The 112,143-nt window shown below is 70.9% G+C and carries 106 protein-coding genes, 1 tRNA gene and 1 pseudogene (2 of these 108 only partly in view); 43 read left to right on the top strand and 65 right to left on the bottom strand.

Annotated features, from left to right (window positions below; translation table 11 throughout):
- Together CRP49_RS24660 and CRP49_RS24655 are read right to left on the bottom strand one after the other, a co-directional pair.
- On the bottom strand, positions 1-1,091 hold the 5' portion of the coding sequence (locus CRP49_RS24660; protein ID WP_097255354.1) for a CHAT domain-containing protein. Its footprint begins 2,026 nt before the window's first position; the window shows 1,091 of its 3,117 coding nt (coding positions 1-1,091); its start codon is at positions 1,089-1,091; the stop codon falls past the left edge of the window.
- 9 nt (positions 1,092-1,100) lie between these two features.
- Positions 1,101-1,304, bottom strand: a complete 204-nt coding sequence (locus CRP49_RS24655; protein WP_097255353.1) for a hypothetical protein — start codon at positions 1,302-1,304, stop codon at positions 1,101-1,103.
- A gap of 186 nt (positions 1,305-1,490) precedes the next feature.
- Here CRP49_RS24655 and CRP49_RS24650 point away from each other — a divergent pair, with 186 nt between their 5' ends.
- Genes CRP49_RS24650 through CRP49_RS24640 form a run of 3 tightly spaced genes read left to right on the top strand, consistent with a single transcriptional unit; the run spans position 1,491 to position 4,630 of the window.
- Entirely contained in the window at positions 1,491-2,273 is a 783-nt protein-coding gene (locus CRP49_RS24650) for a DUF6338 family protein (RefSeq protein WP_097255352.1), read from the top strand.
- Positions 2,263-3,429, top strand: a complete 1,167-nt coding sequence (locus CRP49_RS24645) for a KamA family radical SAM protein (protein WP_097255351.1) — start codon at positions 2,263-2,265, stop codon at positions 3,427-3,429. Before CRP49_RS24650 ends, CRP49_RS24645 begins: the two co-directional genes overlap by 11 nt.
- Positions 3,430-3,463: 34 nt before the next feature.
- Positions 3,464-4,630 carry a TerD family protein gene (locus tag CRP49_RS24640; protein WP_097255350.1) on the top strand — a complete coding sequence of 389 codons (1,167 nt, stop codon included), beginning with the start codon at positions 3,464-3,466 and terminating at the stop codon, positions 4,628-4,630.
- An 88-nt stretch (positions 4,631-4,718) separates the two neighbouring features.
- Here the strand turns inward: CRP49_RS24640 and CRP49_RS24635 are convergent, their stop codons facing one another.
- Positions 4,719-5,513 (bottom strand): CPBP family intramembrane glutamic endopeptidase, encoded by a 795-nt coding sequence (locus CRP49_RS24635; RefSeq protein ID WP_257033480.1) that lies wholly within the window; start codon positions 5,511-5,513, stop codon positions 4,719-4,721.
- A 284-nt stretch (positions 5,514-5,797) separates the two neighbouring features.
- On the opposite strand from CRP49_RS24635, the gene CRP49_RS24630 reads away from it, so the two are divergent.
- Together CRP49_RS24630 and CRP49_RS24625 are read left to right on the top strand one after the other, a co-directional pair.
- Positions 5,798-7,033 (top strand): sensor histidine kinase, encoded by a 1,236-nt coding sequence (locus CRP49_RS24630; protein ID WP_257033479.1) that lies wholly within the window; start codon positions 5,798-5,800, stop codon positions 7,031-7,033.
- Complete coding sequence (locus CRP49_RS24625) at positions 7,030-7,821, top strand: response regulator transcription factor (protein ID WP_097255348.1); 792 nt, start codon at positions 7,030-7,032, stop codon at positions 7,819-7,821. The genes CRP49_RS24630 and CRP49_RS24625 overlap by 4 nt, the downstream gene beginning before the upstream one ends.
- Here the strand turns inward: CRP49_RS24625 and CRP49_RS24620 are convergent.
- Entirely contained in the window at positions 7,779-8,351 is a 573-nt protein-coding gene (locus tag CRP49_RS24620) for a TetR/AcrR family transcriptional regulator (protein WP_097255347.1), read from the bottom strand. The genes CRP49_RS24625 and CRP49_RS24620 overlap by 43 nt on opposite strands.
- Positions 8,352-8,504: 153 nt before the next feature.
- Here CRP49_RS24620 and CRP49_RS24615 point away from each other — a divergent pair, with 153 nt between their 5' ends.
- Complete coding sequence (locus tag CRP49_RS24615) at positions 8,505-9,959, top strand: MFS transporter (RefSeq protein WP_097255346.1); 1,455 nt, start codon at positions 8,505-8,507, stop codon at positions 9,957-9,959.
- Here CRP49_RS24615 and CRP49_RS24610 read toward each other — a convergent pair.
- From CRP49_RS24610 to CRP49_RS24590, 6 genes are all read right to left on the bottom strand, one after another.
- Positions 9,956-10,963, bottom strand: a complete 1,008-nt coding sequence (locus tag CRP49_RS24610) for a 1-aminocyclopropane-1-carboxylate deaminase (protein WP_097255345.1) — start codon at positions 10,961-10,963, stop codon at positions 9,956-9,958. The two genes, CRP49_RS24615 and CRP49_RS24610, sit on opposite strands and share 4 nt — an antisense overlap.
- Before the next feature lie 12 nt (positions 10,964-10,975).
- Positions 10,976-11,623, bottom strand: a complete 648-nt coding sequence (locus tag CRP49_RS24605; RefSeq protein WP_097255344.1) for a GntR family transcriptional regulator — start codon at positions 11,621-11,623, stop codon at positions 10,976-10,978.
- 126 nt (positions 11,624-11,749) lie between these two features.
- A complete protein-coding gene (locus CRP49_RS24600; RefSeq protein WP_097255343.1) occupies positions 11,750-13,333 on the bottom strand; it encodes a TROVE domain-containing protein in 1,584 nt (527 codons plus the stop codon).
- Positions 13,334-13,700: 367 nt separating this feature from the next.
- Positions 13,701-13,770, bottom strand: a tRNA-Lys gene (locus CRP49_RS46960).
- 59 nt (positions 13,771-13,829) lie between these two features.
- Positions 13,830-15,281, bottom strand: coding sequence for an alkaline phosphatase PhoX (locus tag CRP49_RS24595; RefSeq protein ID WP_097255342.1), 1,452 nt, complete (start codon positions 15,279-15,281; stop codon positions 13,830-13,832).
- A 217-nt stretch (positions 15,282-15,498) separates the two neighbouring features.
- The gene (locus CRP49_RS24590) at positions 15,499-16,926 is read right to left on the bottom strand and encodes a hypothetical protein (RefSeq protein ID WP_097255341.1); all 1,428 of its coding nucleotides are present in this window, start codon (positions 16,924-16,926) and stop codon (positions 15,499-15,501) included.
- A 266-nt stretch (positions 16,927-17,192) separates the two neighbouring features.
- Between CRP49_RS24590 and CRP49_RS24585 the strand changes: the two genes are divergently transcribed.
- Complete coding sequence (locus CRP49_RS24585; RefSeq protein ID WP_097255340.1) at positions 17,193-19,019, top strand: endonuclease/exonuclease/phosphatase family protein; 1,827 nt, start codon at positions 17,193-17,195, stop codon at positions 19,017-19,019.
- Between the two features lie 6 nt (positions 19,020-19,025).
- Here the strand turns inward: CRP49_RS24585 and CRP49_RS24580 are convergent, their stop codons facing one another.
- From CRP49_RS24580 to CRP49_RS46955, 5 genes are all read right to left on the bottom strand, one after another.
- Positions 19,026-19,763, bottom strand: a complete 738-nt coding sequence (locus tag CRP49_RS24580) for an SRPBCC domain-containing protein (RefSeq protein WP_097255339.1) — start codon at positions 19,761-19,763, stop codon at positions 19,026-19,028.
- Between the two features lie 19 nt (positions 19,764-19,782).
- The gene (locus tag CRP49_RS24575; RefSeq protein WP_097255338.1) at positions 19,783-20,391 is read right to left on the bottom strand and encodes a winged helix-turn-helix domain-containing protein; all 609 of its coding nucleotides are present in this window, start codon (positions 20,389-20,391) and stop codon (positions 19,783-19,785) included.
- Positions 20,392-20,519: 128 nt separating this feature from the next.
- Positions 20,520-20,807, bottom strand: a complete 288-nt coding sequence (locus tag CRP49_RS24570; RefSeq protein ID WP_094214774.1) for a DUF3618 domain-containing protein — start codon at positions 20,805-20,807, stop codon at positions 20,520-20,522.
- A gap of 87 nt (positions 20,808-20,894) precedes the next feature.
- On the bottom strand, positions 20,895-21,593 hold the full coding sequence (locus CRP49_RS24565; RefSeq protein ID WP_097255337.1) for a hypothetical protein: 699 nt from the start codon (positions 21,591-21,593) through the stop codon (positions 20,895-20,897).
- Positions 21,590-21,730, bottom strand: coding sequence for a hypothetical protein (locus CRP49_RS46955; protein ID WP_179851743.1), 141 nt, complete (start codon positions 21,728-21,730; stop codon positions 21,590-21,592). The genes CRP49_RS24565 and CRP49_RS46955 overlap by 4 nt, the downstream gene beginning before the upstream one ends.
- A gap of 163 nt (positions 21,731-21,893) precedes the next feature.
- On the opposite strand from CRP49_RS46955, the gene dapA reads away from it, so the two are divergent.
- Entirely contained in the window at positions 21,894-22,817 is a 924-nt protein-coding gene (gene dapA / locus CRP49_RS24560; RefSeq protein WP_097255336.1) for a 4-hydroxy-tetrahydrodipicolinate synthase, read from the top strand.
- Here the strand turns inward: dapA and CRP49_RS24555 are convergent.
- Both CRP49_RS24555 and CRP49_RS24550 read right to left on the bottom strand, forming a co-directional pair.
- A complete protein-coding gene (locus CRP49_RS24555; protein WP_097255335.1) occupies positions 22,777-23,988 on the bottom strand; it encodes a hypothetical protein in 1,212 nt (403 codons plus the stop codon). The two genes, dapA and CRP49_RS24555, sit on opposite strands and share 41 nt — an antisense overlap.
- Positions 23,985-24,542: a SigE family RNA polymerase sigma factor gene (locus tag CRP49_RS24550; RefSeq protein ID WP_094214778.1), complete on the bottom strand. Its 558-nt coding sequence runs from the start codon at positions 24,540-24,542 to the stop codon at positions 23,985-23,987. The genes CRP49_RS24555 and CRP49_RS24550 overlap by 4 nt, the downstream gene beginning before the upstream one ends.
- Positions 24,543-24,629: 87 nt before the next feature.
- On the opposite strand from CRP49_RS24550, the gene CRP49_RS48005 reads away from it, so the two are divergent.
- Both CRP49_RS48005 and CRP49_RS24540 read left to right on the top strand, forming a co-directional pair.
- Positions 24,630-25,226: a hypothetical protein gene (locus CRP49_RS48005; RefSeq protein WP_257033478.1), complete on the top strand. Its 597-nt coding sequence runs from the start codon at positions 24,630-24,632 to the stop codon at positions 25,224-25,226.
- A gap of 9 nt (positions 25,227-25,235) precedes the next feature.
- The gene (locus CRP49_RS24540; RefSeq protein WP_094214779.1) at positions 25,236-25,466 is read left to right on the top strand and encodes a response regulator transcription factor; all 231 of its coding nucleotides are present in this window, start codon (positions 25,236-25,238) and stop codon (positions 25,464-25,466) included.
- 68 nt (positions 25,467-25,534) lie between these two features.
- Here the strand turns inward: CRP49_RS24540 and dapD are convergent, their stop codons facing one another.
- From dapD to CRP49_RS24525, 3 genes are all read right to left on the bottom strand, one after another.
- Positions 25,535-26,521, bottom strand: a complete 987-nt coding sequence (dapD, locus tag CRP49_RS24535) for a 2,3,4,5-tetrahydropyridine-2,6-dicarboxylate N-succinyltransferase (protein WP_097255334.1) — start codon at positions 26,519-26,521, stop codon at positions 25,535-25,537.
- Positions 26,522-26,594: 73 nt separating this feature from the next.
- Positions 26,595-27,131 (bottom strand): TetR/AcrR family transcriptional regulator, encoded by a 537-nt coding sequence (locus CRP49_RS24530; RefSeq protein WP_097255333.1) that lies wholly within the window; start codon positions 27,129-27,131, stop codon positions 26,595-26,597.
- The gene (locus tag CRP49_RS24525; RefSeq protein WP_097255332.1) at positions 27,131-27,451 is read right to left on the bottom strand and encodes a multidrug efflux SMR transporter; all 321 of its coding nucleotides are present in this window, start codon (positions 27,449-27,451) and stop codon (positions 27,131-27,133) included. Before CRP49_RS24525 ends, CRP49_RS24530 begins: the two co-directional genes overlap by 1 nt.
- A gap of 186 nt (positions 27,452-27,637) precedes the next feature.
- Here CRP49_RS24525 and CRP49_RS24520 point away from each other — a divergent pair, with 186 nt between their 5' ends.
- Positions 27,638-28,453 carry an AbfB domain-containing protein gene (locus CRP49_RS24520; protein ID WP_097255331.1) on the top strand — a complete coding sequence of 272 codons (816 nt, stop codon included), beginning with the start codon at positions 27,638-27,640 and terminating at the stop codon, positions 28,451-28,453.
- Between the two features lie 83 nt (positions 28,454-28,536).
- On the opposite strand, the gene CRP49_RS24515 is transcribed toward CRP49_RS24520, so the two are convergent.
- The 8 genes from CRP49_RS24515 to CRP49_RS24480 are packed head-to-tail and all read right to left on the bottom strand — an operon-like array spanning position 28,537 to position 35,092.
- Positions 28,537-28,869, bottom strand: a complete 333-nt coding sequence (locus tag CRP49_RS24515; protein ID WP_094214784.1) for a metal-sulfur cluster assembly factor — start codon at positions 28,867-28,869, stop codon at positions 28,537-28,539.
- A complete protein-coding gene (gene sufU / locus CRP49_RS24510) occupies positions 28,866-29,333 on the bottom strand; it encodes a Fe-S cluster assembly sulfur transfer protein SufU (RefSeq protein WP_097255330.1) in 468 nt (155 codons plus the stop codon). The genes CRP49_RS24515 and sufU overlap by 4 nt, the downstream gene beginning before the upstream one ends.
- 18 nt (positions 29,334-29,351) lie before the next feature.
- Positions 29,352-30,608, bottom strand: a complete 1,257-nt coding sequence (locus CRP49_RS24505) for a cysteine desulfurase (protein ID WP_097255329.1) — start codon at positions 30,606-30,608, stop codon at positions 29,352-29,354.
- Positions 30,605-31,369 (bottom strand): Fe-S cluster assembly ATPase SufC, encoded by a 765-nt coding sequence (sufC, locus tag CRP49_RS24500; protein WP_097255328.1) that lies wholly within the window; start codon positions 31,367-31,369, stop codon positions 30,605-30,607. The genes CRP49_RS24505 and sufC overlap by 4 nt, the downstream gene beginning before the upstream one ends.
- A gap of 7 nt (positions 31,370-31,376) precedes the next feature.
- On the bottom strand, positions 31,377-31,694 hold the full coding sequence (locus tag CRP49_RS24495; RefSeq protein WP_094214788.1) for a non-heme iron oxygenase ferredoxin subunit: 318 nt from the start codon (positions 31,692-31,694) through the stop codon (positions 31,377-31,379).
- On the bottom strand, positions 31,691-32,875 hold the full coding sequence (gene sufD / locus CRP49_RS24490) for a Fe-S cluster assembly protein SufD (RefSeq protein ID WP_097255327.1): 1,185 nt from the start codon (positions 32,873-32,875) through the stop codon (positions 31,691-31,693). Before sufD ends, CRP49_RS24495 begins: the two co-directional genes overlap by 4 nt.
- Positions 32,876-32,930: 55 nt before the next feature.
- Positions 32,931-34,352, bottom strand: coding sequence for a Fe-S cluster assembly protein SufB (gene sufB / locus CRP49_RS24485; protein WP_097255326.1), 1,422 nt, complete (start codon positions 34,350-34,352; stop codon positions 32,931-32,933).
- Positions 34,349-35,092, bottom strand: a complete 744-nt coding sequence (locus tag CRP49_RS24480) for a metalloregulator ArsR/SmtB family transcription factor (protein ID WP_097255325.1) — start codon at positions 35,090-35,092, stop codon at positions 34,349-34,351. Before CRP49_RS24480 ends, sufB begins: the two co-directional genes overlap by 4 nt.
- Before the next feature lie 206 nt (positions 35,093-35,298).
- Here CRP49_RS24480 and CRP49_RS24475 point away from each other — a divergent pair, with 206 nt between their 5' ends.
- The 4 genes from CRP49_RS24475 to CRP49_RS24460 all read left to right on the top strand — a co-directional run bounded on the left by CRP49_RS24475 (position 35,299) and on the right by CRP49_RS24460 (position 38,961).
- A complete protein-coding gene (locus CRP49_RS24475) occupies positions 35,299-36,150 on the top strand; it encodes an aminoglycoside N(3)-acetyltransferase (RefSeq protein ID WP_097255324.1) in 852 nt (283 codons plus the stop codon).
- 31 nt (positions 36,151-36,181) lie between these two features.
- A complete protein-coding gene (locus CRP49_RS24470; protein WP_097255323.1) occupies positions 36,182-37,105 on the top strand; it encodes an ABC transporter ATP-binding protein in 924 nt (307 codons plus the stop codon).
- Between the two features lie 53 nt (positions 37,106-37,158).
- A complete protein-coding gene (locus CRP49_RS24465; RefSeq protein ID WP_257033692.1) occupies positions 37,159-37,875 on the top strand; it encodes an ABC transporter permease in 717 nt (238 codons plus the stop codon).
- A 66-nt stretch (positions 37,876-37,941) separates the two neighbouring features.
- Positions 37,942-38,961, top strand: coding sequence for a heme A synthase (locus CRP49_RS24460; protein WP_097255321.1), 1,020 nt, complete (start codon positions 37,942-37,944; stop codon positions 38,959-38,961).
- On the opposite strand, the gene CRP49_RS24455 is transcribed toward CRP49_RS24460, so the two are convergent.
- The 4 genes from CRP49_RS24455 to CRP49_RS24440 all read right to left on the bottom strand — a co-directional run bounded on the left by CRP49_RS24455 (position 38,916) and on the right by CRP49_RS24440 (position 42,253).
- On the bottom strand, positions 38,916-39,653 hold the full coding sequence (locus CRP49_RS24455) for a nucleotidyltransferase domain-containing protein (RefSeq protein WP_097255320.1): 738 nt from the start codon (positions 39,651-39,653) through the stop codon (positions 38,916-38,918). The genes CRP49_RS24460 and CRP49_RS24455 overlap by 46 nt on opposite strands.
- Positions 39,654-39,671: 18 nt before the next feature.
- Entirely contained in the window at positions 39,672-40,778 is a 1,107-nt protein-coding gene (locus CRP49_RS24450) for an amidohydrolase family protein (protein ID WP_097255319.1), read from the bottom strand.
- A 100-nt stretch (positions 40,779-40,878) separates the two neighbouring features.
- Entirely contained in the window at positions 40,879-41,211 is a 333-nt protein-coding gene (locus tag CRP49_RS24445; RefSeq protein WP_094214798.1) for a hypothetical protein, read from the bottom strand.
- 73 nt (positions 41,212-41,284) lie between these two features.
- Positions 41,285-42,253: a heme o synthase gene (locus CRP49_RS24440; protein ID WP_373560364.1), complete on the bottom strand. Its 969-nt coding sequence runs from the start codon at positions 42,251-42,253 to the stop codon at positions 41,285-41,287.
- A 361-nt stretch (positions 42,254-42,614) separates the two neighbouring features.
- Between CRP49_RS24440 and tkt the strand changes: the two genes are divergently transcribed.
- From tkt to pgl, 5 genes are read left to right on the top strand one after another with little or no spacing between them, the layout of a single operon-like run.
- Positions 42,615-44,702: a transketolase gene (tkt, locus tag CRP49_RS24430; RefSeq protein WP_097255317.1), complete on the top strand. Its 2,088-nt coding sequence runs from the start codon at positions 42,615-42,617 to the stop codon at positions 44,700-44,702.
- A 33-nt stretch (positions 44,703-44,735) separates the two neighbouring features.
- Positions 44,736-45,854 carry a transaldolase gene (tal, locus tag CRP49_RS24425; RefSeq protein ID WP_094214801.1) on the top strand — a complete coding sequence of 373 codons (1,119 nt, stop codon included), beginning with the start codon at positions 44,736-44,738 and terminating at the stop codon, positions 45,852-45,854.
- A gap of 1 nt (position 45,855) precedes the next feature.
- Positions 45,856-47,394, top strand: coding sequence for a glucose-6-phosphate dehydrogenase (zwf, locus tag CRP49_RS24420; protein ID WP_097255316.1), 1,539 nt, complete (start codon positions 45,856-45,858; stop codon positions 47,392-47,394).
- Positions 47,391-48,425, top strand: a complete 1,035-nt coding sequence (gene opcA / locus CRP49_RS24415; protein ID WP_097255315.1) for a glucose-6-phosphate dehydrogenase assembly protein OpcA — start codon at positions 47,391-47,393, stop codon at positions 48,423-48,425. Before zwf ends, opcA begins: the two co-directional genes overlap by 4 nt.
- On the top strand, positions 48,422-49,204 hold the full coding sequence (gene pgl, locus CRP49_RS24410; RefSeq protein ID WP_097255314.1) for a 6-phosphogluconolactonase: 783 nt from the start codon (positions 48,422-48,424) through the stop codon (positions 49,202-49,204). Before opcA ends, pgl begins: the two co-directional genes overlap by 4 nt.
- 73 nt (positions 49,205-49,277) lie before the next feature.
- On the opposite strand, the gene CRP49_RS24405 is transcribed toward pgl, so the two are convergent.
- From CRP49_RS24405 to CRP49_RS24385, 5 genes are all read right to left on the bottom strand, one after another.
- Positions 49,278-50,117, bottom strand: coding sequence for a carbohydrate ABC transporter permease (locus CRP49_RS24405; protein ID WP_097255313.1), 840 nt, complete (start codon positions 50,115-50,117; stop codon positions 49,278-49,280).
- On the bottom strand, positions 50,114-51,475 hold the full coding sequence (locus CRP49_RS24400; protein ID WP_097255312.1) for an ABC transporter permease subunit: 1,362 nt from the start codon (positions 51,473-51,475) through the stop codon (positions 50,114-50,116). The genes CRP49_RS24405 and CRP49_RS24400 overlap by 4 nt, the downstream gene beginning before the upstream one ends.
- A gap of 8 nt (positions 51,476-51,483) precedes the next feature.
- Positions 51,484-52,809 carry an ABC transporter substrate-binding protein gene (locus CRP49_RS24395; protein ID WP_097255311.1) on the bottom strand — a complete coding sequence of 442 codons (1,326 nt, stop codon included), beginning with the start codon at positions 52,807-52,809 and terminating at the stop codon, positions 51,484-51,486.
- A gap of 39 nt (positions 52,810-52,848) precedes the next feature.
- Entirely contained in the window at positions 52,849-54,465 is a 1,617-nt protein-coding gene (locus CRP49_RS24390; protein ID WP_179851742.1) for a glycoside hydrolase family 13 protein, read from the bottom strand.
- Between the two features lie 135 nt (positions 54,466-54,600).
- Positions 54,601-55,890, bottom strand: a complete 1,290-nt coding sequence (locus CRP49_RS24385; protein WP_097255310.1) for an ABC transporter substrate-binding protein — start codon at positions 55,888-55,890, stop codon at positions 54,601-54,603.
- Between the two features lie 129 nt (positions 55,891-56,019).
- Between CRP49_RS24385 and CRP49_RS24380 the strand changes: the two genes are divergently transcribed.
- Genes CRP49_RS24380 through CRP49_RS24370 form a run of 3 tightly spaced genes read left to right on the top strand, consistent with a single transcriptional unit; the run spans position 56,020 to position 59,602 of the window.
- The gene (locus CRP49_RS24380) at positions 56,020-56,535 is read left to right on the top strand and encodes a PadR family transcriptional regulator (protein WP_094214809.1); all 516 of its coding nucleotides are present in this window, start codon (positions 56,020-56,022) and stop codon (positions 56,533-56,535) included.
- The gene (locus CRP49_RS24375) at positions 56,532-57,284 is read left to right on the top strand and encodes an ABC transporter ATP-binding protein (RefSeq protein ID WP_094214810.1); all 753 of its coding nucleotides are present in this window, start codon (positions 56,532-56,534) and stop codon (positions 57,282-57,284) included. The genes CRP49_RS24380 and CRP49_RS24375 overlap by 4 nt, the downstream gene beginning before the upstream one ends.
- Positions 57,285-57,319: 35 nt before the next feature.
- The gene (locus tag CRP49_RS24370) at positions 57,320-59,602 is read left to right on the top strand and encodes an FtsX-like permease family protein (RefSeq protein ID WP_097255309.1); all 2,283 of its coding nucleotides are present in this window, start codon (positions 57,320-57,322) and stop codon (positions 59,600-59,602) included.
- 1 nt (position 59,603) lies between these two features.
- On the opposite strand, the gene CRP49_RS24365 is transcribed toward CRP49_RS24370, so the two are convergent.
- The 13 genes and pseudogenes from CRP49_RS24365 to uvrC all read right to left on the bottom strand — a co-directional run bounded on the left by CRP49_RS24365 (position 59,604) and on the right by uvrC (position 75,486).
- Positions 59,604-60,359: a thioredoxin domain-containing protein gene (locus CRP49_RS24365; RefSeq protein WP_097255308.1), complete on the bottom strand. Its 756-nt coding sequence runs from the start codon at positions 60,357-60,359 to the stop codon at positions 59,604-59,606.
- A gap of 84 nt (positions 60,360-60,443) precedes the next feature.
- The gene (gene pgi, locus CRP49_RS24360) at positions 60,444-62,096 is read right to left on the bottom strand and encodes a glucose-6-phosphate isomerase (RefSeq protein ID WP_097255307.1); all 1,653 of its coding nucleotides are present in this window, start codon (positions 62,094-62,096) and stop codon (positions 60,444-60,446) included.
- Between the two features lie 202 nt (positions 62,097-62,298).
- Positions 62,299-62,744 (bottom strand): annotated as a pseudogene (locus CRP49_RS24355) (MFS transporter); the annotation flags it as partial.
- 121 nt (positions 62,745-62,865) lie between these two features.
- On the bottom strand, positions 62,866-63,153 hold the full coding sequence (locus tag CRP49_RS24350) for an RNA polymerase-binding protein RbpA (protein ID WP_007448238.1): 288 nt from the start codon (positions 63,151-63,153) through the stop codon (positions 62,866-62,868).
- A gap of 257 nt (positions 63,154-63,410) precedes the next feature.
- Positions 63,411-63,647 (bottom strand): preprotein translocase subunit SecG, encoded by a 237-nt coding sequence (gene secG, locus CRP49_RS24345; protein WP_020939321.1) that lies wholly within the window; start codon positions 63,645-63,647, stop codon positions 63,411-63,413.
- Positions 63,648-63,743: 96 nt separating this feature from the next.
- Complete coding sequence (tpiA, locus tag CRP49_RS24340) at positions 63,744-64,520, bottom strand: triose-phosphate isomerase (RefSeq protein ID WP_097255306.1); 777 nt, start codon at positions 64,518-64,520, stop codon at positions 63,744-63,746.
- A 6-nt stretch (positions 64,521-64,526) separates the two neighbouring features.
- Complete coding sequence (pgk, locus tag CRP49_RS24335; protein WP_097255305.1) at positions 64,527-65,738, bottom strand: phosphoglycerate kinase; 1,212 nt, start codon at positions 65,736-65,738, stop codon at positions 64,527-64,529.
- A gap of 150 nt (positions 65,739-65,888) precedes the next feature.
- A complete protein-coding gene (gene gap / locus CRP49_RS24330; RefSeq protein ID WP_097255304.1) occupies positions 65,889-66,896 on the bottom strand; it encodes a type I glyceraldehyde-3-phosphate dehydrogenase in 1,008 nt (335 codons plus the stop codon).
- A 338-nt stretch (positions 66,897-67,234) separates the two neighbouring features.
- Positions 67,235-70,189, bottom strand: coding sequence for a M14 family metallopeptidase (locus CRP49_RS24325; protein WP_097255303.1), 2,955 nt, complete (start codon positions 70,187-70,189; stop codon positions 67,235-67,237).
- Between the two features lie 152 nt (positions 70,190-70,341).
- Positions 70,342-71,331 carry a DNA-binding protein WhiA gene (gene whiA / locus CRP49_RS24320; protein ID WP_097255302.1) on the bottom strand — a complete coding sequence of 330 codons (990 nt, stop codon included), beginning with the start codon at positions 71,329-71,331 and terminating at the stop codon, positions 70,342-70,344.
- On the bottom strand, positions 71,322-72,416 hold the full coding sequence (gene yvcK, locus CRP49_RS24315; RefSeq protein ID WP_097255301.1) for a uridine diphosphate-N-acetylglucosamine-binding protein YvcK: 1,095 nt from the start codon (positions 72,414-72,416) through the stop codon (positions 71,322-71,324). The genes whiA and yvcK overlap by 10 nt, the downstream gene beginning before the upstream one ends.
- Positions 72,413-73,402, bottom strand: a complete 990-nt coding sequence (gene rapZ, locus CRP49_RS24310; protein WP_097255300.1) for an RNase adapter RapZ — start codon at positions 73,400-73,402, stop codon at positions 72,413-72,415. Before rapZ ends, yvcK begins: the two co-directional genes overlap by 4 nt.
- Complete coding sequence (uvrC, locus tag CRP49_RS24305; protein ID WP_097255299.1) at positions 73,399-75,486, bottom strand: excinuclease ABC subunit UvrC; 2,088 nt, start codon at positions 75,484-75,486, stop codon at positions 73,399-73,401. The genes rapZ and uvrC overlap by 4 nt, the downstream gene beginning before the upstream one ends.
- A gap of 437 nt (positions 75,487-75,923) precedes the next feature.
- Here uvrC and CRP49_RS24300 point away from each other — a divergent pair, with 437 nt between their 5' ends.
- A complete protein-coding gene (locus tag CRP49_RS24300) occupies positions 75,924-76,871 on the top strand; it encodes a hypothetical protein (protein ID WP_097255298.1) in 948 nt (315 codons plus the stop codon).
- Positions 76,872-76,950: 79 nt separating this feature from the next.
- On the opposite strand, the gene CRP49_RS24295 is transcribed toward CRP49_RS24300, so the two are convergent.
- Positions 76,951-77,385 carry a ubiquinol-cytochrome c reductase iron-sulfur subunit gene (locus CRP49_RS24295; RefSeq protein ID WP_097255297.1) on the bottom strand — a complete coding sequence of 145 codons (435 nt, stop codon included), beginning with the start codon at positions 77,383-77,385 and terminating at the stop codon, positions 76,951-76,953.
- A 261-nt stretch (positions 77,386-77,646) separates the two neighbouring features.
- On the opposite strand from CRP49_RS24295, the gene CRP49_RS24290 reads away from it, so the two are divergent.
- Positions 77,647-78,756, top strand: coding sequence for a LacI family DNA-binding transcriptional regulator (locus CRP49_RS24290; RefSeq protein WP_097255296.1), 1,110 nt, complete (start codon positions 77,647-77,649; stop codon positions 78,754-78,756).
- Entirely contained in the window at positions 78,753-79,664 is a 912-nt protein-coding gene (locus tag CRP49_RS24285) for a carbohydrate kinase (protein WP_097255295.1), read from the top strand. The genes CRP49_RS24290 and CRP49_RS24285 overlap by 4 nt, the downstream gene beginning before the upstream one ends.
- Positions 79,665-79,834: 170 nt before the next feature.
- Here CRP49_RS24285 and uvrA read toward each other — a convergent pair whose 3' ends face one another.
- Entirely contained in the window at positions 79,835-82,861 is a 3,027-nt protein-coding gene (gene uvrA / locus CRP49_RS24280; protein ID WP_097255294.1) for an excinuclease ABC subunit UvrA, read from the bottom strand.
- Between the two features lie 225 nt (positions 82,862-83,086).
- Between uvrA and CRP49_RS24275 the strand changes: the two genes are divergently transcribed.
- The 5 genes from CRP49_RS24275 (at position 83,087) to CRP49_RS24255 (ending at position 87,501) form a co-directional block, all read left to right on the top strand.
- On the top strand, positions 83,087-83,773 hold the full coding sequence (locus CRP49_RS24275; protein ID WP_097255293.1) for a maleylpyruvate isomerase family mycothiol-dependent enzyme: 687 nt from the start codon (positions 83,087-83,089) through the stop codon (positions 83,771-83,773).
- 63 nt (positions 83,774-83,836) lie between these two features.
- On the top strand, positions 83,837-84,493 hold the full coding sequence (locus CRP49_RS24270; RefSeq protein ID WP_097255292.1) for an MBL fold metallo-hydrolase: 657 nt from the start codon (positions 83,837-83,839) through the stop codon (positions 84,491-84,493).
- Positions 84,494-84,935: 442 nt separating this feature from the next.
- The gene (locus tag CRP49_RS24265) at positions 84,936-85,820 is read left to right on the top strand and encodes an ABC transporter substrate-binding protein (RefSeq protein WP_097255291.1); all 885 of its coding nucleotides are present in this window, start codon (positions 84,936-84,938) and stop codon (positions 85,818-85,820) included.
- Positions 85,817-86,752 (top strand): amino acid ABC transporter permease, encoded by a 936-nt coding sequence (locus tag CRP49_RS24260; protein ID WP_094214830.1) that lies wholly within the window; start codon positions 85,817-85,819, stop codon positions 86,750-86,752. Before CRP49_RS24265 ends, CRP49_RS24260 begins: the two co-directional genes overlap by 4 nt.
- Positions 86,749-87,501 (top strand): amino acid ABC transporter ATP-binding protein, encoded by a 753-nt coding sequence (locus tag CRP49_RS24255; RefSeq protein WP_179851741.1) that lies wholly within the window; start codon positions 86,749-86,751, stop codon positions 87,499-87,501. The genes CRP49_RS24260 and CRP49_RS24255 overlap by 4 nt, the downstream gene beginning before the upstream one ends.
- Before the next feature lie 10 nt (positions 87,502-87,511).
- On the opposite strand, the gene aroQ is transcribed toward CRP49_RS24255, so the two are convergent.
- On the bottom strand, positions 87,512-87,985 hold the full coding sequence (gene aroQ, locus CRP49_RS24250; protein WP_094214831.1) for a type II 3-dehydroquinate dehydratase: 474 nt from the start codon (positions 87,983-87,985) through the stop codon (positions 87,512-87,514).
- A gap of 209 nt (positions 87,986-88,194) precedes the next feature.
- Between aroQ and CRP49_RS24245 the strand changes: the two genes are divergently transcribed.
- Positions 88,195-89,466 carry an MFS transporter gene (locus tag CRP49_RS24245; protein WP_097255290.1) on the top strand — a complete coding sequence of 424 codons (1,272 nt, stop codon included), beginning with the start codon at positions 88,195-88,197 and terminating at the stop codon, positions 89,464-89,466.
- Positions 89,467-89,480: 14 nt separating this feature from the next.
- Here the strand turns inward: CRP49_RS24245 and CRP49_RS24240 are convergent, their stop codons facing one another.
- The 6 genes from CRP49_RS24240 to CRP49_RS24215 form a co-directional block, all read right to left on the bottom strand.
- The gene (locus CRP49_RS24240) at positions 89,481-90,581 is read right to left on the bottom strand and encodes a calcium:proton antiporter (protein WP_097255289.1); all 1,101 of its coding nucleotides are present in this window, start codon (positions 90,579-90,581) and stop codon (positions 89,481-89,483) included.
- A gap of 138 nt (positions 90,582-90,719) precedes the next feature.
- Entirely contained in the window at positions 90,720-91,721 is a 1,002-nt protein-coding gene (locus CRP49_RS24235; protein ID WP_097255288.1) for a TerC/Alx family metal homeostasis membrane protein, read from the bottom strand.
- Positions 91,722-91,945: 224 nt separating this feature from the next.
- On the bottom strand, positions 91,946-93,820 hold the full coding sequence (locus CRP49_RS24230; protein ID WP_097255287.1) for a TerD family protein: 1,875 nt from the start codon (positions 93,818-93,820) through the stop codon (positions 91,946-91,948).
- Positions 93,821-93,870: 50 nt separating this feature from the next.
- Positions 93,871-94,449 (bottom strand): TerD family protein, encoded by a 579-nt coding sequence (locus CRP49_RS24225; RefSeq protein ID WP_094214836.1) that lies wholly within the window; start codon positions 94,447-94,449, stop codon positions 93,871-93,873.
- 158 nt (positions 94,450-94,607) lie between these two features.
- Positions 94,608-96,755: an excinuclease ABC subunit UvrB gene (uvrB, locus tag CRP49_RS24220; protein ID WP_097255286.1), complete on the bottom strand. Its 2,148-nt coding sequence runs from the start codon at positions 96,753-96,755 to the stop codon at positions 94,608-94,610.
- Between the two features lie 40 nt (positions 96,756-96,795).
- On the bottom strand, positions 96,796-97,680 hold the full coding sequence (locus tag CRP49_RS24215; protein WP_097255285.1) for an MHYT domain-containing protein: 885 nt from the start codon (positions 97,678-97,680) through the stop codon (positions 96,796-96,798).
- Between the two features lie 279 nt (positions 97,681-97,959).
- On the opposite strand from CRP49_RS24215, the gene CRP49_RS24210 reads away from it, so the two are divergent.
- Positions 97,960-98,829, top strand: a complete 870-nt coding sequence (locus CRP49_RS24210) for a glycerophosphodiester phosphodiesterase family protein (protein ID WP_097255284.1) — start codon at positions 97,960-97,962, stop codon at positions 98,827-98,829.
- 53 nt (positions 98,830-98,882) lie between these two features.
- Positions 98,883-99,437 carry a methylated-DNA--[protein]-cysteine S-methyltransferase gene (locus CRP49_RS24205; protein WP_097255283.1) on the top strand — a complete coding sequence of 185 codons (555 nt, stop codon included), beginning with the start codon at positions 98,883-98,885 and terminating at the stop codon, positions 99,435-99,437.
- A gap of 30 nt (positions 99,438-99,467) precedes the next feature.
- On the opposite strand, the gene CRP49_RS24200 is transcribed toward CRP49_RS24205, so the two are convergent.
- Positions 99,468-99,896 (bottom strand): VOC family protein, encoded by a 429-nt coding sequence (locus tag CRP49_RS24200; RefSeq protein WP_097255282.1) that lies wholly within the window; start codon positions 99,894-99,896, stop codon positions 99,468-99,470.
- A gap of 102 nt (positions 99,897-99,998) precedes the next feature.
- Between CRP49_RS24200 and CRP49_RS24195 the strand changes: the two genes are divergently transcribed.
- Both CRP49_RS24195 and CRP49_RS24190 read left to right on the top strand, forming a co-directional pair.
- Positions 99,999-100,904, top strand: a complete 906-nt coding sequence (locus CRP49_RS24195) for a pseudouridine-5'-phosphate glycosidase (protein WP_097257515.1) — start codon at positions 99,999-100,001, stop codon at positions 100,902-100,904.
- The gene (locus tag CRP49_RS24190) at positions 100,889-101,881 is read left to right on the top strand and encodes a carbohydrate kinase family protein (RefSeq protein WP_097255281.1); all 993 of its coding nucleotides are present in this window, start codon (positions 100,889-100,891) and stop codon (positions 101,879-101,881) included. The genes CRP49_RS24195 and CRP49_RS24190 overlap by 16 nt, the downstream gene beginning before the upstream one ends.
- Before the next feature lie 9 nt (positions 101,882-101,890).
- Here CRP49_RS24190 and CRP49_RS24185 read toward each other — a convergent pair whose 3' ends face one another.
- Positions 101,891-102,685 (bottom strand): methyltransferase domain-containing protein, encoded by a 795-nt coding sequence (locus CRP49_RS24185; protein ID WP_097255280.1) that lies wholly within the window; start codon positions 102,683-102,685, stop codon positions 101,891-101,893.
- Between the two features lie 194 nt (positions 102,686-102,879).
- Here CRP49_RS24185 and corA point away from each other — a divergent pair, with 194 nt between their 5' ends.
- Positions 102,880-104,007 (top strand): magnesium/cobalt transporter CorA, encoded by a 1,128-nt coding sequence (corA, locus tag CRP49_RS24180; RefSeq protein ID WP_097255279.1) that lies wholly within the window; start codon positions 102,880-102,882, stop codon positions 104,005-104,007.
- A gap of 4 nt (positions 104,008-104,011) precedes the next feature.
- Here the strand turns inward: corA and CRP49_RS24175 are convergent, their stop codons facing one another.
- Both CRP49_RS24175 and CRP49_RS24170 read right to left on the bottom strand, forming a co-directional pair.
- A complete protein-coding gene (locus CRP49_RS24175) occupies positions 104,012-104,425 on the bottom strand; it encodes a PPOX class F420-dependent oxidoreductase (protein WP_097255278.1) in 414 nt (137 codons plus the stop codon).
- 79 nt (positions 104,426-104,504) lie between these two features.
- Positions 104,505-105,137 (bottom strand): uridine kinase, encoded by a 633-nt coding sequence (locus CRP49_RS24170; protein WP_097255277.1) that lies wholly within the window; start codon positions 105,135-105,137, stop codon positions 104,505-104,507.
- Between the two features lie 326 nt (positions 105,138-105,463).
- Here CRP49_RS24170 and CRP49_RS24165 point away from each other — a divergent pair, with 326 nt between their 5' ends.
- The 3 genes from CRP49_RS24165 (at position 105,464) to CRP49_RS24155 (ending at position 108,459) form a co-directional block, all read left to right on the top strand.
- A complete protein-coding gene (locus CRP49_RS24165; protein WP_097255276.1) occupies positions 105,464-106,156 on the top strand; it encodes a DUF2293 domain-containing protein in 693 nt (230 codons plus the stop codon).
- Positions 106,157-106,307: 151 nt separating this feature from the next.
- On the top strand, positions 106,308-106,787 hold the full coding sequence (locus tag CRP49_RS24160) for a DUF1772 domain-containing protein (RefSeq protein WP_097257514.1): 480 nt from the start codon (positions 106,308-106,310) through the stop codon (positions 106,785-106,787).
- Between the two features lie 184 nt (positions 106,788-106,971).
- Complete coding sequence (locus tag CRP49_RS24155; protein WP_097255275.1) at positions 106,972-108,459, top strand: glutamate synthase subunit beta; 1,488 nt, start codon at positions 106,972-106,974, stop codon at positions 108,457-108,459.
- Between the two features lie 102 nt (positions 108,460-108,561).
- Here the strand turns inward: CRP49_RS24155 and CRP49_RS24150 are convergent, their stop codons facing one another.
- Together CRP49_RS24150 and CRP49_RS24145 are read right to left on the bottom strand one after the other, a co-directional pair.
- Positions 108,562-108,816, bottom strand: coding sequence for a DUF397 domain-containing protein (locus tag CRP49_RS24150; RefSeq protein WP_094214850.1), 255 nt, complete (start codon positions 108,814-108,816; stop codon positions 108,562-108,564).
- A complete protein-coding gene (locus CRP49_RS24145; RefSeq protein ID WP_097255274.1) occupies positions 108,817-109,677 on the bottom strand; it encodes a helix-turn-helix transcriptional regulator in 861 nt (286 codons plus the stop codon).
- Positions 109,678-109,899: 222 nt separating this feature from the next.
- On the opposite strand from CRP49_RS24145, the gene CRP49_RS24140 reads away from it, so the two are divergent.
- The 3 genes from CRP49_RS24140 to CRP49_RS24130 form a co-directional block, all read left to right on the top strand.
- On the top strand, positions 109,900-110,538 hold the full coding sequence (locus CRP49_RS24140; RefSeq protein WP_097255273.1) for an ATP-binding protein: 639 nt from the start codon (positions 109,900-109,902) through the stop codon (positions 110,536-110,538).
- Positions 110,535-110,963: a hypothetical protein gene (locus tag CRP49_RS24135; protein WP_179851740.1), complete on the top strand. Its 429-nt coding sequence runs from the start codon at positions 110,535-110,537 to the stop codon at positions 110,961-110,963. The genes CRP49_RS24140 and CRP49_RS24135 overlap by 4 nt, the downstream gene beginning before the upstream one ends.
- 238 nt (positions 110,964-111,201) lie before the next feature.
- A protein-coding gene (locus CRP49_RS24130; protein ID WP_097255272.1) for an ABC transporter ATP-binding protein crosses the window boundary here: on the top strand, positions 111,202-112,143 show its beginning. Its footprint extends 1,002 nt past the window's final position; 942 of the gene's 1,944 nt are visible here — the first part of the coding sequence; its start codon is at positions 111,202-111,204; the stop codon falls past the right edge of the window.

Below are 112,143 nucleotides of genomic sequence, written 5' to 3'. Positions count from 1 at the left end.
TCGACGGAGTCCTTCCCTGCCTTGGGATTGTGGGAGTAAGCCCACCAGCTGTGGATCGTGGTGGCCAGCGACCAGCGGATCTCGAACGTCTTCTCGTCGGGCCAGCCGCGCTCCTCGGCCTCACGCAACGCCTGCTCGTGCACACCCATCGCTTCGGAGATCGATCCCCCGTCCGAGGCCAGCACTCCGCGATCGCGCAGCACCGCACCGAGGTTCCAGATCCATCCCGGCCGGATCGAGGGGTCCAGGGCGGGGTGGGCGATGACGCGGGGCAGCCGCTCCAGCGCCTCGTCGAGCGCCGTGACGTCCATGTTCCGGCCGTAGGTCCACAGCCCGGCGCAGAGATCACCCTCGATGTTGGGGTGGGCCGGCGAGTCCTCGCCCACCAGGTCCAGGGCGGCGCGGCGCACCTGGATGGCGCGCAGGATCGTGTCCTGGTCGAGGGTCAAGTCGTAGAGGGTGTCCAGGCGACTGCCGAGCTGGGCCAGGTGCAGTCCGCAGGCCCACTCGTGCAGGGCGACCGACAGCGCGGCCGTCCGCAGATCGTGATCGGTTCTGGCGATCCGGCCCAACTCGGCACCGAACTCCTCCGCCGCGCGCAGATGGGCGGGGTCGGTGCCGTCGGACTCCAGCAGCTTGGCCACGGCCCGCACCAGCAGTGAGGGGTCACCCTGGGCGGCGTGGGCATTGATCAGTTCCTGGACCTGGCCCAGCAGTGCGTCGTCGGCCTGGTCCGGCATCAGCGGGGAGCCGCCCGGCCCCATGATCCGTCCGGTGCTCATGTCGTAGACGACGGTGCTGTCGTCGTCCGGGTCGACGTCGTCGTCCCACCCCGGAGACACCACCTCGAGCAGTCGTCGCCACACTTCCAGCGCCGCGGTGCCGGCCGGGCCGTCGTCGAAAGCCCTGTTGTAGTAGTAGCGCAGCACTTCGGTCCGCTCTTCCGACTCCCGGCGCAGGTCCGTCACCGCCATCAACCGCCGCGCGGCGGTCTCCGCCTCGTCGCTGAGCAGGCCGAACCGGGCCAATGCCGTCCGCAGATCGGCCAGGGCCTGCTCGATCGGGCCCCGTTCCTCCCCCTTGCCCCCCATCGGACCCCCTCAGCCCGTCGACGCGGAGTCGGGCGGCTGCGCAGGTGGCGCCGGGGGCGCCGACGGCAGCGGAATGCCGACTGCGAACTCTGGTAACAGGTCGTCGTCGACGGTGGCGTGGCCGCCGCGCAGGCCATTTTCAGGCAGCTCGGGGACGTCCCCTTCGAAGTCGGATGGATCGGAACTCAAGCCGTCGTCGGCTTCGTCGGCCATGGACAAACCTCCGCACCTGAAGGCCCGGTGACAGTCTCCACACGGAGCCACTACCGTGGGTGCCAAGGCTTGTACCCACCGCCACGGCCATCGACACCGGCCCGGAAAGCGGCCCCGGCCCCGTCACACCGATCCTGATTTCGGCACCTCGTCCACGCCCGGTCGACCAAGCTCCGAGAGGATGCGATGCCGACGAACCTGACCGGCCTGGTCCTGTTCCTCACGTTGCTCGCCCCCGGATTCGTGTACCAGCACCGCCATGCCCGTGACGTGCCGGCCTACGAGCGCTCGGCCCTGGCCGAGACCGCCGGAATCGTGCTGGTGAGCGTCCTGGCGGACTGGGTGGTCGGCGTCGCGTTCCTGCTGTTCGCGCACCTCGCGCCGCACGCCGTCCCGGATCTGAGGGCGCTGCGTGGCGATCCCGGCTACCTGACGAGGAACGCGCTGTCCGTGGCGCTGTGGGGGGCCGGGCTCCTGGGGCTCGCGACCGTGCTGGGGTACGGACTTGCCGCGGTCCGACGGGTCGACAACCGCGCCGAGCGGCCGGGGTGGTGGTGGGCGTTCCAGGCGTACCCCGCCCGGCACCGTATCCACGACTACGTCGACTCGAGGATCTATGTCGGCTGCCAGCTGCGGGACGGTTCGCATGTGGCCGGGACACTGCTCAGCCACAGCCGGCTGTCGGCCGAGACCGGGGACCGTGATCTGCTGCTGCGCGGCGAGGTCAGGCTGAGAGCCGGCGGCGCGACCGAGGAGACGGCACTTCCCGACGCGCACGTGATGATCGTGAGCGCTCGGGACATCGTGTGGATGACGGTGACGTACAGCCGGGGCACGGTCCTGAAGAACGGGGTTCCGCCACCGGCGTCGCCGTCCGGGCCCGGCTCCACGACGGCGCCGGGACAGGCCCGGGCGGCCACGCTCACCGCAGGCGGCGACGGAGAAGGGGGCGTAGGCGATGGCGCGTGACCACCGTACGACCGCGGTGATCAGGGACCTGTCCCGGGTCGAGGGGCTGCCGCCGGGCGAGGCCCATGCGCGCGCGGCGGTCGTGCGCGAATTCGAGTTCCGCATCACCCCCTACTACGCCGGCCTCATCGACTGGAGCGACCCGCGCGACCCGCTGCGGCTGATCGTCATGCCGGAGGTCGAGGAACTGTCCGACACCCTGGACTTCGACCCGAGCGACGAGGCCGCCAACACCCGGGTGCGCGGCCTGCAGCACAAGTACCCGCCCACGGCCCTGCTGCTGCTCACCGACGTCTGCGCGACCTACTGCCGCTTCTGCTTCCGCAAGCGTTTCACCCTCGGTACCGACCCCGCGCACCATGTGCGTCCGGAAGGCGAACTGGACAGCGCCGAACGCGAGACGACCTTCGACATCAGCGAAGGCGTGGCCTACATCCGTGCCCATCCGGAGATCGACAACGTCCTCCTCACCGGCGGCGATCCCCTGATGCTCTCGCCCTCCCGGCTGGCCTCGGCGCTGGCCGAGGTCCGGTCCGTGCCGCACGTCGACGTCATCCGTGTCGGCACCAAGGTCCCCGCCTTCGACCCCGCGCGGATCACTCCGGCCCTGGCCGACACCCTCGCCTCGGCCTCCCGCCCCGATGCCCGCACCCATGTGATGTGCCACTTCACCCACAGCCGGGAGCTGACCCCACAAGCCCTGGCCGCCACGACCCGGCTGCAGGACGCGGGCCTCGTCCTGACCAACCAGTCCCCGCTCCTGCGCGGCGTCAACGACGACCCCGACGAACTCGCCCGTCTGCACCGCCGCCTGGCCTCGACCGGGATAGCGCCCTACTACGTGTTCCTGTGCCGTCCGACCCGCGGCAACGAGCGCTACGCCGTGCCGCTCGCGGAGGCCGTGGACCTCATCACGGCCACCCGCGCGCGGCTCAACGGTCTGGCCAAGCGGTTCCGCTTCGTCGCCTCGCACGCCACCGGAAAGATCGAGATCCTCGGCCGCCATGCCCACGACCTCGTCTTCCGCTATCACGAAGCCCGTGACCCCGCCGATCAGGACCGGCTCCTGACCTGGCCCGCCGAGCGGCCTGTGACCTGGTTGGACGAGGTCGTCGCCGCGAACGGAGCAGCCGTTCCCCGAGTAAGGGAACGGTAAAGCGCCCCCGCTCGTTACCCCAGGCATGACAGCTATGACCCCAGGCTCGAACATCCCTCTGTCGGCCGCCCGTGTGACGGTGGACGTCTCCGCACCGGTGCGGCTCGACGTGTCGGGCCTGCTGCTCACCGCCGACGGCAAGGTGCGCTCCGACGACGACTTCATCTTCTACAACCAGCCCGCCGGGCCGGGCGTGACGTACACGTCCGGCGGCGGCGCGGCGCCCGACGCGGTCACGGTCGACACCGCCGCGGTGCCGCCGGACATCGAGAAGATCGTGGTCACGGCCAGCCCGGACGCGGCCGGCCAGACCTTCCAGGGCATCGAGCCGACGGCCACGATCCGGGACGCGGACGGCGGCTCGGTCCTGGCCACGTTCACCCCGCCGCAGCTCGGCACGGAGACGGCGCTGGTGGTCGTGGAGATCTACCGGCGAGGCGACCAGTGGAAGGCCCGCGCCGTCGGCCAGGGGTACGCCAACGGACTCGCCGGCATCGCGACGGACTTCGGCGTGACGGTGGAGGAGCCCGCCGCCGCACCGGCGGCCCCGCCGACGCCCGCCGCGCAGGCGCCGGTCGTACCGCCCGCCCCGGCCGCTCCGCCCGCCCCGGTGCCCGGCGCCGGGAAGATCAACCTGGACAAGGGCCGGGTCAGCCTCCAGAAGAACCAGACCGTGTCCCTGGTCAAGGGCGGCCGCCCGCTGCTCTCCGTGGTGCAGATGGGCCTCGGCTGGGAGCCCGCGTTCCGCGGCAAGGACATCGACCTGGACGCCTCGGTCATCGCCTACGGCCCGCAGCGCAACGCCATCGACAGCTGCTACTTCGGCAAGCTGACGATCCTGAACGGCGCGATCAGACACTCGGGTGACAACCTCACCGGCGAGGGCGGGGGCGACGACGAGGTGATCACGGTCGACCTCGGCCGCCTCCCCCAGGAGGTCACCGGCCTGGTCTTCACGGTCAACTCCTTCTCCGGCCAGAAGTTCACGGAGGTCGCCAAGGCCTACTGCCGCCTGGTGGACGCGGCCACGGGAGAGGAGCTGGTCCGGTTCGACCTCACCAACGCCGAGCCGCAGACGGGCGTGATGATGGCCAAGCTCGTCCGGCAGTTCTCCGGCGAGTGGGACATGACGGCGATGGGCGAGTTCGTGAAGGCGCGCACGGTACGGAACATGGTGGAGCCGGGGGCACGGGCGCTGTGACCGCACCGGTCGGAGCGGAGGGACGGCGGCTCCTCTCCCGCTCCGACCCGGCCGGCGGGCCACCCGGCGGGCACCGCCTCCGCAGGCGTCAGTTCCGCCGCCCACGCTCCCGTACGACGATCCACCAGCACACCGCGGCCAGCGGCACCGCAGACAGCGCCGTGAGCCACACCGGTCCGAGCCCGGCCCCGTCGTCCAACGCCTTCCCCAGCACGAGGAAGAGCACCATGTTGTTCCCGGCGTGCGCCAGGCTCGGCACCCAGATCGTGCCGCTGCGCGTGTAGAGCCACACGAGGATCACTTCCTGGAGCTGGAAGGAGAGCGTCCACACCAGCAGCCCCACCAGCACGTTCGAGAAGTCGACGTAGCCGATGAACGCCAGCGGGAAGTGCCACACCGCCCAGATGAGGCCCGTGACGACGGCCGAGGGCACGGGCGCGCCGCGGAACAGCCTGGGCCGCAGATAGCTCGTCCACCCGAACTCCTCACCGCAGTACACCGGGGTGAGGATCGCGGCGGCCGCCATCAGACCGAGCAGGGACAGGACTTGGTCGAGGCCGGGGAGGACACCGCCGGGGCCGGACAGGTCCGGGTGCCACAGACCCACGGCCGCCGCGAGGCCCAGGGTGCAGCCGGCTACGGCCGGCGGCCCGATCCAGGCCAGCAGGTAGTACCGCCAGGCCTCCCGCAGCCGGAGCCGCAGGCCGGCGTCGGCGAATCCCTCCCGGGTGACCCAGCGCCGCACCACCACGGCCGCGAGCGCCGGCATGGTGAAGGCCGGCAGCTGGAGCAGGGGGTGCAGCGCGGACAGCCCGAGGAGCCCTCTCGCGCACAGCAGCCACAGCCACGTACCCGCGAAGGAGAGCCCGAGAAAGACGCTCACACCTCTCCGCGTCGTCGCCCTGTCGGCTTCGTTCCGGACGGGATGCCGTGTCCCGGTCGTCGTCACCGGCATGTTCACCTCTCGGTCTCGGGTCGCTCAACCACCGCCGCCCGCCGGGCACTTGCACTCAGGAGCGGCGGGGACAACCGTCGCCCGTGACGCGCCGGAGCGCATCGCTGCGAGGAGTGAGGTGGTGGTCCCCTCTTCGCGGGAGCTGTCCGGGAGGCAGGTCTGGCTCTTTCGGGGGAGGTGCCCCGCACCACGTCGTCCGTAGGGTTCGGGACATGCGCACAGTGATCAGGACAGCCATGGTCCGGGCCTGGTGGCGGGGGTGGCTCTTCTCGCTGGCCGGCGCCCTGCTCGCTCTGCCGCCGCTCGCCGTGGCACTGGTGTCGGCACCGCCGGGACGGCCCGCAGCGCTGCGTGTCGCCGGGTTCGCCCTCGGGTTCGCCGTCGTGGTGGCGGTCATGGCCCTGCCCGGGGCGGCGAGACGCGGATGCGTACGCCTGGTCAACGGGCTTCTCGCCGCGGGCGTGCCGGCGCCCCTGGAGCCGGCGCGCTCGCCCTGGGCCGGGCGACTGCGCACCGCGGCCTGGCTCCTGCTGCACCTGACCGTCGGCCCGGCGGTCGCCTTCCTCACGCTGCTCTGGATGTTCGCGGGCGTCACGCTGCCCGCGGCATGGCTGGGCGACGGCGGTGACGTGGCCGTCCTGGTCGGCACCGTTCCCGCACCGCACGGCTGGCGGGGCGCGTGGACGCTGCCGGCCGGGGCCCTGTGCCTGGTGACGGCCGGTTGCCTCGCGGCCTGGGGTGCGGCGGCGCTGCGGCGGCCGGCCCGTCTCCTGCTCGGCCACGGTCCGGCCGAGCGCCTCGCCGACGCCGAGGAACGGATGAGGACGCTGGCGGTGCGCAACCGCCTCGCCCAGGACCTGCACGACTCGATCGGGCACACCCTGACGTCCTCCACCATCCAGGCGGCCGCGGCGCTGGAGCTGTGGGAGCAGGACCCGGAGGCGGCCCGACGTGCCGTCAGCACCATCGAGGAGACCTCGCGCGCGGCGATGGACGACCTCGACCACGTCGTCGGCATCCTGCGGGAGGAGCCGGGAACCGCGCGGCCGCAGGCCACCCTCGCGGACCTCGGCACGCTGGCCGGGCAGGTCCGGGCCGCGGGTGCCTCGCTCACCCTGGAGACGGAGGGCGACCTGGCCCGGGTGCCCGCCACGGTCTCCCGGGAGGCCTATCGCATCGTCCAGGAAGCGCTGACCAATGCGCTCAAGCACGGTACGGGGACCGGGATCCGCGTCCGTGCGGCCGTACGGGAGGGCCGTCTCCGGCTGGAGGTGACCAACCCCGCCGTCGCGCCGGCGGACCCGGGCGGCCTGCCGGGCCGGCGCGGGCACGGGCTGGCCGGGATCGAGGAACGGGTGGGACTGCTGCGCGGCGAGATGTCGGCCGGGCCGGCGCGGGACGGCCGCTGGCGCGTCGACGTCGACCTCCCGCTACGGTCGAGCCCATGACCCTCACCGATGCGTCCACGGCACAGGCGGCGGGCCCGGCACCGGACGGCGAACCGCCCGTGACCGTGGTCGTCGTCGACGACGAGGAGCTGACCCGGGCCGGTCTGCGCACCCTGCTCGACGCCCGACCGGGGATCGACGTGGTCGGCGAGGCGGCGGACGGCACCGAGGTGCTGCCCCTGGTGACACGGCTGCGGCCCGATGTGGTGCTGATGGACGTGCGCATGCCCCGGCTGAACGGCATCGAGGCGACGAGGCGGCTGCGCGCGGAGCTGTCGGACCCGCCGAAGGTCGTGGTCATCACGACCTTCGAGAACGACGAGTACGTCTGGGAGGCGCTGCTGGCCGGCGCGGCGGGCTTCATCCGCAAGCGTGCCCCCTCGGCGGAGATCGCCCAGGCGATCCGGTTGGTGGCCGGCGGGGACACCCTGCTGTTCCCGGACACGCTGCGCCGGCTCGCCGGCCGGCACTTCACGGCCGCGCCGGCCTGGCCGGGTCGCGCGGACCACAGGGCGGCGGCCCTGACCAACCGGGAGCGGGAGACCCTGCGGCTGATGGCCCGGGGCCTGTCCAACCAGCAGATCTCCGGGCGGCTGACGGTCAGCCTGGAGACGGTCAAGACGCATGTGGGGAACGTCCTGACCAAGCTGAACGCCAACAACCGCACGCACGCGGTGGTGGTCGCCTACGAGACGGGCGTCCTCGTACCGGGAGAGGTGACGGCGGACGACGGGCCGGCGCGTCCTTACCCGGCCGGCCGCAATCCCTCCGTCAGCAACGCCAGGTAGCGCCGGATCTCCCGCCCCTGCCCGTTCGCCAGCTCCGAGGCCGTGGCCACCCCGTGCGCCAGCCGCAGCAGCTCGATCGGCTCCAGGTCGGCGCGGAGCACCCCCTCCGCCCGGGCCGCCTCCACCAGCCGGGAAGCCGCGCCCTTGACCGTCGTACCGCAGGCCGTCAGCGCGGCCGAGCTGCCGTCGGTGACCGCCGAGCCCAGCAGGGACTTCATCCCGCGCACCTGGATCGTGGCGACGCACAGCTCGTTCAGCCACTCCATCAGCGCCTCGCCCGGCGGCAGTTCCCGGGCCAGCTCGTCGGCCCGGCTCCCCAGCGCCTCGATCCGGTCCACGTAGGCCGCCTCCAACAGCGCCTGCCGTGTGGGGAAGTGCCGGTAGAGGGTGCCCGAGCCGACGCCCGCCCGCTTGGCGATGTCGTCGAGTGACGCGTTCTCCCCATGCTCGGCGAAGGCCTCCGCCGCCACCTTCAGCAATCGCTCGTAGTTGCGCCGAGCGTCCGCGCGCATGGGCCTGACCTGCGTCATCCAGTTACTCCTTGCAAACCGGGGACTCTCTCCGTATTTTATCGAGCACTAAACGGAGACAGTCCCCGCTTATCGCCGTGTGCTCCGCGGGCAGCCCGTGCCGCTGCCCGTGTGTGCCGTCGCGCCCGGGGACGTCCAGACCGGGAGAACGCCATGTCTGCGCCGTCCAGCCCGTCCGCACCGTCCGCCACCGCCGACGCCGCCTCCGCGCCCTCGCCTCCCGCGCGCCTCGGCACCACCCTCCTCGTCATCGTCACCGCCTACCTGATGGTCGGCGTCGACTCCACCGTCGTCAACGTGGCACTGCCCGACATCGCACAGGGCCTGCACTTCAGCCGGACCGGCCTGTCCTGGGTGCTCAACGCCTACACGCTCGCCTTCGGCGGCCTGCTGCTGCTCGGCGGGCGGATCGGTGACATCGTCGGCCGCCGCCGCACACTCGCCGCCGGTGCCCTGCTGTTCGCCCTCTCCTCCCTGCTCGGCGGCCTCGCCACCGAGGGCGGCTGGCTGCTCGCGGCCCGCGCGCTCCAGGGACTCGGCGGCGCCCTGATCGCACCCAGCACCCTCGCCCTGATCACCACCAGCTTCCCCGAGGGACCCCGCCGCCACCACGCCCTGAGCGTCTACTCCTCCATGGCCGGCATCGGCGGCTCGGTCGGCCTGGTCCTCGGCGGCCTGCTCACCTCCTGGGCCTCCTGGCGCTGGGCCCTGCTCATCAACGTCCCCATCGGCCTCGCCCTCGTCCTCGCCCTGCCCCGCTTCGTCACCGAGACCCCGCGCCACGCGGGCCGCTTCGACCTCGCCGGCGCACTGACCGGGACGGCTGGGACGACCTCGCTGGTGTACGCGTTCATCCGGGTCTCGGAGACGGGCTGGAGCGACACCCGGGCCCTGCTCGGCTTCACCGCGGCGGCCGCGCTGCTGGCCGGCTTCGCACTGGTCGAGGCCCGGGCCGACCAGCCGGTCATGCCGCTCGGCCTGTTCTCCGACCGCAACCGGGCCGGCGGCTACGCGAGCATCCTGCTGCTGCCCGCGGGCATGTTCGGCGCCTTCTACTTCCTCACCCTGATCTGCCAGCAGGTCCTGGACTACAGCCCGTTGCGCGCGGGCTTCGCCTTCCTGCCGATGACCCTGGTGATGTTCACGACCGTACGGCTGGTGCCCCGCCTGCTGGCCCGGTTCGGCACCAAGCCGGTGCTGCTGACGGGGATGACGCTGGTCGCCGCGGGTGCCGGCCGGCTGTGGCGGCTGGGGCCCGGGGACGGCTACGCGGCCGGACTGCTCGGCCCGCTGCTGCTGTTGGGGCTGGGCGTGGGCCTGAGCTTCATGCCGCTCAACGCGACGATCCTGTCCGCCGTCGAACCCCGGGAGGCGGGCGCGGCCTCCGGCCTGCTGCAGACCCTGCAGTGGCTGGGCGGCACGGTGGGGCTGTCCGTCCTGGTCACGGTGTACGGCACGGCGACCCGGCACAGCACCGGATCGCCGGACGCCGTCCTCACCCATGGAGCGGCCCGCGCCTTCGGCGTCGGCGCGTTGATCGCCCTGGCCGCACTGGCGGTCGCGGCATCGGTGATCACCGGCCGGCGCGGGCCCGCCCGGAACGTCTAGAACAGGGCGCTGTAGGCGTTGAGCGCGGGCTGTCCGCCGAGGTGGGCGTAGAGCACGGTCGAGTCCGCGCCGATCTCGCCCCGCCCGACGAGGTCGACGAGCCCGGCCATGGACTTGCCCTCGTAGACGGGGTCGGTGATCATGCCCTCGGTCCGCGCGGCGAGCCGCATGGCGTCCAGGGTGGACTCGTCGGGGACGCCGTAGATCCCCGCGTGGTACCGCTCGTCCAGCTCGACGGTCAACTCGCCCTTCACTCCGATGAGTTGCCCGGTGGCATGGGCGATCCGGGCGATCTGCTCGCGGGTGCGGGCGGGCTCGGCCGAGGCGTCGATCCCGAGCACCCGGCGCGGCCGGCCACCCGCCTCCTCCAGCGCACCGAACCCGGCGACCATGCCCGCCTGGGTCGACCCGGTGACCGAGCACACGATCACCGTGTCGAAGAAGACGCCCAACTCCGCCTCCTGCTCGGCGACTTCATGGGCCCAGCGGGCGAAGCCGAGGCCGCCGAGCGGGTGGTCGGAGGCACCGGCCGGGATGGCGTACGGCTTCCCGCCCGACTCCTCCACGTCCCGCAGCGCCTGCTCCCAGCTCTCCTTGAACCCGATCCCGAACCCGGCCCGCACCAGCCGCACCTCGGCCCCGGCGAGCCGGCTGATCAGGATGTTGCCCACCTTGTCGTACACGGAGTCCGGCCACTCCACCCAACTCTCCTGCACCAGCACGCACTTGAGCCCGGCACGGGCGGCGACGGCGGCTACCTGGCGGGTGTGGTTGGACTGCACCCCGCCGATCGAGACGAGCGTGTCGCAGCCCTGCGCGAGCGCGTCGGCGACCAGGTACTCCAGCTTGCGGGTCTTGTTCCCGCCGTAGGCGATCCCGGAGTTGCAGTCCTCCCGCTTGGCCCACAGGGCGGCGCCGCCGAGGTGGGCGGTCAGGCGCTCCAGGGGGTGCACGGGCGAGGGGCCGAACAGCAGCGGATAGCGGGCGTGGGACGACAGGGACACGGGACCTCCAGGTCAGTCGGGGTCGGCCAGGTCTGCGAGGGTGCGCCAGATGTCGGCGGTGATCCGGACCGCGCCGTCCGTGTCACCGTCGGCGCAGGCCTCGATCAGCCGCTCGTGCAGCCCGGCCGAGCGGCACGAGCCGCCCTCGCCGAAGCGCTGCCTCTCCAGGCGGCGGATGAGCGGGGTGTAGCGGGCGACGGTCGCGGCGGCCGCGCGGTTGCCGCTCACCCGGACCAGGACGTCGTGCAGCTCGTCGTCGGCACGCAGGGCCTCGTCCACGTCACCCGTGTGCACGGCGGTGGCGAACCGGTCGTTGGCCGCGCGCATCTCCTCCAGGTCCGCGTCCCGCAGCCGGGGTACGGCGACCCGGGTCACCAGTTCGTGCATGGCGCCGACCACCGCCGCCGCGTCCCGTACGTCGGCGGCGACGAGCGGGGTGACCCGGGTGTAGCTCTGCGGCTTGCTCTCCAGCAGCCCCTCGTCCACGAGCCGGGCGAACGCCTCGCGCACGGGCGCCCGGGACAGTCCCAGCCGCTCGGCCAGGTCGGCGTCGCGGACCACCGCGCCGGGCTCGATCTCCCCGGCCACGATGGCGTCCCGGATGGCCGCGTAGGCGCGGTCCCGGAGCAGGGTGCGGGGCAGGGGTCGTAGCGTCTCCACGACCTGAAATGTTAGATATCAATGCCGGGGCAGGCAAGGGAGCAGACAGCGGACAAGGGAGGAGCAGACAAGGGTGTGGCCCGCACCCCCGTGGAAGTGCGGGCCACGATCAGGGCCTGCCGCAGGTCAGGCCACCCACGGCCAGTGGGAGTCACGAGCGGCCTCCAGCAGGGACACCATCCGGAAAGCCGAGTCCGACAGGCCGCCGAACGTGTGCCGGTTGCCCCTGCCCGACGGCCCGTGGCCCGCCCGGTAGCCCTCCAGGTTCCAGGTGTAGACCGGGATGCCGGACGGGATCTGGGCGGTCGGGTCGCCGTGCTGGTGCGGGGCGTACTGCTCGTCGGTGACGATCAGCACCCGGTCGTGCTTCCGGTAGTGCCGGCGTACGGCCTCGGTGGTGTCGGTGCCGCCCAGGTTGCCGAAGCGCTCCAGGATCCTCAGCACCGACTCGCCCTTGCGGAACTCCACCTTCGCGCTGGTCGAGCCGAACTCGACGAGGTCGGCGTCCGCCGCCCGCAGCGCGAGCGCGGTACCGAAGATCGCCGCCGCGTCGGCCCGGGTGAGCTGGGCGCGCTCGGACACCGGCGACCAGAACATCGAGCCCGACCGGTCGACCAGCACCAGCGTGCGGCCCGGCAGCGCGGGCACGTTGGCCAGCGAGTGGCCGAGCGCCTGCTCCAGCGGGTACGCCCAGCGCAGCGAGGGCGCGTGCCGGTAGGCGGCCAGGTAGCGGAAGGGGAACTGCCGCGAGCGTGCCACCTGCTCCGGGTCGCTGATCTTCGCCGCGACCCGGGCGGCGACCTCGTCCGAGACCCCGGCCTCGTCGAAGTTCCGCAGGTTGCGGACCAGCGCCATCGCGCCCATGGACGGGATCACGGCCTCCCAGGCCGCCTTGTCCATCGGGCCCTGCAGCCAGCCGGCCAGCGCCTCCCAGGTGACACCGGCCGCCGCGAGCCGCTCCACACCGCCGGGCGCGGTGACGACGGCCCGCCGCTGCTCGACGGGCAGCGCCATCAGCTCGCGGTGCGCGGTGAGCACCGGGCTGGACGCGGGCGGCACGGCGGTGTCCGGGTTGTGCCGCCGGTCGAGGGCGTACCGGAACAGCTCGCCCTGCCACGGCTTGTCCGGGTCGGGCGCCGCGTGCACCAGGTTGAGGATGTCGCCGTAGCGGTAGCCCTTGGACGCGGTGTCGTACTTGAGCAGCGACTTGGCGTGGTACAGCCGTCGTACGGCGTCGGCGACGCCGCGCTTGAGCGGCTTGGGGAGGGCGCGTCCGTACGTCGCCGTCCAGTAGGCGAGCAGCTCGCCGGGCTCGTCCGGGCGCTGGAGCACGGAGTCCACGACCTGCCGGTTGGACGGGCCCTGGGTCGCGCCCGCGGTCAGCCGGGCGTGCACGTACTCGGCGGCGCCCACGATCGAGGCCGTCCGCATGTTGCCCTCGCCGCGCAGCCAGCCGAGCAGGCCGGCCGTCCACTCCGGGTCGCTGACGGCGAGGTCGCGGACGAGGCGGGTGAACCGGTTGTCGCGGTCGGCGCCACTCTCGTAGAAGGTGTCCTTCGAGACGAAGTTGGAGACCGCGAGAAGGAAAAGCTCGGAGCGCGGATCGCGCTCCTGGCCCCGGCCGCCCTCGTAGGTCCGCAGGATGCGGCCCGTCGACGTCACCGCCGACTTCAGCTGCGCCTTGGCGGCACGCGTGTTGAATCGCGCCATGGTGAATTCCCCCGAATTCATTCGTGTTTCGGAGGGAGGCACAGCAAATGGAGGGTGTCCGAGATCAGGATCGGCGACGGACTTGTCCGGACGCTCTTCCCATTGAGCTACACCGACCCGAGGTCGACGACGGGAATCGAACCCGCACGCTTCCGGTCCCATGAAGTAACCGCTGCCTGCGCACCGGACACCCACCATGTGCTGCGCCTCCCGAGATCAATTCGGCGGCGGTCATGGGTTCTCTTTGCAAAAGAAGTAACCGCAGCCTGCGCACCGGGAGGTGCATGAAGTTTTCGGTGTCCAGAGATCGAGGTCGGCGGAACCGACGGTTGGTGCTCTGCCTCTGAGCTACACCGGCCCGTAGAGCCGGTGGCGGGATTCGAACCCGCGGCCTCCCCATTAAGAGTGGAAGTAGGTCCTGCCTTCGCACCTGGACGTGCATCACTCTAGGAGGGGAGCCGCGGGACGAGCGAGCGAATTAATTACCGCCCGGAGGTCAGTCGCACTTCTGCCGCTTCCAGGGGCCGGTGATGGCGAGCATGATGCCGGGCTCCTGGATGTTGGCGAACAGGGTCCGGCCGTCGGGCGAGAACGTGACGCCGGTGAACTCGCTGTACTCGGGCTTCTCCGCGGTGCCGATGTTCAGGTCGTTGCGGGCGATCGGGTAGGTGCGGCCGCTCTCCGTCGCGCCGAACAGGTGCTGGATCCCCTCGCCGTCCTCGGCGATGACCAGGCCGCCGTACGGGGAGACGGTGATGTTGTCCGGGCCGTCGAAGTTGCCGTTGTCGGCGGACGGGTCCGGGTTGACGCCGAGGAGGACCTTGAGGGTCAGGGTGCGGCGCTTGGGGTCGTAGAACCAGACGGCGCCGTCGTGCTGGACGGGGCTCTCGGTGCGGGCGAAGGAGGAGACGATGTAGGTGCCGCCGTCACCCCACCACATGCCCTCGAGCTTGCGGGCGCGGGTGACCTGGCCCTCGGTGAACTGCTTGCGGACGGAGGTCGTCCTCGCGTCGCGGTCCGGGACGTCCACCCAGTCGACGCCGTAGACGGTGCCGATCTTCGTCGCGCGGGAGAGGTCGTCGATGAACTTGCCGCCGGAGTCGAAGCACTTGAAGGCCTGCAGGACGCCCGCGTCGTCGGCGAGGGTGCGCAGCTTGCCGCGGCCGTGGCGGAAGCCCTCCGGAGGGGTCCAGCGGTAGAGCAGGCCGTTGGGGCCGGCCGCGTCCTCGGTGAGGTACAGGTGGCCGCGCTTGGGGTCGACGACGACGGCCTCGTGGGCGTAGCGGCCGAGCGCCTTGACGGGCTTGGGGTCGCGGTTGGCCCGGCGGTCCTCGGGGTCGACCTCGAAGACGTAGCCGTGGTCCTTGGTCATGCCGTTCTGGCCGGCCTTGTCCTCGGTCTCCTCGCAGGTCAGCCAGGTGCCCCACGGGGTGTTGCCGCCCGCGCAGTTGGTGGAGGTGCCGGCGATGCCGACCCACTCGGCGACATGGTCGCGGCGCACCTCGACCACCGTGCAGCCACCGGAGGCGGCGGGGTCGTAGACGAGGCCCTCGGTGAGCGGGACCGGGTACTTCCAGTTGGCGCGCGGGCCCTTCAGCTCGTGGTTGTTGACGAGGAGGGTGGCGCCGCGGGGGCCGTCGAAGGTGGAGGTTCCGTCGTGGTTGGACGGGGTGAACTCACCCGACTCCAGCTGGGTCTTGCCGCTGTAGGTGATGACCCGGTACGTGAAGCCCTCGGGCAGGGCGAGGATGCCGTCCGGGTCGGGGAGCAGCGGGCCGTAGCCGACGCCGTGGTGCCCGTGCGCCGACTCGCCGTCCGCGGTCTCGATGTCGTCCGTGGCGGCGAGGGCGTTCGGGGCGGTGGCGAGGGCGCCCACACTGCCCGCCAGTGCGACTCCGGCACCGGTGATCGCGGATTTTCTGGCGAAGTCCCTGCGGGTGAGCGACATGGTGTCTCCTGTGACGGTGGGCGTGCCGTGGTGGAGGGTGGCGGCCTCTCTGCGGCGCTCACGCTCCCGCCACCTTTTGAACGGCGGTTGAACACCGGGCTACTTCAGAGACCCCTGTTCCATGAATCCGTATGCACAGCCCCATGGCCGTCCAAAACATCGGCCATGTTGTTCCCCGGAGACACCAGCTCTTTTCCGCCGCGACCGACGAGTCCGCTCAACCCCCGTGCGCCGACCGCGCCTTGAACGCCGCCTTCCGCGCCTCCTTGGCCACCTTCTTGTCCGGGTGCAGCCGTCCCATCGCCTCCAGCACCTCCGCGGTGGCGGGATGCTCCACCCGCCAGGCCGCCGCGAAGAACCCGCTGTGCTGTTCGGCCAGCCCCTCCACCAGCGCCTGCAGCTCCTCGGAGTTGCCCTCGGCGGCCAGCTGCGCGGCCACGGTGTCGATGGTCAGCCAGAAGACCAGTTCCTGCGAGGGCGCGGGGACACCGGAGGCGCCGCGCTCGCTCAGCCACACCCGGGCGAGCCCGCCCAGCTCGGGGTCGTCCAGCACCTCCCGCAGCGCGGGCTCGGCCTCCAGGCCGACGAGGGACAGCGCCTGCTGGCAGCGCAGCCTGCGCAACGGCGCCCCGGCATCGGCACCCCGCGCCGCCGCCAGCAACTCCCGTGCCGCGGTGAGCGGTTCCCGCCGGACCAGCCACCGTTCGGTCTCCGCCTGGGCCGCGGACTGCCCGAAGTGGGCGGTGCCGTCGAGCAGCACGTCCGCGCCCTTGTCGGAGAGTTCACCGACCGCGGGCGCCTCGAACCCGGCCTCCAGCAGTCGCGCCCGCAGCCCGTACGCGCCGAGCGGAGTCAGCCGGACCATGCCGTAGCGGGAGACGTCGGTGTCGTCCACCGCCGCCGAGGGCTCCTCCTCCGCATCGGCCATCAGCTCCTCGTCCACCGGCCGGTACTCCACCAGACCGACCGGCTCCAGCATCCGGAACTGGTCGTCGAGGCGCATCATCGCGTCGGAGACCTGTTCCAGGACGTCGTTGGTGGGCTCGGCCATGTCGCTGGGGACGATCATCGAGGCGGCGAGGGCGGGCAGCGGCACCGGAGTCCCGCCGGGGCCGTCCTCACTGACGGTCAGCAGATAGAGGTTGCCGAGGACGCCGTCGAGGAACTCCGCCTCGGCCTCCGGGTCCCAGTCGAGTGACGAGAAATCGACCTCGCCGCCCTCGTCCAGCGCGTCGACCAGACCGTCCAGGTCGGGCACGCTCGCGTCCGCGACGACGGTCTCCAGGGCCGCCAGCCAGACGGCGAGCACGTCATGCGGGGTGCCGCCGGTGAGCAGCGCGAGTTCCTCGCCCGCGGCGACGGTCCCGGCCTCCTCGTCCACGATCTCGACCAGCCCGGCGTCCACGGCCACCCGCCAGGCCTCGCTCGCGAGCGCGGCGGCGTCGTCCCCGCTGAGTCCGAGCAGGTCGGCGGCGGCCGGAAGCTGTTCCTCCAGCAGCCCGCCGCCGGCGTCCACGCGGGTGTCGGGCCCGGCCCAGCGAGCGAGTCGGGCAGCACGGGAGAGCAACGGCGTGGACAGCGCGGCGCGCGCCAGCTCCGCTTCGGGGTGCAGCCGTACGGGCGGCAGGGGGGAGCTGTCTGACATCGGCTGGTTCTCCTCGGGCCATGAAAGGACTCAGCCGCTCAGCCTAGACGGATTTGAACCCATGCCGCCCGGTTCATCTCTCCTTCAGCGCTCGTACATGGCCGAAACCTTGACAACTCCCGGGCGCAAGCAGGAGATTGACGCGCGTAGAAGTTGGGGGGACAACTGTTCACTCTGCTCTACGCGTGTCACGCAGGGCTACGCGCCCCGCACGCTTCCGTCACCACCTCGTCCCGGCGCTCATGTACGCCCCCGGAGGGATTCCCTTGCCGAGCAGGTCTTCCGCGCGCCTCGCCGCGCTCACCGTCGCCGCCGTCTGTTCCGCCGCGTCGGCCGTCGTCCTCACCTCGCCCGCGCACGCCGACTCGGTGCGCATCCACGACATCCAGGGCACGACGCGAATATCGCCGTTCGCGGGCCAGAAGGTCACGGACGTGCCCGGCATCGTCACGGCCACGCGCACCTACGGTTCCTCCAGAGGCTTCTGGATCCAGGACCCGACCCCGGACGACAACCCGGCCACCAGTGAGGGCGTGTTCGTCTTCACCAGCTCGACGCCGAAGGTCGCCGTCGGCGACTCGGTCACGGTGACCGGCACGGTCTCCGAGTACGTCCCGGGCGGCGCCTCCTCCGGCAACCAGTCGGTGACGGAGATCACCAAGCCGACGGTCGCCACCGTCTCCACGGGCAACGCGGTCCCGGCCCCGGTCGTGATCGACGAGGACTCGGTGCCGGACACGTACGCCCCGCAGGGCGACACCGCCGCCGCCGGCTCCATCAACGGCCTGGCCCTCGACCCCTCGGCGTACGCCCTGGACTACTACGAGTCCCTGGAGGGCATGAACGTCCAGGTCGAGGACGCCCGCGTGGTCACCGCCACCGACCCCTACAGCGAGCTGTGGGTCACGGTGAAGCCGTGGGAGCACCGCAACCGCCGCGGCGGCACGGTCTACGGCTCCTACGAGTCGCAGAACACCGGCCGGCTGCAGATCCAGTCGCTGGGCGCGACCGCCGACTTCCCGAAGGCGAACGTCGGCGACAGCCTGGAGGGCACCACCACCGGCCCGCTGGACTTCAACCAGTTCGGCGGCTACACCCTGGTCGCGAGCAAGCTCGGCACGCTGGAGAGCGGCGGCCTGGAGCGGGAGACCACGCAGAAGCAGGCGCACGGCGAGCTGGCGGTGGCGACCTACAACGTCGAGAACCTCGACCCGTCGGACGCCACCTTCGACAAGCACGCCGCCGCGATCGTGAACAACCTGCAGTCGCCCGACATCGTGTCCCTGGAGGAGATCCAGGACAACAACGGCGCCAAGGACGACGGCACGGTCGACGCGAGCGAGACCGTGAACAAGCTGATCGACGCGATCGTCGCGGCGGGCGGCCCGAAGTACGACTGGCGCTCGATCAACCCGGTCAACGACCAGGACGGCGGCGAGCCCGGCGGCAACATCCGCCAGGTCTTCCTGTTCAACCCGGAGCGGGTGTCCTTCGTGGACCGCGCGGGCGGCGACTCCACCACCGCCGTCGGCGTCACCAAGGTGCACGGCAAGGCGCAGCTGACGCTCTCGCCGGGCCGGATCGACCCGGACAACGCGGCCTGGAAGAGCAGCCGCAAGCCGCTGGCCGGCGAGTTCGTCTTCCGCGGCAAGACGGTCTTCGTGATCGCCAACCACCTCAACTCCAAGGGCGGCGACCAGGGTCTGACCGCGCAGTACCAGCCGCCGGTACGCAGCTCGGAGATCCAGCGCCACGCGCAGGCGACCGAGGTGAACGCGTTCGTCAAGGACATCCTGTCCGTGCAGAAGAACGCGAACGTCATCGCGCTCGGCGACATGAACGACTTCGAGTTCTCCGAGACCGCGAAGATCCTCGAGGGCGACGGCGAGCTGTGGTCGGCGATCAAGTCGCTGCCGAAGAGCGAGCGTTACACCTACGACTACCAGGGCAACCAGCAGGTCCTGGACCAGATCCTGGTCAGCCCGGCGATCCGGCGCGGCTGCGACTTCGAGTACGACAGCGTGCACATCAACTCGGAGTTCAACGACCAGATCTCCGACCACGACCCGCAGGTGCTGCGGTTCCGTCCGTAGCTCCCCTCAGGACCGGCTGAACACGCCGTTCAGCCAGTCCTGCCAGGCGGTCTCGTTCGCCTCGGCATCGGCGTCCGGCGCGAAGTCGTGCACGCTGATGCCGAGCGGAGCGCCCCAGTGGCCGCGGCCGAAGAAGCGGATGAGGGCGCTGTCGGTGCGCAGGCCGATGAAGTACGGGTTGCGGTAGTCGAGTACGGCGTCCAGGGTCCGCCCGCCGGGCCCCTGGGCGCTGACCTTCGTGCCCGCGGCCGTGTCGTCCGCGAGGCCGAGCGCGCGGGCGACGGCGGCGAGCGCCCGGGGGGTCTGCGAGGCCGCGGGCCCCTCCAGCTGGGCGAAGGTGACCGGGCGGGGCGCGAAGTGCGTGAGGTACTCGCACAGTGTGTGCAGGTAGAAGTTGGTGTGCTTGCTCGCGCCGTCGTACTGGTTGTTCCAGTCGTCGGTGAAGATGCCGCTGTGGACGTAGCGCACCCAGGCGCGGCGGCCCTCGTCGCGGGGCTCGATGGTGTAGTCGAGCTGGTTGAGCGACTGGACCGGGAAGCCGACGTCCTCGCTGCGGTTGGTGTAGTGGTGGGGCGGGTCCCAGGCCGTGACGGTGGACCCGAAGGGTCCGCTGCCGCCCACCCGGGGCTCGGGCGGGTCCATCGGCCAGAGGTAGCCACCGGTTCCGGTGGTGATCGCCTCCCACACCTTCTCCGGCGGGACGTCGACCTCGAACTCGCGGACGATCTCGAATTCCTTGGACATGGCGGGGCTCTCCTGCTGACTACTGTTCCAGTTCGGGGGCGGGCTGGTCCTTGACCGTGGGGTGGAGGGCGACGACGATCCGGTGGTCGCGGCCGCCCTCGGCGTCGGGGGCGTCGTACTTGCGGATCAGGGCGCTCACGCCCGCCGTCAGCTCCTGCACGAAGGCCGCGCGGTCGGCGGCGGAGGCGAAGCGGACCTCGCCGTCCAGGGCGTAGGTCGCCAGCTGCTTGCGGGCCTTCGCGGCACCGGTGATCAGCGCGCCGACGTCCCGCACCAGGCGGGCGCCGAGCGCGAGCAGCCAGCGCGCGGAGAGCTGGTCACGGAAGCGGTCCGGGTCCGGCTGCACGGGGGCGAGCGCGGCCGGTGAGATGACGTACGACGCGGCGGTCGCGCGCATCAGCCGCTCGGTGACATTGCCCTTGCGGCGCTCCCCGGCCAGCTCGACCAGGCCGTGCCGCTCCAGCGCCTTGAGGTGGTAGTTCACCTTCTGCCGGGGCAGTCCGACCTGGCCGGCCAGCATCGTCGCCGACGCGGGTCCGGCGGCCAGCTCGGCGAGCAGCCTGGCCCGTATCGGGTCGAGCGATACGGCCGCTGCCTCGGGGTCCTCGATCACGGTCACGTCCAGCATGCGTCCACCCTCTCACCGAAAACTTTTCCTGTCCAGACGGGCAGAGTTTTCGGTGAGTGGGTGCGCGGAACCCCCGCGTCACCGGCGGGCCGGGGTGCGGTCGGCGACGGCGGCGGGCCAGGGTGCGCTCAGTGGTGCCGGCGCCGCAGCACGCCCGCCGTGGCCAGGGCCGCTCCCGCCGCGCCCGCGATCAGCAGGGGGCGCGGGTGGGCGGCGGCGCTCGTGCGCAGCTGGACGGTCATGGCGCCGGCCTTGTCCTTCAGGTCGGCGGCCCGGGTGGACGCCCGGCCCTTCACATCGGCCCGGTCCCGCCACTGGGTGACGGTGTGGCCGAGCCGGCTGCGGGTCTGTTCGAACTGGTGCCGCAGCTCGTCGGGGCCCTTGGCGCCCGAGCCGTGCGGGATCCTGTGCTTCATCGGTGTGCCCTTTCCCTGATCACATCGCCGACAGGGTGTTCCGCATCCTCTCCGTGCGGAACCTCCGGGTACCCCCACCGAAGACCGTCAGTCGCGCTCCGCTCCCCCGGCCCCGCGTTCGCCGAGCCGGGCGAGTTGGGTCTGGAACCAGTCGAGCCGGGCCTGCAACAGGGCCGCCTCCGCGACGAGTTCGGGTACGCCCAGCTCGCCGTCGGCCGTCAACCCGGCGTCAGCAGCCGCCGTACCGCCGACGCCCGCGACCACCCGCAGGCCCTCCCCGGCCAGCCGGGCGAATCCGGCGAGCGAGACGGACGTACGACCCCGCACACAGCCCGCGCACGCGGGGGCGAGGCCCCGCCAGCCGGGTCTGCCCCAGTCGTCGTCGGCGGCCAGTGCGACCGCGGTGGCACCGCAGGCGCAGGGACCGACGGTCGCCGTGCGCACCCGCTGGCGGGCGTAGCGGAAGCCGCGCTCGAAGCGGATGTAGGCGCCGAGCACGGAGACTTCGAGCAGGACCGCGGCCCGGTGTTCCGCCGCGCACAGCAGCGCCTCGGCGGTCGCGCGGTCGTGCACGCAGTGGAAGCCGCAGTCGCACAGGCGCGCGGGCGGGCGGTGCCGGCGCCCGTAGACGCAGGAGGCGTCGTCGAGCACGCCGTACGGCAGCGCGCTGCCCAGCGACACGCCGGTGAACCCGGCCCGGGTGCCGTCCTGGGACAGCACCGGGCGGGCGATCTTGTATCCGGTCGGCGGCTCCGTCGGGCGTTCGGCCGGGAGCCGCAGCCTCATCGGGCCGCCGGTACCTCTTCGCGGGCCGGCTCGGCCGGTGCGCTGAGGGTGGTCTCCTCGGGGAGCTGCGGCTCCTCCTCGTGGACGAGCGGCCGCTCCTCGGCGACCCCGGTGGCCAGTGCCTTGCCGAGCTTCATGGTGCCTCCCATGACCGACGTTGACCCCCATAGTGACCCACGCGGGGCCGGGTTGCACATAGGGCCTTCGGCCGTCCATCCCTTCAATTCATCAGTGTTGCTTAGCAATACCTCTTAGAAGAATTAAGTAGAGCTTCACCGTCGCCGTGCCGAGACTACTCCCATGACGACTCGACGCCAGCCCTTCGGCCGCACGCTCTGCGCGATGATCACCCCGTTCACCGAGGCGGGCACGCTCGACGTGGAGGGGGCACGGCGGCTGGCCGGCCGGCTGGTGGCGGAGGGCTGCGACGGCCTGGTGCTGAACGGCACCACGGGCGAGTCGCCGACCACCACGGACGCGGAGAAGGCGGAGCTGATCGCGGCGGTGCGGGAGACGGTCGGCGACGGCGTCCCGCTGGTCGCGGGCGTCGGCACCGCCGACACCCGGCACACGATCGAGCTGGCCCTCGCCGCCGAGAAGGCGGGCGCCGACGGGGTGCTGGTGGTGACGCCGTACTACAGCAAGCCACCGCAGGAGGCGCTGGAGGCGCACTTCCGCCAGGTCGCCGACGCGAGCGGGCTGCCCGTGATGCTCTACGACATCCCGGGCCGCACCGGCACCCGGATCGAGCCGGAGACGATGATCCGCCTGGCCGGACACCCGCGGATCGTGGCGGTCAAGGACTGTTCCTACGATTTCCTCGGCACCCAGAAGGTGCTGGCGCACACGGAGTTGGCGTACTACGCGGGCTGCGACGAGCACGTTCTCGCGCTGTACGCGGTGGGCGCGGCCGGGTGCGTGAGCACGGTCGCCAACGTCGTACCGGGCCGTTTCGCGGCCATCCTGGACGCGTTCGACGCGGGGGACACGGCCCGGGCGACCGAACTCCAGCTGCGGGCCACGCCGTTGATCGAGGCGATGATGGGCGCGGGCCTGCCCGGCACGGTCACCGCCAAGGCGCTCCTCGGTGAACTCGGGCTGCCCGCGGGGCCGGTGCGGGCACCGCTGCTGCCCGCCGGCCGGGAGGCGGCCGACGGGCTGCTGGCGCTCTACGAGGAGCTGGTCAGCGGGTCGCGAACAGTGGCTCCCAGCGGCCGCCGCTGAAGTCCTTCGGCGAGCGGAAGCCGCTGAGCGGCTGCACCTTGTCGCTGCCGATGGTGACGAGGACCAGCCGCTGGTGGAACTCGTTGCCGTCGCCGCCGATGCCCCAGGCGATCAGCCGCTTGCCGTCGGCCCAGGCCAGCAGCTGCTGACCGGGCACCGTGGTGACGAACTTGCCGGTGGCGGCGTCGCCGATGGAGGAGGCGATCACTTTGCCGTGCCCGGCGAAGTCGCCCGCCGCGTACTTCCCGTCGGGCGAGAGGCCGGCCTCGACGTACGGCCGCAGGTTCCTCTCCACAGTGGGCGTCTGCACGTCCGTACCGTCGAGGGCGTGGTACTTGCGGCCCGGGTTCTCGGTCAGGGGTTCCCAGAGGTACTTCCCGTCGTGACTGAACTCCAGATCCGCGCGCGCGTTGCCGACCATCCCATATTGGTCCTTCCGGAACGGCAGCTTGTGCCACTGCCCCTCGCCCGAGGCGACGTCGATCACGGTGAACCCGGTCCGGCTGGGCACCCGCTGCGGCTCCATCTTGGAGTTGACCTCGACCTTGGCGCTCCAGAAGGCGCGGTCGGGGTTCTCGGCGTAGGTGGTGACGGCCAGCTTGGTCCCGTCCCGCGAGAACGCGGCCCCGCCGGCGCCCTGCGGCACCGGGATCCACCGCTTGACCTCGCCGCTGGCCAGGTCGAGCAGCCCCACCCGGCTGACGGGCAGCTCCCGCTCCAGTACGGCGGCCGTGCGCGCGCCCGGCGCGACGGTCACGAAGGACCAGCGGTCGTCCTTCTTGTAGGTGCCGGTCCTGGGATCCAGCAGCCGGTAGGTCTGGGTGTAGATCCAGTCCTTGTCCGGCAGCTTCACGGTCTTCAGCGTGCTGTACCCGGCCATGAGGGTGTCCCCGGCGCCGATCACATCGCGCGGCGGCGACTGGTCGGGGTGGGCCACGATCCGGCCGTCGGGGACGCCGGCGGGTCGTACGTCCCGGCCGCCGCCGTCCAGCATCGGCACACCCACGGCGACGGCGACCACGGCCGCGGCGGACGCGGCGACCCCGGCGATCCGGCGGGTACGACGCCTGCGGCGCAGCACGAACACCCGGTCCGCGAGGTTCGCGGCCGCGGGCTGCGCCTGTCCCGCCATCTCCTTCAGGGAGTCGCGCACCAGTTCCTCGACGTTCACGGACGCACCTCCACGGGCGAGAAGTCACGGGACGGCCGCTGGTCGTTGCCGTCCGGGCCGAAGGAGGCCAGCTCGGGCGCGAGCGCACGCAGCCGGGCCAGGGAGCGGTGGGTGGTGGACCGTACGGTGCCGACGGAGCAGCCCAGCAGCCGGGCCACGTCGGCCTCGGGCAGGTCCTCGAAGTAACGCAGCACCAGCACGGTGCGCTGGCGCGCGGTGAGCCGGGACAGCGCGGTACGCAGCACGAGCCGCAGCTCGGCGGTGCCGGATGCGTCCGGGGCCGCGGCGGCCTCCGGCAGCTCGGCGACCGTGACCTCCCGGCGCCGCCACTTCAGCCGCCAGCGGCTGACCTGCTGCCGGTAGAGGATCCGCCGGACATAGGCCTCCGGCTCGTCGATGCGCTGCCATCGCCCGGCCGCCTTGACCAGCGCGTTCTGCAGCAGATCCTCGGCCGCGTGCTGGTCCCCGCCACTGAGCAGGACGGCCGTCTTCAGCAGCGCCGAGGACCTACCGGCCACGAACTGTCGAAAACTCTCCTGCGCTTGGGCATCCATCGTCACCTTCTCTTCCCCCGGGCCGACCTGCTGTCCGGGCCCTGTACCCCATGTGACGTGCGGGACGGCCCGCCGCTATGCCTGCCCATGACAAGAAAATTCGGCAGCTCGCAGATCCCGTTGCCGGGCTGTACGACGATCCGGGCGTCCGTGCGCCCGGGCCGTCCCCTGCGCGTCTGGCTGAACCCGTCCCACGGCCCGGCGCTGCTGTCGCTCGGCTATGAGCTGTGCTGGGCGACGACCTGGATGGCGGAGGCCAACCGCTGGATCGCCCCCGTCGTCGGGCTGCCCGAGCTGCCGTACGTCGACTTCGGGGACCGCCTCTTCATCGAGCGGCCGAACGGGGAGCACTGGAAGGCCGAGGCAATCGTGGCGTACGCGGCGGGTCGCCCCTTCGCCTGGGTGGACGACGAGCAGAGCCCCGCGGACACCGCCTATACGGCGGCCCACCACCCCGGACCTGCGCTGCTGCACCACCTCAACCCGAGGATCGGCCTGCGCGAGCAGGACTTTCACGGCGCTGGCAAACGCCCTGGGTGGGCTCGTGACACGGCTGTGACAGTCGGCGGACAGCGCCATGACGTTACCGACCCAAACTCTAAGAAAGAGGGCGAAAAGCCGATATCGGACATTTGCCCACTGCTTCCGAGGACGCGAGCAGCGACGACCCAGTCGACCGCCTAAGGATCTCCCATGAGCCTCACCCTCACCACGGCGACCACCGAAGCCCCGGCCCCCGAGCTGGCTCCGCGTGAGCGGGAGACCCTGCGGCACATCGCCGCCGGCCGCACCTACCTGCAGACCGCCCGCCACATGGGGCTCTCCAAGCACACGGTCGACGCCTACCTGCGCCGCATCCGCGCCAAGCTCAACATCAACAGCACGGCCGAGCTGACCCGGCTGGCCATCTCGATGGGCCTGTGACAGAGAGGAGAAACGAACGCAACGGCGGCCGCACACGCGGCCGCCGTTGATCGTCTGCGTCGCTCGACTCAGTTGTGGCTGTGCAGGATGTCGTTCAGACCGCCCCACACCGCGTTGTTCGGACGGGCCTCGACGACACCGGTGACCGAGTTGCGGCGGAAGAGGATGTTGGAGGCGCCGTTCAGCTCACGGGCCTTGACGATCTGGCCGTCGGGCATCGTCACCCGGGTGCCCGCGGTGACGTACAGGCCGGCCTCGATCACGCACTCGTCGCCGAGCGCGATGCCGACGCCCGCCTCGGCACCGATCAGGCAGCGCTCACCGATGGAGATGATCACGTTGCCGCCACCGGACAGCGTGCCCATGGTGGAGGCGCCGCCGCCGATGTCCGAGCCGTTGCCGACCACGACACCCGCGGAGATACGGCCCTCGACCATGGAGGTACCGAGCGTGCCGGCGTTGAAGTTCACGAAGCCCTCGTGCATGACCGTGGTGCCCGCGGCGAGGTGCGCGCCGAGGCGGACCCGGTCGGCGTCGGCGATGCGGACACCCTTGGGGGCCACGTAGTCCGTCATGCGCGGGAACTTGTCGATCGAGGTGACCTGGAGGTGCAGACCCTCGGCACGGGCGTTCAGCCGCACCTTCTCGACGTCGTCGACCGCGACCGGGCCGAGCGAGGTCCAGGCCACGTTGGCGAGGTGCCCGAAGATGCCGTCCAGGTTCTGGCCGTGCGGCTTGACCAGGCGGTGCGAGAGCAGGTGCAGGCGCAGGTAGACGTCGTGCGCGTCGAGCGGCTTGTCGTCGAGGGAGGCGATGACCGTACGGACCGCGACCACCTCGACACCCCGGCGGGCGTCCGGGCCGACCGCCGCGGTGGCGCCGCTGCCGAGCAGCTCGGCGGCCTGTTCGGCGGAGAGCCGCTCGGTGCCGGCGGGGCCGGGCTCCGCGACGAGTTCGGGGGCCGGGAACCAGGTGTCGAGAACGGTGCCGTCGGAGGCGAGAGTGGCGAGACCGGCGGCGACGGCGCCGGTGGTACGAGAAGCAGTGTCGGTCATGAGGGAAACCTAACGCGGGGGAGGGCATGGGAGCGAACCCGCGCGGGGGGCGTCTCAGGTGCCGGGCGCGGGTTCAGGGGATCACCCGAGCCAGCACGCCGCGCGCGTACTCCTCGTCGTAGGAACCGCCCGTCAGCAGCACCTGCAGACAGATGCCGTCCATCAGCGCGAGCAGGGCCCGGGCCGTCACCGGATCGGTGTGTTCGGCGAGCCGCGCGGCCGTCTCCTCGGTCCACTGGGCGGCGACGGGGCGCAGGGCGGGGCGCCTGAGGGCCGCGAGATACAGCTCGTACTCCAGCTCGACACCCGGCCGGTCCCCGCCCAGCCACTCGCCGAGGATCCGGGCGAGGCCCGCCGCCAGGTCGCCGTCGGCGTCCGCCAGCACCCCGCTGGCGTCGAGCACCCCGGCGAAGCCCTCGTTGGCCTGGTACAGGGCGGCCACCAGGAGGTCGTCCAGGGTGGCGAAGTGGTAGGTCGTGGAGCCGAGCGGCACGTCCGCCTCGGCGGCGACGGTGCGGTGGCTCAGCCCGGCGATGCCCTTCTCCCCCACGACCCGGATCGCCGCGTCGATGATCCGCTGCCGCCGCTCGGGGTCGTAACGGCGGGGCATCAGTGCGCCCCGCCCAGGTTCAGCACCACCACTCCCCCGACGATCAGCAGGATCCCGGTGACCTTGGCCGCGCTCAGCCCCTCCCCGAACAGCAACAGGCCGATGACGGCGATGGTCGCGGTGCCCACCCCGGCCCAGATCGCGTACGCCGTGCCGATCGACACGCTCTTCAGTGTCTGGGCGAGCAGTGCGAAGGAGACGACGTAGCCCAGAGCCGTCACGAGCGAGGGCCAGAGCCTGCTGAACCCCTCGCTGTACTTCATCGCCGTCGTGGCGGCGACCTCGGCGGCGATGGCGCCGGCGAGCAACAGGTATCCCATGAGGACAAGCGTACACAACGTTATGTACGACCGTACACAACAGGAAAGTTTCAGTTTCACAGAAACCGCTCGCTACACCACCCCGCTCCACTAATGTGCAGCCCCTCGGCACCACTTCGGCTTCACACGTCACTCACCTCACCCACACACCCCCGGCCGCCGCCCCGGGCGGCGGTGGAGAACCGTATGCCTGAGAGCACCCCCCACTCCCCGCGACGCCAGCCCTGGGAGAACGGCTGGACCCCGGACACCTCCCGGGCTCCCGGCACCCGAAGACTCTGGCTGGCCGGCGCGCTCGCCGTGGCCACGATCGCGGCCTGTGTGACGGCGATAGCCGTCAACGACAGGACCCACGACCAGCAGGCCACCCCGCCCGCGACCGGAGCACCCACGGACAACGGCCCCGGCCTGCTGTCCTTCGCCTCCCCTTCGACGAGTACGACCGCTCCGCCGAAGGGCAACACGAGCATGACCTCGCCAACCCCCTCCACCACCGCGTCCCCCACGCCCACCCACACGGCCGACGCGAAGCCCACCCCCGCCAAGTCCCCGGCTCACCACGGAAGTTCCCGGAAGCCGGCCACCGACCGGCGCTCGATCCAGTCCCTGAACTACCCCGACCGCTACTGGCACGTCGTCGGCGACTACGTGAAGCTCGACCCGGTCGACTCCCCCTCCGCCCGCCGCGCCGCCACCTTCACCCTGGTCAAGGGCCTGTCCGACGCCCGCTGCTACTCCTTCGCCACGGCCGACGGCGACTACCTCCGCCACCGCAACTTCCTCCTGCGCGCCGAACACAACGACGGCTCCCGCCTGTTCCGCCAGGACGCCACCTTCTGCCCCCGCACGTCCTCCGTCACCGGCGCGACCATGCTGGAGTCGGTCAACTACCCGGGCCGCTTCCTGCGCCACCAGAACTTCCAGCTGAAGCTGGACCCGTACCAGAACACGGACCTGTACCGGGCGGACTCGGCGTTCCGGCTGGTGGACGGGCTCGCCTGAGCCGACGAAGCCGGACACACGAAGCCGGACACACGGAAGCGGCGGCACCCGTCAGGTGCCGCCGCTTCACGTACGCGGATGTCTCAGACGTTGAACCCGAGCGCCCTAAGCTGCTCCCGGCCGTCGTCCGTGATCTTGTCGGGGCCCCACGGGGGCATCCAGACCCAGTTGATGCGGAGTTCGCTGACCAGGCCGTCCGTGGCGGACTTGGCCTGGTCCTCGATGACGTCCGTCAGCGGGCAGGCGGCGGAGGTCAGGGTCATGTCGATCGTCGCGATGTTCGCGTCGTCGATGTGGATGCCGTAGATCAGCCCGAGGTTGACCACATCGATGCCCAGCTCGGGGTCGACGACGTCGTACAGCGCCTCGCGGAGTTCCTCCTCCGAGGCCGGCTTCATCTCAACGGTCTCGCTCATGCCGTCTTCCTTTCGGCGTCGGCCCCGCCCAGGGCCTGGGCCGTCGCGTCCTTCCACGCCATCCAGCTGAGGAGGGCGCACTTGACCCGGGCCGGGTACTTGGAGACACCGGCGAACGCGACCGCGTCCTCCAGCACCTCCTCCATCGCGTCGTCGGGCTCGATCCGGCCCTTGGACTGCATCAGCTCCAGGAAGGCCTCCTGGATCTTCTGCGCCTCGGCCAGTTCCTTGCCGACGAGGAGTTCGTTCAGCACGGAGGCCGAGGCCTGGCTGATGGAGCAGCCCTGGCCCTCGTACGAGACGTCCTCGATGGTCGTGCCGTCGTACTTCACTCGGAGGGTGATCTCGTCGCCGCACGTCGGGTTCACGTGGTGCACCTCGGCGTCGCCATCCCGGAGACCACGCCCGTGCGGGTTCTTGTAGTGGTCCAGGATGACTTCCTGGTACATGGAGTCCAGCTTCACGGTTTCAGCTCACGCCTCTCAGCCGAAGAAGTTCCGTACGTGCTCCAAGCCGTCGACCAGTGCGTCGATCTCGGCCGGCGTGGAGTACAGATAGAACGACGCTCGCGTGGTCGCAGGAATTCCGTAGCGGAGGCAGACGGGCCGCGCGCAGTGGTGGCCGACGCGGACCGCGATGCCCTGCTCGTCGAGGACCTGGCCCACGTCGTGCGGGTGGATGTCCCCGAGGGTGAAGGAGATCGCGGCGCCGCGGTCCTCGGCCGTGGTCGGGCCGATGATCCTCAGGTCCGGGACCTCCGCCAGGCGCTTGACCGCGTACTCCGTCAGCGCGTGCTCGTGGGCGAGGATCTTCTCCATGCCGATCGAGTTCAGGTAGTCGATCGCGGCGCCCAGGCCGACGGCCTGCGCGATCGGGGGCGTACCCGCCTCGAACTTGTGGGGCGCGGGAGCGTAGGTCGAGGAGTGCATGGACACCGTCTCGATCATCTCGCCGCCGCCCAGGAACGGAGGCAGGTCCTCCAGCAGCTCCTGACGGCCCCAGAGGACGCCGATGCCGGTCGGGCCGCACATCTTGTGGCCGGTGAAGGCCACGAAGTCGGCCTGCAGGGCCTGCACGTCCAGCGGCATGTGCGGGGCGGCCTGCGAGGCGTCGATGCAGACCAGCGCACCGACCTCCTGCGCCCGGCGCACTATCGCCTCGACCGGGTTGATCGTGCCCAGGATGTTCGACACCAGCACGAAGGAGACGATCTTCGTCTTCTCGGTGATGATCTCGTCGATGTTGGAGAGGTCGAGACGGCCGTCGTCGGTGAGGCCGAACCACTTCAGCTTCGCGCCCGTGCGCTGCGCCAGCAGCTGCCACGGCACGATGTTGGAGTGGTGCTCCATCTCCGTGATGACGATCTCGGTCTCGTGGTCCACCCGGTAGGGCTCGTCGGCCCAGCCCAGCATGTTCGCCACGAGGTTCAGCGACTCGGAGGCGTTCTTGGTGAAGATCACCTCGTCGCGGCTCGGCGCGTTGATGAACGCGGCGACCTTGTCGCGCGCGCCCTCGTACAGCGCCGTGGCCTCCTCGGCGAGCACATGCACACCGCGGTGGACGTTGGCGTTGTAGCGCTCGTAGTACTCGCTCAGGGCGTCCAGCACCTGGCGCGGCTTCTGCGAGGTCGCCGCGTTGTCCAGGTACACGAGCTTCTTGCCGTCGTGGATCAGTCGGTCCAGGACGGGGAAGTCCTTGCGGATCGCCTCGGTGTCGAGGAGGCCCGGCAGCTGTGTCACGCGGATGCGCCACCCTTCGTGTATGCCTCGTAGCCCTCGTCCTCCAGCTTGTCGGCGAGCTCGGCACCGCCGGACTCGACGATGCGACCGCCGGAGAAGACGTGGACGTAGTCGGGCTTGATGTAGCGCAGGATGCGCGTGTAGTGGGTGATCAGCAGGGTGCCGACCTCGCCGGTCTCGCGGACGCGGTTGACGCCCTCGGAGACGATGCGGAGCGCGTCGACGTCCAGGCCGGAGTCGGTCTCGTCGAGGACCGCGACCTTCGGCTTGAGCAGTTCGAGCTGGAGGATCTCGTGGCGCTTCTTCTCACCGCCGGAGAAGCCCTCGTTGACGTTGCGCTCGGCGAAGGCCGGGTCCATGTTGAGGCGCTCCATGGCCTCCTTGACCTCCTTCACCCAGGTACGCAGCTTGGGGGCCTCGCCGCGGATGGCGGTGGCGGAGGTGCGCAGGAAGTTGGAGACCGAGACGCCGGGGACCTCGACCGGGTACTGCATCGCCAGGAACAGGCCCGCGCGGGCGCGCTCGTCGACGGACATCTCCAGGACGTCCTCGCCGTCGAGCAGCACGGTGCCGCCGGTGATCGTGTACTTCGGGTGACCCGCGAGCGAGTAGGCGAGGGTCGACTTGCCGGAGCCGTTGGGGCCCATGATGGCGTGCGTCTCGCCCTGCTTCACGGTGAGGTCGACGCCCTTGAGGATCTCCTTCGTGGCGTTGTCGGCCTCGACGGTGACGTGCAGGTCTCGGATTTCAAGCGTTGCCATGGGTGCCTCAGGACTCCTGGGTGAGGGAGACGAGAACGTCGTCCCCTTCGATCTTTACGGGGTAAACGGGGACGGGGCGCGTCGCGGGGAGGCCGGACGGCTTGCCGGTGCGGAGGTCGAAGCTGGAGCCGTGCAGCCAGCACTCGATCTGACAGTCCTCCACCTCGCCCTCGGAGAGCGAGACGTTCGCGTGGGAGCAGATGTCGTGGATCGCGAAGACCTCGCCCTCGGTCTGCACGATGGACACGGGCGTGCCGTCGAGTTCCACCCGCTTCGGGGTGTCCTCCTCCAGCTCGCTCAGCCCACAGGCGCGTACGAAGGTCATGCGACCGAAGCCTCCAGCTCCTCCTCGATCTTCGCGAGCAGGCGCTCCTCGATGTCCGCGACACCGATCTGCTGGACCAGCTCGGCGAAGAAGCCACGGACGACGAGGCGGCGGGCCTCGTGCTCCGGGATGCCGCGGGCCATCAGGTAGAAGAGCTGCTCGTCGTCGAAGCGGCCGGTCGCGGAGGCGTGGCCGGCGCCGACGATCTCGCCGGTCTCGATCTCCAGGTTCGGCACCGAGTCGACCCGCGCGCCGTCGGTCAGGACCAGGTTGCGGTTCATCTCGTAGGTGTCCGTGCCCTCGGCCTTGGCCTCGATGAGCACGTCACCGATCCACACCGCGTGCGCGTCGTCGCCCTGGAGCGCGCCCTTGTAGACGACGTTCGACTTGCAGTGCGGGGTGTTGTGGTCGACCAGGAGGCGGTGCTCCTGGTGCTGCCCGGCGTCGGTGAAGTACAGGCCGAGCAGCTCGGCCTCGCCGCCGGTGCCCGCGTAGGTGACGCGCGGGTGCAGGCGGACCAGGTCACCGCCGAAGGTCACGACGACCGACTTGAAGCTCGCGTCCCGGCCGACGAGGGCGTTGTGCTGGGCCACGTGCACGGCCTTGTCGTCCCAGTCCTGGACGGAGACGACGGTCAGCTTGGCGCCGTCGCCCAGGATGTAGTCGACGTTGGCCGCGAGCACCGCGTCACCGGTGTGGTCGATGACGACGACGGCCTCGGCGAAGGCACCCAGCTCGATGACCTGGTGGCCGAAGGCGACCCCGCCCGCACCGTGCACGGCGATGCGGATCGGCTCGGTGAGCACCGTCTCCTTGGGGACGGTGACCACGCCGGCCTGCTCGAACGCCGAGTACGCCTGGGCGGCCACGCGGTCCACCGGGGTGCCCGCCTTGCCGACGCGCGCGTCGGCGCGGCCGACGGTCTCGACGGTGACGCCCTCGGGGGCCTCGACGGTGACCTTCACGCCCTCGCCGTTGGCGACGGCGGTGCCGTCGTGCAGCCCGCGCAGGCGCTCCAGCGGGGTGAACCGCCACTCCTCCTCGCGGCCGTGCGGGACCGGGAAGTCCGCGACGTCGAAGGACGGGGGCGCACTCATGCGCGTGGCGACGGTCGACTCGGCGGCAACGGCCACCGCGCCGGCGGTGGTGGACCCCACCGGGATGTTCTGAGCCTCAGCCATGGCTGTCGTAGTGCTCGCTTTCTGAGTAAGACGTGTGCTGACCGATGGGGCGGGCTTAGCCGACCGCGCCTTCCATCTGCAGCTCGATCAGCCGGTTGAGCTCGAGGGCGTACTCCATCGGGAGCTCCTTGGCGATCGGCTCGACGAAGCCGCGCACGATCATCGCCATCGCCTCGAACTCGGTCATGCCCCGGCTCATCAGGTAGAAGAGCTGGTCGTCGCTGACCTTGGAGACGGTCGCCTCGTGGCCCATGGACACGTCGTCCTCGCGGACGTCCACGTACGGGTACGTGTCGGAGCGGGAGATGGTGTCGACGAGCAGCGCGTCGCACAGCACGTTCGACTTGGAGCCGTGGGCGCCCTCGCCGATCTCGACGAGACCGCGGTAGGACGTACGACCGCCACCGCGCGCCACCGACTTGGAGACGATGTTGGAGGAGGTGTTCGGCGCCATGTGGACCATCTTGGAGCCGGCGTCCTGGTGCTGCCCCTCGCCCGCGAAGGCGATGGAGAGGGTCTCACCCTTGGCGTGCTCGCCCATCAGGTAGACGGCCGGGTACTTCATCGTCACCTTGGAGCCGATGTTGCCGTCGATCCACTCCATGGTCGCGCCCTCGTACGCCACGGCGCGCTTGGTGACCAGGTTGTAGACGTTGTTCGACCAGTTCTGGATGGTCGTGTAGCGGCAGCGGGCATTCTTCTTGACGATGATCTCGACCACGGCGCTGTGCAGCGAGTCCGACTTGTAGATCGGGGCCGTACAACCCTCGACGTAGTGCACGTAGGCACCCTCGTCGACGATGATCAGGGTCCGCTCGAACTGGCCCATGTTCTCCGTGTTGATACGGAAGTAGGCCTGGAGCGGGATCTCCACGTGGACGCCCGGCGGGACGTAGATGAAGGAGCCGCCCGACCACACGGCCGTGTTCAGCGAGGCGAACTTGTTGTCACCGACCGGGATGACCGTGCCGAAGTACTCCTTGAAGAGCTCCGGGTGCTCCTTCAGCGCGGTGTCGGTGTCGAGGAAGATGACGCCCTGTTCCTCCAGGTCCTCGCGGATCTGGTGGTAGACGACCTCCGACTCGTACTGGGCGGCGACACCGGCGACGAGGCGCTGCTTCTCGGCCTCCGGGATGCCCAGCTTGTCGTAGGTGTTCTTGATGTCCTCGGGCAGGTCCTCCCAGGACTCCGCCTGCTTCTCCGTGGAGCGCACGAAGTACTTGATGTTGTCGAAGTCGATGCCCGACAGGTCCGAGCCCCAGTTCGGCATGGGCTTCTTCTCGAAGAGGCGCAGGCCCTTGAGACGGAGCTTGGTCATCCACTCCGGCTCGGACTTCTTCGCCGAGATGTCCCGGACCACGTCCTCGTTCAGACCACGCTTCGCAGAGGCGCCGGCCTCGTCGGAGTCGGCCCAACCGTATTCGTACTTGCCCAGACCCTCGAGTTCGGGGTGGGCAGTCTCCGTGGGGAGCGTCATGCGGGGTTCCTCCCGGCCGTGCTAGCAGATGCGTTGTCGCTGGTCTTGGAAATCTTGGGGATGAACGTCGTGCAGACGCCGTCGCCGTGCGCGATGGTCGCCAGTCGCTGGACGTGGGTCCCCAGCAGCTCGGCGAAGATCTCCGTCTCCGCCTCGCACAGCTGCGGGAACTGTTCCGCCACGTGGGCGACCGGGCAGTGATGCTGGCACAGCTGTTCGCCGACCGGTGCGCTACGCGCCGTAGCAGCGTACCCGTCCACACTCAGGGCCTTGGCCAGCGCTTCGGTGCGCTCGTCGGGGCTGACACTCTCGATCGCCTTGCGGTACGCGCCCGCCTGGGCGGCGATCCGGGCGCGGGCGAAGGCGGCGACCGCGTCGGCCCCGCCCTCCCGCTCGGCGATCCAGCGCAGGGCGTCCGCGGCGAGCTTGTCGTACGACTGGTCGAAGGCGTCCCGGCCGCAGTCCGTCAGCGCGAAGACCTTGGCGGGACGGCCACGCGTGCGCGTGCCGTACACCCGCTGCTCGCGCGCCTCGACGACGTCGTCCGCGACCAGCGCGTCCAGGTGCCGTCGTACGGCCGCCGGGGTCAGGCCCAGGCGTCCGGCGAGTTCGGTGACGGTCGACGGGCCGTGGTCCAGGATGGACCGCGCGACCCGGTTGCGCGTCGAGCGCTCCCCAGTCGCGAGCTCCTCCTGAGGGGTACCCACCGGGGTCTCCCGAGCCTCGCCGACGTTTTTCACAACGCCATTGTTGCGTAATTCTTCAGAGCCTGACAAGCGCCGTCGGGATCATCGGGCGGTGCCCTGCGTCACTTAGGCATACCTAATCTGACCTGCGGAAATGATCTTCTGATCGATCATCCGGCGGTGGTCCGTCGATCGTCCGACCTGGGCCGGGACCGCAAAACGGTGGCGTCTTCCACGCCCGTCGGGAAGACTCCCGAACCATGTCCACACCCCCTCCGACCGGCCCTCTTGTCACTCGCGACACGGTCTCCACGCAGCTGCGGCTGCTGGGTGTCGAGACCGGCGAGATCCTCCTCGTGCACTCCTCGCTGAGTTCCCTCGGCTGGGTCAACGGAGGCGCCGTCGCCGTCGTCCAGGGACTCCTCGACGCGCTCGGCCCCTCCGGCACGCTCGTCGTGCCCACCCAGACCGGCGGCCTGTCCGACCCGGCCGTGTGGGCCAACCCTCCGGTGCCCGAGGAGTGGTGGGACCGGATCCGGGCCACGATGCCCGGCTACGACCCCCTGATCACCCCGTCGCGCGGGGTCGGGGTGATACCGGAGGCCGTCCGTACCTGGCCGGGCGCCCTGCGCAGCGCGCACCCGCAGACCTCCTTCGCCGCGCTCGGGCCGCGCGCCGCGGAGATAGTCGACGGCCACGCCCCCGACTGCCGGCTGGGCGAGCGCAGCCCGCTGGCCCGGCTGGAGCTGCTGGGCGCCCGGGTGCTGCTGCTCGGCGCGGGTTACGACGCCTGCACCAGCTTCCACCTGGCCGAGTACCGCATACCGTCCCCGCTCGTGCCGGTCGGCCGGCCGGCACCGGGCGGTGGCTGGGAGACGGTGACCGAGGTGTCGATCACCTCGGACCGCTTCGACGAGCTGGGCCACGACTTCGAACGGGACCGTCCCGTCGTACGCGGCAAGGTGGGCGCGGCCGACGCCCGGCTGTTCCCGGTGGCGGACGCGGTGGCCTACGCCGAGCGGTGGCTGGCCGTGCACCGCCCCCGTGAGGAGGAGTTCCCCTACCCTCCCCCACGCTCGGCTCCGCTCGAGCGGGGGGACCCCCACTCCTGAACGGCCCAGCGGCTCCCTAGACTCTGGATCCATGCGAAGTGAGCCCGTGGTCCAGGTCCAGGCCCTGGTGAAGCGGTACGGCACGAAGACCGCGGTGGACGGCCTCGACCTGGCGGCCCAGGCGGGAGTGACCGCCGTACTCGGCCCCAACGGGGCGGGGAAGACGACCACGGTCGAGACCTGCGAGGGGTACCGGAAGCCGGATGCCGGCACGGTGCGCGTCCTGGGCCTCGACCCGGTACGGCAGGCCGCCGAGCTGCGTCCGCGCATCGGCGTGATGCTCCAGTCCGGGGGCGTGTACTCCGGCGCCAGAGCGGACGAGATGCTGCGCCACGTCGCCAAGCTGCACGCGCATCCGCTGGACGTGGACGCGCTGATCGAACGCCTCGGGCTCGGCTCCTGCGGCCGCACCAGTTACCGCCGGCTGTCCGGCGGCCAGCAGCAGCGGCTGGCGCTCGCCATGGCCGTCGTCGGCCGCCCGGAACTGGTCTTCCTGGACGAGCCGACGGCCGGCCTCGACCCGCAGGCCCGCCGGGCCACCTGGGACCTGGTCAGGGACCTGCGCGCCGACGGCGTCTCGGTGATCCTCACCACGCACCACATGGAAGAGGCCGAGCAGCTCGCCGACGACGTCGCGATCATCGACGGCGGCCGGGTCATCGCAAAGGGCTCCCCGGAGGAGCTGTGCAAGGGCGGCGCCGAGAACACCCTGCGCTTCACCGGCCGTCCCGGCCTCGACGTGGCCTCCCTGCTCAAGGCGCTCCCGGCCGACTGCACGGCCGCCGAGCTGACCCCGGGCAGCTACCGGGTCGTCGGCAAGGTCGACCCGCAGCTGCTGGCCACGGTGACCTCGTGGTGCGCCCAGCACGGGGTGATGCCGGACCGGATCTCGGTGGAACGGCACACTCTGGAGGACGTTTTTCTTGAGCTGACCGGCAAGGAGCTGCGCTCGTGACGACCGCGACCGGTACGTACGCCCCCAAGCCGGGCGCGGCGCCCCTCCCCCGCATGATCGCGGCCCAGGCGGCGCTGGAGACCAAGATGCTGCTGCGCAACGGCGAGCAGCTGCTGCTGACGGTCGTGATCCCGACCCTGCTGCTGGTGCTCTTCAGTTCCGTGGACATCGTCGACACCGGCAAGGGCAAGGCGGTCGACTTCCTCGCGCCCGGCATCCTGGCCCTCGCCGTGATGTCGACGGCGTTCACCGGGCAGGCCATCGCGACCGGCTTCGAGCGCCGCTACGGCGTGCTGAAGCGGCTCGCCTCCTCCCCGCTGCCGCGCTGGGGCCTGATGGCCGCGAAGACGGCGTCCGTCCTGGTGACGGAGGTCCTCCAGGTGATCCTGCTGACGGTGATCGCCTTCGCGCTGGGCTGGTCCCCGCACGGCAACCCCATCGCCGTCCTGCTCCTGCTGATCCTCGGCACGGCCGCCTTCTCGGGCCTCGGCCTGCTGATGGCGGGCACCCTGAAGGCGGAGGCGACCCTGGCCGCCGCCAACCTGGTCTTCCTGCTGCTGCTCGTCGGCGGCGGCGTGATCGTGCCGCTGGACAAGTTCGGCTCGGCGGGCCGGCAGATCCTCGGCCTGCTGCCCATCTCGGCCCTCTCCGACGGCCTGCGGGACGTGCTCCAGCACGGCGCCGGGATGCCGTGGGGCGACCTCGGCATCCTCGCCCTGTGGGCGGTCGTGGGGCTCGCGGCGGCCGGGAAGTTCTTCCGCTGGGAGTAGCCACGGAGGCGGGACCCTCGTGTTCGGGGTGCCCCTCGTGAAAGCGTGCACAAGCGGCGGCCTACGATGGTGCGCGTGCCAAAGCTGACCCCCGCCGACGCCGTGGCGGCCCTGCGCAACCCGCTCGCCTTCATCGCCGCACGCTGGACCCCGGATCCCCGGACGGTCCGGCGGGCGGCGCTCGCCGCGCTCGTCATGTCGGTGGTCATCGTCGTCACCGGCGGTGCCGTACGCCTGACGGGCTCGGGCCTGGGCTGCCCGACCTGGCCCACGTGCACCGACGACTCGCTGACCACCACCAGTGCGATGGGCTTCCACGGAGCCATCGAGTTCGGCAACCGCATGCTGACGTACGTGCTGTGCGCGGCCGTCGGCTGGGCGATCATCGCCGCCCGCTCCGAGAAGCCGTACCGGCGCAGCCTCACCCGGCTGGGCTGGACGCAGTTCTGGGTGGTCATGGGCAACGCGGTGCTCGGCGGCATCGTGGTCCTGGTGGGCCTGAACCCGTACACGGTCGCCGCGCACTTCCTGCTCTCGACGGGCCTCATCACCGTCGCCACGGTGATGTGGCAGCGCACCCGCGAGGGCGACGGGGAGCCGCGGCCCCTGGTCGGCAAGGCCGTGCGGCAGCTGGTGTGGTTCCTGGTGGCCGCGTCCGCGCTGCTGATCGCGGTCGGCACGGTGGTGACCGGGGCCGGGCCGCACGCGGGCGACTCCAGCGAGGTCGAGCGGATCCCGATCGACTGGGAGACGGTCAGCAAGCTGCACGCCGTGCTCGCCTGGATCGTGGTGACCCTCACCTTCGCCCTGTGGTTCGTGCTCAAGGCCGTCGACGCCCCCAAGGGCCCCCTCGACCGCACCCGCGAGCTGTTCCTGATCCTGCTCGCGCAGGGTGCCATCGGCTACGTCCAGTACTTCACGCACCTGCCCGAGGCTCTCGTCGGCCTCCACATGTTCGGCTCGTGCCTGGTGTGGATCGGTGTCCTGCGCGTCCTGCTGTCGCTGCGGGAACGCCCCGATGTGACGGCCGGTTTCCCCGCTCAGTCGCACGACGCCGTGAGCGCGTCGATCGCCGGGCCCAGGTAGTCCCGGGTCAGCAGAGCCCGACGCGCCGTCCACTCCTCGGTGGGCGGCGCGGAACCGCCGTAGCGGCGTCGGCGGATGTCCTCGACGACCTCTACGGGTGCGCCCAGGCCGGGCAGCAGGTCCAGGGCCTCGCGCTTGGAGATCAGCCGTCCGTCGCGCGCGGTGACGGTGGCGCGGGCGAAGGTGACCATCCCCAGGTCGACCCACACGTCCTGCGTCCACAGCGGTGCCTTGTCGACGGCCGGCCGCCAGAAGTCCCGCTGGTCGCGTACGACGAAGTCGCCGAGTTCCCGGTCCGGCACCGGCGGCAGCAGCCCGGCGGGCACGCGCCCGTGCAGCACCCGCCCGAAGGAGTGCAGCTCACGCCGGGTCACCGGGGTGACCGTCCGCTTGAACAGCTGCTCGTGCGCCCACGTCAGATGGCGGCGGGCGGCGTCGTCCACGGTGTCCGGGGTGAGATAGGTGCAGTGCAGCCCGGCGGCGAGGGGCTGGGCCCGCATGCGGGCGTGCACGACGGCCACCTTCCATACGTCACCCGGGGTCACGGGGTGCGGCAGCACCGCGATCAGATCCAGGTCGCTGCGGCCCTCCTGGTAGTCGCCGCCGGCGAGCGAGCCGTGCGCCCAGACGGCGACGGGCCGCAGTGCCGTCAGTTCACGGAGGAAGCGGTCCAGTAACGTCTCGGTCTCCATCCGCTCAGTCTGTACAGCTCACCCCAGCCCATAAACTCTGCGCGCGTTGTCCGCCGCGACCATCCGGGCCACCCGCTGCGCGTCCCCCAGGGACCACGCGCCCTCCGCCACCCAGCCGCCCAGCACCCGGCCCAGCGCCTCGCGGAACAGACGGGCCCCGACGACGTGCAGCTCGGGCAGGCCGTGGGCGCCGCTGGAGAAGAGGATCTTGCCGAACGGGGCCAGCTCCAGGGTCTCGGCGAGGACCGTGGCCGCACGGGCACCGGTGCGGACGAGGGCCGCGCCCGAGTCGGCGTACACGTGCGGGAAGACGCCGGCCAGGTGGGCGGTGTGGCGGTGGTACGGGTAGCCGTGCAGCAGGACCAGATCCGTGCCGAGCCCGGCGGTTGCCCGGACGAAGTCGGTGAGCAGCACCGGGTCCGTACGGTCGATGCGCGAGCCGGGCTCGCCGAGACCGGAGTGCAGTTGGAGGGGCAGCCCCGAGGCGACCGCGATCCACAGCAGGTGCCGGAGCAGCACCGGGTCGCTCAGCTCGCCGCCGACCCGCCGCCCGGCCAGCCAGCGGCCCGCCGCGCCGCGCACCTCGCCCGGTCCGGGCGGCTCCGGCGCGAGCGCGAGGCCGTGCCGCAGACCTGCCACGGAGGTGAAGGCGACGGCGTTCGCGGCGGCTCCGTGCACCGACTCGGCGAGGTTGGCGAGAAACGACTCGACGGTGCCCGAGGTGTCGGCGACCTGCTCCGCGAGCAGTTCGAGCCGGACGATCTCGCAGGCCTCGGCGTCGCCCGTGGAGGCCATCTCGGCGGGGCCGGTGAGGTCGCCGGGCAGGCCCGTGTCGACGAGGTAGGTGGTGATGCCGCTGCCGCGCAGCAGCCTGCGGCCGGCTTCCAGTACGCCGAGTTCGCGGCGCCGGGCGAGATAGCGGGCCGGCGAGCAGTGGGGTTCCAGGCCGAGGAGGGGCGGGCACCAGCGGCGTACGGCGAAGCCGGTCTGGGTGTCGAAGAGGGTGGTGCCCGGGGCGGGCGGGCCCTCGGTGCGCGCGAGCTGGGCCTCGAACGTGCCGAGGCCCAGTTCCGTTCTCAGGACACCGTGGCAGTACTGGTCCACCAGGGACGGCGTTTCGATCATCCGGGCTCCCCGGGGCTGGACGTTCCTCACACGTCCTAACGGGTGAACCGGGTGTCAGGTGTTGCTGGTGTCAGGTGTTGCTGGTTCCGCTGCGGTCGGTTCAGGCGTTGCTCGGACCGCCGAGCTGGATCCCGGCCATCCGCTTCCACTCGTACGGACCCGTCTTCACCTTCGCCGCGAACTCGCCGTCGAAGGACTCGTGGACCGTGATGCCCGCCTTCCGCACCGCCTGCTCGGCGATCTCGGTGCTGGGGGCCACCAGGTCGCCCCAGCCGCCGTCCTCGCCGACGAGGACGATCCGGGCGCCGCGCTCGCCGATGTGGGCCACCTGGCCCTCGGCGCCGCCGTGCGCCTTGGAGAAGGCGCTGATCTGCTTCGCGAGCCGGGCCGCCGTACGCTCGGCCTTCGGGTCAACCTGCTGCGTGTCTGCCATGGCCAGGATGCTACTCACGGGTAGATCGGCTGGCGAGAGCAGGGCCCTGTGACCTGTGACGTACGGCGGTCCGTCAGCGCAGGAAGGGGTCCACCGCGACCGCGACGAAGAGGATCGACACGTAGGTGATCGACCAGTGGAACAGGCGCATCTCCTTGAGCTTGGCGCCGGTCACCTCGGCCTTCGCCCGGTTCTGCAGCCCGTGCGCCTCCCACAGCCAGAAGCCGCCGGCCGCGAGGGCGACCAGGGTGTAGAACCAGCCGGTGTAGCCGAGCGGGGTCAGCAGCAGGGAGACGGCGACCATCACCCAGCTGTAGATGACGATCTGCCGGGCGACCACCTTGTTGGAGGCGATGACCGGGAGCATCGGAACGCCCACGCGCGCGTAGTCCTCCCTGACCTTCATGGACAGCGGCCAGTAGTGCGGCGGCGTCCAGAAGAACATGACGAGGAAGAGGATGATCGGCGCCCAGGACATCGAGTCGGTGACGGCGGACCAGCCGATCAGCACCGGCAGGCAGCCGGCGATACCGCCCCACACGATGTTCTGCGACGTACGCCGCTTGAGGATCATCGTGTAGACGACGACGTAGAAGAGGAGCGCTCCGAGTGACAGCCAGGCGCTCAGCCAGTTGACGGTCAACCCGAACAGCAGCGTCGAGACGACCGCGAGGGTGATGCCGAAGGCCAGGCACTCGCGCGGGCTGACCATCCCGGTGACCAGCGGGCGCTGCGAGGTGCGGTCCATCAGGGCGTCGATGTCCCGGTCGATGTACATGTTCAGCGCGTTCGCGCCGCCCGCCGAGAGGTAGCCACCGACGCAGGTGAGCAGGACCAGCTTCAGGTCGGGTACACCCTGCTGTGCCAGGAACATCACCGGAACGGTGGTGATGAGCAGCAGCTCGATGATCCGCGGCTTGGTCAGAGCCACGAATGCCTTGACACGGGCCCCGAACGGCCGGTGAACCGGGCTTTGGCTCGTCCCGAGCGCACCCGCTGGACGGGATTCGACGGCCGTCACGCACACCCCTGACAGAGACATCCCAGCAAGCCTCCCCTGTGAAGTCCCGGTAAAGGCTCGCGCGTACCACGCCACTTTAGACGTTGCCCATACCTCGGCCTTCGCGGGGGTGGGGTCGTGTTGGCGACCGGCGCATCAGAGGGGTCCGAGGGCTCGATTGAGCAGTCAGATGAGCGGCTCCGTATTCATGTGCCGAATGCGTCCTCGGCCAGTCGGGAGGCGGATCTCCAAGAGTCCCGGCAGTCTGGAATCACTCGAAAAAATGCACGTCCTTACGGGGGTAGGCTCAACAACGGCCGGTGGGCAGAAGTGCACCGGCGGCCGGGTGGGGGCATGCCCCGAAGACCGGCGACCGACATGTGGAGAGGAGCCCTGACCCAGGGTGAGCACCAAGCCGACCACCACAGACCTTGAGTGGACCGAGCTGGACCAGCGGGCCGTGGACACCGCCCGCGTCCTGGCCGCCGACGCCGTACAGAAGGTCGGCAACGGCCATCCCGGTACGGCGATGAGCCTGGCTCCGGCCGCCTACACCCTCTTCCAGAAGGTGATGCGGCACGACCCGGCCGACCCGGAGTGGGTCGCCCGCGACCGCTTCGTGCTGTCCGCCGGCCACTCGTCCCTGACCCTCTACACGCAGCTCTTCCTGGCCGGCTTCGGCCTGGAGCTGGACGACCTGAAGTCCTTCCGCACCTGGGGCTCGAAGACTCCGGGCCACCCGGAGTACGGGCACACCAAGGGCGTCGAGACCACCACGGGCCCGCTGGGCCAGGGTGTCGCCAACGCGGTGGGCATGGCCATGGCCGCCCGCTACGAGCGCGGTCTGTTCGACCCGGAGGCGCCGCAGGGCGAGTCCCCCTTCGACCACTTCATCTACTGCATCGCCGGTGACGGCTGCCTGCAGGAGGGCATCTCCGCCGAGGCGTCCTCGCTCGCCGGCCACCAGGAGCTGGGCAACCTGATCCTGCTGTGGGACGACAACCACATCTCGATCGAGGGCGACACCGAGACGGCCGTCTCCGAGGACACCGTCAAGCGGTACGAGGCCTACGGCTGGCACGTGCAGCGGATCGCCCCGAAGCCGGACGGCGACCTCGACCCGCACGCCATCTACAACGCGATCGAGGCCGCGAAGAAGGTGACGGACAAGCCGTCCTTCATCGCGATGCGCTCGATCATCGCCTGGCCGGCCCCGAACGCGCAGAACACCGAGGCCGCGCACGGCTCGGCGCTCGGCGACGACGAGGTCGCGGCCACCAAGCGCGTCCTCGGCTTCGACCCGGAGCAGTCCTTCGAGGTCTCCGACGAGGTGCTGGGCCACACCCGCCAGGCCGTCGAGCGCGGCCGTGAGCTCAAGGCGGAGTGGGAGAAGTCCTTCCAGCTCTGGCGCGACAACAACGCCGAGCGCGCGGCCGAGTTCGACCGCATCAGCGCGGGCGAGCTGCCCACCGGCTGGGAGGAGAAGCTCCCGGTCTTCGAGCCGGGCAAGGCCGTCGCGACGCGTGCCGCCTCCGGCAAGGTGCTGCAGGCGCTGGGCGCGGTCGTCCCCGAGCTGTGGGGCGGCTCCGCCGACCTGGCCGGGTCGAACAACACGACCATCGACAAGGACAGCTCGTTCCTGCCGGCGGACAACCCGCTGCCGGAGGCGGACCCGTACGGCCGCACCATCCACTTCGGTATCCGCGAGCACTCCATGGCCGCGGAGATGAACGGCATCACGCTGCACGGAAACACCCGTGTCTACGGCGGTACGTTCCTCGTCTTCTCCGACTACATGCGCAACGCGGTGCGCCTGTCGGCCCTGATGCACCTGCCGGTGACGTACGTGTGGACGCACGACTCCATCGGTCTGGGCGAGGACGGCCCGACGCACCAGCCCATCGAGCACCTGGCCTCGCTGCGCGCGATCCCCGGTCTGAACGTCGTCCGCCCCGCGGACGCCAACGAGACCGCGATCGCCTGGCGCGAGATCCTCAAGCGCTACACCAAGGAGTTCGGCAAGGGCGCCCCGCACGGCCTCGCGCTGACCCGCCAGGGTGTGCCGGTCTACGAGTCCAACGACGAGGCCGCGCGCGGTGGTTACGTGCTGTTCGAGGCCGACGGCGGCGAGCCGCAGGTGATCCTGATCGCCACCGGCTCCGAGGTGCACGTGGCCGTCGAGGCGCGCGAGCAGCTGCAGGCCGAGGGTGTGCCGACGCGGGTCGTGTCCATGCCGTCGGTGGAGTGGTTCGAGGAGCAGGACCAGGGGTACCGGGACTCCGTGCTGCCGCCGACCGTGAAGGCCCGTGTCTCCGTCGAGGCGGGCATCGGCCTCACCTGGCACAAGTACGTCGGGGACGCCGGCCGCATCGTTTCCCTGGAGCACTTCGGTGCTTCCGCGGACGGCAAGGTCCTCTTCCGCGAGTACGGCTTCACTGCCGAGAACGTGGCCGCGAAGGCGCGGGAATCCCTCGCCGACGCCCAGCGCTGACGCTCATATACGACACGTAGGAGATGTAATTCCATGACAGACGCACTCAAGCGCCTCTCCGAGGAAGGCGTCGCGATCTGGCTGGACGACCTGTCGCGCAAGCGGATCACGTCCGGCAACCTCGCCGAACTGATCGACCAGCAGCACGTCGTGGGCGTCACCACCAACCCGACGATCTTCCAGAAGGCGATCAGCAGCGGCGACGGCTACGAGCAGCAGCTCGCGGACCTCGCCGCCCGCAAGGTCACGGTCGAAGAGGCCATCCGCATGATCACCACGGCGGACGTCCGCGACGCCGCCGACATCCTGCGCCCCGTCTTCGACTCCACCGACGGCCAGGACGGCCGGGTCTCCATCGAGGTCGACCCGCGGCTGGCCCACAACACCCGGGCGACCGTCGCCGAGGCCAAGCAGCTGGCCTGGCTGGTCGACCGCCCGAACACCCTGATCAAGATCCCGGCCACCAAGGCGGGTCTGCCGGCGATCGCCGAGACGATCGGCAACGGGATCAGCGTCAACGTCACGCTGATCTTCTCCCTGGAGCGCTACCGCGCGGTCATGGACGCCTACATCACGGGCCTGGAGAAGGCGCGCGAGAAGGGCCTGGACCTCTCCCTGATCCACTCCGTGGCGTCCTTCTTCGTGTCCCGCGTGGACACCGAGATCGACAAGCGGCTGAACGCTCTCGGCACCGACGAGGCCAAGGCGCTGCGCGGCAAGGCCGCCGTCGCCAACGCGCGCCTCGCCTACCAGGCGTACGAGGAGGTCTTCTCCTCCGACCGCTGGAGCGCGCTGGAGAACGCGGGCGCCAACAAGCAGCGTCCGCTGTGGGCGTCGACCGGCGTGAAGGACCCGGCCTACCAGGACACCATGTACGTGACGGACCTGGTCGCGCCGAACACGGTCAACACCATGCCGGAGGCCACCCTGGAGGCCACCGAGGACCACGGCGAGATCACCGGCGACACCGTCGCCGGCACCTACGGGCAGGCCCGCGCCGACCTCGACGCGCTGGAGAAGCTCGGTATCTCGTACGACGACGTCGTCCAGGTGCTGGAGGACGAGGGCGTCGAGAAGTTCGAGGCGTCCTGGAACGACCTGCTGAAGTCGACCGAGGCGGAGCTGCAGCGCCTCGCTCCCTCGGAGGGCTGATTTGTCACCCCTTGCTGGTTCCGGAGCGAACCCGCTTCGTGACCCCGCCGACCGACGGCTCCCGCGTATCGCGGGGCCGTCGGGCCTGGTGATCTTCGGCGTCACGGGCGACCTGTCCCGCAAGAAGCTGATGCCCGCGGTGTACGACCTCGCGAACCGGGGTCTGCTGCCGCCGGGCTTCTCCCTGGTGGGCTTCGCCCGCCGCGAGTGGGAGCACGAGGACTTCGCAGCCGAGGTCCACGACGCCGTCAAGGCGCACGCCCGTACGCCGTTCCGTGAGGAGGTCTGGCAGCAGCTCATCCAGGGGATGCGCTTCGTCCAGGGCACCTTCGACGACGACGACGCCTTCGAGCGGCTGCGCGCCACCATCGAGGAGCTGGACAAGGCACAGGGCACGGGCGGCAACTTCGCCTTCTACCTGTCCGTGCCGCCGCGCTCCTTCCCGGTGGTCATCCAGCAGCTGAAGAAGCACGGGCTGGCCGACCAGACCGGCGGCTCGTGGCGCCGTGCGGTCATCGAGAAGCCGTTCGGCCACGACCTGGAGTCGGCCGAGGAGCTGAACAAGGTCGTGCACGAGGTGTTCGAGCCGGACCAGGTGTTCCGGATCGACCACTACCTCGGCAAGGAGACCGTCCAGAACATCCTGGCGCTGCGCTTCGCCAACACGATGTTCGAGCCGATCTGGAACCGGTCCTTCGTGGACCATGTGCAGATCACCATGGCCGAGGACATCGGCATCGGCGGCCGCGCCGGCTACTACGACGGCATCGGCGCCGCCCGTGACGTCATCCAGAACCACCTGCTCCAGCTGCTCGCGCTGACCGCGATGGAGGAGCCCGCCTCCTTCGACGCGGACGCGCTGGCCGCCGAGAAGACCAAGGTGCTCGGCGCCGTCCGGCTGCCGAGGGACCTGGGCCGCAGCACCGTCCGCGGCCAGTACGCGGCGGGCTGGCAGGGCGGCGAGAAGGTCATCGGCTACCTCGAAGAGGACGGCATCGACCCCAAGTCGAAGACCGACACCTACGCGGCCGTGAAGCTGGAGATCGACAACCGCCGCTGGGCGGGCGTCCCCTTCTATCTGCGCACCGGCAAGCGCCTCGGCCGCCGCGTCACCGAGATCGCCGTCGTCTTCCAGCGGGCGCCGCACTCCCCCTTCGACCACACGGCGACGGAGGAGCTGGGCTCGAACGCGGTGGTCATCCGCGTCCAGCCGGACGAGGGCATCACGGTCCGCTTCGGCTCGAAGGTGCCGGGCACCTCGATGGAGATCCGGGACGTGTCCATGGACTTCGCCTACGGCGAGTCCTTCACGGAGTCCAGCCCGGAGGCCTACGAGCGGCTGATCCTGGACGTGCTGCTGGGCGACGCCAACCTCTTCCCGCGCACGGAGGAGGTCGAGCTGTCCTGGAAGATCCTCGACCCGATCGAGGCGTACTGGGACAAGCACGGCAGGCCCGCGCAGTACCCGTCGGGCACCTGGGGCCCCGCCGAGGCGGACGAGATGCTCGCACGAGACGGACGGAGCTGGCGCCGGCCATGAAGATAGACCTGACCGGCACCACCGCCGGCAAGATCAACAAGGCGCTCGTCAAGGGCCGCCGGGCCATCGGCACCCCCGCCGTCGGCATGGTCCTGACCCTCGTCATCGTCACCGACGAGGAGAACGCCTACGACGCCCTGAAGGCCGCCAACGACGCGTCGCGCGAGCACCCCTCGCGCACGCTGGTGGTCATCAAGCGCGTCTCCCGCTCCCCGCGCGACCGTACGTCGTCCCGGCTGGACGCCGAGGTGCGGGTGGGCGCGGACGCGGGCACCGGCGAGACGGTGGTGCTGCGGCTGTACGGCGAGGTGTCCGACCACGCCGACTCGGTCGTCCTGCCGCTGCTGCTGCCGGACGCCCCGGTCGTCGTCTGGTGGCCGGTGAACGCCCCGCTGGACCCGGCCAAGGACCCCCTCGGCGCGCTCGCCCAGCGCCGGGTCACCGACACCTACGCCGCCGAGCAGCCGGTACGGGAGCTGTCCGCCCGTGCCGAGGCCTACACGCCCGGCGACACCGACCTGTCCTGGACCCGGATCACGCCGTGGCGCTCGATGCTGGCGGCGGCCCTGGACCAGGTGGTCTGTGAGGTGAAGACCGTCGAGGTGGAGGGCGAGGAGTTCAACCCGAGCTGCGAGCTGCTCGCGATGTGGCTCGCGGACCGCCTGGACGTGCCCGTCAAGCGCTCCCTCTCCTCGGGCCCGGGCCTGACCGCCGTCCGTATGGACACCAGCTGCGGCCCGATCGTCCTGGACCGGGCCGACGGCTCGCTGGCCACCCTGGCCATCGAGGGCCAGCCGGCCCGCGCGGTGGCGCTCAAGCGGCGGGACACCGCCGAGCTGATCACGGAGGAGCTGCGCCGGCTCGACCCGGACGACACCTACGCGTCGGCGCTGCGCTACGGCGTGGAGCGGCTGAACACGGGCGCGGAGGCCGCCGCGGCTCAGCCGGTGGCCGAGGCCGAGGTCGCCGCGGCCCCTGCCAAGAAGGCGGCCGCCAAGAAGGCCCCGGCGAAGAAGGCGACGGCGAAGTGAGCACTCCGCAACTGGTCGTGCACCGCGACAAGGAGCTGATGGCGCAGGCCGCCGCGGCCCGTCTGATCACGAAGATCGTGGACGCGCAGGCCTCCCGGGGCCACGCGTCCGTGGTCCTCACGGGGGGCCGCAACGGCAACGGCCTGCTCGCCGCGCTGGCGGTGGCCCCCGCCCGGGACGCCGTCGACTGGAGCCGGCTCGACCTCTGGTGGGGCGACGAGCGCTTCCTCCCCGAGGGCGACCCGGAGCGCAATGTCACGCAGGCCCGCGCGGCCCTGCTGGACGCCGTACCGGTGGACCCCGAGCGCGTGCATGCCATGCCCGCCTCCGACGGGCCGTACGGTGCGGACGTGGAGGCGGCCGCGGAGGCGTACGCGGCGGAACTGGCGAAGGCGGCCGACCCCGAGAACCACGGTGCCGTTCCCTCCTTCGACGTGCTGATGCTGGGCGTCGGCCCGGACACCCACGTGGCCTCGCTCTTCCCCGAGCTGCCCGCGGTCCGCGAGACCGAGCGCACGGTGGTCGGCGTCCACGGCGCCCCCAAGCCGCCGCCGACCCGGGTCTCGCTGACCCTGCCGGCGATCCGCTCGGCCCGCGAGGTCTGGCTCCTGGCGGCCGGCGAGGACAAGGCCCAGGCCGTGGCCATCGCCCTGTCGGGCGCGGGCGAGGTCCAGGCACCGGCGGCGGGAGCGTACGGCCGTCAGCGGACCCTGTGGCTGCTCGACGCGGCCGCGGCTTCACAGCTGCCCCGGTCGCTTTACCCACCGGCGTCCCCGTAAGCCGCGGTGCCACGCACCACCCGACTCGGTAGGCAGAAAAGCGGAGGTGCCATCCGGGGCCTCCGCTTTTCCACTACTTCACCGACCCCGCCATCACCCCCTGCACAAAGTGCCGCTGGAACGCGAAGAACACCACCACCGGCACGATCAGGGACAGGAACGCCCCCGGCGCCAGGACATCGATGTTGCTGCCGAACTGCCTGATCTGGGACTGGAGTTCAACCGTCAGCGGCTGGGACGAGCTGTCGGCGAAGAGCAGGGCGACCAGCATGTCGTTCCAGACCCAGAGGAACTGGAAGATGGCGAGCGAGGCGATCGCGGGCCGGCCCACCGGCAGGACCAGCCGGGTGAAGATACGCCACTCACTGCCACCGTCCATCCGCGCCGCCTCCAGCATCTCCTTCGGCATCTCCGCGAAGTAGTTCCGCAGCAGGAACACCGCGAAGGGGAGGCCGTACGCGACGTGGAAGAGGACCACACCGGGAATCGTGCCGAACAGCCCCAGCTGGCCGAAGAGTTTGGCCACCGGCAGCAGCCCGATCTGCACCGGCACCACCAACAGGGCCACCACCAGCAGGAAGAGCGGCTCGCGGCCGGGGAAGTCCAGCCAGGCGAAGGCGTATCCGGCGAGCGCCGCGATGACGACGACCAGGGTGGTCGCCGGCACCGAGATCAGCACGGTGTTCCAGAAGGCCTGCGTCATGCCGGCGTTCTTCAGCAGCGCCGAGTAGTTGTCGAAGGACAGCTGCCCCGGACTGGCCAGCGCCGTCCACCAGCCACCCTTGGCCGTGTCCTGCGCCGACCGCAACGAGGACACGAACAGCCCCGCCAGCGGCGTCAGCCACACCAGGCCGATCACCACGAGGAACGCCTGCACGAGACCGTTGCCCAGGCCACGCCTGACCGCGTTCATCGCTGACTCCTTCGGAAACGGCGGACGTTGAAGACCATCGCGGGGATCACCAGGAGCAGGAGCAGCACACCGAGCGCACTGCCCAGGCCCTGGTTGTTGCCGCCGCCGAAGGACACCAGCCACATCTGGGTCGCGAGGACGGTGGCGTCCTCCTGCACCGGCCCCGGCGCGATGATGTAGACGAGGTCGAAGACCTTCATCACGTTGATCACGAGGGTCACGAAGACCACGGTGAGGACAGGGGCGAGCAACGGGACGGTGATCCGGCGGAAGATCTGCCACTCGTTCGCCCCGTCCATCCGGGCCGCCTCCAGCGCGTCCCGAGGCAGTGTGGACAGACCCGCGCCGATCAGCACCATCGCGAAACCGGTCCAGATCCACAGGTACGCGCCGATGATCGCCGGTGTGACGAGCGTCGGACCGAGCCAGGAGACCCCCTGGTAGGGCGGCGCGAAGTTCGACGCGGGCAGCTTCACCGTGTACGAGCCCTGGTCGAGCCCGGAGAAGTGGAAGGCGCCGTCGGACGCGGTCGTCGTACTCGCGACCGTCTTCCCGTCGCGCAGCGCCTCGACCTTCATGCCGGGCAGGCCGCTCTCCTTCGGGTCGACCCTGCCCTGCTTCCCTCCCCCGCCGGGCGTGAAGTCCAGGTAGACGACACCGCGCAGTTCACCGGCGCCGGCCTTGCGTGCGGCGGCCGGGGAGGCGGGCGAGGCGTCCTTCGGCAGGTCCTTGGGCAGGACGCCGACCAGGCCGAGGGCCACCGAGCGGCCCGGGGACAGGTCCGCGTTCGTCAGGTACGAGCCGTCCCGACCGGGGGTCAGCCCCTGCCCGTCACGCGCCCGGGCCGTCGGATACGACGAGGTCCCCGTGAAGGCGTCGTGGACGGAGACCACGGCGGCGTTGAGGACACCCTTGTTCGGGTCCTCGTCGTAGGCGAGCCGGAAGATGATGCCGGCGGCGAGGAAGGACACCGCCATCGGCATGAACAGCAGCAGCTTGAAGGCGGTCGCCCAGCGCACCTTCTCCACCAGGACGGCCAGGATCAGGCCGAGGCCGGTGAGCAGGGCCGGGGCCACGACCACCCAGATGACGGTGTTGCGGATGGCCTTCAGGGTCGCCGGGTCGCGGAACATCTCGGCGTAGTTGTCGCCGCCCACGAACCGGGTGCCGGAGGCGTCGAAGAAGCTGCGGCCGACGGAGAACAGCACCGGGTAGACGACAAGGGCGCCGAGCAGGAGCAGGGCGGGGAAGACGAAGAGCAGGGCGACGGTCCGGGCGCGCCGCCGGCCGCGGCGCCCGCGGGCCGCGCCGGCGGCCCGCGGACCCGCCTCCTTGTGCACGAGTGTGGTGGCGGTCATGGGTTCACTCAGTCCTGGTAGGCCTTGGCCGCCGCGGACTCCAGCTTCGCCGCGGTGCCCTTCGGGTCGGAGGGGTCGCGCAGGAAGTCCTGGAGCAGCTTCCACTCCCCCGCGCCCTTGGTGCCGCCGAAGGCCGCCGGTGCCTGGTCGGACATGTCGAAGCGGACCGAGTCGCCCGCGCCGACCAGCGACTTGGCGGTGGCCCGGGTGACGTCGTCGCTGTACGAGGAGAGGTCGAGCTTCTTGTTCGGGGACAGGAAGCCGCCCGCCTTCGCCCAGACGGCGGCCGCCTCCGGGGTGGCCAGGTACTCCAGGAGCTTCATGCCGGCCTTGGCGTTCTTGCCGTCCTTGAGGACGACGGCCGCGTCCCCGCCGCTGACCACCGGTGCGGTGCCGCCGCCGACCGCGGGGAACGGGAAGAAGTCCGCGTCCTTGCCGATGGCCTTCTGGAACTGGTCGTGGGCCACCCCGGCGACGAAGTCGCCCTCGTAGACCATGCCGGCCTCGGGCTTGGGCCCGAAGACCTTCTCGACCGAGCTGGGGAAGTCGGTGTTCAGCGCCTCCTTCTGGCCGCCCGCGATCAGCTGCTTGTCCTTGAAGAGCTTGCCGAGCGTGGTGAGCGCCTGGACGACGGAAGCGTCCGTCCACTTCAGCTTGTGGGCGGCGAGGGCGTCGTACTTCTCGGGTCCGGCCTGGGAGAGGTAGATGTTCTCGAACCAGTCGGTGAGCGTCCAGCCGTCCTGCCCGGCGACCGCGAAGGCGGCGAGCCCGGAGTCGGAGACGGTGTGCCCGGCCCTGAGCATCTCGTCGTAGGTCTTCGGCGGCTTGACGCCGGCCTGGGCGAGGGCGTCGGGGCTGTACCAGACCGTCGACTTGTGGGCGGCCTTGAAGTAGAGGCCGTAGAGGGAGCCGTCGACGCTGCCGTACTTCTTCCACACGGGTGCGAAGTCGGCGTCGACCGTCTGCTCGGCGGTCGGGGACAGCGGCTGGAGCCAGCCCTTCTTCGCGAACTGCTGGAGCACGCCGACCTGCGGGACCATCACGACGTCGGGCGCGTTGCCGCCCTCGATCTTGCTGCCGACGACCGTGGAGACGTTGTCGCCGGTGGAGACGAACTGGGTCTTGGCGCCGGTCTTCGCGGTGAACGCGTCCAGCACCTTCTGGAAGTTCTTCTGCTCGCTGCCGGACCAGACGCCGGCCACGGTGACCGTCTGGCCGCTGAGCGACTTGTCGCCACCGCCCGCGGTGACCGGGCCGCCGCCACAGGCGGTCGCGCCGAGGGCCAGGGCGAGGGCGGTGCAGCTCGTGAGCAGGGTGGTACGGCGTCGCATCATCGTTGATGTCCCTTCGAGGGTTGGGGAGTTGACGGAAAATCAGATGGCGGAGTCGCTCAGCCACCAGGCGGCCGTGGAGCCGGGCAGCACCCCGGCCGGGCAGGGACCGCTGGACAGCAGGGGCGTGCCGGAGGCCGGCGCGGGCGTAGGGGACGTACCGAAGTTGACGGCACAGACGAGGCCGTCACCACGGGCGAAGGCGAGGACGCCCGGCGGGGTGTCCAGCCAGCGCAGCGTGCCCTCGCCCAACTGGGGCAGCGAGGAACGCAGCTGCAGGCCGTCGCGGTACAGGTGCCAGAAGGAGCGGGTGTCGGCGAGGGCGCGGTCGGTGGCGTACTCGGCGAAGTAGGCGGGCTGCGGCAGCCACGGCTTGGCGCTCTCGGCGCCGGAGGTGAAGCCGAACGGGGAGGCCTGCCCGGACCACGGCAGCGGCACCCGGCAGCCGTCGCGGATGCGGGCACGGCTTCCGGTGCGGTGGAAGATCGGGTCGGTGAGCACGTCGTCCGGCAGGTCGACGACCTCCGGCAGGCCCAACTCCTCGCCCTGGTAGATGTACGCGGCTCCGGGCAGCGCCAGCATCAGCAGCGCGGCGGCGCGGGCGCGGGCGGCGCCGATGCCGCTGCCTTCGGTGGCGGGTTCGCCGTAGCGGGTGACGGTGCGGACCTGGTCGTGGTTGTTGAGGACCCAGGTGACCGTGGAGCCCGTGCCGGCTATGTCCTGCATGGCCTCGGAGATGACCTTGCGGAAGGCGTCGGCGTCCCAGGGGGCGCTGAGCAGGTCGAAGAAGAAGGCCTGGTGGAGTTCGTCCGGGCGGACGTACTGGGCGTGCTCGCGGGCGGTGGGGACGGAGACCTCACCGACGAGGAGTCGTTCACGGCCGTCGCGGGCCGCGTACTCCTCGCACAGCGAGCGCCAGCGCCGCCACACGTCGTGCACCTCGGGCTGGTTCCAGGCGAGCGGGTTGACCGAGTCGCGGGTGCGGGCGTCGGCCTCCGGGTCGTCGGAGTCGGGCAGTTCGGGGTGCTTGTAGAGGCCGGCGGCGACGTCGATGCGGAAGCCGTCCACGCCCCGGTCCAGCCAGAAGCGCAGGACCCGGTCGAACTCGGCGGGGATCTCGGGGTCGCGCCAGTTCCAGTCGGGCTGTTCGGGCGTGAACATGTGCAGGTACCACTGGCCGTCGCCCACTCTGGTCCAGGCCGGGCCGCCGAACATGGCGTGCCAGTTGTTGGGCGGCTCGGAGCCGTCGGGACCACGGCCGTCGGCGAAGTGGAAGCGGGCGCGGGCCGGACTGCCGGGCTCGGCGGCGAGGGCCTCGCGGAACCACGGGTGCTCGCTGGAGCAGTGGTTGGGGACGATGTCCAGGAGCACCCTGATCCCGAGCCGCCGGGCCGCCGCCATCAGCAGGTCGAACTCGGCGAGGTCACCGAAGAGCGGGTCGACACCGCGGTAGTCGGCGACGTCGTAACCGTGGTCGTGCTGGGGCGAGGGATAGAAGGGGCTCAGCCAGATCCCGTCGACGCCGAGCTTCTTCAGGTACGGCAGTCCCGCGCGGACCCCGGCCAGATCGCCGATGCCGTCGCCGGTGCTGTCGAGGAAGCTGCGGACGTAGACCTGGTAGATCACCGCGTCACGCCACCAGTGGTACTTACTCAGCATGCATGCATGTTAGGTAGGCGTGTCGCGAGGGTGTCAATGAAAAGAACGGATACTACTGCCGAGTTGGGGTAACGAATACGGACTTATCGGGGCACTCTGAAGCCAGATGAGATGTCCGCGTTACCTAACATGTAACTAGTGATGTGGCCCGCGAAGGAGCTTGCGACCGGAAACGGCGGCCAGCTCGCGCGCCAGTCGCCGCACCGCCGCCGCAGGCGTCTCGTGCCCGGTCAGCGCGTCCTGCACGACCGCCTGCACCACCAGACTGACCTGGTCGTAGTGCGGGCTCTTGGGGCGCGGAGCGGCCGTGAGGACGGCCGTGCGCAGGGTCGGCAGATAGGGGAACCGCCGTACGAGCGCGGGGTCTTCGTAGAGCGCGGCGCGCACGGGAGGCAGCGAGCCCCGCGTGAGCACCTGGCGCTGGACGCCCTCGCTGGTGAGGTACGCGATCAGACGCGCGGCCGAGTCGGGGTGCCGGGCGTGGGTGTTGACGGCCAGGTTGGAGCCGCCCAGGACGCTCGTCCCCGGCCCGTCGGGCCCGGGCAGCGGTACGGCGCCGATCCGGCCGGCGACCTTGGAGCCCTTGGCCGAGGCCAGGGCGTAGGCATAGGGCCAGTTGCGCAGGAAGAGCAGCCGGCCGTCCTGGAAGGCCTGCTTGGACTCCTCCTCCTTGTACGTCAGCGCCGCCTTCGGGATCCAGCCCTCGCGCAGGCCGCGGGCGAGGAATCCGATGCCCTCGCGGGCCGCGTCCGAGTCGACGGTGACGCGGGTGCCCTCGTCGCCGAGGATGGTGCCGCCCGCCGAGTACACGGCCTCGGCCGCGTTGACGGTCAGACCCTCGTAGGGCAGGAACTGGCCCGCGTACCCGTCCAGGCCGTACTCGGGCGCGATGGTCTTCGCGTCGTGCTCCAGCTCGGCCCAGGTGCGCGGCGGCGGCACGCCCTCCTTGGCGAGGACGTCCTTGCGGTACAGCAGCAGTCCGGCGTTGGTGACGTACGGCACGGCGTACAGCCGCCCGTCGTACGTGGCCGTGTCCACGACCGGTGGCAGGAAGCTCTTCAGCGGGAAGCGGTCGCGGGGCAGCGGGCGGATCCAGCCGGCGGCCGCGAACTCCGAGGTCCAGTTGACGTCGATGTTGAGGACGTCGAACCGGCCCCGGTCGCCGCCGCGCAGGTCGGTGGTCATCTGCGCGTGGGTCTCGTCGGCGGAGTCGGGCAACTCGACGAGGGTGACCTTCTCGGCGGGATGCGTACGGTTCCAGCCCTCGAGGAGCGGGCCGAGGTAGCCGGTGAGGTCACCGGCGGTGGCCAGGGTGAGCGGACCGCGCCGGTCACGCTCGTCGGCGCGCGCGCCGGAGGCCATGTACCCGCTCATGACCACGGCGAGAACGAGGAGCCCCCTACCGGCGGCGCGTATCCACCGCATAGGTTCCTCCCTGAACACGTACACCCGGCCACGGGCACCCTCGCCCGGCGGTCAGAGGCCATGTATACCTGTTAGGTATGGGCGATACTAGGGCCTGGAGCACATTGAGCAGACAGGAGGACAGCACGAGTGCGCCTGCCCCTCCTGGCACTCCTCGCGCGCGGCCCGGCCCACGGCTACGAGCTGAAGCAGGACCTTGAGCTACTGCTGGGTGCCGCGTACCCTCAGCCGAACGTCGGCCAGATCTACGTGACCCTCGGCCGCCTCGAGAAGTCGGGACTGATCGAGGGCGAGGACGTCGAGCAGTCCAGCCGGCCCAACAAGAAGGTCTACCACCTCACCGACGCCGGGCGAGAGGCGCTGCACGCCTGGTTCGAGGAGACCGAGGACGAGCCGCGGGTCCGGGACGAGTTCTTCATGAAGCTCGCGCTCGCCCCGCAGACCGGTCTCGCCGAGCAGATCGCCCTCATCAACAGACAGCGGCGCCAGTACCTCAACACCATGCGCAACCTGTCGAAGCTGGCCGCGGCCGAGAACCGGGACAACCGAATCGCCCATCTGCTCATCGAGGGCGCGATGCTGCACCTGCAGGCCGACCTGGACTGGCTGGAGCGGTGCCAGGAGGAACTGGAGGAGCTGGAGTGAGTGACGGCTCTGCCGTTCCCCTGCTGCGCGCCGAGGGTCTGGTGAAGACCCACCACGGCGAGGGCGCGCCCGCGCGTGCCGTCCGCGGGGTCGACCTGAGCGTCGCGCGGGGCGAGTTCGTGGCGATCACCGGACCGTCCGGCGCCGGCAAGTCCACGCTGCTGCACCTGCTCGGCGGACTGCAGCGGCCGGACGAGGGCAGCGTCTGGCTCGACGGCCGCTGCACGGACTCCTTCAGCGAGGCGCGCTGGGCGGTGGAGCGCAGGAAGGCCATCGGGATCGTCTTCCAGTTCTTCAACCTCGTGTCGAACCTGTCGGTGGCCGACAACGTCGAGCTGCCCGCCCTCCTCGCCGGCGTCCCGCCGAAGCGGGCCCGGGCCGAGCGCGAGACGCTCCTGGCCGAGCTGGGTCTGGAGGGCAAGGAGCGCAGCATGCCGGGCGAGCTGTCCGGCGGTGAGCAGCAGCGGGTCGCGCTCGCCCGTGCCCTGGTCAACCATCCGCCGCTGCTGCTGGCGGACGAGCCCGCCGGCAGCCTCGACAGCAAGGGCACCCGCGAGGTGATGCGGCTGCTGTCCCGCTTCCACGGGCGTGGGCAGAGCATCGTCCTGGTCACCCACGACGCCCGGCTGGCCAGCGCCGCCGACCGGGTGATCAGCTTCTTCGACGGCCGGATAGCCGACGACGCCGCGCTGGACGGCACCCCGTCCCGCAAGCCCGGGACCTCGGGTGTGCTGGAGCTGAGGGACTGATGGCGCGCCGACTGCCCGGGGCCGGGGACTGAGCCGTGCGAGCAACCCTGCGCTGGGCCCACTCCGATCTGCGCACGCACCGCGGCGAGGCGCTGTTCATCACGCTCGCCACCGCCGGCATCGTCGCCTCGCTGCTGCTGGCCGCCGCCCTCTTCGGGTACGCCACCAACCCCTGGCAGCGGACCTTCACCCAGGCCCGCGGGGCCCATGTCTGGATCCACACCGCCGCCTCCGCCGACGCGCACCGGCTCGCCGGGCTGGACGGCGTCGAGTCGGTGGCCGGCCCCTACCGCACCGAGTCCGTCACCGTCGCCTCCCGCGGCACCCGTGCCTCCGTGGAGCTGCGCGGCACCCCGCGGCTGCCCTCCGTCGGGCGCCCGCTGCTCACCGCGGGGCACTGGCTGGACCCGGCCGAGCCGGACGGCGTGGTCCTGGAGGGCCGGCTGGCCCGGGCCCTGCTGGCCGAGCCCGGCGACACCCTCACGCTGCCCGGCACCGCCCGCACGCTCACCGTCGAGGGCATCGCCGACAGCGCGGAGCCCGGCTACAGCCCGGGCGCACAGCCGGGGCTCGTCTGGGCGCTGCCGTCCGCCGTACGGGCCCCCGGCGGCCAGGTGACCGGGCTGCGTCTGAAGGACCCGGCCGACACGGACTACGCGGTCCAGCGCGCCGTCACCGTGCTGGGCGCGGGCGCGGTCGGCGAGGTCTCCACCTGGCAGCAGGCGCGGGCCGACGCCCAGGGCGAGAACCGGCTGCTCGGCCAGGTGCTCGGCCTGTTCGGGCTCGGCGCCCTGGTCGCCGCGGGTTTCGCCGTGCACGGGGCGATCGGCACCCGCATCCGGGGCCACCTGCGGGACATCTCGGTGCTGAAGGCGATCGGCTTCACGCCGGGCCAGGTCGTACGGATCTTCCTGCTCCAGCACCTGGCGTACGCCGTGCTGGGGGCGGTGGCCGCGGCCGCGGTGACCGAGGGTCTCGGCACCCGGATCCCGGGGCGGCTCGGCGACGCGGTGGGCGTGTGGCAGGGGTTGCCGGGGCACACCGTGGCGCTGTCCGCCGTGCCCGTGGCAGCGGTGGTGTTCATCGGCCTGACCACGGGACTCGCGGCCTGGCGGGCGGGCCGGGTGCCACCGGTGCCGGTGCCCCGCCCGGCGGCTCCGGCGGGCGGCCGGCTGACCGGACTGGCCCGCCGTGCCCTGGGGCTGCGGCTGCCGGCCGCGCTGGTCCTGGGCTGCCACAAGGCGTTCGCGGGCCGCGGCCGGTCACTGGCCGGCGTGGCCCGGCTGGCGCTGCCCCTGCTGCTGATCGTGGTGGCGCTCAGCGCGTGGACCACCATCGACCGCTTCCACAGCAGCCCGGAACGGGTGGGCCTGCCGACGGCGCTCACCCTCCGCTCGGACGGCGGGCTCAGTGACCCGGACGTACGGGCCCTGCTGGCGGCGGACCACCAGGTCACCGCCGCCTACCCGGGCGTCGAGGTCGCCGCACTGGTCCCCGGCCAGACCGGCACCATCGCCCTGCGCGGCCTCGGCACGCGCACCCGGCCCTACCCCTACACCCTCGCCGAGGGCCGGGCCGCGCACGGACCGGACGAGGCCGTGGCCGGCCAGGGCCTGCTGGACCTGCTGCATGTGCGGGTCGGGGACTGGGTGCGGATGACGGTGGGCGAGGAGCCGCAGATCCTGCACATCGTGGGCCGCAGCATCGAACCGCAGAACGCGGGCCGGGTCGTGACGACCTCCCTGGACACCCTGCGCGAGAACGACCCGCAGCTGTCCCCGGCCTTCTACCAGCTGCGGCTGCGCCCGGGCGCCGACCCGCAGCGGGTCGCCTCCGCCCTGACCACGGCCGGCCGCGGACACCTGGACGTGCACGCCGTGACCAACCCGGCCGACGGGCTGTCCCCGCTGCGCGCGGTCGTCGCCGGACTGATCGCCGTGCTCGCCCTGATCGGGCTGGTCGAGCTGCTCACCGCGATCGGCGGGAGCGTCCGGGAGGGCGAGCGGGACATGCTCGCCCTCCGGGCGATCGGCATGTCCCCCCGGCAGATCACCGCGATCACCGTCACGGCGACGACCTGTACGGCCCTGGCCGCGGTCCTGGCCGGTACGGTCCTGGGGCTGCCGCTGGCGCACCGGCTGATCGACGCCCAGGGCAGCTCCAGCGGCATCGGCGCCGGTATCGCCCAGTCGCCCTCGCCCGGCCTGCTGCTCCTGCTGGGCGCGGGCGCCGTGCTGGGGGCCGGGGCCCTGGCCGCGCTGCCCGCGGCGCGGGCGGCGCGCCGACGGCTGGCGGACACGCTGAGCGCGGTGGCCTGAGCTACTCCCCCGGCCCCGCCCCGAGCTTCAACAGCAGGAGACCGAACACGTCCGGGTCGAAGAGCACGCCGTTGCTCTCCGCCGGGATGCGTACGTCGTTGACCTCTGCGGTGGGAGTGCCCGGACCCTGGGGGTCCTTGGCCCCGCCCGCGCGTTCGTACTCCTTTTGTGAGGCGGTCACGAACGAGCGGTACTTCATGGTCCTGACGGCCGAGTCGAAGGCCGGACTGCGCAGCCCGTGGATCCGCCCGGCCAGCCTGAGCAGGTAGGCGTCGGTGAAGCCGTCGACGCTCTCGGCGGGCTGGTTGGCGTACAGCATGTCGTGGTACTCGGCGAACTTGCCCGCGTCCAGCGCGGCCCGCAGGGCGTTGACCGCTTTCACGGAACCGCTGCCGCCGAGCCGGTCGTCCAGGAAGGAGGCGAGGGTGTACTCGGTCTTCGCCTTCCGCCGGATGGTGGCCGCGCGCAGCTGCGGGGCGCCCCCGGTGCTTTCGAACTCCTCGCACACCGGGCACCGCGGATCCTCGTACAGGTGCACAGTCACCCTGGCGTCCGGGTCGCCCACGGTGATGGTCGTCCCGTCGGCCTCCAGCCGCTCCGGCACCTCCGCCAGACCGGAGTAGGCCGGCTTGACCTCCGCCATGACCGCGGGCGCGCTGTTCTTCGATTCCGGCGGCTGGTATCTGCTTCCGCAGCCCACCGCCGACATCCCCAGTACGGCCACCGCGACCGCCGCGGCGAACCCCCTACGTCTCATGCATGTCCTCCCCTGAATTCAGCGGAACCCTAGGGGACTCGCACAGAAATCGCACAGGAAAATCGTCGCCGCGGCGGCGGGCGGTCAGCTACGGCCGCGCAGCTCGCGGTACTTGGCGACCAGCGCCTTCGTGGAGGCGTCCAGGCCGGGGACCTCCGCGCCCTCGGTCAGGGCCGGTTCGACGCGCTTGGCGAGGACCTTGCCCAGCTCCACGCCCCACTGGTCGAAGGAGTCGATGTTCCACACGGCGCCCTGGACGAACACCTTGTGCTCGTAGAGCGCGACGAGCTGGCCGAGCACGGACGGGGTCAGTTCGCGCGCGAGGATCGTGGTCGTCGGCCGGTTGCCCGGGAACGTCTTGTGCGGGACCAGCTCCTCCGGCACGCCCTCCGCACGGACCTCCTCGGCCGTCTTGCCGAAGGCGAGGGCCTGGGTCTGGGCGAAGAAGTTGGCCATCAACAGGTCGTGCTGGGCCTTGAGTTCACCGCTCAGCTCGCCGACCGGCTCGGCGAAGCCGATGAAGTCCGCCGGGATGAGCTTGGTGCCCTGGTGGATGAGCTGGTAGTAGGCGTGCTGCCCGTTGGTGCCGGGCGTGCCCCACACCACCGGGCCGGTCTGCCACTCGACCCGCTTGCCGTCCCGCGCCACGTACTTGCCGTTGGACTCCATGTCCAGCTGCTGGAGATAGGCGGTGAACTTGGAGAGGTAGTGGCTGTACGGCAGTACCGCGTGCGACTGGGCGTCGTGGAAGTTGTCGTACCAGATGCCCAGCAGGCCCAGCAGCAACGGCACGTTGGACTCGGCGGGCGCGGTGCGGAAGTGGTCGTCGACGAGGCGGAAGCCGTCCAGCATCTCCCGGAACCGGTCGGGCCCGATCGCGATCATCAGGGACAGGCCGATCGCGGAGTCGTACGAGTAGCGTCCGCCGACCCAGTCCCAGAACTCGAACATGTTGGCCGTGTCGATACCGAACTCGGCGACCTTCTCGGCGTTGGTCGACAGGGCCACGAAGTGCCTGGCCACCGCGGACTCGGCACCGAGCGCGTCGAGCAGCCACTTCCGGGCCGAGGTGGCGTTGGTGATCGTCTCGATGGTGGTGAAGGTCTTGGAGGCGATGATGAACAGCGTCTCGGCCGGGTCCAGGTCGCGGGTGGCCTCGTGCAGGTCGGCGCCGTCCACGTTGGAGACGAAGCGGACGGTGAGGTCGCGGTCGGTGAAGCTGCGCAGTACCTCGTAGGCCATCGCGGGGCCCAGGTCGGAGCCGCCGATGCCGACGTTGATCACGTTCCTGATGCGCTTGCCGGTGTGCCCCGTCCATTCACCCGAACGCACGCGCTCCGCGAAGCCGCTCATCTTGTCCAGCACGGCGTGCACGGCCGGGACGACGTTCTCGCCGTCGACCTCGATCACGGCGTCCCGGGGAGCGCGCAGTGCGGTGTGCAGCACCGCCCGGTCCTCGGTGACGTTGATCTTCTCGCCGCGGAACATGGCGTCCCGCAGCCCGAAGACGTCCGTCGCGGCGGCCAGCTCGCGCAGCAGCCGCAGCGTCTCGTCGGTGACCAGGTGCTTCGAGTAGTCGATGTACAGGTCACCGACCTGGAGGGTGTACCCGGCGCCGCGCTCCGGATCGGCGGCGAACAGGTCCCGCAGATGGGTGCCGGCCAGCTCCTCCCGGTGCTTGGTGAGAGCGGTCCACTCGGGCGTCTGGTTGAGCCTGGTACGGCCGTCTGCGTTCATATCCGACTTCAGCCTTCTTTCCTGCGACCTGTCCTGCTGCGTACCTTGCCCCGCTGCCGGATCCAACCTAATTGATCAGCGGGTGCCATGAGCTGTTGTGATGCCGTCCTGCGGGGCAACAACAGGTACGTCCGGCTTGCGCGCGGGTATCAGCGCGGGCCGAGCAGCTCGGCAGGGCTGCGCCGCTGCATCAGGGTCGTCGTGTTGACGTTCCACGTCCGCGCAGGGCGCCGTCGCGCCACAGCGTGCGCAGTCCCTCCGCGATCTCCCGGCGCAGGGTGCTGCCCCTGGGGCCGGCCGCCCGCCGGCGATCTGCTGTCCGCTCATCGGCCGGGCGTTCCCGCTGCCGCGGGCCTCGGTTTCCACCACGGCGGGCAGCAGGGCCGTCGACGCGTTGTCGAACAGCGTGGTCAGGGTGAAGGCCGGCAGGATCAGCAGGCCGATCGAAGTCTGCCCCAGCGAGACGGCGAGAGCGAAGCCCGCGACCAGCAGGCCCCGCAGCGCCTCGGTCAGCGAGGCGGCCGACAGCGGCAACGCGGCCGTACGCAGCGCGTCACCGAAGCTGGAGAGCACCGCGGCACTCCACAACCGCCCTGATCCCCCGCGCCACGCGGGCGCACCTGACCGTGCCGTCTCGACCGCCGTCACAACTCCCCCTCGCGGTTCACGCCTTCACGAAAACCGTAGGGGGTGCCACTGACAATCGGCCGGGGGCAAGGGGAGGAACGCTTCGGCCAGACACCCTGGGGCACCCGGCCGATGACAAGTCCTAGATCTCGCCGCGCAGTTTGGCGAGCGCCTCGGCGAGGATCGCCTCGCCGTCCGCGTCGCTGCGCCGCTCCCGTACGTACGCGAGGTGGGTCTTGTACGGCTCGGTGCGCGGCGGGTCCGGCGGGTTGTCCCGGTCCTGGCCGGCCGGGAAGCCGCAGCGCGGGCAGTCCCAGGTCTCGGGCACCTGTGCGTCGCTGGCGAAGCTCGGCTGCGTCTCGTGCCCGTTGGAGCACCAGAAGGAGATGCGCAGACGCGGCGCGGACTCGCCGCGCTCGGCCTCGCCCATCGGCCCCGCCCCGACCCGACTTCCTCGGATCGCGTTGCCACTTGCCACGGTGTAACTCCCTGCGTGATGGTGCCGCGAAGCGAGTCGGCGTTCCGCTTCGCCGCGAGCGCCTCAGTCTACGTAAGGCCCAACGCGCGTCCAGTGATTGGAGTTACAGCCCCCACATCTAGACGCAAGCCCCATGATAGGCCGCGCTCACGAGCGCGTACCGAACATGGGGCCTTACGTGCGGAATGTATGTGCTTGCGAGACGCCGCTCAGCTGTTCGTCTTCATCAGGATGCCGAGGACGACGATGCACGCGAACCACAGCAGACCGATCACGATGGTGATGCGGTCGAGGTTGCGCTCGGCGACCGAGGAGCCGCCGACGGACGACTGCATGCCGCCACCGAACATGTCGGAGAGGCCGCCGCCCTTCCCCTTGTGCATCAGCACCAGCAGCATCAGCAGCAGGCTGAAGACGATCAGGGCGATCGAGAACCCCAAAACCACGGCTGGACCAACTTCCTCGGATTCGGATGGACGACGGGGGCACAGCACCACGGCTGTGCCCCCGCCAGGGTACGACGGATCGCGTCTAGCGCATACTCACTGGTCGCGGAAGCGCACGATCTTGACGAACTCGTCGGCGTCCAGCGACGCGCCGCCCACGAGGGCGCCGTCGATGTCGGCCTGCGCCATGATCTCGGCGACGTTGCCGGACTTCACGGAGCCGCCGTACTGGATGCGGACCTGGTCGGCCAGCTCCTGGGAGTACAGCTCGGCGATCTTGGCGCGGATGGCGGCGCAGACCTCCTGGGCGTCCTCGGCGCCGCAGACCTTGCCGGTGCCGATGGCCCAGACGGGCTCGTAGGCGATCACGACGGTCTCGGCCTGCTCGGCCGGGAGGTCCTTCAGACCGCCCTCGACCTGGGCGAGCGTGTGCGTGACGTGGTTGCCCGCCTCGCGCACGTCCAGCTCCTCGCCGACGCACAGGATCGGGGTCAGGCCGTGCTTGTAGGCGGCCTTGACCTTGGCGTTCACCAGCTCGTCGGTCTCGTTGTGGTACTGGCGGCGCTCGGAGTGGCCGATCACCACATAGGTGCACTTCAGCTTGGCCAGCATCGGGCCGGAGATCTCGCCGGTGTAGGCGCCGGAGTCGTGCTGCGAGATGTCCTGGGCGCCGTACTTGATCTTGAGCTTGTCGCCGTCGACCAGGGTCTGCACGGAGCGCAGGTCGGTGAAGGGCGGCAGGACGGCGACCTCGACGGCCTCGTAGTCCTTGTCGGCCAGGGCGAAGGCGAGCTTCTGGACGTGCGCGATGGCCTCGAGGTGGTTGAGGTTCATCTTCCAGTTGCCCGCCATGATCGGCGTGCGCGTGCTCATAAAGGGTCAGTCCTCCAGTGCGGCGAGGCCGGGGAGCGTCTTGCCCTCGAGGTATTCGAGGGAGGCGCCGCCACCGGTCGAGATGTGGCCGAATGCGTTCTCGTCGAAGCCGAGCGTACGCACGGCCGCGGCGGAGTCGCCGCCGCCGACGACGGTGAAGCCGTCGGATTCCACGAGGGCCTGGGCGACCGCCTTGGTGCCCTCGGCGTAGTCGGGGTGCTCGAAGACGCCCATGGGGCCGTTCCAGAAGACGGTCCTGGCGTCGGCGAGCTTCGAGGCGTACAGCTCTCGGGTCCTGGGGCCGATGTCCAGCCCCTCCTGGTCGGCGGGGATCTTGTCCGCGTCGACCACGGTGTTCTCGGTGGGAGCCTTGGCCTTCAGGTCCGGGAACTCCGGGGAGACCACGACGTCCACGGGGAGCAGCAGCTCGACGCCCTGCTTCTCGGCGCGCTCCATGTACTCGGTGACGGCCGGGACCTGGTCCTCCTGGAGGAGGGAGATGCCGACCTCGTAGCCCTTGGCCTTGAGGAAGGTGTAGGCCATGCCGCCGCCGATGAGCAGACGGTCGGCCTTTCCGAGCAGCTCGTCGATGACGGCGAGCTTGTCGGAGACCTTGGCGCCGCCGAGCGCGACGACGTAGGGGCGCTTGACGTCCTCGGTGAGCTTCTTCAGGACGCCGACCTCGGTGGCGATCAGGTGGCCGGCGTAGTGCGGCAGGCGGGCCGGGAGGTCGTACACGGAGGCGTGCTTGCGGTGCACCGCGCCGAAGCCGTCACCGACGTAGACGTCGGCGAGAGCCGCGAGCCGGTCGGCGAACTCGCCGCGCTCGGTGTCGTCCTTGGAGGTCTCGCCGGCGTTGAAGCGCAGGTTCTCGATGACCGCGACCTGGCCGGGCTGGAGGCCGTTCACGGCGTCGTGGGCGGCGGGGCCGACGGTGTCCTGGGCGAACGCGACCGGCGCGCCGAGGAGTTCACCGAGCCGCTCGGCGGCGGGCAGCAGCGAGAAGGCGGGGTCCGGGGCGCCCTTGGGACGGCCCAGGTGCGAGGCGACGACCACCTTGGCGCCCGCGTCGGCGAGGGCCTTGACGGTGGGCAGGACGGCGCGGATGCGGCCGTCGTCGGTGATGACGCCGTCGGCGAGCGGGACGTTGAGGTCGGCGCGGACGAAGACCCGCTTGCCGTCCACACCCGCGGTGAGAAGTTCGTCGATGGTCTTCATGAGAGGGGACTCCTGAGGAGGGCTCTTGTTCCTACGAGGGCCGATCTTCGCAGGTCGGCCGGGGCGGCCTGCACGCGCATCAGGGCTCGGGCAGCGCGACGGTGCGCTGCCCGAGCCCTGTGTGACGCATCAGTTGCCTGCTACGGCCGATCAGAGCTGGTTGCCGACGAAGACCGTGAGGTCCACGAGGCGGTTGGAGTAGCCCCACTCGTTGTCGTACCAACCGATGACCTTCACGTTCTTGCCCTCCTGGACCATGGTCAGGGAGGAGTCGAAGGTGCAGGACGCCGGGGCGTTGACGATGTCGGAGGAGACGATCGGGTCCTCGGTGTACTCCAGGATGCCCTTGAGCTCGCCCTCGGCGGCCTTCTGGAAGGCGGCGTTGATCTCTTCCTTGGTGACCTCGCGGCCGAGCTCCAGGACGAGGTCGGTGACCGAGCCGGTGGGGACCGGGACGCGCATGGCGATGCCGTCCAGCTTGCCCTTGAGCTGCGGCAGGACCAGGGCGGTGGCCTTGGCGGCACCCGTCGTGGTCGGGATGATGTTCTCGGCGGCGGCACGGGCGCGGCGCAGGTCCTTGTGCGGGAAGTCAAGGATGCGCTGGTCGTTCGTGTACGCGTGCACCGTGGTCATCAGACCCTTGACGATGCCGAAGTTCTCGTCGAGGACCTTCGCCATCGGCGCCACACAGTTGGTGGTGCAGGAGGCGTTGGAGATGACGTGGTGGTTCGCCGGGTCGTACTTGTCCTGGTTGACGCCCATCACGATGGTGATGTCCTCGCCGGAGGCCGGAGCCGAGATGAGGACCTTCTTGGCGCCGCCGGCGATGTGCTTCGCGGCGTCGTCCTTCTTCGTGAAGATGCCGGTGGACTCGATGACGATGTCGACACCCAGCTCACCCCAGGGGATGTCGGCCGGGTTGCGCTCGGAGAGCACCTTGATGGTGTGACCGTCGACGGTGATCGTGTCGGCGGTGTGGGAGACCTCCTGCTTGAGGCGGCCCAGGATGGTGTCGTACTTCAGCAGGTGAGCGGTGGTCGCGGTGTCACCCAGGTCGTTGACAGCCACAACCTCGATGTCGGCACCCTGCTCCAGCAGTGCGCGGAAGTAGTTACGCCCGATACGGCCGAAGCCGTTGATGCCTACGCGGATCGTCACGAACCGATCTCCTCGTTGGTACGCCGGCCATGCGGTGCCGGCGAGCTGTATTTGGGATGTCCCCGACCACCCCCGACCCTACCCCTCTGGGGGCCCCTGAGTGACATCGAGATGCCGCATACACGGGCAGGCGGTCCGTACCCGCCAGTAGGGTACGGACCGCCCGGAATCGGGGGTCGTTTCGCGCCTCTTTGTTATGTAATGCCGATGCCCGCAGACCCACTTTTCACTCGTTCGTGAGCGGGTCGGCTCACCTGATGAGTGACGCTTTCGCGCACCGTTGAGAGGGGGTCCCGCTCACCTGTTGAGCGGGACCGTCTCATCCGTCGAGCGCCGTCTCAACCGTCGAGCGAGGCGAACGCCTTCTTCAGCAGCGCCGCCCGGTCGGCCGCCGACGGCACCTGCTCCAGGCCGAAGCCGAGCAGCACGGTGTCCTCGGCGGTGACCGCTCCGAAGGTCTGGAAGAGCGTTCCGGTGCGCGTCCAGTCCTTCAGGACCGCCGGGCTGCCCGCGGGCGGCCCGGCCGCCTTCCAGGCACCCAGGGACGACTCGAAGCCCTCGGTGTCCTTCGCCGTACCGCCGACCACGAGCGAGGCGTCGTCGGCGAGGACGCCGTGCCCGCCGCTTCCCGGGTCGGTGATGTAGCTGATGGAGACCTCGACGGACTTGCCGGCGTACGCGCTCAGGTCGAAGCTCACCTGCTGCCAGCCGCCGGAGATGCCGGTGAGGCTGTGCCACGAACCGGTGGTGCCGGTCGCGGTGCAGGCGTTGTCCGCGAGCGTGAGGTAGTGCCTGAGCCAGGGGTGCTCGCCGATCAGGAACCCGGCCCCGCACTCGGCCGGTACGGCCGTCTTCGTGGCCCCGCCGGCCTCCGGGAGGGTCGTCCAGTCGTCGGCGCCCACGGTGTGGGCCTCGACGACCGCGTGGTCGTAGCCGGGCTCGGTGTCCCACAACAGCCGGGTGCGCAGGGCGGGCTGGTCGGCGGCACCGACCCCGGAGAGGTCGATGGTGCGGGTGAGGCGCTTGTAGGCGTCGTCAGTGTGCAGGGCCGCGGCCATGTAGGAGCCGGAGTACGGTCCGTACGGGCTGACGGTCCCGGCGAACCGGCCCGCGCCCGCGCTCTTGAACTGCGGGTACGTGTGGGCGGGCAGCTCGTCCGAGGTGATGCCGTAGGTGCCGGCCTTGTCGAGCGGGTTGCCGGGCGCGTCACCGACGGGGCCCGTGTAGCCGTCGAGGGCGCCGGAGCCGGTGAAGGCGGTGGCTCCCTTGGTCGACGTACGGCTGTAGGCGCCCAGGTAGTACTGGCTGAAGTCGTCCGAGAGGGTGCCGTCGCCGAGGTCGACGCTGCCGCCGGCCAGCTCGCCGGCCTCGATCAGCCGGCCGCCCTCGTTGAGGTAGGCGCGCAGCTGGAGCTGGGTGGCATTGCCCGGTCCGCTCGCGCCCGAGTAGTGCACGACGGTCCTGAAGTGCTTCAGCACGCCGAGCGCGTCGGGCGCGCCCTGGGTGGCGACGTCCCACACGAGCGCCCGGTGCCCGGCCGCCTTCAGCGCGTCCACGTAGGTCTGCGCCTGTGCGGCGGCCGCGCCCTCCTCGGCGACGACGAGGGTGTCGGCCCCGGGCCGCTCGGCGACGGTGTAGGTGAAGTGGGAGCTGGAGACCTTCTTGCCGCTCCTGGTCCTACCGGTGAACCACACCTCGACCTTGTCGCCCGGTTCGCCGTCCCGGACCTTGGCCCGGTACTCGTCGAAGTAGAGGTCGTCCTCGCCGCCGTAGGTCTCGCCGCCCTTCCAGTGCCTGAGCGCCCTGTCCCGGGTACGGCCGCCGTTGACGCGGTACTTGAGTTCCTTGTCTCGCACGGACTTCCGTACGACGACCGAGACCTCCTGGTCCGTGCCCCGCGCGTACGACGTGGAGAACGCGGCCGGGGTGAAGTCGGCGGCGCTCAGGCCGACCGAGGAGACCGGCCGGTCGGGGTGGGCGGCGGTCTCGGCGACGGAGAGCGCGAACGGGACGTTCTTCTCGAACTCCTGCTGGATCAGCTTCGCGTCGTCGGGGAAGTTGAAGACCGACTGGCAGTCGGCGGCGTTCCAGGCGTCGCTCGGATCGATGTCCGACGCGGTCTGGCAGGTCGACATCTCGGGGGTGAACATCGCCATGCCGTTGACGTTCGAGGCGTGGCCGTCCGCTTCGCCGTTGGTGGTGTACAGCTCCGAGGAGACCTGCGAACGGTAGCCCGGGATGGCCGGGTTGTCCGGGGTGCCGGCGAGCGCCTTGTAGAGCACGTCGTCCGGGGTGGGGGTGGCGACCTGCCAGCCGACGCCGTAGAGGAGGAGTTCGGCGGCGGAGTGGTAGTTGATGCCGTAGGTGAAACCGATGCGCTTCTCGAAGGCGTCGAGGGCCTTGGTCTCCGGCTCGGACTCCGGGCTCGCGCCGCGGTAGGTCTGGCTGGTGGGGTTCGGGGACGAACCCTCGTCGTCGTAGCCCCACTTGTAGGGGAAGTTGCGGTTGAGGTCGACGCCGTCACCCGTGCCGATGACGCCGTCGCCGTTGACGTCCCGCAGGTTCTTGCGCCACAGGCGGGTGGTGGAGTCCTTGAACGTGTAGTCGTAGCCGTCGGGGTTGGCCGAGATGACGAACCACAGCTCGGTGGAGTCGACGATCTTCTTGACGCGCTTGTCGGTCTTGTAACGGTCCAGGTAGTAGTGCATCAGACGCCGGGTCATCTCCGGTGTGATCCACTCGCGCGCGTGCTGGTTGGACATGTACAGCACGGCGGGCTTGGAGCCGTCCTTCGACTTCTTCGCGTTCCCGGTCAGTTTGAGCGCGAGGATGTCCTGGCCGTTGATCGTCTTGCCGATGGACTCGACCTTGGTGAGATCTGGGTGGGCCTGCCCGGTCCGGACGATCTCCTGTTCCAGACCTCCGCTGCCGCCGTAGGGCCGGAACACGCCCTGGGCGGCGCCCTCGACGCGGGCCTCGGCCCTGGCCGAGAGGGTGTGCTCGGCGAGGTGGACGCCCTGCTTCTCGAGCTTCCTCGCCTGCTCGTCGGTGAGGTAGACCTCGACGGTGGTCTTCCCGTGCCCGGCCACCTGCTCGCCGAGTTCATGGCCGTCCTGCCCGGCCTTGAGAAGCAGGGGAATCTGCTTCTGGGTGACGTCCGCTCGGAAGACCTTGACCTCGTCGGGGTCGGACGGGGCGGGACTTCCGCTCTGCGCCTGGGCGATGGGCGCAAGGCTCGCTCCCCCGATCAGGAGCGCGCCGACAGCGAGGATCGCTCTCGCTCTGTGTCTCATGAACCCCCCTACCGGTAGTCCGCCACAGCGGCGAACAGGTTGCCAGGCTCATGTCACATCATGATCGAGTCAAGACCGCCTCATGGACACGCAAACGCCGGTGCCGACCACCCGAATGGACGTCGGCACCGGCGAGTTGACGGTGTTTCGGGTCAGCCCGCCAGGTTGTCGGCCAGCTCCTCGGTGAGGTTGGCCTCCGTGCCCGGGATGCCCAGGTCGGCGGCGCGCTTGTCGGCCATCGCCAGCAGGCGGCGGATACGGCCGGCGACCGCGTCCTTGGTCAGCGGCGGGTCGGCGAGGGCGCCCAGCTCCTCCAGGGATGCCTGCTTGTGCTCCATGCGCAGCTGGCCCGCGGCCGCGAGGTGCTCGGGCACCTCGTCGCCGAGGATCTCCAGGGCGCGCTGGACGCGGGCACCGGCGGCCACGGCGGCGCGCGCCGAACGGCGCAGGTTGGCGTCGTCGAAGTTCGCGAGCCGGTTGGCGGTGGCCCGCACCTCGCGCCGCATCCGGCGCTCCTCCCAGGCCAGCACGGACTCGTGCGCACCGAGCCGGGTCAGCAGGGCGCCGATCGCGTCACCGTCGCGCACGACGACCCGGTCCACCCCGCGCACCTCGCGGGCCTTCGCCGCGATGGACAGCCGGCGTGCGGCGCCCACCAGCGCGAGCGCGGCCTCCGGGCCCGGGCACGTCACCTCCAGGGAGGAGGAACGGCCGGGCTCGGTCAGCGAGCCGTGTGCCAGAAAGGCCCCGCGCCAGGCCGCCTCCGCGTCACAGGTGGCCCCGGAGACCACCTGCGGGGGCAGGCCGCGGATCGGGCGGCCCCGGCCGTCGACAAGGCCCGTCTGGCGGGCCAGCTGGTCGCCGCCCGCGACCACGCGCACGACGTAGCGCGAGCCGCGGCGCAGGCCGCCGGGCGCCATCACGATCAGTTCCGAGCTGTGGCCGAAGATCTCCAGGATGTCCCGCTTGAGCCGGCGGGCCGCCATCGCGGTGTCCAGCTCCGCCTCGATCACGATGCGCCCGCTCACCAGGTGGAGGCCGCCGGCGAACCGCAGAATGGCGGAGACCTCCGCCTTCCTGCAGCAGGTCCGGGTGACGGGGAGCCGGGAGATCTCGTCCTTCACCGCTGCCGTCATCGCCATGGGCCGATCCTTCCATGCATCCGAAAAATACGGTCGTACGCGGCGGCCAGCAGCTCCGGGTCGTGCCGGGGGCTGCCGTCGGTCCGGGCCACCGGCGCCAGCTCGACCGCGGCTCCCAGCCGCTTGGCGGCCTCGGTGAGCGAGTCGCGGTCGGGCACCGCGGCCTCGTCGGCCAGCACCACGTCCAGGGCGAGTTTAGGGGCGTGTCGGCCCAAAACCTCCAAATGACGCTGCGGGGAGAAGCCCTCGGTTTCTCCGGGCTGCGGGGCGAGGTTCAGGGACAGGACCTTGCGCGCCTTGGTCTCGGTCAGGGCGTCCAGCAGCTCCGGGACGAGCAGGTGCGGGATGACCGAGGAGAACCAGGAACCGGGGCCGAGCACCACCCAATCCGCGTCCAGGACCGCGGCGACGGCCTCGGGGACGGCGGGCGGGTCGTGCGGCACGAGGTGCACCGACTGCACCTCGCCGGGGGTGAGGGCGACGGTCGCCTGCCCGCGCACGGTGTCGACGTCCTCGGGGCGCTCCGGATCGTGCCCCTTGACCAGGGCCTGCAGCTCCAGCGGTACGGCGGACATGGGCAGCACCCGGCCGTGCGCGCCGAGCAGCTTGCCGACCAGGTCCAGGGCCTGGACGTGGTCGCCGAGCTGCTCCCACAGAGCCACGATCAGCAGGTTGCCGACCGCGTGGTCGTGCAGGTCGCCCTGGGACTGGAAGCGGTGCTGGATGACCCGGGCCCAGGTCTGGCCCCAGTCGTCGTCACCGCACAGCGCGGCGAGGGCCTTGCGCAGATCGCCCGGGGGCAGCACGCCCAGCTCGTCGCGCAGACGCCCGCTGGAGCCGCCGTCGTCGGCCACCGTGACGACGGCGGTGAGGTCGCCGGTGATCCGGCGCAGCGCGGCGAGCGAGGCGGACAGGCCCATGCCACCGCCGAGGGCGACGACCTTGGGCTGGGCGCCGCGCCGGCGGGCCCGGCCGCCGCGGACCTCAGCGGGGCGAGCCGCCCGCGCGTCGGCCGCGGCACGGCTCGAGCGACCCTCCGGCACCACCCGGCGCAGCCTGCTCAGCCGCGGTGTACGTTCCGTCATTCCCGTCCCATGTCCCGGTGTACGAGCACCGTCTCCACGCCCTCGGCCGCGAGTCGCGCGGCGAGCTTCTCCGACATCGCGACCGAGCGGTGCTTGCCGCCGGTACAGCCGATGGCGATGGTCACATACCGCTTGCCCTCGCGCCGGTAGCCGGCCGCGATGAGCCGCAGCAGCTCGGCGTACCGGTCGAGGAACTCCTTGGCTCCGGGCTGGTTGAAGACATAGGCGGAGACCTCCTCGTTGAGGCCGGTGTACGGGCGCAGCTCCGGGACCCAGTGCGGGTTGGGCAGGAACCGCATGTCCGCGACCAGGTCGGCGTCGACCGGCAGGCCGTACTTGAAGCCGAAGGACATCACGGTGGCCCGCAGCTCGGGCTCCTCCTCGCCCGCGAACTGGGCGTCCATCTTGGCGCGCAGCTCGTGCACGTTGAGGCTGGAGGTGTCGATCACCAGGTCGGCGTCGCCGCGCAGCTCACGCAGCAGCTCGCGCTCGGCGGCGATGCCGTCGACGATGCGGCCGTCGCCCTGGAGGGGGTGCGGGCGGCGCACCGACTCGAAGCGGCGCACCAGGGCGTCGTCCGAGGACTCCAGGAAGACGATCCGGCGCGTGACGCCCCGGCTGTCGAGGTCGGCGAGGGACTCGCGCAGGTTGTCGAAGAAGCGCCGCCCGCGTACGTCGACGACGACCGCGATCCGCGCCACGTTGCCCTGGGAACGGGCGCCCAGCTCCACCATGGTGGGGATCAGGGCGGGCGGGAGGTTGTCCACGACGAACCAGCCGAGGTCCTCCAGACACTTCGCGGCCGTCGACCGGCCCGCTCCGGACATGCCGGAGATGATCACCAGCTCGGGGATGGCCGCTTCGGGGGCCCCGGCCGGCGTGGCATCCGTACTCACCTGTGCTCCGTTTTCCTGAGCCGCCTGCTGCGGCTCCCCCGCGGCCGTCTGATCTCGGTCCGCTGTGGGCTGTGCGTCGTGCTCGGTCATCTCTCCTGCCCCCGTCGTTCGTCCGGGAGACCCGCGGACACGGGCTCCCCCGAGGAACCCGCCGTCGTATCGGGTTCCTCGTCATCAATGATCTCTCCGGTCGCCGTGTTCACGGCGGGTGCGGCCGGAGCCGCCTGGGCGAGGGCCACGGCAATCGTCTCGGCCGTCTTCCGGCCTATCCCGGGCACCTCCTGGATCTGCTCGATTGTGGCGGACCGCAGCTTCTTCACCGAGCCGAAATGCTTGATGAGCGCCTGTTTGCGGGTCTCGCCGAGGCCGGGCACGTCGTCCAGGGGGCCGGCACGGAAGCGCTTGGCACGCTTGGTGCGCTGATAGGTGATCGCGAAGCGGTGCGCCTCGTCGCGGACGCGCTGGAGCAGATAGAGGCCCTCGCTGGTGCGGGGCAGGACCACCGGGTCGTCGTCGCCGGGCACCCAGACCTCCTCCAGGCGCTTGGCGAGGCCGCACACGGCGATGTCGTCGATGCCCAGCTCGTCCAGCGCCCGCCGGGCCGCCGCGACCTGCGGCTGCCCGCCGTCGACCACGACGAGCTGCGGCGGGTAGGCGAACTTCCTGGGGCGGCCGTCGTCGTCCTTGAGGGAGCTGGTGAGGGGTTCGCCGTCGCCTAGGACGTCCTCGCCGTCGGTGAGCGCACCCTCGCCGTCGGTCCATTCCCCCGTCTTCTCCTTCTCGGCGAGGTAGCGACGGAAGCGGCGGGTGATCACCTCGTGCATGGAGCGGACGTCGTCCTGGCCGGCGAAGCCCTTGATCTGGAAGCGCCGGTACTCGCTCTTGCGCTGCAGGCCGTCCTCGAACACGACCATGGAGGCGACCACGTCGTCACCCTGCAGGTGCGAGATGTCGTAGCACTCGATCCTGAGGGGGGCGCTGTCCAGGTCGAGGGCGTCGGCGATCTCCTCCAGCGCCCGGGAGCGCGTGGTCAGGTCGGAGGCGCGCTTGGTCTTGTGCAGGGCGAGGGCCTGCTGGGCGTTGCGCTGCACGGTCTCCATGAGCGCCTTCTTGTCGCCGCGCTGCGGGATGCGCAGCGACACGTTCGACCCGCGGCGGCCGGTCAGCCACTCCTGGGCCGGCTCGACCGGCTCGGGCAGGGCCGGGACCAGGACCTCCTTGGGAACGGCGTCCCCGGTCTCCTCGCCGTACAGCTGCTGCAGAGCGTGCTCGACGAGGGCGCCGGTGGTGACCTCCTCGACCTTGTCGGTCACCCAGCCGCGCTGGCCGCGCACCCGGCCGCCGCGCACGTGGAAGATCTGCACGGCCGCCTCCAGCTCGTCCTCGGCGACGGCGATGAGGTCGGCGTCGGTCGCGTCGGCGAGGACGACCGCGTTCTTCTCCATGGCCTTCTTCAGGGCCTCGATGTCGTCGCGCAGGCGGGCGGCCCGCTCGTACTCCATCTCCTCGGCCGCCTCCATCATCTGCTTCTCCAGACGGCGGAGGTAGGTGCCGGTGCGGCCCGCCATGAAGTCGCAGAACTCCTCGGCCAGGTCCCGGTGGTCCTCGGGGGTGATCCGGCCGACGCAGGGGGCGGAGCACTTGCCGATGTAGCCGAGCAGGCAGGGGCGGCCGGTGCGGGCGGCGTTCCTGAAGACACCGGCCGAGCAGGTGCGCACCGGGAAGACCCGCAGCAGCAGGTCGACGGTGTCCCGGATGGCCCAGGCGTGGCCGTACGGGCCGAAGTACCTGACGCCCTTCTTCTTGTGACCGCGCATCACCTGGACGCGCGGGAACTCCTCGTTCATCGTCACCGCGAGGTACGGGTAGCTCTTGTCGTCGCGGTACTTGACGTTGAACCGGGGGTCGTACTCCTTGATCCAGGAGTACTCCAGCTGCAGCGCCTCGACCTCCGTGGACACCACGGTCCACTCCACGGACGCGGCGGTGGTCACCATCGTCCGGGTGCGCGGGTGCAGGTTCGCCAGGTCCTGGAAGTAGTTCGCCAGGCGCTGGCGCAGGCTCTTCGCCTTTCCGACGTAGATCACCCGGCGGTGCTCGTCACGGAACCTGTACACCCCCGGAGAGTCCGGGATCTCACCCGGCCTGGGGCGGTAGCTGGAGGGATCGGCCATGTCTCACACCCTACTGGCGAGCACCGACACCGCGTCGGGGCTGTGGACAACGCCCACCGGCGCGGATCCTCCCGACCGGCGCCTGTCGGTGCGGTCCCCCCGCCGCACTGCCCCCAGGGGCAGCTTTTCCGGCCATGCTGACCCTTCCTGCCCCGTCCGGCGGGGCACCCCGGTCGGTACTCCTGCGGACCTGACGGCCCCGGACCGCACGACCGAGGGGCGCCGCTCGGCCAGTAGTGCGCCGTGACCGGGTCCAGGGTGTTGTCGGGGCCTGGTCAACACGCTTCAATGCGGGGGAACTCGGGGCCGTGCACGCCGACGTATGGACGCGGTGTGCGCGCATACGGGCGTCTGCCGGCGCCCACGGGGGTGGCCCCGCACACCTGCGCCAACGGTCTGACCAGCCGTCGCGACACCTCACAGAAAGGCCCCTGTGCATGCGGCACGCCACCGAGCACGCGGACGCCCCCACCGCGGAACTGGACACGGCCCTGCGGGGCGGCCCCTTCCACGTGGCGCTGCGCGCCGCGATCGCCGCCCGCGGACTGCCGCTCCAGCGTGTGCAGCACCATCTGTCGCGCCACGGGGTCAAGGTCGGTGTCACCAGCCTGAGTTACTGGCAGCAGGGCGCCCGCCGCCCGCAGCGCCCCGAGTCTCTGCGCGCCGTACGGGCCCTGGAGGAGATCCTCCGTCTGCCGGACGAGTCCCTGATCCGGCTGCTCACCGAGTCCGGCGAGCCCGCCTCCGCCGGCCGCCCCTCGGCCCGCTCCTACCGCTCCCTGGTCGAGGCCTCCGACGTCCTGAACCAGCTCCAGGGCGACCTGGGCTGGTCCCTCGACGGCGGACTGCACACCCTCGGCCACCACGAGCGTGTCCGGATCGGCGCCCGCCGCGAACTGGCGGGCCTCGAGTCCCACCACATCGTGCGGGCCCACCGCGACGGCGTCGACCGCTTCCTCGCCGTCCACCACGGCGACCCCGGCAGCAGCCCCCGCGCCATGGTGGTGCACGCCCTGGAGAACTGCCGGACCGGGCGCGTCCGCCTGGACCAGGACACCGGTGTACTCGTGGCCGAACTCCTCTTCGGCACCCGGCTGCGCTCCGGCGACACCTTCCTCTTCCGGTACGCCGTCGAGGACGGCACGGCGGGGGTCTCCCGCGAGTACGTCCACCCGTTCGGCTTCCCGGGCGGCCAGTACGCACTCCAGGTGCGCTTCGACGGGGCCGCGCTGCCGGCCCGCTGCCACCGCTTCACCCAGCACTCCCCCGCGGCCCCGCGCAGCGGTCGTCACGAGCTGCCGATCAGCGGGCCGCACCACAGCGTCCACGTGGTCGAACCCCGGATACGGCCGGGCCTGGTCGGCATCGCCTGGGACTGGGAGTGACGCAGGGCCCGGCACGCCTGGAGCCGCCGTGACGGGGTCGGGAGTGAGCGGCTGACCGCCGCTCGGCCGTGCGGGCCGGTCAGGCGCCCGGACCGGCGATGATCCTGCCGTTCGACGTCTTCACCGGCAGCTCGTTCAACGGCTCGGTGGCCGGCGCCTGGACCACCTTGCCCGTCACGGCGTCGAACTGGCTGCCGTGGCAGGGGCAGATCAGGGTCGTCCCCTGGAGCTTGTTGATGGGGCACCCCGCGTGCGTGCAGATGGTGCTGTACGCCTTGAGGGCGCCGCTTCCGTCCCGGCTGACCACCACGTTGTGGTCCCGGTAGAGCTTCGCGCCGCCCTTCGCGACCTCGCTCTCGGCACCGAGGTCGACCGGCGCGGTCGGGGTCGCGTCGGCCGTGGCGCCGCCCGGGGCCGAGCAGGCGGCCAGCCCGAGCCCGGCCACCGGAGCCACGGCGGCTCCTCGGAGGACGGTACGGCGACTCGCGGACGGACGGGTCGATCGGGCGGACATCGAGTCTCCACTGGTCAGGGGGTGTGCAGGCCGACGATACCCGGGCGGAAAGGTCGGCTCCGGGGCGGGGGCGGGGGTGAGGGCAGGGGTGGGGCGGTGAGTGGGGATCGAGTGGCGAGCGGGGTGGATCCGGGTGCGTAAACGCTTGCGTAAGCGTTTACGTGGAAGTGATGGATGAGGTACGTTCCCGGCGTCCAGCGGGTTGGCGGCTCAGCGTGTCGGCGGGTCTGCGGGTCTGCGGCTCAGGGAGAGGAAATCGCGATGGCCACCATGGCGGACGTCGCTCGGAGCGCCGGTGTCTCCGTGGCGACCGTCTCCCACGTGCTCAACGGCACGCGTCCGGTGCTGCCCCACACCCGCCAGGCCGTACTGGACGCCGTCGACGCCCTCGGCTACACGCCCAACACCCTCGCCCGCTCCCTGGTCACCTCCCGCACCCGCTCCATCGGCCTCGCGGTGTCGGCGATCAGCAACCCGTACTTCACGGAGATCCTCCAGGGCGTCGAGGCGGCCACCCTGGAAGCGGGCTACAGCCTGCTGATCGCCGACCCGCACGACGACCCCGCGCACGAGCGGAAGGTCGTCCAGCTCCTCCACGAGCGCCGGGTGGACGGCATGATCGTCGCCCCCTCCGCGCACCCGCACGACCTCGTCGCCTACCTCGGCCGCCACGAGGTTCCGACGGTGTTCCTGGACCGGGTGCTCCCCGAGCAGGCGCGTTTCGATCAGGTCTGTGCCGAGAACGCCGATCCGATGGCCCGCCTCGTCACCCATCTCGCCGGGCTCGGCCATCGCCGGATCGGCCTGGTCGCGGGCCTGCCCGGGCTCAGCACCACCAGTGAGCGCATCACCGGCTACCAGCAGGGCCTCGCCACCGCCGGGCTGGCCCACGACGAGGACCTCGTGGTGTCCGGCAACTCCGAGTCGACCGGCGCCGAGCGGGCCACGGCCGCCCTGCTCTCCCTGTCCGATCGGCCGACGGCGCTCGTCACCGCCAACAACGCCATGACCATCGGCGCCCTGCGCGCCCTGCGCCGCGAGGGCCTGGCCGTCCCGGACGACATCGCCCTGTGCTGCTTCGACGACTTCGCCTGGGCCGACCTGTTCTCACCCCGTCTCACCGCCATCGCCCAGCCCAGCAGGGAGATCGGCGCCCAGGCCGTCCGGGTTCTCCTGGAGCGGCTGGCCGCCCCCGACCGGCCCGCCCGGACCGTCCGGCTGCCCTGCACCTTCGTCCACCGCACCTCCTGCGGGTGCCCGGAGGACCGGGACCAGGCCGCGGGCCCACGGCCGGCCGAGCCCGACGGGAAGACCGAACCGTCTGCATTCCCCACGCTGTCCGCACTGCCCGAGAAGGGAACCGCCTCGTGATCGTCGTCGCCGGTGAGGCACTGATCGACCTGGTACCGCACGGCCCGGGTGCCCTCGCGGACCTGAAGCCGGCGCTCGGCGGCGGCCCGTACAACACCGCCGTGGCCCTCGGCCGCCTCGGCTCCCCGACCGCCTTCTGCTCCCGGACGTCCCACGACGCCTTCGGCGAGGCCCTCCTCGACGGGCTGCGCCGGGCCGGGGTGGACGTGTCCGGCGTGCAGCGCGGCCCCGAGCCGACCACCCTCGCGGTCGCGACGATCGACGGCGGTGGCTCGGCCGCCTACTCCTTCTATGTCGACGGCACCGCCGACCGCCTCTTCAGCATCCCCGCCGGTCTCCCCGCCGGCACGCGCGCGGTGTCCTTCGGAACCTGCTCGCTCGTCCTGGAGCCGGGGGCGAGCGCCTATGAAGAGCTGATGCGGACCGCGGCCGCACAGGGCCTGTTCACCGCCCTCGACCCCAACATCCGGGCGGGTCTCATCCCGGACGCGGACGCCTACCGGGCGCGTTTCAAGAGCTGGCTGCCCTCGGTGACGCTGCTGAAGCTGTCCGCGGAGGACGCCGAGTGGCTGGGCGGCACCCCGCGCGAGTGGCTGGCCGCGGGACCGTCGGCCGTCGTGGTCACCCGGGGCGGCGACGGTCTCACCGTCCACACCCGGGACGGCGCGGAGTACTCCGTCCCGGGCGAGAAGGTCGAGGTCGTGGACACCATCGGCGCCGGTGACACGGTGAACGCGGCTCTGCTGCACGGCCTGTCCGCTCAGGACGCGCTGTCGCCGGAGGGACTCGCCGCCCTGGGACGGGACGGCTGGCGGCGACTGCTGCGGTTCGCGGCACGCGCGGCGGCGATCACCTGCTCACGCGCGGGTGCGGAGCCGCCGTACGCGGCCGAGCTGGGCGAGTTGTGAGCGGTCTCTTTCCTCCGTGCTCGTGTCAAGGTTCAGCCGGACCCGCGGTTCGTGGGACGGCCGAACCGCGGAGCCGGGGTGGCTGATGGTGGAACGAGCGGCGCCCCGCGGGGAGTTCCCGCGGGGCGCCGCTTTTTTGATGACGTGTCAGGGCATGGCTCGAACCGGCCTCACGCCTTGCGGGCCCGCGTCGTCTTCTTCGCCGGTGCCGTCTTCTTCGTGACCGAGGCGGCCTTCTTGGTCGCCGTATTGTTGGCCTTGGCCGTCACCGTCTTCTTCGCCGTGGACCTGGCCGCGGCCGTCTTCTTGGCCGCCGCGCCGCGCGGTGCCTTGACCGGTGCCGCGTCGCTGATGCGGTCGGCGCCGAGGATCTCGCGCAGGAACTTGCCGGTGTGGCTGGCCGGAACGCCGGCGACCTCCTCGGGCGTGCCCTCGGCGACCACGAGGCCACCGCCGGCGCCGCCCTCCGGCCCCATGTCGACGACCCAGTCGGCGGTCTTGATCACGTCGAGGTTGTGCTCGATGACGATGACCGTGTTGCCCTTGTCGACCAGGCCGGCGAGGACCTTCAGCAGCTTGCTGATGTCCTCGAAGTGCAGACCGGTGGTCGGCTCGTCCAGGACGTAGACCGTGCGTCCGGTGGAGCGCTTCTGCAGCTCGCTGGCGAGCTTCACGCGCTGCGCCTCACCACCGGACAGGGTGGTCGCGGACTGGCCGAGCCGGACGTACCCGAGGCCGACGTCCTTCAGCGTCCTCAGGTGCCGGGAGATGGCCGGGACCGCATCGAAGAACTCGGTCGCCTCCTCGATCGGCATGTTCAGCACGTCGGCGATGGACTTGCCCTTGTAGTGGACCTCCAGGGTCTCCCGGTTGTACCGGGCGCCGTGGCAGACCTCGCACGGGACGTAGACGTCCGGGAGGAAGTTCATCTCGATCTTGATGGTGCCGTCGCCCGCGCAGTTCTCGCAGCGGCCGCCCTTGACGTTGAAGGAGAACCGCCCGGGCAGGTAGCCGCGGACCTTCGCCTCGGTGGTCTCGGCGAACAGCTTGCGGATGTGGTCGAAGACGCCGGTGTACGTCGCCGGGTTGGACCGCGGGGTGCGGCCGATGGGCGACTGGTCGACGTGCACGACCTTGTCGACGAGGTCGTCGCCGTCCACGCGCGTGTGCCGTCCGGGGACGCTGCGCGCGCCGTTCAGCTCGCGGGCCAGGTGTGTGTAGAGGATGTCGTTGACCAGCGTCGACTTGCCGGATCCGGACACGCCCGTGACGGCCGTGAACACGCCCAGCGGGAAGGACACGTCGATGTCCTGCAGGTTGTTCTCACGGGCACCGTGCACGGTCAGCCTGCGGGACGGGTCCTGGGGGCGCCGGATATCCGGCAGCGGGATGGACTTGCGGCCCGAGAGGTACTGGCCGGTCTGCGACTCGGCGTTGGCGAGCAGTTCCTTCAGGGAGCCGCTGTGCACGACCTTGCCGCCGTGCTCTCCGGCGCCGGGACCGATGTCGACGATCCAGTCGGCGACCTTGATCGTGTCCTCGTCGTGCTCCACGACGATGAGCGTGTTGCCCATGTCGCGCAGCCGGACCAGGGTCTCGATCAGCCGGTGGTTGTCGCGCTGGTGCAGGCCGATCGACGGCTCGTCCAGGACGTACAGGACGCCGACGAGGCCGGACCCGATCTGGGTGGCCAGGCGGATGCGCTGGGCCTCACCGCCGGAGAGGGTGCCGGCCGCGCGGTTGAGGGAGAGGTAGTCGAGGCCGACGTCGACGAGGAAGCGCAGCCGCTCGTTGACCTCCTTCAGGACGCGCTCGGCGATCTTCTTGTCGCGGGCGTTCAGCGTCAGCTCGCCCAGGAACTCCGCGCAGTCGCTGATCGACATCGCGGAGACCTCGGCGATCGACTTCTCCATGATCGTGACAGCGAGGACGATCGGCTTCAGGCGCGTGCCCTCGCAGGAGGGGCAGGGCACCTCGCGCATGTAGCCCTCGAAGCGCTCGCGGCTCGCGTCGCTCTCGGCCTCGCTGTGCCGGCGCTTCACGAAGGGCACCGCACCCTCGAAGGGCGTGGTGTACACGCGCTCGCGGCCGTACCGGTTGCGGTACCGGACCTCGATCTGGGTCTTGTGGCCGTAGAGCAGGGCCTTCTTGGCGCGCTGCGGCAGGCCCGCGAAGGGGATGTCGGTACGGAAGCCGAGCGCGTCCGCGAGAGCGCCGATCAGGCGGCCGAAGTAGTCCTTGGTGTGTCCGTGTGACCAGGGGTGGATGGCGCCCTCGTCCAGGGACTTGTCCTCGTCCGGGACGATCAGCTCCGGGTCGACCTCCATGCGCGTGCCGATGCCGGTGCACTCGGGGCAGGCGCCGAAGGGCGAGTTGAAGGAGAAGGAGCGGGGCTCCAGCTCCTCGAAGGACAGGTCGTCGTACGGGCAGTACAGGTGCTCCGAGTACATGCGCTCGCGCTCGGGGTCGTCCTCGGGGAGGTCCACGAAGTCGAGCACGACCATGCCGCCGGACAGGCCGAGGGCGGTCTCCACGGAGTCGGTGAGGCGGCGCTTGGCGGAGTCCTTCACCGTGAGGCGGTCGACGACCACCTCGATGGTGTGTTTCTCCTGCTTCTTCAGGGTCGGCGGGTCGGACAGCTGGATGGTCTCGCCGTCCACGCGCGCACGTGAGTAGCCCTTGGTCTGCAGGTCGGCGAAGAGGTCGACGAACTCGCCCTTGCGCTCACGCACCAGCGGCGACAGCACCTGGAAGCGGCTCCCCTCCGGCAGCTCCAGGACCTTGTCGACGATGGCCTGCGGCGACTGGCGCGAGATCGGGCGGCCGCACTCGGGACAGTGCGGCTTGCCGATGCGCGCGAAGAGCAGACGCAGGTAGTCGTAGACCTCGGTGATGGTGCCGACCGTCGAGCGCGGGTTGCGGGAGGTCGACTTCTGGTCGATGGAGACCGCCGGGGACAGACCCTCGATGAAGTCGACGTCCGGCTTGTCCATCTGCCCGAGGAACTGGCGGGCGTACGAGGAGAGCGACTCCACGTATCGGCGCTGGCCCTCGGCGAAGATCGTGTCGAAGGCCAGCGAGGACTTGCCCGACCCCGACAGGCCCGTGAAGACGATGAGCGAGTCACGCGGCAGGTCGAGCGAGACATTCTTCAGGTTGTGCTCGCGCGCGCCACGGACGATGAGACGGTCGGCCACGCCGGTCCGCACCTTTCTTGAGAGAAGTGACAGGGGCGGGGCCCCCGTGCTCCTTCGAGACTAGGGGGAGCCACTGACAACGCCGGTCGGATTTCCCGGTTGCATAACAACCCCCGGCCATCCAGCATGCCCGACGCCACCCCCGACGATATAGCACGTGCTTTCGATTTTCGGCCGAGGTTCACCACCTTCACCCAAACGTGTGGCGGGGCTAGGGTCAGGCCCATGATTGATCACGCTCATGACCTGGCCTCTGTACGCGACGCGACCGAGCGGCTCCTCACCGCTGTCGCCAAGCTGGACAACGCGTCCCTCGCCGAGCCGTCACGCCTGCCCGGCTGGACCCGCGGACATGTCCTCGCCCACCTCGCCCGCAACGCGGACGCGCTCGTGAACGTCCTCGAGGGGCGTCCCATGTACGCGAGCGCCGAGACCCGTGACGCCGACATCGAGCGGGACGCCCCCCGCCCCCTGGACGTCCAGCTCGCCGACGTGCGCGAGAGCGGGGCCCGCTTCCAGGAGACGGGGGCCGCGCCGGCGGACTGGACGCGCACGGTGGAGCTGCGCAACGGGGTCACCGACTCCGCGTCCCGGGTGCCGTTCCGGCGGTGGGTCGAGGTCGAGCTGCATCATGTGGACCTCGGGGTGGAGTACGAGCTGGAGGATCTTCCGGCGGAGTTCACCGAGCGGGAGATCGAGTTCCTGGCACAGCGGTTCTCCGGGCACCCCGACGTCCCGGCGACCCGCGTCACGGACGGCACGCGCGCGTGGAGCACGGGACGCGATGCCGCCGAGCCCGAGGTCACGGTCAGCGGGGCTCCGGCGGACCTGCTGGGCTGGCTCGCCGGACGCCGCGAGGGTGCCGCGCTGCGGGCGACGGGTGGCGCGCTCCCGAAGCTGCCTCCCCTGTAGCGCGACGACGGCTGCAGCGCGACGACGGCCCATCGGGTACTCCCCCGCTATAGGCTGATCACCATGACGTACAGCGGAGAGGTCAAGGTCGGCGGACCGGCGGACGTGCACGAGCTGAAAGACCTGATGATCACGAAGATCGCGGTCGGCCCGATGGACAACAACGCCTATCTGCTGCGCTGCCGGGCCACCGACGAGCAACTCCTGATCGACGCCGCCAACGAGGCACAGACCCTGCTCGCCATGATCGGCGACGACGGCATCGCGTCCGTCGTCACCACGCATCAGCACGGCGACCACTGGCAGGCGCTCGCCGAGGTAGTCACCACTACGGGCGCCCGTACGTACGCCGGCCGCGAGGACGCCCCAGGCATCCCGGTGCCCACCGACGTCCTGGTCGACGACGGTGACGTCATCAGGGTGGGGCGCGTGGAACTCACCGCGCGCCATCTCGTCGGGCACACTCCGGGCTCCATCGCGCTGGTCTACGACGACCCGCACGGCCACCCGCACGTCTTCACCGGGGACTGCCTCTTCCCGGGCGGCGTCGGCAACACGCGCAAGGACCCGGCGGCGTTCGCCAGTCTGATCCACGACGTCGAGACGAAGATCTTCGACGTCCTGCCGGACGAGACCTGGGTCTACCCCGGGCACGGCAACGACACCACGCTGGGGGCGGAGCGGCCGCATCTGCCGGAGTGGCACGCGCGCGGGTGGTGATGCGGCGGGCGCCTGCCAGCTCGGGGTGCCTGCTTCATGTGCGGCTGCGGGTGCTTGGGAGGCTTGTCGCGCAGTTCCCCGCGCCCCTTGATGCGGCCTGAGCAGCTTGAGAAGTTGGCGCTTCCACACCGGGCGCACGCCCCGCGTGTGCGCCCGGCGTGCACTCCGTCGCGCGCCCCGTGTGAGCTGTTCGCACGCGCCTGGGGCGCATGCGCGCTCCCTTCGCGCCTTGTCACGCAGTCAACTGGTAGCAGCCCCGCACAGGATGACGGCTCCTGCGCGGTATGGGCCGCCGGTCTTCCAACCCCGCCCTCGGCCGGCGGCCCAGGCCAGAGCCGCCTCAGGCGACAGGTGTTCACACGACTGCAACACCGGTTCCCACTATGCGGACAATGAACGCCGTGACCTGGACAAACGGGGGGTTCGCTGTCAATCTCCCGCCATGCACCTTGCCCCTCGCGCACTGCGCCGCGCGGTAGCCGCCGCCACCATAGCCCTGCTCGCCACCGCTGTCGGCTGTGCTCCCCAGCCCGAGGAGAAGGCGTCGGCCACCCCGTCCGGGTCCGCCCAGAAGAGCTGCGCCAAGGGCAAGTTGGCCACCCAGACGTCCGGGAAGCTGACGATCGCGACGGACGAGCCCGCGTACGAGCCGTGGTTCAAGGACGACAAGCCCGCGAACGGCAAGGGCTTCGAGTCCGCGGTGGCCTACGCCGTGGCGAAGCAGCTGGGCTACGACAAGAGCGCCGTGGTCTGGCAGAGCGTGCCCTTCAACAAGGCGTTCGCGCCCGGCGTGAAGACGTTCGACTTCGACATCAACCAGGTGTCGATCAGCCCGGAGCGCAAGAAGGCCGTGGACTTCTCCTCCGGTTACTACGACGTGCGCCAGGCCGTCATCGCGCTCAAGGGCAGCAAGGCCGCCAAGGCGACGAGCATCGCGGACCTGAAGAACCTCAAGCTGGGCGCCCAGGTGGGCACCACGAGCCTCGACTACATCACCGACGTGGTGAAGCCGAAGCAGGAGGCCGCCGTGTACGCCAAGAACGACCAGGCCAAGTCCGCGCTGAAGAACGGTCAGGTCGACGCCATCGTCGTCGACCTGCCGACCGCGTTCTACATCACCGCGGCCGAGGTGACGGACGCGAAGATCGTCGGCCAGTTCGCGAACCAGGGCGGCACGCCCGAGCAGTTCGGGCTCGTGCTCGACAAGGGCAGCGCGCTGACCTCGTGCGTGTCCGGCGCCGTGGACGCCCTGCGCAAGGACGGCACGCTGGCGCGGATCGAGAAGCAGTGGCTCTCCGACGCCGTCGACGCACCGGTGCTCAAGTGACGGTCACCAAGGGTGAGTCCGCCCGGGAGGGGGCGGACGACAAGGGGGACATGACCGGCGGCGCCGAGGACGGTGTCGTCGGCGACGGCTATGTGCCCTCCGAGCGGCGGCTGGAGCGCGAGCGCTACAAGCGGGCGCGCGCCCGCCGCGCCACGGCCATCGCGGCACTCTCCACCCTGGTCACGGCCGCCGTGCTCTACCTGGTCGTCGTCAACGCGCCGGGCTGGCCGCGCACCAAGGAGACGTTCTTCAGCGCGCAGTACGCGCGCGAGGCGTTCCCGAAGGTCCTCGAAGGCCTGTGGCTGAACGTCCGCCTGCTGCTCATCTGCGGCGTCGCCGTGCTGGTCCTCGGCATGCTCATCGCCGTGGCCCGCACCCTGCGCGGCCCGGTGTTCTTCCCGCTGCGCGCGCTGGCGGCGGCGTACACCGACTTCTTCCGCGGTCTGCCGCTCATCATCAACTTGATGATCGTGGTGCTGGGCGTGCCCGCGCTGCGGCTGCAGGGCGTGACGGTGGATCCGGTGCTGCTGGGCGGTACGGCGCTGACGCTGACGTACTCGGCGTACGTGGCCGAGGTGTTCCGGGCCGGCATCGAGTCCATCCACCCCTCGCAGCGCGCCGCGGCCCGCTCGCTGGGCCTCACCAACCGGCAGGCCCTGCGCTACGTCGTGCTGCCCCAGGCGGTGCGCCGTCAGGTGCCGCCCCTGCTCAACGACCTGGTGTCGCTGCAGAAGGACACCGGCCTGGTGTCGATCGGCGGTGCGGTGGACGCTGTACGGGCCGCCGACATCATCGTGGGCCGGAGCCTCAACTACACGCCGTACATCGTCGCGGGGCTGGTGTTCGTGGCGCTCACCATCCCGATGACCCGCTTCACGGACTGGGTGACCGCCAGGATGGACCGGCAGCGGGCCCAGGGAGGATCCATATGAGCGACGCGCCTGTCCTGCGCATGGAGTCCGTCCGCAAGACCTTCGGCGCCTCGGTCGTGCTGCGGGACGTCGACCTGGAGGTCGCCCCGCACACCGTGACCGCGCTGATCGGCGCCTCCGGCTCGGGCAAGTCCACGCTGCTGCGCTGCGCCAATCTCCTGGAGGAGATCGACGACGGAGCGATCTGGCTGGACAGCGAGGAGATCACCGACCCGCGCGTCGACCAGGACGCGGTACGACGCCGTATCGGCGTGGTCTTCCAGGCGTACAACCTCTTCCCGCACATGACCGTGCTGGACAACATCACGCTCGCCCCGCGCCGGGTGCACGGCGCCTCTCGCGCGGAGGCCGAGGAGCGGGCCAGGGAGCTGCTGGAGCGCCTCGGACTGGGCGGCAAGGCGGCTGCCTACCCGGACAGGTTGAGCGGCGGCCAGCAGCAGCGTGTGGCGATCGTACGGGCCCTCGCCGTACGGCCCCGGCTGCTGCTGCTCGACGAGATCACCGCCGCGCTGGACCCCGAACTCGTCGGCGAGGTACTGGAAGTGGTCCGTGGCCTGAAGAACGAGGGCATGACCATGGTGCTGGCGACGCACGAGATGGGCTTCGCCCGGGACGTCGCCGATCAGGTCTGTTTTCTGGACGGAGGGGTCGTGCTGGAGCGCGGTACCGCCGAGCAGGTCTTCGGCGACCCGCAGCAGGAGCGCACACGGCGCTTCCTGCGGCGGATCGTGGAGTCCGGCCGTCTGTAGCCCGCGAGGGCTACGCGTCGGCCTGCGCCGCCCCCACCAGGGCGGCGACCCGCTCCACGCCGAACACGTAGCCCTGCACGCCGCAGCCCGCGATCACGCCGTCGGCGCGCAGCGAGACGTACGAGTGGTGCCGGAACGTCTCGCGCTGGTGGATGTTGGAGATGTGCACCTCCAGCACGGGCATGCCGTCGCAGGTGTTGAGTGCGTCCAGAATCGCGACCGAGGTGTGGGAGTAGGCGCCGGGGTTGATGACGATCCCGCAGTGGGTGAGCCGCGCCTCGTGGATCCAGTCGACCAGCTCGCCCTCGTGGTTGGACTGCCGGAAGTCCACCGTGCCGCCGTGCGCCGCCGCCGCCTTGGCGCACATCGCCTCGACGTCGGCGAGCGTGTCCTTGCCGTAGATCTCGGGCTGGCGCTGGCCGAGGAGGTTCAGGTTGGGCCCGTTGAGGATCATGATCGGGGCGTTGGCCAGGGTGCGGGGCACGGTTCCTCCGGTCCGTTCGGGGCGGTTTCTGCGACCGCTTGCTCGCACCCGGTCTATCACGGCGTGCCGCGCGGGCGAGGGGTCGCGTGCTCCGGCCGCCTCGGCGCGCGCCACGACTCGTTGATCACCTCCGCACGCCCCCGTAACCCTTGATCACGGTGGGTAGTTGACGCGGCATGCACGATGTACGGGCTGTAAGGGCCCCTTCCATGCCGCGGCTCGCGGCCGCCTCGCTCGCCGGGACCGCGATCGAGTTCTACGACTTCTTCGTCTACGGGACAGCGGCGGCCCTGGTCCTGGGACCCCTGTTCTTCCCGACGTTCTCGCCGGTGGCGGGGACGCTGGCGGCGTTCGTGACGTTCGGGGTGGGGTTCGTGGCCCGGCCGCTGGGCTCGGTGCTGTTCGGGCACCTCGGTGACCGGCGCGGACGGCGGCCGGTGCTGGTCGCCTCCCTGCTGCTGACCGGCGCTTCGACAGTCGCGGTCGGGTGCGTGCCGACGTACGGATCCATCGGTGTGGCCGCCCCGGTGCTGCTGCTCGTCCTGCGCTTCCTTCAGGGGCTGGGGCTCGGCGGTGAATGGGGCGGGGCGGTGCTGCTGACCGCCGAGCACGCGCCCGCGGAGCGGCGCGCCCTGTGGTCGAGCTTCCCTCAGGTGGGGCCCGCGTTCGGCTTCGTGCTCGCCAACGGGGTGATGCTCGCACTGTCGGCGGCGCTGTCCGACGCGCAGTTCGCGCAGTGGGGGTGGCGGGTTCCGTTCTGGGCGGCCGGCGTGCTGGCTCTGGCCGGGCTGTGGCTGCGGTCGTCGCTCACCGAGACTCCCGGGTTCCTGGAGATCGACGACCACGCGCGCGTGCCGATCTTCGAGGTCGTACGGCACCACGGACGGCTGGTGCTGCTGACGGCTGGGGCGCTGGCCGTCGGGTACGCGGTGTTCTACGCGGTGACGACGTGGTCGCTGGCGTATGCGACCGAACGGCTCGGGGTGAGCCGTACCGTCATGCTGACGTGCGTCATGGCCGCCGTGGTGGTGAAGGGAGCGCTCACGCCCCCCATGGCGCTGCTGGGCGACCGCTACGGGCGCCGGCCGATGTGCCTGGCGGGCTGCACGGCATGCGCCCTGTGGATGCTGCCGATGGTCGCGCTGCTGGCGACGGGCGAGCCGCTGCTGATGTTCCTCGGCATCCTGGGCGCGCTGGTCGCCTTCGTCATCATGTTCTCGGTGATCGCCGCGTATCTGCCGGAGCTGTACGAGGCGCGGGTGCGCTGCACGGGGGCCGCGGTCGGCTACAACCTCGGCGGGGTTCTGGGCGGCGCGCTCACCCCGATCGTGGCGACGGCGCTGGCGGAGCACGGCGGGCGCGTCCCGTGGGGCGTGGGCGTGTATCTGACCGGGATCGCCCTGCTGAGCCTGGGCTGCTTCGCGCTGCTGCCGGAGACGCGGCCGGTACCCGTGCCCGCGGTCGAGCCGGCCACGAGCTGACCGGGCCGACCACGCTACGGATTGATCGCCAGCTCCAGGTAGGCCGCGAACAGCACCAGGTGCACGCCGCCCTGCAGGGGTGTGGCCCGGCCCGGCACCACCGTCAGGGAGCTGACCACCACGGTCAGTGCGAGCAGCAGCATGTGCGTCGGGCCGAGACCGAGGACAAGCGGTCCGGACAGCCAGACGGAGGCGAGGGCGACGGCGGGGATGGTCAGGCCGATGCTGGCCATGGCCGAGCCGAGCGCGAGGTTGAGGCTGGTCTGCACCCGGTCGCGGCGGGCGGAGCGCAGCGCGGCGATCGTCTCGGGCAGCAGGACGAGCAGGGCGATGATCACACCGACGACCGCTTGGTTCAGGCCGGCCGCCGCCACACCGGACTCGATGGTGGGCGACACGCCCTTGGCCAGGCCCACCACGCCGATCAGGGCGAGGCCGAGCACGCCGAGGCTGGTCCAGGCGGCGCGCGCGGAGGGGGGCGCGGCATGGTCGTCGCTGGTGATGACCTCGCCCTGCCGAGTGATCGGCAGGAAGTAGTCGCGGTGCCGCACGGTCTGGGTGGCCACGAACAGGCCGTAGAGGATCAGTGAGGACAGCGCGGCGAACGTCAACTGCACGGTGGAGAACTCGGGGCCCGGCTTGCTGGTGGTGAACGTCGGCAGCACCAGGCTGAGCGTGGCCAGGGTCGCCACGGTCGCCAGGGCGGCGCCGGTGCCCTCGGGGTTGAAGACCGCGGTCCCGTGGCGCAGGGAGGCGACGAGGAGACAGAGCCCGACGATTCCGTTGCAGGTGATCATCACGGCGGCGAAGACGGTGTCGCGGGCCAGGGTGGCACTCTTGTCGCCGCCGTCGACCATGAGGGTGACGATCAGGGCCACCTCGATGACGGTGACGGCGATGGCCAGCACCAGGGAGCCGAAGGGTTCACCGACGCGGTGGGCGACCACCTCGGCGTGGTGCACCGCTGCGAGGACGGACCCCGAGAGGACCAGGGTCACCAGCGCGACGACCGCGCCGGGAAGACTACGGCCCCAGGTGAAGATCAGCAGGACGACCGCGAGCACCGGCACGAGGAGCGTCCACTGGGTGGTGAGCGACCTGAGCCGAGTGATCATGCAGCGATCGTGGCAGACACGTACAGGGTTCGCATTCCGTTCTTTTCGGATCCCTTCTCATCCTTTCCGGTGCGGGGCACCAGCGCCGGTACGGCTGGGGCCCCGCAGGTCGGGTGATGGTTCTCGCGTCCCCTGCCGTCAGGCGTCGACGCTGTCCTTCGGGGCGCCCTCACTCCCGCCGCGCACCGCCTCGGCGGCCGCCTGCTTCCTGGAGGCCATCAGGCTGGTGATGGTGGTGACGACCAGGACCGCGCAGATCACGCCGAGCGAGACCGGGATGCTGATCTCGGGGACGTGGACCCCGGACTCGTGCAGCGCGTGCAGGACCAGCTTCACGCCGATGAAGCCGAGGATGATCGACAGGCCGTACGACAGGTGGACCAGCTTCCTGAGCAGGCCGCCGATGAGGAAGTACAGCTGACGCAGCCCCATGAGGGCGAAGGCGTTGGCGGTGAAGACGATGTACGGGTCCTGGGTCAGGCCGAAGATCGCGGGGATCGAGTCCAGCGCGAACAGCACGTCGGTGGTGCCGATGGCGAGCATCACGACCAGCATCGGGGTCATGACCCGCTTGCCGTTCTGCTGGATCCAGAGCTTCGTGCCGTGGTACCGGTCGGCCACGCCGAACCGGCGCTCCGCGGCCTTCAGCAGCTTGTTCTCCTCGTACTCCTCATCCTCTTCGTCGGCGCGGGCCTCCTGGATGAGCTTCCAGGCGGTCCAGATCAGGAAGGCGCCGAAGAGGTAGAAGACCCAGGAGAAGCTGGCGAGGATCGCGGCTCCGGCCGCGATGAAGATGGCCCGCAGGACCAGGGCTATGAGGACACCGACGAGCAGGACTCGCTGCTGATACTGCGAGGGCACTGCGAACTTCGCCATGATCAGGACGAAGACGAAGAGGTTGTCGACGCTCAGCGACTTCTCGGTGATGAAGCCGGCGAAGAACTCACCGGCCGGCTGGCCACCACCGAAGAGCAGCAGACCGAGGCCGAAGAGTCCGGCCAGGGCGATCCAGACGACGGTCCAGATGCCGGCTTCCTTGATCGACACGTCGTGGGGCTTGCGGCCGATGAAGAAATCGACCGCGATCAGGGCGGCGAGACCCAGAATGGTCAGGACCCACAGGGTCACAGAGACTTCCACTGCACCTCCGGCATTACGTAACGGCAAACACTTTCAGCGTTGTCGCTGCCGGAGGTCTCTTCCACCCGCGATGGGCCGACGCCCCGGGATCCACATCGATCCGTATTGACGGGTGCGCCGCAGTCAGGGAGTACTCCCCTCCGTTGGGAAGACAGTACCCCAATCACCAAGGAAAGGTAAAGTAATTAGTAAAAGAAACACCAAATGAGCAGCTCAGAGGCCTTTTACTGATGCTTGGTGCGGGCTGTGGTGACCTCGGTGAGCACCTGCTGCAGGATCCCGCTGCCGGGCGGAACGAGCGAGGGCTCATACGTCCAGGCGTGGCCGACCCAGGGATCGGCGAGGTGGTCGTCGGGTACGGGGGTGAGTCGCATGAGCGAACGCCACAGCGGGTCGAGCAACGGGCCGTAGGCCTCGGCGTCCGCACGATCCGCGACCATCAGCAGGTGCACGCCGACGGCCGGGCCCTCGTCGGCGAGATAGCGCAGCCGGGTCACCGCCCGGTCGTCGAAACCGTGCGGGAAGTCGTTGACGATCAGCAGCTGCTGGGCGGTGTCGACGTCGGGTGGCAGCGATTCGGCCGCGCCGCCGCGAACCGCCATCTGCGTCAGGTCGACACGGCGGGTGAGCCGCTCCAGCATGTCCGCCACACCCGCCGCGCCGCTCGCGGGCGGCGCCACCGCCCCCGCCCGCGTCAGCGGCAGGAGTGCCTGGGCCCCGGCACCGGCCGGGTCGACGACCTGCACGGCGAACTCCCCCGCCGGGTGGACGGCCAGCAGCCGGACCGCGAGCGCCACCACGGCGTCCAGGGCGAGCCGGCGTGCCTCGTCGGAGTCCAGGAAAGTGTCGTCGGGTCCTGCCACGGGGCCGCTGTCGATCCATAGCCCCCGCTCCAGCGGCAGCCTGACCAGCAGGGGAATGCGCAGCGGGACGCTTTCGGGCAGGTGGAGATCACCGAGCCGCACGGCCAGCGGCGGCTCGTCCGGCACGCGGTAGCCGTGCCAGACGGGGTTGTCCCAGCGGGCGTACGCCGGCGGGAGCGCGGGCTCGACGACCTCGGACTCGGCGGTGAGCTGGGCGAGGTCCCGGTCGAAGGCGACCCGTGCCTGGTCGACCAGCTGGGAGTACCGGGCATGGGCCGTCTCGCGCGCGGCATCACCCGCCGTACCGAGCCGGCTGCGCGGGTCGGCGAGGACCTGGTCGAGTTCCTTCTCCAGACGGGAGCCGGCGAAGTCGACCGCGCTGCGGTACGCGGCCGTGGTGCGGGCCAGATCCTCGAACATGCCCCAGACCTGGTTGTACAGCCGCTCCTCCATCGACCAGCCCACCGCGTCACCCGCCACGGGCTGGGGAGGCCGGCCGTCCGGTGCCGGGGACGTCGAGGGCGGCGGCGGGGCCGCGTGGGCGCGGCGGTCGGGGTGGGTGTAGTCAATCGGGCCGCTTGGGGTCCGCGCGCCCTGCGGGTCCTGGGTGTCGTACGACTGGGTCGGCTGTGGTGCCAAGGAGCCGGCGGTGTCCTGAGGCTGTGGCACCGGTATCGCGCGGGCAAGGCTTCGGGACACCGCCTCCTGGACCTCCGCCGCGAGTGCTTCGGCCCGGGGCAGGCCCTGGTCGGTGAAGAGGGCGGCGAGGCCGCCGGCGTAGCCCTGGCCGACCGCACGGACCTTCCAGGCACCCTGCCGGCGGTACAACTCCAGGGCGACGACGGCCGACTCGGCGTCCAGGTCGGTGAGGGTGAAGCGAACGATCTCGGCGCCGTCGAGGCCGGTGACCGCCGTCCGCGGGGCGGCGACCGCACCGAACCGGAGCGCGCCTCCCGGCTGGGTGGGCAGGGCCAGCAGCACGGTGAGGCGGTGGACTGCCTCGGGCAGGGCGGCCAGGTCGACGGCGAGACGGTGGTCCGCGGCGGCCTGCCCGGACACCTCGATTCCGGGCAGCGTGGGGGCGCCGGGGTGAGCCACCCACTCGGCGCCGTGCACCGTGCCGTGCTCGTCGCCGAGCGTGGCTCCCGCCAGGACCGGCACCCCGGCAGAGATCCGAATCTCCAGCCGGTCCTGCGACAGCGGGTGGTTCTGCCCCCGCACCAGCTCGGCCGTCATCGCCGACGCCCCCCTGTGTCGTGTTGTCGTGCGCGCCGCGTCGGGCGGTCCTACAGGTACGACTGGATCGTCGGCATCAGGTCCTGGAAAGTGCGGCCCCTGGCCGGCTCGCCCAGGGCGGTCATCGTCCAGCCCGAGCCCGCGCGGTGCACCTTGGCCATGATCTGGGCGGTGTACTCGCCGCCGCCCGCCAGCGTGTAGCGGGCCAGCTCCTGGCCGTTGGTCTCGTCCACGAGGCGGCAGAACGCGTTCTCCACCTCCTGGAAGGTCTGGCCCGTGAAGGAGTTCACGGTGAAGACGATCTGGTCGATGTGGACCGGGACGCGCTGCAGGTCCACGAGGATGGCCTCGTCGTCACCGCCCTGACCGGCGCCGCCGACGAGGTTGTCGCCGGTGTGGCGCACGGAGCCGTCGTCGCTCACCAGGTGGCGGAAGAAGACGACGTCGACCGGCTGCTTCTCGGCGAAGAGAACCGCCGAGGCGTCCAGGTCGATCTCGCGGGTGCGCGAGCCGAACAGGCCGCGCCGCTTCGCCGCCTGCCAGCCGAGACCCATGCGGACCGCGGTCAGGGTGGCCCCGTCCTTCTTCTCCAGGCTGATGGCCTGACCCTTGGTCAAGTTGACGGTCACGGCTGATTCCCCTCTCGGTGGTCCCCTGTTGCCGCACAGTGGGCGGTTGTCCAGAACCCTACGCAGGGGCACTGACAGTGCCGAACCCCGGCTCGTGCTTTGTGTCGGTGTTGCAACACGAGGCGCGTATCCCGAGGTCCGGCAGGGTCCACGAGGGGTCAGGCGAGACCCGCCTCCCGCATCTGGCGCAGTTCCTTCTTCATCTCGGAGACCTCGTCGCGCAGCCGGGCGGCGATCTCGAACTGCAGCTCGGCGGCGGCGGCGCGCATGCGCTCCGTCATCTCCTCGATCTGCTCGGCGAGTTCGGCCGCGGGGCGGTCCGTGGGCGTCGCGGCGCCGGCCTTGCCCTTGGCGGCCTTGCCGGTCTTCGCTCCCTTGGCCGCCTTGTCGCCGAGCGACGGGACGGGGGCCTTGGCTCCCTTGCCGTCCTTCTGCTTGCGGTAGCCGGAGCCGAGCAGCTGCTCGGTGTCGACCTCCTCACGGGCGATCTGCGCGACGATGTCGTTGATCTTCTTGCGCAGCGGCTGCGGGTCGATGCCGTTGGCCTTGTTGTAGGCGACCTGCTTCTCCCGGCGGCGGTTGGTCTCCTCGATGGCCTTCTCCATCGCCGGGGTGATCTTGTCGGCGTACATGTGGACCTGGCCGGAGACGTTGCGCGCCGCGCGGCCGATGGTCTGGATCAGCGAGGTGCCGGAGCGCAGGAAGCCCTCCTTGTCGGCGTCGAGGATGGCCACCAGGGACACCTCGGGCAGGTCGAGGCCCTCGCGGAGCAGGTTGATGCCGACCAGGACGTCGAACTCGCCGGAGCGCAGCTCGCGCAGCAGCTCGACGCGGCGCAGGGTGTCGACGTCGCTGTGCAGATAGCGCACCTGGATGCCGAGTTCCAGGAAGTAGTCCGTGAGGTCCTCGGCCATCTTCTTGGTGAGCGTGGTGACCAGGACACGCTCGTCCTTCTCGGTGCGCTTGCGGATCTCGTGCACCAGGTCGTCGATCTGGCCCTCGGTGGGCTTGACGACGACCTCCGGGTCGACGAGGCCGGTGGGGCGGATGATCTGCTCGACGACGCCGTCCCCACGGGACAGCTCGTAGGTGCCGGGGGTCGCCGACAGGTAGACCGTCTGGTCGATGCGCTCCTGGAACTCCTCCCACTTCAGGGGGCGGTTGTCCAGGGCGGAGGGCAGCCGGAAGCCGTGCTCGACCAGGGTGCGCTTGCGGGAGGCGTCGCCCTCGTACATGGCGCCGATCTGCGGGACCGTGACGTGCGACTCGTCGATGACGAGCAGGAAGTCGTCCGGGAAGTAGTCCAGCAGGGTGTTGGGCGGGGAGCCGGGCGAGCGGCCGTCGAAGTGCATCGAGTAGTTCTCCACGCCGGAGCAGCTGCCGATCTGGCGGAGCATCTCGATGTCGTACGTGGTGCGCATCCGCAGGCGCTGGGCCTCCAGGAGCTTGCCCTGTTTCTCCAGCTCGGCCAGGCGCTCCCCCAGCTCCTTCTCGATGTCGTTGACGGCCCGCTCCATGCGCTCGGGGCCCGCGACGTAGTGGGAGGCCGGGAAGACGTACAGCTGCTGGTCGTCGCTGATGATCTCGCCGGTGAGCGGGTGGAGCGTGGACAGCGCCTCGATCTCGTCGCCGAACATCTCGATGCGGACGGCCAGCTCCTCGTAGACCGGGAAGATCTCGATGGTGTCGCCGCGGACCCGGAAGGTGCCGCGGGTGAAGGCCACGTCGTTGCGCGTGTACTGGATGTCGACGAAGCGGCGCAGCAGCTCGTCACGGTCGATCTCGTCGCCGACCCGGAGGGGGACCATCCGGTCCACGTACTCCTGCGGGGTACCGAGGCCGTAGATGCAGGACACCGAGGCGACCACGATGACGTCACGGCGGGTGAGCAGCGAGTTCGTCGCCGAGTGGCGCAGGCGCTCAACCTCCTCGTTGATCGAGGAGTCCTTCTCGATGTAGGTGTCCGACTGCGGGACGTAGGCCTCGGGCTGGTAGTAGTCGTAGTACGAGACGAAGTACTCGACCGCGTTGTTCGGGAGGAGCTCGCGGAACTCGTTGGCCAGCTGGGCGGCCAGCGTCTTGTTCGGCGCCATCACGAGGGTGGGGCGCTGGAGCTTCTCGATCATCCACGCGGTGGTGGCGGACTTGCCGGTGCCGGTCGCGCCGAGCAGGACGACGTCCTTCTCACCGGCCTCGATGCGCTTGGCCAGATCGGCGATGGCCGCCGGCTGGTCGCCGCTGGGCTGGTAGGGGCTGACGACCTCGAAGGGCGCCACCGTGCGTTCGATGTGGGAAACGGGCCGCATGGGATCCACCGTACGACCCCGCACTGACAACGGGTCCCGATCAGCGGTTCTGCGGGGTGCGGGAGCCGTGGTGCCGGGGGTCGCGGACCGGCCGGCGGCCGGAGTGGAGCGGCGGGTGGTGGTGCTGGTGCGAGGCCACGGCGGTGGCCGGGACACCCGGCTTGTCCTCGACGTCCCTCCGGGTGGGCCTGCCCATGATCATCAGCGGATCGAACATCACGACGACCCCGGCGAGGAGCAGGAAGGCGAGGGGGCCGATCAGCATCGGCGCGAGCACCGTGGCCGGCGAGCCACCGGTGGCGGAGCCGGAGGTGCCGTGGAGGTGGAGGTGGACGTCGAGGGCGGCCATGCCGGTGTAGTGCATGCCGCTGACGGCGAGGCCCATCACCATGCTCGCCCCGACGCTCCACAGGAAGCCCCGGACCTGTCCGGCGGCCCACAGGGCGGCCGTGGCGGCCACGACCGCTATGACGACGGAGGCGGCGACGGTGAGCGTGTTGTACGAGAGCCGCCCGTCGAAGTGCATGCCCGCCATGCCGAGGTAGTGCATCGAGGCGACGCCCAGACCGGTGATCGTGCCGCCGGTGAACAGGGCGGTGCCGGTGGCGCCCCGGTAGCCGACGATGAAGATCCCGACGCCCACCATGACGATGGCGAGGCCGAGGCTCGCGTAGGTGATCGGCTTGTCGTAGTGGATCGGCGTCTGCTTGATGGTGAAGCCCATCATGGCGACGAAGTGCATGGTCCAGATGCCGGAGCCGATCGCGGCCGAGCCGAGGGCCAGCCAGGCGGGCCGCCAGGAGTGCGTGACCAGCAGGGATCGGGTGGTGCAGCGCAGGCCGAGGGCGCCGCCGAGGCAGGCCATCAGAAAGGCCACCAACGGGGTGACGACCCCGTAGCTGAATCCGTCGACCGTGCCCTGCATGCGCGGCTGCCCTTCCGCCCTCTTGCGTCCCGGAATATCTGAAATGCGCCCCCGTCCCAGGACCGCGACGGCGGTCAGGGTTGACGCAGAGAGTATGACTCCCACCGGAATGGTCGAACGATTTTCCGGCAAAGAAACACGGCCTTGCCCCACTTGTGCGGCACCCGTGTGCGGACTTGGGCGACACCATTCATCGTGTGGGTGTCCTGCGCCCACGTGTCGTTGACTCTCTGCTGTCAAGCTGATGCTGTCGGTAATCGCTCGACGCGAGGAGTCCGCATGTACGCGCGCGCAGCCGCCTCTACGGCCACCGCGATCCTGGGGGCGGCAGCCCTGCTCAGCCCCACCTCCGACGCCCTGGCACGCGAGGCCGGCGAGCCCACGGTGATCGCCCACCGCGGTGCCTCCGCCTACGCTCCCGAGAACACCCTGGCCTCCATCGACAAGGCCGCGCAGCTTGGCTTCACCTGGGTCGAGAACGACGTCCAGCGCACCAAAGACGGCGAACTGGTCGTCATCCACGACGACAGCCTGCGGCGCACCACGAACGTCGAGGACGTCTTCCCGGGCCGGGCGCCCTGGAAGGTGAAGGACTTCACCGCCGCCGAGATCGCCCGGCTGGACGCGGGCAGCTGGTTCTCCCCCGCCTACGTGGGCACGCGCGTGCCCACCCTGGAGCAGTACATGCGCCGGGTCGACCACAACCACGAGAAGCTGCTCCTGGAGATCAAGAACCCCGAGCTGTACCCCGGCATCGAGCAGCAGACCCTGAAGCTGCTCGGCAACGAGGGCTGGCTGGACCGCCGCCACCTCGGGCGGCTGATCGTGCAGAGTTTCGACGCGGACAGCGTGCGTGCCGTGCACAAGCTGAAGCCCGCTCTCACCACCGCCTGCCTCGGCACGCCGTCCGTGGCGCAGCTGCGTCAGTACGCGCGCTTCAGCGATCTGATCAATCCCTCGTACGGGTCGATCTCCGCCGACTACGTCTCCGCCGTGCATGCCCTGACCGGACCGCACGGCAGGCGGCTCCGGGTGTTCGCCTGGACGGTGAACGACGCGGCCACCGCCTGGAAGACCACGGGCTACGGCGTCGACGGGCTCATCACCAACAAACCCGACGTGGTCCGGGCGGCGCTGGGCACCGACTGAGCCGGGGCCGCCTTGTGGCGGGCATTGTCAGTGGCGGGTCGTACGGTGGGCGCATGGAGAGCCATGGGCAGGACGAGCAGCGGGTCGTGTGGGCCGTCGTGGGCACCGGCGTCGGCCCGCTGATGCTGGCGGCGACCCGCGAGGGACTGGTCAACGTCGTCTTCCACGCCACGGACGCGGTGCGTGAGAGGGCTCTGGAGCAGTTGGCGGCCCGACTGGGCGCCGAACCGGTCGAGGACCCGGACTCGCCGCTGCTGGCCGAGGCGATACGGCAGGTCGAGGCGTACTTCGCGGGCGAACGGCACGACTTCGACCTGCCCCTGGACTGGTCGCTGATCTCGGGCTTCAACCGGCAGGTGCTGCGCGAGCTGGCCTCCGGAGTCCCGTACGGCACGGTGGTGGGATACGGCGATCTGGCCGGGCGGGTCGGGCAGCCGGGCGGGGCACAGGCCGTAGGGGCGGCGATGGGTGCCAATCCGCTGCCGGTCGTCGTGCCGTGTCACCGGGTGGTGGAGAGCGACGGCGGCATCGGCGGTTTCGGTGGCGGTCTGGAGGCCAAGCGGAAGCTGCTCGCCCTGGAGGGTGTGCTGCCCGAGCCGCTGTTCTGACGGCGGCGGGTCCGCGCGCCCCGCATGCGACTACGCGTAGTGCCGGGCCTCGAAGATGTTGCCGTCCGGGTCCTGGAAGTAGAAGTTCCGCGTGGCGTTTCCGCGGGCACCGGAGGAGTCGTAGCCGATGTCGGACACCGGGACGCCATGGTCGGCCAGGCGGGCGCGCAGGGCGTCGAAGCCGGCGGACGGCAGGGCCAGACAGACGTGGTTGACGGGGTGGCCCGCGCTGTCGGCGGAGCCGGGGAGCATGTGCATGTGCTCCACGAGGCTGTGCGGCGCGAGGTCCAGGATCGTCTCCTCGTTGACGCGTACGGAGGGGAACGACACCTTTCCCTCGGTGTACTCGGCGACGTTCAGGGGCTCCAGTCCGACGGCGTTCTCGTAGAAACCTGCGGCTGCGACCGGGTCGGCCACCCACAGGACGACGTGGTCGAGACGCGTGGTGTGGTCAGTCATGCCGTCCAGGCTGGTGGCGTCCCCCACAGACGGCAAGCGTTTAGCGGGGTGTGGCGCCCGCCAGAGATGAGGAAGGACCGACGGACAGGAGGCGGGCACGTGGTGCTGGTGGTGTCGGAAGAAGTCCGGGAAGCGATCGACGCGCGGCGGCCGATGGTGGCCCTGGAGTCCACGATCATCGCGCACGGGCTGCCGCGTCCGCGCAATCTCCAGGTGGCGCTGGAGCTGGAGCACGTGGTGCGGCAGGAGGGCGCCGTCCCCGCGACCATCGCCGTCCTGGACGGGCGCCCGCACGTCGGCCTGGACAAGGAGCAGCTGGAGCGGGTCGCCAACGAGGACGGCATCCGCAAGCTGGGCCACCGTGACCTGCCGCTGGCCGTGGCGGCGGGGGCGAGCGGGGCGACGACCGTGTCGGCGACGGCGCAGCTGGCGGCACTGGCGGGTGTCCGGGTGTTCGCCACCGGCGGGCTGGGCGGTGTGCATCGGGAGTGGACGGTGACCCAGGACGAGTCGGCCGACCTGGGCCTGCTCGCGCGGACCCGGATCACGGTGGTGTGCGCGGGCGTGAAGTCGATCCTGGACGTGCCTGCGACCCTGCAGCGGCTGGAGACGCTGGGCGTGGCCGTCGCCGGGTACCGCACCGACCGGTTCCCCGGGTTCTATCTGTCCGACTCCGGGCACCCGGTCGACTGGACGCTGCAGAGCCCGGAAGAGGTCGCCGAGGCCATGCGGGCGCAGGACGGGCTCGACGCGCCGGGGTCGGCGCTCATCGTCGCCAACCCCGTCCCGGAGGCGCAGCAGCTCGATCCGGGGCTGCACGCTCGCGTGCTCGCCGACGCGCTGCGCGCCTGTGAGGAGGAGGGGGTCACCGGGCAGGCGGTCACGCCGTTCCTGCTCGACTTCCTGGTCCGGCACACGGACGGGGCCTCGCTGGACGCCAACCTGGCCGCGGTGCGTGGCAATGTGCGGCTGGCGGCACGGATCGCGGCGGCGTGGACCAGGCAGTGACCGCAGCCCGGGACGGGGCGCTGCTGGTCGTCGGAGACATCGTCACCGACGTCGTCGCCCGGCACCGGGGGCCGCTCGCGACCGGCACCGACACGGCCGCCGCGGTCCGGACCCTGCCGGGTGGCGCGGGCGCCAATGTGGCCTGCTGGGCGGCCCATTCGGGCTGTGCGGACGTACGGCTGCTGGGGCGGGTGGGCGCGGACGCGGCACAGTGGCACGAGCGGGAGCTGGTGGCGGCCGGGGTGCGGCCCCGGCTGGTGGTCGACCGGGAGGCGACGACCGGGACGGTGATCTGCCTCGTCGACACGGGCGCCTCGGCCGAGCGCACGTTTCTTACCGACAGCGGGGCGTCCCTGCGGCTCGAACCTGCCGACTGGTCCGACGCGTTGCTCGACGGGGTCGCCAGGCTGCACCTGTCGGGCTATCTGCTGTTCTCCGAGCCGAGCCGGGCGCTCGCCGAGGTGGCCCTCGCGGCGGCACGCGAGCGTGGGGTGCCGGTCAGTCTGGATCCGGCGTCGGCGGGCTTCCTGCTGGAGTTCGGTGTGGACCGTTTCCTGGCGTTCGCGGAGGGGCTGGACGTGCTGCTGCCCAGCCGGGACGAGGCGTGTCTGCTGACCGGGCTGCCCGAACCGGTGGACGCGGCGGCCAAGTTGAGCCGACTCGTCCCGCTGGTGGTGGCCAAGTCGGGTGTGGCCGGGGCGCTGGTGGCCCGTTCCGGCGCCGTGGTCGCCCGGGTTCCGGCCGTGTCGGCGACCCCGCTGGACACCACGGGCGCCGGCGACGCCTTCACCGGCGCGTTCCTGGCCGCCCTGCTCACGGGCGCGGATCCGGAGGAGGCGGCGGCACAGGGGTGCAGAGCGGGAGCACGAGCGGTGGAACGCGTGGGCGGCAGACCACCGCACCGCAGACCAACACACCGGGGCACCGGCGGCCAGGGGGTGCCTCCTGGCCGACCTGATCCAGAAGTCACCCTCTAGCCTCTGTGCTCAGCCCTTGCGTCCCCACGCCGAGATCATCGGCGCGGTGGCCAGGTCCATGCCACCCGCCTCCACATTGGCCAGGTGGCGGTCGATCTCCTCGTCGGTGGCGAGGCCCGCGGCGACGAGTTGGCCGCGGATCTGGCGGACCGTGGCGGACTCCAGGGCGGCGCAGGCGGGCGAGGTCATGGGGAAGTACGCGTCGGCGGCCACGTCGCGCAGTCCGTCCTCGCGGAGCAGGCGCGGGAGTTTGCGGCCGTACGACAGGTCGGCGCCGCGGTCGGCGAGCAGCTTGCGGAAGCCCTGCCGCAGGCGGTTGGCGAGCCGCTGCTCGGGACCGTACTCGTCGGGGCAGGTCAGGGGCTGAAGGGCCGGGTCGGCGTCCTCGATCAGCAACACTCCGCCGGGCCGCAGTGCGCTGATCATGGAGTGCAACGCCCTTTCCCGGTCCGGGACATGGACGAGGACCAGCCGGGCGTGCACCAGGTCGAAACCGTCCCCCGGCGGCTCCTCGGTGCCCACGTCGTGGATGCGAACCTCGACCGGGGGGCGGGCCACGGCGGCGAGCCGCGAGGTGTCGATGTCGGTCGCGACGACCTGGCCGGTGGGGCCGACCCGCTGGGCGAGCCAGGACACCACGGAGGTGCCGCCGGCCCCCACTTCCCAGCAGCGCCCGCCGGGACCGAGCCCGAGTCCTTCGAGATGCCGGAACGTCACCGGATCGAAGAGGGAGGCGAAGGCGTCGAAGCGCTGTCCTGCCTCGCTCTGCCGGTTGTCCAGGAGGTATCCGTCGGATGGCGTCATGCCGCGATCCTGTCAGTCGCCCGGCTCACCCCGCCCGCCCGGCTCGCCCGCACCGGCCGACGCTTCGTCCACAGGCGGGAACAAAGCGGAACGGGCCGTTCCCACAGGCTTACCCGCGCTTTGCTCCAGGCTGGCACACTTGCCGGGCAAGGCGCGAAGGCGTTGTGCGAGGAGATCCACGCGAGGAGATCCAGATGTCCATGGCAGGGAATCTGCGGAAGGTCACGGGGCTGGGCAGGGTCGGCAGCCTGCGCAAGGTGGCGCGGCTGGCCCGGCGGCGGCCACGCGTGGACCTGAGTCATCCCGCCCGGTCACCGCTGGGTTCCTCCGTGGTGAACTGCGTCACGTACCAGGACGGCGCTCGGGTGCCGGGGTGCACCGACCTGGTGCATGCCGTGGAGATGGTGCGCAAGAGCGGCGAGGGGTTCGTCTGGCTGGGGCTGCACGAGCCGACGGACAGCGAGTTCGCGGGCATCGCCGAACTGTTCGACCTGCACCCGCTGGCGGTGGAGGACGCGGTGGAGGCCCATCAGCGCCCGAAGCTGGAGCGGTACGGGGAGACGCTCTTCGCGGTGTTCAAGACCGTCTGCTACGTGGAGCACGAACAGCTGACGGCGACGAGCGAGGTGGTCGACACCGGCGAGATCATGGTGTTCGTCGGCGAAGACTTCGTCATCACGGTACGGCACGGGCGGCACGGCTCACTCGGGCCGCTGCGCGAGGAGTTGGAGGCGGATCCACAGCAGCTCGCCAAGGGGCCGGCGGCGGTGCTGCACGCGATCGCCGACCATGTCGTGGACGACTACCTGACCGTCACGGACGCGGTGCAGGCCGACATCGACCAGGTCGAGACGGACGTGTTCTCGGAGAACGGCGCACGGGCCGATCCGGGGCGCATCTACCAGATGAAGCGTGAACTCCTCGAGCTGAAGCGGGCGGTGGTGCCGCTCGCCCGCCCGGTGGAGGATCTGGCGACCCGGCCGATCCGGGTGGTCGACCCAGAGATACAGGCCTACTTCAGGGACGTGCTCGACCATCTGATGCGAGCCAAGGAGCAGATAGCCGCGTTCGACGAGCTGCTCAACTCCATCCTGCAGGCGCATCTCGCGCAGGTGACGGTCGCGCAGAACGAGGACATGCGCAAGATCACGGCCTGGGCCGCGGTGATCGCCGTACCGACGATGGTGTGCGGGGTCTACGGCATGAACTTCGACCACATGCCGGAGCTGCACTGGCGGTTCGGCTATCCGCTCGTGATGGGTGTGATGGCGGCGGCCTGTCTCACGCTGTACCGGGGCTTCAGGCGCAACGGCTGGCTCTGACCTCTCACACCGAGAAGGCCACGACCTTCCGCGGCACGACCTTGATGATCACTCGGACCTCGTCGTCCTTCTCGGCCGGCGGGTCGATCCCGAGGTACTTGTGCGACAGCTCCTGCGGGAGCCGTTTGCCCTCGTCCGGCAGGATCTCGGCGACGCCTCGGATCTCGGCGGAGTGGTAGGGGTTGGCCAGGTCGAAGACCGTCAGGCTGATGCGCGGGTCACGGGAGAGGTTGCGCACCTTCTGCCGACCGCCGGTGGACGAGAAGAGCACGGTGTCGCCCTCGCGCTTGATCCAGACCACCGAGTTCTGCGGAGCGCCGTCGGGGCCGAGGGTGGCGACGCTGGCGAAGTTCTTGCCGTCGAGCAGGGCGCGGACGGAGTCGTCGAGGGCGACGGGAGCGCCGGAGGAGGTCGTCATGCCGCCACTCTAGTTACATGCACGTGCACAGAAAAGGGGGTTTTGCCGAACCTCTCGGATCAGCTCGGATCAGCTCGGATCAGCCGTTCCAGGCGGGGTGACGAGGATCGTCGGCGCGCACGAGGACGTCGGCCGTGCCGGCCGGGTCGGTCTCGCCCTCGTAGCGCTCGAAGGCGGGGAGCATCCAGTGGTCGGCCTCCGGGGTACGGCGGCGCAGGGCGCCCTGGGAAAGGAGGACGTGGACGGTCAGGTCGAAGGGGAACCAGTGCCGCAGGAGAAGGGGGCCATGGAGCAACAGGATCCCGCCGGGCGGGAGTTGGACGTAGGGGCTGCGGGTGGCGCGGTCGGTGACCGGGTCCCACAGGTCGGGCAGGACGCGGCCGCTGCCACCGGGGTCGAGCGGGCCGAAGACCTCGCGCCACAGGGCGCCGGTGTCGAACCAGCCGCCGTAGTACGACTCCGCGTCCCGTCGCCCGTGTTCCAGGCGGAGGGAGGCAGGGCGCAGAAAGCCCTCGGCGCCGACGACGAGCGAGGGACGGCCGCGCACGCGCAGCGCCTCGGCGACGAGTTCGGCGAGGTCCCCCGGACGGGCGGCCGGTGCCCCGTCGAAGCCGGCGCGCGGCCAGGCACCCCCGTCGGCCGGCTCCAGCTCGAGCAGCCGGTCGGCGAGCAGCTCGGCAAGCCGGTCCCAGGTGATCGCTTCGAGTCGCACAGCCCCCATGATGCCGGGCGGGGTCGGCGGGCGAGACCGGCAGGGTGGGCGAGGGCCACCGGGACGGCCGTCCGGCTCCACGCCCAGGGCCGTCGGCGCGCACCGGCGGTTTCCGGCGGACACGGGAAGGCTCGCCCGCGGTCACGAGAGGGCTCCCCCGCGGTCACGAGAACGCGGTGACGGGCCCGTCGACCGGGTGATGCTCACGCCCGCCAGACACCGGGGACGCGGCGGGGCTCCGAACCGGCCGGCACCGTCTGGGCGGAGAGCTCCTCCTTCTCCCCCCGGGGTGGGAGCGGTGCGGGGAGACGGGGAAAGAAGCGCGTATGGCACGTTCTTCAACTCCTCTGGTCCCCGCTGGACTTGTCGCCGTCCAGCCCCTGCGGAGCAAGCGCTGCGCCGGGTGCCGGCGGGGGCCGCTCTCGCTGCTCGTGCTGGAGGACGGGGCACCGCGCTGCCTCGACTGCGCCGACCTGGGGCACCTGGTGTTCCTGCCGCGCGGCGACACGGCGCTGACCCGCCGGGCGCGGGAGGAGAGCACGCTGTCGGTGGTGGTCGTGCGGTTCAACCGGCGCAAGAGCCGCTACGAACGGCAAGGCGTTCTCGTGGAGGAGGCGGCGCTGGCCCGGGCCGAGGCACGGTGTCTGGCGGACGCCGAGGCGCGGCGCCGGCGGCGGGCCCGGGACGCCCGGTGCAGGGCGGCGGAGGACGAGCGGTTCGCGGCGGCGTTCGCGGCAGAGATCCTGCGGCTGTTTCCGGGGTGCCCGGCCGAGCGGGCCCGGGCGATCGCGGCGCACGCGTCGATGCGGGGCAGCGGGCGGGTCGGGCGCAGTGCGGCCGGGCGGGCGCTGTCGGAGGGGGCGGTGATCTCGGCGGTCGTGGCGGCCGTACGGCACGTGGACACGCCGTACGACCAGCTTCTGATGAGCGGGGTGCCGAGGTTCGAGGCGCGGCGGCGGATCGCGGTGGCCGTGGAGAGCGTGCTGCGGGGGTGGGGAGAGGAGGCCGACGTCGGCTGAGGGCGCGGCAGCAGCGCAGGGGCTGGACGCTCGCGCATGGCCCCGCGTCCCTCAGCCATGGTGGCCTCGGCGTGCCGCGCATTCACTGGAAGGGAAGTGCTGAAGCCGGGCCTCGGCCCGGGACGAGACGAGCTGGGAGTGGGGTGTGACCGTGATCGATGGGCCGTTCTTCGTGCTGGCCGTGCTGGGTGTGCTGGGGACCGGGCTGGTGGCCGGGGTGTTCTGCGGGTTCTCGACCTTCGTGATGCGCGGGCTGGCCGCGCTGCCTCCCGCGCAGGGCGTCGCCGCGATGAAGGCGATCAACGTGGCCGCCGTGCGGCCCGCCTTCATGCTGGTGTTCATCGGCTCCGCGGTGCTGTGCGCGACGACCGCGGTGGTGACGTTCGTGGTATGGCCGGGCGAGGGGAAGGCGGCGCTGCTGCTGGGCAGCGGGCTGTACCTGTTCGGGTCCTTCGGGCTGACCATGGTCGCGAACGTGCCCCGCAACGACAGGCTGGCCGGAATGACCCCGGGCAGCCCCGAGGCCACGGCGTACTGGCCGCAGTACGTGCGCGAGTGGACGTTCTGGAACCACATACGCACGGCCGCCTCCGCCGCGGCCGCCGTCGGGTACGTGCTGGCCCTTGCCTGAGCCTCCGCTGTGAGGGATCGGGGAGCCGGCGGGCCGGGCGCTGAGGGAACAGCGTCAGAAAGCGCTGTCCGCCACTCTGCGTGCGTGTCGGGGTGGACGTATCGTGGCCGAAAGAGTGCCGCCCGATGACGCACGGCCCGTCGCACATCGAGTACCCCGGTACACGTACGCGAGGAAGACGACCATGGCCGATCCCAAGGGGTTCATGACCACGCCGCGCCAGGAGTGGCCGCGGCGGCCCGTCGAGGAGCGGGTCCGGGACTGGGACGAGGTCTACGTCCCGGGAGCGCTGCTGCCGATCATCAGCAAGCAGGCGGACCGCTGCATGGACTGCGGCATCCCGTTCTGCCACGATGCCTGCCCGCTGGGCAATCTGATCCCCGAGTGGAACGACCTGGTCTCCCGCGAGGACTGGCGTGCGGCGAGCGACCGGCTGCACGCGACGAACAACTTCCCCGAGTTCACCGGGAGGCTGTGTCCGGCGCCCTGCGAGGCCGGGTGCGTGCTGGCGATCAACCAGCCGGCCGTCACCATCAAGAACGTCGAGTGCGCGATCGCCGACCGGGCCTGGGAGGAGGGTTTCGCCCTGCCGCGGCCGCCGGACCGGCTGTCGGGGAAGACCGTCGCGGTGATCGGCTCCGGGCCGACCGGGCTCGCCGCGGCGCAGCAGCTGACCCGGGCCGGACACACCGTCGCCGTGTACGAACGGAACGACCGGATCGGGGGGCTGCTGCGGTACGGCATCCCCGAGTTCAAGATGGAGAAGCGGCATCTGGAGCGGCGGCTCGAGCAGATGCGGGCCGAGGGGACGAGGTTCCGTACGTCGACGGCGATCGGGCGGGATGTCCCGGCGGACGTTCTGCGGACCCGCTACGACGCGGTGGTGCTGGCCACGGGCGCGACGGCGTGGCGGGAACTTCCCGTACCGGGCCGGGAGTTGACCGGGATACACCAGGCGATGGAGTACCTGCCGCTGGCCAACCGGGTGTGCGAGGGGGATCTGGAGGTCTCGCCGCTGTCCGCGGCCGGAAAGCATGTGGTGATCGTGGGCGGCGGCGACACCGGGGCGGACTGTCTGGGGACCGCGGTGCGCGAGGGAGCCGCGTCGGTGACCCAGCTGGACATCTACGCGCAGCCGGGTACCGAGCGCGACGAGGAGGCCGAGCCGTGGCCGACGTACCCGAAGCTCTACCGGCTGTCCGCCGCGCACGAGGAGGCGCGGGACCTGCGGACGGCTCCGGCGGCGGACGCGGACGCGCGGCTGTTCGCGGCGTCCACGCTCCGCTTCGCCGGGGACGACAGCGGGCATGTGCGGTCGTTGCACCTGGTCGAGGTGGACGAGCGACGGCAGCCGGTGCAGGGCACCGGGCGGACACTGCCCGCCGACCTGGTGCTGCTCGCCCTCGGTTTCTCCGGGCCCGACCGGGAGGACGGGCTGGTCGATCAGCTGGGGCTGATGATGGAGCCGCGAGGCACGATCGCCCGCGACGACGGCTTCGCGACCAACGTCGCCGGCGTGTTCGCAGCCGGGGACGCGGCACGTGGGCAGTCGCTCGTCGTGTGGGCGATCGCGGAGGGGCGGGCGGTGGCGGCAGCCGTGGACCGCTACCTGACGGGGAGTTCACGGCTGCCGGCGCCGATCTCGCCACGTGACCGGCCGATGGCGGTGTAAGGAGGCGGCACTGAAGACGTTGTGCGGGGTGCTGCCACCAGGGCGAGAGTCATAAAGGAGTTGAAGTTGAAGTTGAGCAAGAGGCAATAAGCATCAGGGGGTTCAGGAGAGCAGGAAGTCGGCCTCCCCCGCCTTGGCGCCCTCGATGAACGCGGTCATCTCGTCCGTGGTGTAGATCAGCGCCGGTCCGTCCGGGTCGGTCGACTGCCGTACGGCTATCCGGCCGTCGGCGAGCTTCATCGCCTCCAGGCAGTTTCCGCCGTTGCCGCCGCTCCAGGGCTTGTGCCACCCCTCGCTGCCCAACTCCCGTGCGGGCATGCCGTTGTAGACGCGAGTGCGCGGCTCGATGCGATCCATTCACAGCTCCTTGCGGAGATCCTGGAGGATCTCCTTCGTACGTTGTGCCGTGGCGGCCTGAGCCGCCATGCGGTCCATGACCTCCAGGTGGGTCGCCACCTCGGAGCGCGCGTCCAGGTAGACCGCGCCGGTCAGGTACTCGCTGTAGACCATGTCCGGGAGTTCCGACATGGCGAATCGGAACAGGACGAACGGTCCGTACGTCCCCGGGTGGGGCCCGTTGGCGAACGGGGCGACCTGGAGCGTCACATGCGGCAATGTCGTGGCCTCGAGCAACTTGTCGATCTGCCTGCGCATCACCTCCGGGCCGCCGACCGGGCGGCGCAGGGCCGTCTCGTCCATCACCGCCCAGAAACGGGGGGCGTCGGTACGAGTGAGCAGTTCCTGGCGTTGCATGCGCAGCGCGACATGGCGCTCGATGTCGTCGGGGCTGGTCTGGCCGATGGCACCCGACTTCAGCACCCCGCGCGCGTAGTCCTCGGTCTGCAGCAGGCCCGGGACGAAGTGCGGCTCGTAGGAGCGGATGAGGCCGGCCGCGCCCTCCAGGCTGACGTACATCGAGAACCAGCCCGGCAGGATGTCGTGGAACCGCTGCCACCAGCCGGGTCTGTTGGCCTCCTCGGCCAGTCGGACGAAGACGTCGGCCTCGTCGTCGGGAACTCCGTAGGCCTTCAGCAGCAGTTGTACATACGGGATCTTGAGGGCGACCTCGGCCATCTCCATACGGCGGATGGTGGCGGGGGCGACACGGAGCACACGGGCGGCCTCCTCGCGCTTCAACCCGGCGCGTTCCCGCAGGTCCAGCAGGCGCCGGCCGAGGACCACCTGGCCCACGGTCGGCGCGGACCGCGGCTCGCTCACGCTCCCACCTCCGACACAAGAGTCCGCTCCGGCAAAAGAATCCCGACAGCCCTGCGGCGCCGTTCGAAGACTCATTCGAACGATCCGGCCGGATCGCCGACGGTCCCAATTGGCGCCGCTCGAGGTGCTGTTGCGAGCAGTGTGCCACGGCCATTGACCGAGTCACACAGCACTCTGCATTTTTCAGAGTGACACTTGCCAAGTGTCCACACCGGGGAGATAGTGGCAAGCGTGATTCCGTCCGCACCCTTAGGAACAGACGCCGCCGCAGACCGTCTTGGTCTCGGTGCGGCAACGGGAGCAGCCCCTGGTGGGGGCGCTGCCGAGCGCCGGTTCCGCTTCGAGCTGGCCGCACATCCGGGTTCACCCGCCCAGGCGAGACGCCTGACGCACGCCCGGCTGACCGGCTGGTCGGTGTGCGCGGACACCTGTGACAACGCGGCCCTCGTCATATCCGAGCTGGTCACCAACGCGATCGTGCACACCGCGAGCAGTCGCGTGGTGTGCGAGCTGCACGACCACGACGACACGGTGCGCATAGCCGTGCGTGACGAGGGCTGTGCGCCCGGCGAGCCCCACCCGTCCCCGCAGCGCCCCGATGAGGAGCACGGGAGGGGGTTGCTCCTCGTCGACGCACTGTGCCAGGCCTGGGGTGCCCAGGAGCACGGGCCGGGGCTGCTGGTCTGGGCCGAGCTGGCCCGCCAGACCGACGCGGCCCGCGGCACGGTGGAACCGTGCAACGACCTGGGCTGGGGTGCCCGCCCCAAGCCGGGCGGCCCGCCGCCCGGTCCGGGCGACGAGGAAGAGGCACAGGCCCGGCACGGGGCCCCGGAGCAGCGGCGCGCCTGGGAGCGGCCGTGAGCGGCGCCGAGGTGTCCGGTCGGCCGCTCGGTCTGGACACTCTGGTGCGCCTCGGACGCCGGCAGCACACGCCGGCACAGGTCCGCCGCCTGCCGGTGCCGGAAGGTATGACGTCACCGCTGGGCTGTGACGCCGTGGCCGTACCCGACCGCCTCGGGCCGCTGATCGTCCCGCGGCTGCCGCGGGTGGGCTGTGTGTACGCCGACGGCGCGCACTGGTGGTGGATCGTTCCGTCGGACTCCGACTACGCCCTCCCCTGGCCGGCCCCCGCCCTCTACGCCCCGGGCGCCCTGGTCCCCGTCACCGCCCGCCTGATCCACCGCCCCGAGGGCACGGTCCCCTACACCCCGCCGATCCCCCTGTACCTGGCCCTGTGCCGGGTGACGGGAACCACACCGGACTGGTCCCGAGCCGTTTCGGCGTGACGCTGCGCCGGCTCTGGCCGGTGGGGTGGGATGAGCTGCGGGACCCTTGAGCGGGGACTTTCACCAGGGGCCCTTCACCTGACCTCACCGCCGGGAGGGCTGAGCAGGGTTCTCGCTCAGCAGACACCACAGCCCGCACCCCCTTCACGCCCCCCGGTACCCCCTCTCGCGCCCTGCCCCACCACCGGCCCGCCCGCGATAGTGGCCGTTCGGTCATGGGCCGGGGTGGAGGGGCGCGGTGCGGAAGAAGCGCGAGGCGGGTGGGCCTGAGGTCTCGGGATCGGAGCGGCTGCTGTTCGGGGGGCCGCTGCGGTACGACATGGGGTGGAACGAGCATGCGGACGCCTTTCTGGAGCTGAGCTTCCGGGCGATGATGGTCCGGTTGCCCGGCATGCTGGCGTCCAGCCTGCGGCTGGCCCGGCAGGCGGACCCGCGGGCGGCACGGATCGTGCTGGCCGCCGAGGTGGGCCGGGGCGCGGCCCAGGCGGTGAGCCTGCTGGCCGTGAACAGCGCGCTCGGGAAGCTGCTGGCCGGTCCCGACATCGCGCAGCGGCTGCGCGCGGCCGCCCCCGCCCTGGTGGTCATGGCCGCCGTGATGCTGGTCGCGGCGCTGCTGCGGGCCGCCTCGACGTATGCCACCGGACGGCTGGAGCCCAAGGTGGAGCGGGTGGCGACCGAGCTGTATCTGGAGCGGGCGGCGAACGTGGAGCTGGCCGCGATCGAGGACCACGCCTTCCACAAGCTGCTGGACACGGCCCAGTACGGCGCCCGGTCCGCGCGCAGCATGATCTCCTACGGCGCCCGGGTCATCAACGCGGTGATCTCCCTGATCGCCGCGGCCGGTGTGCTCACCGTGCTGCATCCGGCGCTGCTGCCGCTGCTGGTCACCATGACCCTGCCCAGCGCCTGGGGCGCCCTGACCAACGCCCGTCGCCGCTACGAGTCCTTCCACACCTGGGTGCAGCACGCGCGCGCCGGCCATCTGATCGGCAACCTGCTCACCGAGCCGGCCGCGGCACCGGAGATCCGGGTGCACGGAGTCGGCCCGTTCCTGCTGCGGCACTTCCGCTCCATGTCGGAGACGGCGGAGGCGGAGCAGGCCCGGCTGTCCCGGCTGGCAGCCCGGACCGGTCTGATCGCGGCCGCCTGGACGGGGCTCGCGACCGTCGCGACGTACGCC

The sequence above is a fragment of the Streptomyces sp. Ag109_G2-15 genome (assembly GCF_900215565.1).
Classification (GTDB): domain Bacteria; phylum Actinomycetota; class Actinomycetes; order Streptomycetales; family Streptomycetaceae; genus Streptomyces; species Streptomyces diastatochromogenes.
The sequence above is the reverse complement of the archived record's forward strand: the minus strand, read 5'-3'. Positions and strand labels throughout refer to the sequence as shown.

Excerpts from the sequence above, each read along its gene's own strand:
- CRP49_RS24655 (WP_097255353.1), bottom strand. The coding sequence starts at position 1,304 with ATGGCCGACGAAGCCGACGACGGCTTGAGTTCCGATCCATCCGACTTC.
- CRP49_RS24650 (WP_097255352.1), top strand. The coding sequence starts at position 1,491 with ATGCCGACGAACCTGACCGGCCTGGTCCTGTTCCTCACGTTGCTCGCC.
- CRP49_RS24645 (WP_097255351.1), top strand. The coding sequence starts at position 2,263 with ATGGCGCGTGACCACCGTACGACCGCGGTGATCAGGGACCTGTCCCGG.
- CRP49_RS24640 (WP_097255350.1), top strand. The coding sequence starts at position 3,464 with ATGACCCCAGGCTCGAACATCCCTCTGTCGGCCGCCCGTGTGACGGTG.
- CRP49_RS24630 (WP_257033479.1), top strand. The coding sequence starts at position 5,798 with ATGCGCACAGTGATCAGGACAGCCATGGTCCGGGCCTGGTGGCGGGGG.
- CRP49_RS24625 (WP_097255348.1), top strand. The coding sequence starts at position 7,030 with ATGACCCTCACCGATGCGTCCACGGCACAGGCGGCGGGCCCGGCACCG.
- CRP49_RS24620 (WP_097255347.1), bottom strand. The coding sequence starts at position 8,351 with ATGACGCAGGTCAGGCCCATGCGCGCGGACGCTCGGCGCAACTACGAG.
- CRP49_RS24615 (WP_097255346.1), top strand. The coding sequence starts at position 8,505 with ATGTCTGCGCCGTCCAGCCCGTCCGCACCGTCCGCCACCGCCGACGCC.
- CRP49_RS24600 (WP_097255343.1), bottom strand. The coding sequence starts at position 13,333 with ATGGCGCGATTCAACACGCGTGCCGCCAAGGCGCAGCTGAAGTCGGCG.
- CRP49_RS24595 (WP_097255342.1), bottom strand. The coding sequence starts at position 15,281 with ATGTCGCTCACCCGCAGGGACTTCGCCAGAAAATCCGCGATCACCGGT.
- CRP49_RS24590 (WP_097255341.1), bottom strand. The coding sequence starts at position 16,926 with ATGTCAGACAGCTCCCCCCTGCCGCCCGTACGGCTGCACCCCGAAGCG.
- CRP49_RS24580 (WP_097255339.1), bottom strand. The coding sequence starts at position 19,763 with ATGTCCAAGGAATTCGAGATCGTCCGCGAGTTCGAGGTCGACGTCCCG.
- CRP49_RS24575 (WP_097255338.1), bottom strand. The coding sequence starts at position 20,391 with ATGCTGGACGTGACCGTGATCGAGGACCCCGAGGCAGCGGCCGTATCG.
- CRP49_RS24570 (WP_094214774.1), bottom strand. The coding sequence starts at position 20,807 with ATGAAGCACAGGATCCCGCACGGCTCGGGCGCCAAGGGCCCCGACGAG.
- CRP49_RS24565 (WP_097255337.1), bottom strand. The coding sequence starts at position 21,593 with ATGAGGCTGCGGCTCCCGGCCGAACGCCCGACGGAGCCGCCGACCGGA.
- CRP49_RS46955 (WP_179851743.1), bottom strand. The coding sequence starts at position 21,730 with ATGAAGCTCGGCAAGGCACTGGCCACCGGGGTCGCCGAGGAGCGGCCG.
- dapA (WP_097255336.1), top strand. The coding sequence starts at position 21,894 with ATGACGACTCGACGCCAGCCCTTCGGCCGCACGCTCTGCGCGATGATC.
- CRP49_RS24550 (WP_094214778.1), bottom strand. The coding sequence starts at position 24,542 with ATGGATGCCCAAGCGCAGGAGAGTTTTCGACAGTTCGTGGCCGGTAGG.
- CRP49_RS48005 (WP_257033478.1), top strand. The coding sequence starts at position 24,630 with ATGACAAGAAAATTCGGCAGCTCGCAGATCCCGTTGCCGGGCTGTACG.
- CRP49_RS24540 (WP_094214779.1), top strand. The coding sequence starts at position 25,236 with ATGAGCCTCACCCTCACCACGGCGACCACCGAAGCCCCGGCCCCCGAG.
- dapD (WP_097255334.1), bottom strand. The coding sequence starts at position 26,521 with ATGACCGACACTGCTTCTCGTACCACCGGCGCCGTCGCCGCCGGTCTC.
- CRP49_RS24530 (WP_097255333.1), bottom strand. The coding sequence starts at position 27,131 with ATGCCCCGCCGTTACGACCCCGAGCGGCGGCAGCGGATCATCGACGCG.
- CRP49_RS24525 (WP_097255332.1), bottom strand. The coding sequence starts at position 27,451 with ATGGGATACCTGTTGCTCGCCGGCGCCATCGCCGCCGAGGTCGCCGCC.
- CRP49_RS24520 (WP_097255331.1), top strand. The coding sequence starts at position 27,638 with ATGCCTGAGAGCACCCCCCACTCCCCGCGACGCCAGCCCTGGGAGAAC.
- CRP49_RS24515 (WP_094214784.1), bottom strand. The coding sequence starts at position 28,869 with ATGAGCGAGACCGTTGAGATGAAGCCGGCCTCGGAGGAGGAACTCCGC.
- sufC (WP_097255328.1), bottom strand. The coding sequence starts at position 31,369 with ATGGCAACGCTTGAAATCCGAGACCTGCACGTCACCGTCGAGGCCGAC.
- CRP49_RS24495 (WP_094214788.1), bottom strand. The coding sequence starts at position 31,694 with ATGACCTTCGTACGCGCCTGTGGGCTGAGCGAGCTGGAGGAGGACACC.
- sufD (WP_097255327.1), bottom strand. The coding sequence starts at position 32,875 with ATGGCTGAGGCTCAGAACATCCCGGTGGGGTCCACCACCGCCGGCGCG.
- sufB (WP_097255326.1), bottom strand. The coding sequence starts at position 34,352 with ATGACGCTCCCCACGGAGACTGCCCACCCCGAACTCGAGGGTCTGGGC.
- CRP49_RS24475 (WP_097255324.1), top strand. The coding sequence starts at position 35,299 with ATGTCCACACCCCCTCCGACCGGCCCTCTTGTCACTCGCGACACGGTC.
- CRP49_RS24470 (WP_097255323.1), top strand. The coding sequence starts at position 36,182 with ATGCGAAGTGAGCCCGTGGTCCAGGTCCAGGCCCTGGTGAAGCGGTAC.
- CRP49_RS24465 (WP_257033692.1), top strand. The coding sequence starts at position 37,159 with ATGATCGCGGCCCAGGCGGCGCTGGAGACCAAGATGCTGCTGCGCAAC.
- CRP49_RS24460 (WP_097255321.1), top strand. The coding sequence starts at position 37,942 with ATGGTGCGCGTGCCAAAGCTGACCCCCGCCGACGCCGTGGCGGCCCTG.
- CRP49_RS24455 (WP_097255320.1), bottom strand. The coding sequence starts at position 39,653 with ATGGAGACCGAGACGTTACTGGACCGCTTCCTCCGTGAACTGACGGCA.
- CRP49_RS24450 (WP_097255319.1), bottom strand. The coding sequence starts at position 40,778 with ATGATCGAAACGCCGTCCCTGGTGGACCAGTACTGCCACGGTGTCCTG.
- CRP49_RS24445 (WP_094214798.1), bottom strand. The coding sequence starts at position 41,211 with ATGGCAGACACGCAGCAGGTTGACCCGAAGGCCGAGCGTACGGCGGCC.
- CRP49_RS24440 (WP_373560364.1), bottom strand. The coding sequence starts at position 42,253 with ATGTCTCTGTCAGGGGTGTGCGTGACGGCCGTCGAATCCCGTCCAGCG.
- tal (WP_094214801.1), top strand. The coding sequence starts at position 44,736 with ATGACAGACGCACTCAAGCGCCTCTCCGAGGAAGGCGTCGCGATCTGG.
- opcA (WP_097255315.1), top strand. The coding sequence starts at position 47,391 with ATGAAGATAGACCTGACCGGCACCACCGCCGGCAAGATCAACAAGGCG.
- CRP49_RS24405 (WP_097255313.1), bottom strand. The coding sequence starts at position 50,117 with ATGAACGCGGTCAGGCGTGGCCTGGGCAACGGTCTCGTGCAGGCGTTC.
- CRP49_RS24400 (WP_097255312.1), bottom strand. The coding sequence starts at position 51,475 with ATGACCGCCACCACACTCGTGCACAAGGAGGCGGGTCCGCGGGCCGCC.
- CRP49_RS24395 (WP_097255311.1), bottom strand. The coding sequence starts at position 52,809 with ATGATGCGACGCCGTACCACCCTGCTCACGAGCTGCACCGCCCTCGCC.
- CRP49_RS24390 (WP_179851742.1), bottom strand. The coding sequence starts at position 54,465 with ATGCTGAGTAAGTACCACTGGTGGCGTGACGCGGTGATCTACCAGGTC.
- CRP49_RS24385 (WP_097255310.1), bottom strand. The coding sequence starts at position 55,890 with ATGCGGTGGATACGCGCCGCCGGTAGGGGGCTCCTCGTTCTCGCCGTG.
- CRP49_RS24365 (WP_097255308.1), bottom strand. The coding sequence starts at position 60,359 with ATGAGACGTAGGGGGTTCGCCGCGGCGGTCGCGGTGGCCGTACTGGGG.
- pgi (WP_097255307.1), bottom strand. The coding sequence starts at position 62,096 with ATGAACGCAGACGGCCGTACCAGGCTCAACCAGACGCCCGAGTGGACC.
- CRP49_RS24350 (WP_007448238.1), bottom strand. The coding sequence starts at position 63,153 with ATGGGCGAGGCCGAGCGCGGCGAGTCCGCGCCGCGTCTGCGCATCTCC.
- tpiA (WP_097255306.1), bottom strand. The coding sequence starts at position 64,520 with ATGAGCACGCGCACGCCGATCATGGCGGGCAACTGGAAGATGAACCTC.
- pgk (WP_097255305.1), bottom strand. The coding sequence starts at position 65,738 with ATGAAGACCATCGACGAACTTCTCACCGCGGGTGTGGACGGCAAGCGG.
- CRP49_RS24325 (WP_097255303.1), bottom strand. The coding sequence starts at position 70,189 with ATGAGACACAGAGCGAGAGCGATCCTCGCTGTCGGCGCGCTCCTGATC.
- whiA (WP_097255302.1), bottom strand. The coding sequence starts at position 71,331 with ATGGCGATGACGGCAGCGGTGAAGGACGAGATCTCCCGGCTCCCCGTC.
- yvcK (WP_097255301.1), bottom strand. The coding sequence starts at position 72,416 with ATGACGGAACGTACACCGCGGCTGAGCAGGCTGCGCCGGGTGGTGCCG.
- rapZ (WP_097255300.1), bottom strand. The coding sequence starts at position 73,402 with ATGACCGAGCACGACGCACAGCCCACAGCGGACCGAGATCAGACGGCC.
- uvrC (WP_097255299.1), bottom strand. The coding sequence starts at position 75,486 with ATGGCCGATCCCTCCAGCTACCGCCCCAGGCCGGGTGAGATCCCGGAC.
- CRP49_RS24300 (WP_097255298.1), top strand. The coding sequence starts at position 75,924 with ATGCGGCACGCCACCGAGCACGCGGACGCCCCCACCGCGGAACTGGAC.
- CRP49_RS24295 (WP_097255297.1), bottom strand. The coding sequence starts at position 77,385 with ATGTCCGCCCGATCGACCCGTCCGTCCGCGAGTCGCCGTACCGTCCTC.
- CRP49_RS24290 (WP_097255296.1), top strand. The coding sequence starts at position 77,647 with ATGGCCACCATGGCGGACGTCGCTCGGAGCGCCGGTGTCTCCGTGGCG.
- CRP49_RS24275 (WP_097255293.1), top strand. The coding sequence starts at position 83,087 with ATGATTGATCACGCTCATGACCTGGCCTCTGTACGCGACGCGACCGAG.
- CRP49_RS24270 (WP_097255292.1), top strand. The coding sequence starts at position 83,837 with ATGACGTACAGCGGAGAGGTCAAGGTCGGCGGACCGGCGGACGTGCAC.
- CRP49_RS24265 (WP_097255291.1), top strand. The coding sequence starts at position 84,936 with ATGCACCTTGCCCCTCGCGCACTGCGCCGCGCGGTAGCCGCCGCCACC.
- CRP49_RS24255 (WP_179851741.1), top strand. The coding sequence starts at position 86,749 with ATGAGCGACGCGCCTGTCCTGCGCATGGAGTCCGTCCGCAAGACCTTC.
- CRP49_RS24245 (WP_097255290.1), top strand. The coding sequence starts at position 88,195 with ATGCCGCGGCTCGCGGCCGCCTCGCTCGCCGGGACCGCGATCGAGTTC.
- CRP49_RS24240 (WP_097255289.1), bottom strand. The coding sequence starts at position 90,581 with ATGATCACTCGGCTCAGGTCGCTCACCACCCAGTGGACGCTCCTCGTG.
- CRP49_RS24230 (WP_097255287.1), bottom strand. The coding sequence starts at position 93,820 with ATGACGGCCGAGCTGGTGCGGGGGCAGAACCACCCGCTGTCGCAGGAC.
- uvrB (WP_097255286.1), bottom strand. The coding sequence starts at position 96,755 with ATGCGGCCCGTTTCCCACATCGAACGCACGGTGGCGCCCTTCGAGGTC.
- CRP49_RS24215 (WP_097255285.1), bottom strand. The coding sequence starts at position 97,680 with ATGCAGGGCACGGTCGACGGATTCAGCTACGGGGTCGTCACCCCGTTG.
- CRP49_RS24210 (WP_097255284.1), top strand. The coding sequence starts at position 97,960 with ATGTACGCGCGCGCAGCCGCCTCTACGGCCACCGCGATCCTGGGGGCG.
- CRP49_RS24205 (WP_097255283.1), top strand. The coding sequence starts at position 98,883 with ATGGAGAGCCATGGGCAGGACGAGCAGCGGGTCGTGTGGGCCGTCGTG.
- CRP49_RS24200 (WP_097255282.1), bottom strand. The coding sequence starts at position 99,896 with ATGACTGACCACACCACGCGTCTCGACCACGTCGTCCTGTGGGTGGCC.
- CRP49_RS24185 (WP_097255280.1), bottom strand. The coding sequence starts at position 102,685 with ATGACGCCATCCGACGGATACCTCCTGGACAACCGGCAGAGCGAGGCA.
- corA (WP_097255279.1), top strand. The coding sequence starts at position 102,880 with ATGTCCATGGCAGGGAATCTGCGGAAGGTCACGGGGCTGGGCAGGGTC.
- CRP49_RS24175 (WP_097255278.1), bottom strand. The coding sequence starts at position 104,425 with ATGACGACCTCCTCCGGCGCTCCCGTCGCCCTCGACGACTCCGTCCGC.
- CRP49_RS24165 (WP_097255276.1), top strand. The coding sequence starts at position 105,464 with ATGGCACGTTCTTCAACTCCTCTGGTCCCCGCTGGACTTGTCGCCGTC.
- CRP49_RS24155 (WP_097255275.1), top strand. The coding sequence starts at position 106,972 with ATGGCCGATCCCAAGGGGTTCATGACCACGCCGCGCCAGGAGTGGCCG.
- CRP49_RS24150 (WP_094214850.1), bottom strand. The coding sequence starts at position 108,816 with ATGGATCGCATCGAGCCGCGCACTCGCGTCTACAACGGCATGCCCGCA.